Origin of the sequence: Billgrantia antri (assembly GCF_019430905.1) — a bacterium.
Classification (GTDB): Bacteria; Pseudomonadota; Gammaproteobacteria; order Pseudomonadales; family Halomonadaceae; genus Halomonas; species Halomonas antri.
On record NZ_JAHYCA010000004.1, the window covers coordinates 56,027 to 169,308 of the forward strand.

At 64.2% G+C, this 113,282-nt stretch carries 107 protein-coding genes and 1 pseudogene (2 of these 108 running past the window's edge); 31 read left to right on the forward strand and 77 right to left on the reverse strand.

All coding sequences use genetic code 11. The features are described 5' to 3' along the window. From KPL81_RS11755 to KPL81_RS11770, 4 genes are all read right to left on the reverse strand, one after another. A protein-coding gene (locus tag KPL81_RS11755) for a DUF2069 domain-containing protein (RefSeq protein ID WP_219792317.1) crosses the window boundary here: on the reverse strand, positions 1–331 show its 5' portion. The gene continues 71 nt to the left of window position 1, outside the view; only the first 331 of its 402 coding nucleotides appear in the window; it begins with the start codon at positions 329–331; the stop codon falls past the left edge of the window. Continuing rightward, complete coding sequence (wrbA, locus tag KPL81_RS11760; protein ID WP_219792319.1) at positions 328–951, reverse strand: NAD(P)H:quinone oxidoreductase; 624 nt, start codon at positions 949–951, stop codon at positions 328–330. The genes KPL81_RS11755 and wrbA overlap by 4 nt, the downstream gene beginning before the upstream one ends. Positions 952–994: 43 nt before the next feature. Continuing rightward, a complete protein-coding gene (arsC, locus tag KPL81_RS11765; RefSeq protein WP_219792321.1) occupies positions 995–1,351 on the reverse strand; it encodes an arsenate reductase (glutaredoxin) in 357 nt (118 codons plus the stop codon). 92 nt (positions 1,352–1,443) lie between these two features. Further along, positions 1,444–1,893, reverse strand: a complete 450-nt coding sequence (locus KPL81_RS11770; RefSeq protein ID WP_219792323.1) for a gamma-glutamylcyclotransferase family protein — start codon at positions 1,891–1,893, stop codon at positions 1,444–1,446. A 123-nt stretch (positions 1,894–2,016) separates the two neighbouring features. Between KPL81_RS11770 and smrA the strand changes: the two genes are divergently transcribed. Continuing rightward, on the forward strand, positions 2,017–2,610 hold the full coding sequence (gene smrA, locus KPL81_RS11775; RefSeq protein ID WP_219792325.1) for a DNA endonuclease SmrA: 594 nt from the start codon (positions 2,017–2,019) through the stop codon (positions 2,608–2,610). A gap of 66 nt (positions 2,611–2,676) precedes the next feature. Here smrA and KPL81_RS11780 read toward each other — a convergent pair whose 3' ends face one another. The 4 genes from KPL81_RS11780 to metH form a co-directional block, all read right to left on the reverse strand. Continuing rightward, positions 2,677–3,210, reverse strand: a complete 534-nt coding sequence (locus KPL81_RS11780; RefSeq protein WP_219792327.1) for a DUF934 domain-containing protein — start codon at positions 3,208–3,210, stop codon at positions 2,677–2,679. Then, positions 3,203–4,855: a nitrite/sulfite reductase gene (locus tag KPL81_RS11785; protein ID WP_219792329.1), complete on the reverse strand. Its 1,653-nt coding sequence runs from the start codon at positions 4,853–4,855 to the stop codon at positions 3,203–3,205. The genes KPL81_RS11780 and KPL81_RS11785 overlap by 8 nt, the downstream gene beginning before the upstream one ends. Before the next feature lie 139 nt (positions 4,856–4,994). Continuing rightward, the gene (locus KPL81_RS11790) at positions 4,995–6,323 is read right to left on the reverse strand and encodes an MATE family efflux transporter (RefSeq protein WP_219792331.1); all 1,329 of its coding nucleotides are present in this window, start codon (positions 6,321–6,323) and stop codon (positions 4,995–4,997) included. A gap of 63 nt (positions 6,324–6,386) precedes the next feature. Then, positions 6,387–10,088 (reverse strand): methionine synthase, encoded by a 3,702-nt coding sequence (metH, locus tag KPL81_RS11795; RefSeq protein ID WP_219792333.1) that lies wholly within the window; start codon positions 10,086–10,088, stop codon positions 6,387–6,389. A gap of 242 nt (positions 10,089–10,330) precedes the next feature. On the opposite strand from metH, the gene nfuA reads away from it, so the two are divergent. Continuing rightward, a complete protein-coding gene (nfuA, locus tag KPL81_RS11800) occupies positions 10,331–10,921 on the forward strand; it encodes a Fe-S biogenesis protein NfuA (protein WP_219792335.1) in 591 nt (196 codons plus the stop codon). Positions 10,922–11,006: 85 nt separating this feature from the next. Here the strand turns inward: nfuA and KPL81_RS11805 are convergent, their stop codons facing one another. After that, positions 11,007–12,056, reverse strand: coding sequence for a DNA-binding protein (locus tag KPL81_RS11805; protein WP_219792337.1), 1,050 nt, complete (start codon positions 12,054–12,056; stop codon positions 11,007–11,009). Between the two features lie 269 nt (positions 12,057–12,325). On the opposite strand from KPL81_RS11805, the gene KPL81_RS11810 reads away from it, so the two are divergent. Both KPL81_RS11810 and KPL81_RS11815 read left to right on the forward strand, forming a co-directional pair. Further along, complete coding sequence (locus KPL81_RS11810; RefSeq protein WP_219792339.1) at positions 12,326–13,561, forward strand: tyrosine-type recombinase/integrase; 1,236 nt, start codon at positions 12,326–12,328, stop codon at positions 13,559–13,561. A gap of 28 nt (positions 13,562–13,589) precedes the next feature. Next, positions 13,590–14,021, forward strand: a complete 432-nt coding sequence (locus tag KPL81_RS11815; RefSeq protein ID WP_209478332.1) for a SufE family protein — start codon at positions 13,590–13,592, stop codon at positions 14,019–14,021. On the opposite strand, the gene KPL81_RS11820 is transcribed toward KPL81_RS11815, so the two are convergent. The 12 genes from KPL81_RS11820 to gorA all read right to left on the reverse strand — a co-directional run bounded on the left by KPL81_RS11820 (position 13,985) and on the right by gorA (position 24,136). After that, positions 13,985–14,362, reverse strand: a complete 378-nt coding sequence (locus KPL81_RS11820) for a ribbon-helix-helix domain-containing protein (RefSeq protein WP_219792341.1) — start codon at positions 14,360–14,362, stop codon at positions 13,985–13,987. The genes KPL81_RS11815 and KPL81_RS11820 overlap by 37 nt on opposite strands. A gap of 70 nt (positions 14,363–14,432) precedes the next feature. After that, positions 14,433–15,014, reverse strand: a complete 582-nt coding sequence (locus KPL81_RS11825) for a DJ-1/PfpI family protein (RefSeq protein WP_219792343.1) — start codon at positions 15,012–15,014, stop codon at positions 14,433–14,435. An 86-nt stretch (positions 15,015–15,100) separates the two neighbouring features. After that, a complete protein-coding gene (yidD, locus tag KPL81_RS11830) occupies positions 15,101–15,403 on the reverse strand; it encodes a membrane protein insertion efficiency factor YidD (RefSeq protein ID WP_240549249.1) in 303 nt (100 codons plus the stop codon). A 69-nt stretch (positions 15,404–15,472) separates the two neighbouring features. Next, the gene (hisI, locus tag KPL81_RS11835) at positions 15,473–15,925 is read right to left on the reverse strand and encodes a phosphoribosyl-AMP cyclohydrolase (RefSeq protein ID WP_219792347.1); all 453 of its coding nucleotides are present in this window, start codon (positions 15,923–15,925) and stop codon (positions 15,473–15,475) included. A gap of 20 nt (positions 15,926–15,945) precedes the next feature. Beyond that, positions 15,946–16,398 carry a transcriptional repressor gene (locus KPL81_RS11840; protein ID WP_209478327.1) on the reverse strand — a complete coding sequence of 151 codons (453 nt, stop codon included), beginning with the start codon at positions 16,396–16,398 and terminating at the stop codon, positions 15,946–15,948. 33 nt (positions 16,399–16,431) lie between these two features. Next, on the reverse strand, positions 16,432–17,427 hold the full coding sequence (locus KPL81_RS11845) for an alpha-L-glutamate ligase-like protein (protein ID WP_219792349.1): 996 nt from the start codon (positions 17,425–17,427) through the stop codon (positions 16,432–16,434). A 5-nt stretch (positions 17,428–17,432) separates the two neighbouring features. Beyond that, positions 17,433–18,938 (reverse strand): inactive transglutaminase family protein, encoded by a 1,506-nt coding sequence (locus KPL81_RS11850; protein WP_209478325.1) that lies wholly within the window; start codon positions 18,936–18,938, stop codon positions 17,433–17,435. Positions 18,939–18,971: 33 nt separating this feature from the next. Then, complete coding sequence (locus KPL81_RS11855) at positions 18,972–19,766, reverse strand: ATP-dependent zinc protease family protein (protein WP_240549219.1); 795 nt, start codon at positions 19,764–19,766, stop codon at positions 18,972–18,974. Positions 19,767–20,155: 389 nt separating this feature from the next. Continuing rightward, positions 20,156–20,551: an ectoine synthase gene (locus KPL81_RS11860; RefSeq protein ID WP_209478323.1), complete on the reverse strand. Its 396-nt coding sequence runs from the start codon at positions 20,549–20,551 to the stop codon at positions 20,156–20,158. Between the two features lie 78 nt (positions 20,552–20,629). Further along, positions 20,630–21,895: a diaminobutyrate--2-oxoglutarate transaminase gene (ectB, locus tag KPL81_RS11865; protein WP_209478322.1), complete on the reverse strand. Its 1,266-nt coding sequence runs from the start codon at positions 21,893–21,895 to the stop codon at positions 20,630–20,632. Between the two features lie 79 nt (positions 21,896–21,974). Beyond that, the gene (ectA, locus tag KPL81_RS11870; RefSeq protein WP_209478321.1) at positions 21,975–22,553 is read right to left on the reverse strand and encodes a diaminobutyrate acetyltransferase; all 579 of its coding nucleotides are present in this window, start codon (positions 22,551–22,553) and stop codon (positions 21,975–21,977) included. 221 nt (positions 22,554–22,774) lie between these two features. After that, positions 22,775–24,136, reverse strand: a complete 1,362-nt coding sequence (gorA, locus tag KPL81_RS11875) for a glutathione-disulfide reductase (RefSeq protein WP_219792353.1) — start codon at positions 24,134–24,136, stop codon at positions 22,775–22,777. A gap of 173 nt (positions 24,137–24,309) precedes the next feature. Between gorA and can the strand changes: the two genes are divergently transcribed. The 9 genes from can (at position 24,310) to KPL81_RS11920 (ending at position 34,247) form a co-directional block, all read left to right on the forward strand. Next, the gene (gene can / locus KPL81_RS11880) at positions 24,310–24,963 is read left to right on the forward strand and encodes a carbonate dehydratase (RefSeq protein WP_209478319.1); all 654 of its coding nucleotides are present in this window, start codon (positions 24,310–24,312) and stop codon (positions 24,961–24,963) included. Positions 24,964–25,120: 157 nt separating this feature from the next. After that, the gene (locus tag KPL81_RS11885) at positions 25,121–26,698 is read left to right on the forward strand and encodes an ABC transporter substrate-binding protein (RefSeq protein ID WP_209478318.1); all 1,578 of its coding nucleotides are present in this window, start codon (positions 25,121–25,123) and stop codon (positions 26,696–26,698) included. Between the two features lie 97 nt (positions 26,699–26,795). Next, complete coding sequence (locus tag KPL81_RS11890; protein WP_209478317.1) at positions 26,796–27,842, forward strand: ABC transporter permease; 1,047 nt, start codon at positions 26,796–26,798, stop codon at positions 27,840–27,842. After that, positions 27,839–28,795 carry an ABC transporter permease gene (locus tag KPL81_RS11895; protein ID WP_219792355.1) on the forward strand — a complete coding sequence of 319 codons (957 nt, stop codon included), beginning with the start codon at positions 27,839–27,841 and terminating at the stop codon, positions 28,793–28,795. The genes KPL81_RS11890 and KPL81_RS11895 overlap by 4 nt, the downstream gene beginning before the upstream one ends. A gap of 21 nt (positions 28,796–28,816) precedes the next feature. Then, on the forward strand, positions 28,817–29,839 hold the full coding sequence (locus KPL81_RS11900; RefSeq protein ID WP_219792357.1) for an ABC transporter ATP-binding protein: 1,023 nt from the start codon (positions 28,817–28,819) through the stop codon (positions 29,837–29,839). Beyond that, a complete protein-coding gene (locus tag KPL81_RS11905; RefSeq protein WP_219792359.1) occupies positions 29,836–30,897 on the forward strand; it encodes an ABC transporter ATP-binding protein in 1,062 nt (353 codons plus the stop codon). Before KPL81_RS11900 ends, KPL81_RS11905 begins: the two co-directional genes overlap by 4 nt. Positions 30,898–30,961: 64 nt before the next feature. Beyond that, complete coding sequence (locus KPL81_RS11910; RefSeq protein WP_219792361.1) at positions 30,962–31,870, forward strand: LysR family transcriptional regulator; 909 nt, start codon at positions 30,962–30,964, stop codon at positions 31,868–31,870. A gap of 21 nt (positions 31,871–31,891) precedes the next feature. Next, positions 31,892–33,202 carry a Xaa-Pro dipeptidase gene (pepQ, locus tag KPL81_RS11915; RefSeq protein WP_219792363.1) on the forward strand — a complete coding sequence of 437 codons (1,311 nt, stop codon included), beginning with the start codon at positions 31,892–31,894 and terminating at the stop codon, positions 33,200–33,202. A gap of 4 nt (positions 33,203–33,206) precedes the next feature. Further along, positions 33,207–34,247 (forward strand): hydrolase, encoded by a 1,041-nt coding sequence (locus tag KPL81_RS11920; protein ID WP_219792365.1) that lies wholly within the window; start codon positions 33,207–33,209, stop codon positions 34,245–34,247. On the opposite strand, the gene msrA is transcribed toward KPL81_RS11920, so the two are convergent. The 6 genes from msrA to galU all read right to left on the reverse strand — a co-directional run bounded on the left by msrA (position 34,228) and on the right by galU (position 44,291). Then, positions 34,228–34,842: a peptide-methionine (S)-S-oxide reductase MsrA gene (gene msrA / locus KPL81_RS11925; protein ID WP_219792367.1), complete on the reverse strand. Its 615-nt coding sequence runs from the start codon at positions 34,840–34,842 to the stop codon at positions 34,228–34,230. The two genes, KPL81_RS11920 and msrA, sit on opposite strands and share 20 nt — an antisense overlap. 58 nt (positions 34,843–34,900) lie before the next feature. Beyond that, positions 34,901–39,148: an autotransporter assembly complex protein TamB gene (gene tamB, locus KPL81_RS11930; protein ID WP_219792369.1), complete on the reverse strand. Its 4,248-nt coding sequence runs from the start codon at positions 39,146–39,148 to the stop codon at positions 34,901–34,903. A gap of 1 nt (position 39,149) precedes the next feature. Further along, a complete protein-coding gene (gene tamA / locus KPL81_RS11935) occupies positions 39,150–41,033 on the reverse strand; it encodes an autotransporter assembly complex protein TamA (RefSeq protein WP_422674130.1) in 1,884 nt (627 codons plus the stop codon). 52 nt (positions 41,034–41,085) lie between these two features. Beyond that, positions 41,086–42,003, reverse strand: coding sequence for a coiled-coil domain-containing protein (locus tag KPL81_RS11940; protein ID WP_219792371.1), 918 nt, complete (start codon positions 42,001–42,003; stop codon positions 41,086–41,088). 78 nt (positions 42,004–42,081) lie between these two features. After that, a complete protein-coding gene (locus tag KPL81_RS11945) occupies positions 42,082–43,395 on the reverse strand; it encodes a UDP binding domain-containing protein (protein WP_219792373.1) in 1,314 nt (437 codons plus the stop codon). Positions 43,396–43,400: 5 nt separating this feature from the next. Further along, positions 43,401–44,291: a UTP--glucose-1-phosphate uridylyltransferase GalU gene (gene galU / locus KPL81_RS11950; RefSeq protein WP_209478295.1), complete on the reverse strand. Its 891-nt coding sequence runs from the start codon at positions 44,289–44,291 to the stop codon at positions 43,401–43,403. A gap of 167 nt (positions 44,292–44,458) precedes the next feature. On the opposite strand from galU, the gene ubiG reads away from it, so the two are divergent. Further along, positions 44,459–45,178 carry a bifunctional 2-polyprenyl-6-hydroxyphenol methylase/3-demethylubiquinol 3-O-methyltransferase UbiG gene (gene ubiG / locus KPL81_RS11955; protein WP_219792375.1) on the forward strand — a complete coding sequence of 240 codons (720 nt, stop codon included), beginning with the start codon at positions 44,459–44,461 and terminating at the stop codon, positions 45,176–45,178. Beyond that, entirely contained in the window at positions 45,175–45,837 is a 663-nt protein-coding gene (locus tag KPL81_RS11960) for an HAD-IA family hydrolase (RefSeq protein WP_219792377.1), read from the forward strand. Before ubiG ends, KPL81_RS11960 begins: the two co-directional genes overlap by 4 nt. Positions 45,838–45,866: 29 nt before the next feature. On the opposite strand, the gene KPL81_RS11965 is transcribed toward KPL81_RS11960, so the two are convergent. The 13 genes from KPL81_RS11965 to KPL81_RS12025 all read right to left on the reverse strand — a co-directional run bounded on the left by KPL81_RS11965 (position 45,867) and on the right by KPL81_RS12025 (position 56,858). Beyond that, positions 45,867–46,622, reverse strand: coding sequence for a YciK family oxidoreductase (locus KPL81_RS11965; RefSeq protein ID WP_209478289.1), 756 nt, complete (start codon positions 46,620–46,622; stop codon positions 45,867–45,869). Positions 46,623–46,649: 27 nt separating this feature from the next. Then, the gene (gene ybgF / locus KPL81_RS11970) at positions 46,650–47,420 is read right to left on the reverse strand and encodes a tol-pal system protein YbgF (RefSeq protein ID WP_209478287.1); all 771 of its coding nucleotides are present in this window, start codon (positions 47,418–47,420) and stop codon (positions 46,650–46,652) included. 35 nt (positions 47,421–47,455) lie between these two features. Then, positions 47,456–47,998 carry a peptidoglycan-associated lipoprotein Pal gene (gene pal, locus KPL81_RS11975; RefSeq protein ID WP_219792379.1) on the reverse strand — a complete coding sequence of 181 codons (543 nt, stop codon included), beginning with the start codon at positions 47,996–47,998 and terminating at the stop codon, positions 47,456–47,458. 36 nt (positions 47,999–48,034) lie between these two features. Next, positions 48,035–49,330 carry a Tol-Pal system beta propeller repeat protein TolB gene (gene tolB, locus KPL81_RS11980; RefSeq protein ID WP_219792381.1) on the reverse strand — a complete coding sequence of 432 codons (1,296 nt, stop codon included), beginning with the start codon at positions 49,328–49,330 and terminating at the stop codon, positions 48,035–48,037. Next, a complete protein-coding gene (gene tolA / locus KPL81_RS11985) occupies positions 49,330–50,613 on the reverse strand; it encodes a cell envelope integrity protein TolA (protein ID WP_219792383.1) in 1,284 nt (427 codons plus the stop codon). The genes tolB and tolA overlap by 1 nt, the downstream gene beginning before the upstream one ends. Before the next feature lie 31 nt (positions 50,614–50,644). Further along, positions 50,645–51,082 (reverse strand): protein TolR, encoded by a 438-nt coding sequence (tolR, locus tag KPL81_RS11990; RefSeq protein ID WP_219792385.1) that lies wholly within the window; start codon positions 51,080–51,082, stop codon positions 50,645–50,647. 12 nt (positions 51,083–51,094) lie between these two features. Further along, positions 51,095–51,784, reverse strand: a complete 690-nt coding sequence (gene tolQ, locus KPL81_RS11995; RefSeq protein ID WP_242597604.1) for a protein TolQ — start codon at positions 51,782–51,784, stop codon at positions 51,095–51,097. Positions 51,785–51,807: 23 nt separating this feature from the next. After that, positions 51,808–52,203 carry a tol-pal system-associated acyl-CoA thioesterase gene (ybgC, locus tag KPL81_RS12000; protein WP_209478278.1) on the reverse strand — a complete coding sequence of 132 codons (396 nt, stop codon included), beginning with the start codon at positions 52,201–52,203 and terminating at the stop codon, positions 51,808–51,810. Then, positions 52,200–53,237, reverse strand: coding sequence for a Holliday junction branch migration DNA helicase RuvB (gene ruvB / locus KPL81_RS12005; RefSeq protein ID WP_219792387.1), 1,038 nt, complete (start codon positions 53,235–53,237; stop codon positions 52,200–52,202). Before ruvB ends, ybgC begins: the two co-directional genes overlap by 4 nt. A gap of 102 nt (positions 53,238–53,339) precedes the next feature. Further along, positions 53,340–53,954 (reverse strand): Holliday junction branch migration protein RuvA, encoded by a 615-nt coding sequence (gene ruvA / locus KPL81_RS12010; protein WP_219792389.1) that lies wholly within the window; start codon positions 53,952–53,954, stop codon positions 53,340–53,342. A gap of 137 nt (positions 53,955–54,091) precedes the next feature. Beyond that, entirely contained in the window at positions 54,092–54,631 is a 540-nt protein-coding gene (gene ruvC / locus KPL81_RS12015) for a crossover junction endodeoxyribonuclease RuvC (protein WP_219792391.1), read from the reverse strand. Between the two features lie 124 nt (positions 54,632–54,755). After that, on the reverse strand, positions 54,756–56,534 hold the full coding sequence (gene aspS, locus KPL81_RS12020) for an aspartate--tRNA ligase (RefSeq protein WP_219792393.1): 1,779 nt from the start codon (positions 56,532–56,534) through the stop codon (positions 54,756–54,758). A 54-nt stretch (positions 56,535–56,588) separates the two neighbouring features. Further along, the gene (locus tag KPL81_RS12025) at positions 56,589–56,858 is read right to left on the reverse strand and encodes an FmdB family zinc ribbon protein (protein ID WP_209478268.1); all 270 of its coding nucleotides are present in this window, start codon (positions 56,856–56,858) and stop codon (positions 56,589–56,591) included. Between the two features lie 155 nt (positions 56,859–57,013). Here KPL81_RS12025 and KPL81_RS12030 point away from each other — a divergent pair, with 155 nt between their 5' ends. From KPL81_RS12030 to KPL81_RS12040, 3 genes are read left to right on the forward strand one after another with little or no spacing between them, the layout of a single operon-like run. Beyond that, positions 57,014–57,961: a D-2-hydroxyacid dehydrogenase gene (locus KPL81_RS12030; RefSeq protein WP_209478266.1), complete on the forward strand. Its 948-nt coding sequence runs from the start codon at positions 57,014–57,016 to the stop codon at positions 57,959–57,961. Between the two features lie 3 nt (positions 57,962–57,964). Then, positions 57,965–58,870, forward strand: a complete 906-nt coding sequence (locus KPL81_RS12035; RefSeq protein WP_209478264.1) for a ribokinase — start codon at positions 57,965–57,967, stop codon at positions 58,868–58,870. Between the two features lie 18 nt (positions 58,871–58,888). Then, positions 58,889–59,830, forward strand: coding sequence for a nucleoside hydrolase (locus KPL81_RS12040; RefSeq protein ID WP_209478262.1), 942 nt, complete (start codon positions 58,889–58,891; stop codon positions 59,828–59,830). A gap of 6 nt (positions 59,831–59,836) precedes the next feature. On the opposite strand, the gene yccX is transcribed toward KPL81_RS12040, so the two are convergent. Next, on the reverse strand, positions 59,837–60,109 hold the full coding sequence (gene yccX, locus KPL81_RS12045; protein ID WP_209478260.1) for an acylphosphatase: 273 nt from the start codon (positions 60,107–60,109) through the stop codon (positions 59,837–59,839). Positions 60,110–60,357: 248 nt separating this feature from the next. On the opposite strand from yccX, the gene KPL81_RS12050 reads away from it, so the two are divergent. Next, complete coding sequence (locus KPL81_RS12050) at positions 60,358–61,392, forward strand: Glu/Leu/Phe/Val family dehydrogenase (protein WP_219792395.1); 1,035 nt, start codon at positions 60,358–60,360, stop codon at positions 61,390–61,392. 32 nt (positions 61,393–61,424) lie between these two features. Here the strand turns inward: KPL81_RS12050 and KPL81_RS12055 are convergent, their stop codons facing one another. Further along, positions 61,425–62,330: a YihY/virulence factor BrkB family protein gene (locus KPL81_RS12055; RefSeq protein WP_209478256.1), complete on the reverse strand. Its 906-nt coding sequence runs from the start codon at positions 62,328–62,330 to the stop codon at positions 61,425–61,427. 155 nt (positions 62,331–62,485) lie between these two features. Between KPL81_RS12055 and KPL81_RS12060 the strand changes: the two genes are divergently transcribed. After that, a complete protein-coding gene (locus tag KPL81_RS12060; protein ID WP_219792397.1) occupies positions 62,486–63,562 on the forward strand; it encodes a bifunctional nicotinamide-nucleotide adenylyltransferase/Nudix hydroxylase in 1,077 nt (358 codons plus the stop codon). Here the strand turns inward: KPL81_RS12060 and KPL81_RS12065 are convergent. The 7 genes from KPL81_RS12065 to KPL81_RS12095 all read right to left on the reverse strand — a co-directional run bounded on the left by KPL81_RS12065 (position 63,559) and on the right by KPL81_RS12095 (position 71,630). After that, on the reverse strand, positions 63,559–64,476 hold the full coding sequence (locus KPL81_RS12065) for a LysR substrate-binding domain-containing protein (protein ID WP_219792399.1): 918 nt from the start codon (positions 64,474–64,476) through the stop codon (positions 63,559–63,561). The two genes, KPL81_RS12060 and KPL81_RS12065, sit on opposite strands and share 4 nt — an antisense overlap. Before the next feature lie 118 nt (positions 64,477–64,594). Further along, entirely contained in the window at positions 64,595–66,013 is a 1,419-nt protein-coding gene (gene cls, locus KPL81_RS12070) for a cardiolipin synthase (RefSeq protein WP_209478250.1), read from the reverse strand. A 135-nt stretch (positions 66,014–66,148) separates the two neighbouring features. Continuing rightward, positions 66,149–67,654 (reverse strand): fumarate hydratase, encoded by a 1,506-nt coding sequence (locus KPL81_RS12075; RefSeq protein ID WP_219792402.1) that lies wholly within the window; start codon positions 67,652–67,654, stop codon positions 66,149–66,151. A gap of 174 nt (positions 67,655–67,828) precedes the next feature. Next, positions 67,829–68,650 carry an endonuclease VIII gene (nei, locus tag KPL81_RS12080; RefSeq protein ID WP_219792404.1) on the reverse strand — a complete coding sequence of 274 codons (822 nt, stop codon included), beginning with the start codon at positions 68,648–68,650 and terminating at the stop codon, positions 67,829–67,831. A 236-nt stretch (positions 68,651–68,886) separates the two neighbouring features. Further along, positions 68,887–70,908, reverse strand: coding sequence for an excinuclease ABC subunit UvrB (gene uvrB / locus KPL81_RS12085; RefSeq protein WP_219792405.1), 2,022 nt, complete (start codon positions 70,906–70,908; stop codon positions 68,887–68,889). 86 nt (positions 70,909–70,994) lie between these two features. After that, positions 70,995–71,417, reverse strand: a complete 423-nt coding sequence (locus tag KPL81_RS12090) for an OsmC family protein (RefSeq protein ID WP_209478244.1) — start codon at positions 71,415–71,417, stop codon at positions 70,995–70,997. 15 nt (positions 71,418–71,432) lie between these two features. Continuing rightward, positions 71,433–71,630, reverse strand: coding sequence for a hypothetical protein (locus tag KPL81_RS12095; protein WP_219792406.1), 198 nt, complete (start codon positions 71,628–71,630; stop codon positions 71,433–71,435). A 137-nt stretch (positions 71,631–71,767) separates the two neighbouring features. On the opposite strand from KPL81_RS12095, the gene ygfZ reads away from it, so the two are divergent. Then, entirely contained in the window at positions 71,768–72,808 is a 1,041-nt protein-coding gene (gene ygfZ / locus KPL81_RS12100) for a CAF17-like 4Fe-4S cluster assembly/insertion protein YgfZ (protein ID WP_219792407.1), read from the forward strand. On the opposite strand, the gene KPL81_RS12105 is transcribed toward ygfZ, so the two are convergent. Genes KPL81_RS12105 through KPL81_RS12115 form a run of 3 tightly spaced genes read right to left on the reverse strand, consistent with a single transcriptional unit; the run spans position 72,805 to position 75,734 of the window. Then, positions 72,805–73,572 (reverse strand): TatD family hydrolase, encoded by a 768-nt coding sequence (locus KPL81_RS12105; RefSeq protein WP_219792408.1) that lies wholly within the window; start codon positions 73,570–73,572, stop codon positions 72,805–72,807. The two genes, ygfZ and KPL81_RS12105, sit on opposite strands and share 4 nt — an antisense overlap. A gap of 40 nt (positions 73,573–73,612) precedes the next feature. After that, on the reverse strand, positions 73,613–74,101 hold the full coding sequence (mscL, locus tag KPL81_RS12110) for a large conductance mechanosensitive channel protein MscL (protein ID WP_219792409.1): 489 nt from the start codon (positions 74,099–74,101) through the stop codon (positions 73,613–73,615). Positions 74,102–74,144: 43 nt separating this feature from the next. Then, the gene (locus KPL81_RS12115; protein WP_219792410.1) at positions 74,145–75,734 is read right to left on the reverse strand and encodes a peptide chain release factor 3; all 1,590 of its coding nucleotides are present in this window, start codon (positions 75,732–75,734) and stop codon (positions 74,145–74,147) included. A gap of 148 nt (positions 75,735–75,882) precedes the next feature. On the opposite strand from KPL81_RS12115, the gene KPL81_RS12120 reads away from it, so the two are divergent. Both KPL81_RS12120 and KPL81_RS12125 read left to right on the forward strand, forming a co-directional pair. Continuing rightward, positions 75,883–77,148: an ATP-binding protein gene (locus KPL81_RS12120; protein WP_219792411.1), complete on the forward strand. Its 1,266-nt coding sequence runs from the start codon at positions 75,883–75,885 to the stop codon at positions 77,146–77,148. A 14-nt stretch (positions 77,149–77,162) separates the two neighbouring features. After that, positions 77,163–77,702 (forward strand): response regulator transcription factor, encoded by a 540-nt coding sequence (locus KPL81_RS12125; RefSeq protein ID WP_219792412.1) that lies wholly within the window; start codon positions 77,163–77,165, stop codon positions 77,700–77,702. A gap of 184 nt (positions 77,703–77,886) precedes the next feature. Here the strand turns inward: KPL81_RS12125 and KPL81_RS12130 are convergent, their stop codons facing one another. Together KPL81_RS12130 and hybE are read right to left on the reverse strand one after the other, a co-directional pair. Next, on the reverse strand, positions 77,887–78,660 hold the full coding sequence (locus tag KPL81_RS12130) for a 3-hydroxybutyrate dehydrogenase (protein ID WP_219792413.1): 774 nt from the start codon (positions 78,658–78,660) through the stop codon (positions 77,887–77,889). Positions 78,661–78,744: 84 nt separating this feature from the next. Further along, a complete protein-coding gene (gene hybE / locus KPL81_RS12135) occupies positions 78,745–79,191 on the reverse strand; it encodes a [NiFe]-hydrogenase assembly chaperone HybE (protein WP_219792414.1) in 447 nt (148 codons plus the stop codon). A gap of 105 nt (positions 79,192–79,296) precedes the next feature. On the opposite strand from hybE, the gene KPL81_RS12140 reads away from it, so the two are divergent. The 3 genes from KPL81_RS12140 to KPL81_RS12150 all read left to right on the forward strand — a co-directional run bounded on the left by KPL81_RS12140 (position 79,297) and on the right by KPL81_RS12150 (position 81,413). Beyond that, entirely contained in the window at positions 79,297–80,118 is an 822-nt protein-coding gene (locus tag KPL81_RS12140; RefSeq protein WP_219792415.1) for an inositol monophosphatase family protein, read from the forward strand. A gap of 123 nt (positions 80,119–80,241) precedes the next feature. Beyond that, positions 80,242–80,502, forward strand: coding sequence for a GrxA family glutaredoxin (locus tag KPL81_RS12145; protein ID WP_209478232.1), 261 nt, complete (start codon positions 80,242–80,244; stop codon positions 80,500–80,502). Between the two features lie 143 nt (positions 80,503–80,645). Then, entirely contained in the window at positions 80,646–81,413 is a 768-nt protein-coding gene (locus tag KPL81_RS12150) for a VOC family protein (protein ID WP_219792416.1), read from the forward strand. A 176-nt stretch (positions 81,414–81,589) separates the two neighbouring features. Here the strand turns inward: KPL81_RS12150 and KPL81_RS12155 are convergent, their stop codons facing one another. Next, positions 81,590–82,249, reverse strand: coding sequence for a CoA transferase subunit B (locus KPL81_RS12155; protein ID WP_219792417.1), 660 nt, complete (start codon positions 82,247–82,249; stop codon positions 81,590–81,592). A gap of 78 nt (positions 82,250–82,327) precedes the next feature. Next, a complete protein-coding gene (locus tag KPL81_RS12160) occupies positions 82,328–83,029 on the reverse strand; it encodes a CoA transferase subunit A (protein WP_209478227.1) in 702 nt (233 codons plus the stop codon). A 130-nt stretch (positions 83,030–83,159) separates the two neighbouring features. Between KPL81_RS12160 and KPL81_RS12165 the strand changes: the two genes are divergently transcribed. From KPL81_RS12165 to KPL81_RS12180, 4 genes are all read left to right on the forward strand, one after another. Next, positions 83,160–84,050, forward strand: coding sequence for a LysR family transcriptional regulator (locus tag KPL81_RS12165; RefSeq protein ID WP_219792418.1), 891 nt, complete (start codon positions 83,160–83,162; stop codon positions 84,048–84,050). A 90-nt stretch (positions 84,051–84,140) separates the two neighbouring features. After that, complete coding sequence (locus KPL81_RS12170) at positions 84,141–85,010, forward strand: acyltransferase (RefSeq protein WP_219792419.1); 870 nt, start codon at positions 84,141–84,143, stop codon at positions 85,008–85,010. After that, positions 84,959–85,903, forward strand: a complete 945-nt coding sequence (locus KPL81_RS12175; RefSeq protein WP_219792420.1) for a LysM peptidoglycan-binding domain-containing protein — start codon at positions 84,959–84,961, stop codon at positions 85,901–85,903. The genes KPL81_RS12170 and KPL81_RS12175 overlap by 52 nt, the downstream gene beginning before the upstream one ends. Before the next feature lie 31 nt (positions 85,904–85,934). Then, positions 85,935–86,531, forward strand: a complete 597-nt coding sequence (locus KPL81_RS12180) for an alpha-ketoglutarate-dependent dioxygenase AlkB family protein (RefSeq protein WP_240549220.1) — start codon at positions 85,935–85,937, stop codon at positions 86,529–86,531. Between the two features lie 4 nt (positions 86,532–86,535). Here the strand turns inward: KPL81_RS12180 and KPL81_RS12185 are convergent, their stop codons facing one another. The 21 genes and pseudogenes from KPL81_RS12185 to KPL81_RS12285 all read right to left on the reverse strand — a co-directional run bounded on the left by KPL81_RS12185 (position 86,536) and on the right by KPL81_RS12285 (position 112,225). Further along, a complete protein-coding gene (locus tag KPL81_RS12185) occupies positions 86,536–87,774 on the reverse strand; it encodes an O-antigen ligase family protein (protein WP_219792422.1) in 1,239 nt (412 codons plus the stop codon). Between the two features lie 170 nt (positions 87,775–87,944). Next, positions 87,945–89,795 carry a glutamine--fructose-6-phosphate transaminase (isomerizing) gene (gene glmS, locus KPL81_RS12190; protein WP_219792423.1) on the reverse strand — a complete coding sequence of 617 codons (1,851 nt, stop codon included), beginning with the start codon at positions 89,793–89,795 and terminating at the stop codon, positions 87,945–87,947. Between the two features lie 138 nt (positions 89,796–89,933). Continuing rightward, positions 89,934–91,901: a polysaccharide biosynthesis protein gene (locus KPL81_RS12195; protein WP_219792424.1), complete on the reverse strand. Its 1,968-nt coding sequence runs from the start codon at positions 91,899–91,901 to the stop codon at positions 89,934–89,936. 50 nt (positions 91,902–91,951) lie between these two features. Continuing rightward, positions 91,952–93,133 carry a DegT/DnrJ/EryC1/StrS family aminotransferase gene (locus tag KPL81_RS12200; protein ID WP_219792425.1) on the reverse strand — a complete coding sequence of 394 codons (1,182 nt, stop codon included), beginning with the start codon at positions 93,131–93,133 and terminating at the stop codon, positions 91,952–91,954. Then, positions 93,133–93,843, reverse strand: coding sequence for an acetyltransferase (locus KPL81_RS12205; RefSeq protein ID WP_219792426.1), 711 nt, complete (start codon positions 93,841–93,843; stop codon positions 93,133–93,135). The genes KPL81_RS12200 and KPL81_RS12205 overlap by 1 nt, the downstream gene beginning before the upstream one ends. Further along, complete coding sequence (locus KPL81_RS12210; protein WP_219792427.1) at positions 93,836–94,432, reverse strand: sugar transferase; 597 nt, start codon at positions 94,430–94,432, stop codon at positions 93,836–93,838. Before KPL81_RS12210 ends, KPL81_RS12205 begins: the two co-directional genes overlap by 8 nt. After that, positions 94,429–95,679 carry a glycosyltransferase family 4 protein gene (locus KPL81_RS12215; protein ID WP_219792428.1) on the reverse strand — a complete coding sequence of 417 codons (1,251 nt, stop codon included), beginning with the start codon at positions 95,677–95,679 and terminating at the stop codon, positions 94,429–94,431. The genes KPL81_RS12210 and KPL81_RS12215 overlap by 4 nt, the downstream gene beginning before the upstream one ends. An 11-nt stretch (positions 95,680–95,690) precedes the next feature. Next, a complete protein-coding gene (locus KPL81_RS12220) occupies positions 95,691–96,809 on the reverse strand; it encodes a glycosyltransferase family 4 protein (protein ID WP_219792429.1) in 1,119 nt (372 codons plus the stop codon). Continuing rightward, positions 96,769–98,118: a hypothetical protein gene (locus KPL81_RS12225; RefSeq protein ID WP_219792430.1), complete on the reverse strand. Its 1,350-nt coding sequence runs from the start codon at positions 98,116–98,118 to the stop codon at positions 96,769–96,771. The genes KPL81_RS12220 and KPL81_RS12225 overlap by 41 nt, the downstream gene beginning before the upstream one ends. An 18-nt stretch (positions 98,119–98,136) precedes the next feature. Beyond that, on the reverse strand, positions 98,137–99,585 hold the full coding sequence (locus KPL81_RS12230; protein ID WP_240549221.1) for a polysaccharide deacetylase family protein: 1,449 nt from the start codon (positions 99,583–99,585) through the stop codon (positions 98,137–98,139). A 5-nt stretch (positions 99,586–99,590) separates the two neighbouring features. Next, positions 99,591–100,517: a GNAT family N-acetyltransferase gene (locus KPL81_RS12235; RefSeq protein ID WP_219792432.1), complete on the reverse strand. Its 927-nt coding sequence runs from the start codon at positions 100,515–100,517 to the stop codon at positions 99,591–99,593. After that, a complete protein-coding gene (locus KPL81_RS12240; protein WP_219792433.1) occupies positions 100,514–101,176 on the reverse strand; it encodes a GNAT family N-acetyltransferase in 663 nt (220 codons plus the stop codon). Before KPL81_RS12240 ends, KPL81_RS12235 begins: the two co-directional genes overlap by 4 nt. Next, positions 101,176–102,801: an asparagine synthase-related protein gene (locus tag KPL81_RS12245; protein ID WP_219792434.1), complete on the reverse strand. Its 1,626-nt coding sequence runs from the start codon at positions 102,799–102,801 to the stop codon at positions 101,176–101,178. The genes KPL81_RS12240 and KPL81_RS12245 overlap by 1 nt, the downstream gene beginning before the upstream one ends. Next, positions 102,798–104,243, reverse strand: a complete 1,446-nt coding sequence (locus KPL81_RS12250) for a lipopolysaccharide biosynthesis protein (RefSeq protein ID WP_219792435.1) — start codon at positions 104,241–104,243, stop codon at positions 102,798–102,800. The genes KPL81_RS12245 and KPL81_RS12250 overlap by 4 nt, the downstream gene beginning before the upstream one ends. A gap of 22 nt (positions 104,244–104,265) precedes the next feature. Next, on the reverse strand, positions 104,266–105,351 hold the full coding sequence (locus tag KPL81_RS12255) for a DegT/DnrJ/EryC1/StrS family aminotransferase (protein ID WP_219792641.1): 1,086 nt from the start codon (positions 105,349–105,351) through the stop codon (positions 104,266–104,268). A 51-nt stretch (positions 105,352–105,402) separates the two neighbouring features. Beyond that, positions 105,403–105,996: pseudogene (locus KPL81_RS12260) on the reverse strand (acyltransferase); the annotation flags it as partial. Positions 105,997–106,004: 8 nt separating this feature from the next. Beyond that, positions 106,005–106,955 carry a Gfo/Idh/MocA family oxidoreductase gene (locus KPL81_RS12265; protein ID WP_219792436.1) on the reverse strand — a complete coding sequence of 317 codons (951 nt, stop codon included), beginning with the start codon at positions 106,953–106,955 and terminating at the stop codon, positions 106,005–106,007. A 28-nt stretch (positions 106,956–106,983) separates the two neighbouring features. Continuing rightward, positions 106,984–108,300, reverse strand: a complete 1,317-nt coding sequence (locus KPL81_RS12270; RefSeq protein WP_209478197.1) for a nucleotide sugar dehydrogenase — start codon at positions 108,298–108,300, stop codon at positions 106,984–106,986. Between the two features lie 112 nt (positions 108,301–108,412). Next, positions 108,413–110,611, reverse strand: a complete 2,199-nt coding sequence (locus KPL81_RS12275) for a polysaccharide biosynthesis tyrosine autokinase (protein WP_209478195.1) — start codon at positions 110,609–110,611, stop codon at positions 108,413–108,415. A gap of 35 nt (positions 110,612–110,646) precedes the next feature. After that, positions 110,647–111,105, reverse strand: coding sequence for a low molecular weight protein-tyrosine-phosphatase (locus tag KPL81_RS12280; RefSeq protein ID WP_219792437.1), 459 nt, complete (start codon positions 111,103–111,105; stop codon positions 110,647–110,649). A 10-nt stretch (positions 111,106–111,115) separates the two neighbouring features. Then, a complete protein-coding gene (locus tag KPL81_RS12285) occupies positions 111,116–112,225 on the reverse strand; it encodes a polysaccharide export protein (RefSeq protein ID WP_219792642.1) in 1,110 nt (369 codons plus the stop codon). A gap of 811 nt (positions 112,226–113,036) precedes the next feature. On the opposite strand from KPL81_RS12285, the gene KPL81_RS12290 reads away from it, so the two are divergent. Further along, positions 113,037–113,282: the 5' portion of a hypothetical protein gene (locus tag KPL81_RS12290; protein ID WP_219792438.1), read on the forward strand. 84 nt of this gene lie beyond the right edge of the window; only the first 246 of its 330 coding nucleotides appear in the window; it begins with the start codon at positions 113,037–113,039; the stop codon falls past the right edge of the window.

Consider the following 113,282-nt stretch of genomic DNA (forward strand, 5'->3'; position numbering starts at 1 on the left):
CCAGGGCGGCCAGGGACTCGCCAATGCCGAGCAGCCCCTGCCCGGGCAGGGTCGCCAGCATGACCCCCTGGACGAAATAGAGCAGGCTGACGAAGGCCAGCCAGGCATGGCCGCGTGGGCGCCTCCCCAGGATCGAGGGCAGGAAGAGAATGAGCGGCAGGGTGCGGATCAGTATTGGCGTCAGCGGGTGGGTGCCGGCCTGCATCGCCAGACCGCTCCAGAGCAACAGGGCCAGCAGGATCACATAGCTGGCGAGAACCAGCCGGCGACTGCGCTCGGTGAGCATGTCCAGCCCGTGACGAGCCTCGAGCCCTTCGACCCAGCGCCTCATCGGGCTTCCTCTCTCATGCGGACGAGCGCCAGGGCCAGGTGCGCCAGGCGTTTCCCCTGTGCGTGCACCAGCCTGCTCTCGCTATCGGCCAGCGGCCGGTCGCTACGCTGTCCGGCCACATGGCTGGCCCCGTACGGGGTACCGCCAGCGGCGGTGGTCATGAGGTCGGTCTCGCTGTAGGGCAGCCCGGCATAGACCATGCCGTGGTGCAACAGCGGTAGCAACATGGAGACCAGCGTGGTTTCCTGCCCACCGTGCAGGCTTGAAGTAGAAGTAAAGGCGGTGGCCGGCTTGTCCACCAGCGCGCCATTGAGCCATAAGGCGCTGGTAGCGTCGATGAAGTATTTGAGCGGAGCGGCCATGTTACCGAAGCGGGTCGGGCTGCCCAGCGCCAAGCCGGCACAATGCCGCAGGTCGTCGAGCTCGGCATAGACCGCGCCCTCGGCAGGAATGTCGGGATCGACGGCTTCGCAGGTAGGCGACACCGGCGGCACGGTGCGCAGCCGCGCCTCGATGCCGGTGCAGGACTCGACGCCAGCGGCGAGCTGCTCGGCCATGCTGCGTGTGGCGCCGTGTCGGGAGTAATAGAGAATCAGCACATAGGGCAGGGTGTCGCGCATCGTGGCTCCAGGAGGTAAGGCAAGAGGGCAATCGCGGGTACGGTCAATCCTTGGCGTGTACCAGAGCCAGCACGTCCTCGGGGGGACGCCCGATGACTGCCCGCTTACCGTCGTCGGCGATTGGGCGCTCCATCAGCTTGGGATGTCGCACGATCGCCGCGATCACCTGCTCCTGGTCCTGCAAGTCGGTATCGTCGACCTCGCGCCACTCCGCTTCCTGGGTGCGCACCAGGCGCTCGCCGTCGGCATCCAGACGCGACATCAGGTCGCGAAGCTCTTCCTCGCTCAGCGGCTCGTCGAGATAGCGCCGGACCTTCACGTCGGCGCCGTTCTCTTCCAGCAGCGCCAGCGCCTGACGCGACTTGGAACAGCGGGGGTTGTGATAGAGCGTGATGGCCATGGGCGACTCCTCGATCCTTGAAAGGTTGGCTCATATTGTAGAAGGGGGGTCACCTCGGCCACAACCGCAGCTATTCGAAATTCCCGCTTCGATCAGTTGGTTGCACCTGCATCGGCAGGCCGTTGCGACGCCTTAAGGCGACGATAGACCCAGACCATTCGACCATCGGCAAGCCGCGTGGGGACACGCTCGTAGCGTATGCCCAGGCGCTCGTAGCGGTCCAGGCGCTCCAGCTCGCCGGCATCGACCTCGATCACCTCGCCAGCAACCCGCTCGCCCGGGGCTTCGGTCAGGTCGAGCCCCTCGCGCCGGTAGCCTTCGAGCACGGCCGGGTCGGCCTCTCCCGCACGACCCATCACCAGCCAGCGGATCGGAGCGAAACGCAAAGTGCCATAGACGAAGACACTGTACTCTCCCTCCTCGATGTCGGCGAGGTGCTCGGGGCGGTCATAGGTGTAGGGGCTCAGCATGTTCAGCCAGAGCCAGCCTAGCAGGAGCAGCAGCCCCGTCAGGATGACGAGGACAGCGTGACGGGCGCGCATGCGTTCTCCTTGTAGCCGGTTCGATCGATATCCTGCCATGGCAGGCACGGAGCTGTCCGGTTCTATGCCGGCTCGAAGCTCTGTTAGGATGCAGGCACGGCTCGACCACAGCGGAGGATGCCCATGAACCAGTCGGCATATGAGGATCAGGACTTCAGGGCGATGGTGGGAGATGTGAAGCCGCTGCGCAGGAGCGCCAATCGAGCCAGTCCAGGTCAGCCCCGCAGCCAGCCAACCGAGGCCCAGCTGGCACGCCGCGAGAGTGCCCAGGCCGAACTCAGTGGCGACAGTTTCCTTTCCGATGATTTCGTCGAATTGCTGCCGCCTTTCGATCCTGTCGAGTTCCGCCGCGACGGTATCCAGCAGGGCGTGGCCGACCGGCTGCGCCACGGCGGCTATCCGGCCCAGTCGCGCCTTCATCTGCTGCGCCGCCCATTGGCCGAGTGTCGCCGAGCACTGCCGCCCTTCATTCACGAAGCCTACGCACACGATCTGCGTTCGCTGCTGATCGTGCACGGCCGAGGACGGGAGATCGACAGCCCGGCCAACGTGCTGCGCTCTTACCTGGCCAAGTGGCTGGCCCAGTTCGACGAGGTCCAGGCCTTCGTCTCGGCCCAGCAGGCCGATGGCGGCCTGGGTGCGACTTGGGTGATGCTGCGCAAGAGCGATCGGGCGAGGGCAGATAACCGTGAGCGTCAGCAGAAACGTCGCGGCTGACGCGGCCTGAAACGGCAGAAGCCGGCACACGGCCGGCTTCTATCTTACCCAGAGGGAGGCTCGAGACTAGGCCAGAGCCGGCTCCACCCGCTCCACGGCTTCCCGCATGCGGCGGCGGAACAGCGGTTCTTCCACGTCCACGGCCGGCTGATAGGCGCGGCTGAAGGCGTTGAGCGCATGCAGGGCATCTTCCAGCCACTGGTCCTCGCGCAGCGAGAGAGCGTCGAAGCCGCAGCGAGTGAGGAAGAACGCCTGATCGACCAGCACGTCGCCAATGGCCCGGATCTCGCCGGCGTAGCCGTAGCGCTCGCGCAGCAAGCGCGCCAGGCTGTAGCCGCGGCCATCGGTGAACTTGGGAAAGTCGATGGCGATCAGCGGTGCTGCAGCCAGCTCCTCGGCCAGTTCCGGCGTCAGTTCGGTATCGCTGGAGAGCCACGGCGCCAGTTCCTGGCTTCCCTCCAGTTCCTGCCAGCGTGCCAACGGCACGATGGCGGGGGTGGCAGGCACTGCCGCCTCCTCTTCGCGCATCAGCACCCAGCGGTCTTCGGCTGGCTTGCCGTTGCGAATGAAGGGGCGTACGGAGGCGTTCTGATCAGGCATATACCCGCTCCTTGAAAGGCTTGAGGCCGATACGGCGATAGGTTTCGATGAAGGTCTCGCCCTCGACACGCTCACCCACATAAACTTGCAGAACCTTGTCGATCACCTCGGGCACACTCTCGCGGTCGAACGAAGGGCCAAGGATCTTGCCCAGCGAAGATTCGTTGCCCTGGGCGCCGCCAAGCGAGATCTGGTACCACTCCTCGCCTTTCTTGTCGACACCGAGAATACCGATATGGCCGACATGATGATGCCCGCAGGCATTCATGCAGCCGGAAATGTTGAGGTCCAGCGGGCCGAGATCGTAGAGATAGTCGACGTCCTCGAAACGCTCCTGAATGGCCTGGGCCACCGGAATGGACTTGGCGTTGGCCAGTGCGCAGTAGTCGCCACCGGGGCAGCAGATCAGGTCGGCGAGGGTGCCCACGGTGGGGTTGGCCAACCCGAGTTCCTCCAACCGTTGCCAGAGCTCTTCCAGGCGATCCACCGCTACGTCGGCCAGCACCAGATTCTGTTCGTGGGTGACGCGAATCTCGCCGTAGCTGAACTCATCGGCCAAATCCGCCACCTGATGCATCTGCTCCCAGGTCAAGTCGCCGGGCGAGTGGTTCTTGCGCTTCAGCGACAGCGTCACCGCCTTGTAGCCCGGTACCTTGTGGCCCTGCACGTTGTTGGTGACGAAGCGGGCAAAGGCCCGGTTCTCGGCACGCAGGCGCTCGAAAGCATCGATGGCCTCTTGGCCGACGGTGCGACGTTCGGGGTCGACGAAATGCGACTGCATCGCCTCTATGGCCTCGCGGGTCAGGGTCTGCGGCCCGTCCTTGAGGTGCGCCCACTCGGCATCGACCCGACGGCGGAACTCCTCGACGCCCAGCGCCTTGACCAGGATCTTGATGCGCGCCTTGAACTTGTTGTCGCGACGACCGAACTGGTTGTAGACGCGCACCAGGGCCTCGAGGTAGGTCAGCAGGTGCTGCCAAGGCAGGTCGTCACGCACCACCTCACCGATCATCGGCGTACGGCCGAGTCCGCCACCCGCCAGCACCTTGACGCGCACTTCGCCATGTTCGTCGCGCCATAGACGCAGGCCCACGTCGTGAACCTGGATGGCGGCACGATCCTCGGCGGCACCGGTCACGGCGATCTTGAACTTGCGCGGCAGGTAGGTGAACTCTGGGTGGAAGGTCGACCACTGACGTATCAACTCGCACCAGGGACGCGGATCGACCTCCTCATCCTCGGCGATGCCGGCAAACTGGTCGGCGGAGGTGTTGCGAATGTCGTTGCCGCTGGTCTGAATCGAGTGCATCTGCACACTGGCAAGTTCGGCCAGCATGTCAGGCACCGTCTCCAACTTCGGCCAGTTCAGCTGCAGGTTGGTACGGGTAGTGAAGTGCCCGTAGCCGCGGTCGTAATCGCGCGCCAGATCCCCCAGCTTGCGCAGCTGATAGGAGGCCAGCATGCCGTAGGGGATGGCAATGCGCAGCATCGGCGCGTAGCGCTGGACATAGAGTCCGTTCTGCACGCGCAGCGGCAGGAATTCCTCGTCGCTGATCCGCCCGGCCAGATAACGGTTCATCTGGTCGCGGAACTGGGCGACGCGTTCATTGACCAAGGTCTGATCATGGGTGTCGTAGCGATACATTCAGCCGGTCCTGCTGCTTAGGGGGAATGGCAGAGCGTCAGGGGGCACCATAACGCCCCGAGCATATTCTATGAAAGAATAAATATTTATATTTTTTATACGGAAAAGCATATAAAGCGTCAAGCCTCCCATGGGGTGATCAGAGTGACAAACGCAGCCACTGGCGGCGCTGCCAGATCATGGCAAAGCACAGGGAATTCAGCCCGCGATAACCAAGCTGCACCCACCACACGCCTAGCAGCCCCTGCTCCAGGACCACACCGACCCACCAGGCCAGCGGTAGAAATACCAGCCACTGCAAGGTGAGCGTCGCGGTCATCACGGTGCGGTTGGCGCCAGCGCCGAGCAGAGCCTGCCCCAGCACCAGGGCAGTCGCGTCGAGCACTATCATCACCCCGGTAAGCTGCAGCGGAAGGCGGGCCAAGGCTATCAGGTCACGGTCATGGAGAAAAATGCCCAGTACCTGATCAGGAAGCGCCGCCATGGGCAGCGCCAGTACGGCCAGGCACAGCCAGGCCAGGCGCACCACGTCCCAGCCCCAGCGATGGGCATCGCCATGGGCCTGCCGCCCAAGCGACTGGCCCACCAGGCTCATCGCGGCCATACCCAGGCCGACACCGGGCAGGATGAGCATCAGTGAGAGATTCACCAGTACATGACCCGCCGCAACGCTGGCGATATCGATCTGACCCAGGATCCAGAACAGCACCGCGTAGCCGGCGGCGAACCACAGTTGCTGGAACGAATGCGGCACCGCCAGGCGCAGCGTGGCCCATAGCGCAGAGCGGCATGGCATACCCGCGAGAAATCCGCTTGGCACGGCTCGCCGGTAGCTGACTAGCGTCCACAGCCCGAGCCCTGTAAACAGTGACAGGGTCGTGCCAGCGCCGGCACCTGCTGCGCCCATTGCCGGCAGGCCCAGATAACCGAAGATCAAGCCGACGCTGGCCCCCACGTTGACGACGTGCATGACCAGCATGATGCGCAGGTAGTAGTCGCTCTGCTGGATGCCGTTCCAGTAGCCGCGAAAGCAGAAGATCATCGCCACCGCCACGAGCGACAGCACCCGCCAGCGGAAGTATTCCACTGCTACGGCAGTGACCTCGGCGCTGGGGTTGAGCCATCCCAGCAGCCACGGCGCCTGCCACAGGCAGAGCAGAGTGACGGGCAGCGAGGCGAGCAGGGCGATCACCAGCCCCGCATTGAGCGGCAGGGCGCGCAACTGCCAGGCCTCTTCGCCATGTCGGCGTGCGGTCTGCGCCTGAACCCCCGATGAGAGTCCGAACATCAGGGCAGTGACCAGGAACATGGCGTAGCCGCCTATGCCCACGCCTGCCAACGGCACCTCGCCCAGCGAGCCGACCAGGGCTGCATCGATCAGATTGATCAGGCTCTGGGTCAGCATCGCGGCGGTGATCGGGGTGGCAAGGCGCAGGATACGTCGGCGACGACTCGAGTCGGGTAGCATGGCCTATCGCTGGTAATGTGGACGGCCCACGCCGAAGGCGTGGGCGATTCTGGCCATCATCGATCAAGACGGATCGTAGGAGAGCACCGGCGACAGCCAGCGCTCCATCTCGGCCAGCGTCATGCCCTTGCGCTCGGCCAGCGCCTCGACCTGGTCGCGGGTGATCTTGCCGGTCGAGAAGTACTTCGACTGCGGGTGGGAGAAGTACCACCCCGATACTGCCGCGGCCGGCCACATGGCGAAGTTCTCGGTCAGCTCGATGCCGGCGTTCGCGGTGGCATCGAGCAGGCGGAATAGCGTGCGCTTCTCGGTGTGGTCGGGGCAGGCGGGATAGCCCGGCGCCGGGCGGATGCCCTGATATTTCTCGGCGATCAGCGAATCGTTGTCGAGAGTCTCGTCGGGGACATAAGCCCAGAACTCTTTGCGCACCCGCTCGTGCATGCGCTCGGCGAATGCCTCGGCCAAACGGTCGGTCAGCGCCTGGACCAGGATCGCATTGTAGTCGTCGCCGGCGGCCTTGTAGCGTTCGGCCAGGGCTTCGACGCCGTGCCCGGTGGTCACGGCGAAGCCACCGATCCAGTCGGGCTTGCCGCTCTCCTTGGGCGCGACGAAATCCGCCAGGCTGTAGCAGACACCGTCGCGGTTCTTGGTGGTCTGCTGACGAATATGATGCAGCCGCTCGATCACCTGGCTGCGCGACTCGTCAGCATACACCTCGATGACATCATCGTCGACGCTGTTGGCCGGCCACAGGCCGATCACACCGCGCGCCTCGACGCGCTTCTCGTCGATCAGCTTGCGCAGCATCTGCTGGGCGTCAGCAAACAGGTTGCGCGCCGCTTCGCCGACCACCGCGTCGTCGAGAATCTTGGGATACTTGCCCGCCAGTTCCCAACTCATGAAGAAGGGCGTCCAGTCGATACGCTCGAGCAGTTCCTCGATGTCGTAGCCATCGAACACCCGGAGGCCGGTGACGGCGGGCCGGGGCGGCGTGTAGCCATCCCAGTCGATGGGCAGCTTGCGTTGGCGCGCCTCGGCATAGCTTAGGTCGGCCGCCTTGGGCCGACGCTTGGCGTTGCGGTCGCGCACCTGCTCGTACTCGGCCTTGATCTCGGCCACGTAGGTGGGCTTGAGCGCAGGTGAGAGCAGCTTGCCGGCCACGCCGACCGCCCGCGAGGCGTCAGCCACGTAGATCACCGGCTCGTCGTACTGCGGCTCGACCTTGACCGCCGTATGCGCCTTGGAGGTGGTGGCGCCACCGATCAGCAGCGGCAGCTTGAACCCCTGGCGCTGCATCTCCTTGGCCACGTGGACCATCTCGTCCAGCGACGGTGTGATCAAGCCCGAGAGGCCGATGATGTCGGCATTCTCCTCGCGGGCCGTCTGCAGGATCTTCTCCGCCGGCACCATGACGCCGAGGTCGACCACGTCGTAGTTGTTGCACTGCAGGACCACACCGACGATGTTCTTGCCGATGTCGTGCACGTCGCCCTTGACCGTGGCCATGACGATCTTGCCCTTGGCCTGGGTGTCTTCGCTCTTCTCGGCCTCGATGTAGGGGATGAGATAGGCCACCGCCTGCTTCATGACCCGCGCCGACTTGACCACCTGGGGCAGGAACATCTTGCCGGCGCCGAACAGGTCGCCGACCACGTTCATGCCGTCCATCAGCGGACCTTCGATCACCTCGATGGGGCGACTGGCCTGCTGGCGGGCTTCCTCGGTGTCGTCCTCGATGTAGGCCGTTACCCCCTTCACCAGGGCATGCTCGATGCGCTTGTTGACCGGCCAGGATCGCCATTCGAGATCCTCCTTCCTGGCCGTACCGCTACCGTCGCCCTTGTACTTCTCGGCCAGTTCGACCAGCCGTTCGGTGGAATCGCTGCGGCGGTTGAGCACCACGTCCTCGACCGCCTCGCGCAGCTCGTCGGGCAGGTCGTCGTAGACCGCCAACTGGCCGGCGTTGACGATACCCATGGTCAAGCCGGCACGAATCGCATAATAGAGAAAGACGGAGTGGATCGCCTCACGCACCGGGTTGTTGCCTCGGAAGGAGAACGACACGTTGGAGACGCCGCCTGAGACCATGGCATGAGGCAGGTGTTCGCGAATCCAGCGGGTGGCTTCGATGAAATCGACGGCGTAGTTGTCGTGCTCCTCGATGCCGGTGGCGATGGCGAAGATGTTGGGATCGAAGATGATGTCTTCCGGGGGAAAGCCGACCCGCTCGACCAGCAGCTCGTAGGCACGCTGGCAGATCTCGGTCTTGCGCGCGAAGGTATCGGCCTGGCCGGCCTCGTCGAAGGCCATCACCACCACGGCGGCACCGTAGCGGCGGCACAGGCTGGCCTGCTCGAGGAAGGCTGCCTCGCCCTCCTTGAGCGAGATCGAGTTGACCACCGCCTTGCCCTGCACGCACTTGAGCCCCGCCTCGATGATCTCCCACTTGGACGAGTCGATCATTATCGGCACCCGGGCGATGTCGGGCTCGCCGGCGATCAAGTTGAGGAAGCGCACCATCGCCTCCTGGGACTCGAGCATGCCCTCGTCCATGTTGATGTCGATGACTTGTGCACCGTTCTCCACCTGCTCCAGCGCCACCTCCAGCGCCGTGGTGTAGTCCTCATCGACGATCAGGCGCTTGAAGCGCGCCGAGCCGGTCACGTTGGTGCGCTCGCCGACGTTGACGAACAGCGAGTCCTTCTCGATGTTGAACGGTTCGAGACCGGAGAGGCGACAGGCGCGCGCGCGCTCGGGCACCTGGCGCGGCGCCACACCCCGGATGGCGGCGTGGATCGCGGCGATGTGCTCAGGCGTCGAGCCGCAGCAGCCGCCGATGATGTTGACCAGGCCGCTTTGGGCAAACTCGGCGACGATCTCGGCCATCTCCTCCGGCGTCTGGTCATACTCGCCGAACTCGTTGGGCAGCCCGGCGTTGGGATGCGCCGAGACGAAGGTATCCGCCTTGTTCGAGAGTTCCTCGAGATAGGGGCGCAACTCCTCGGCCCCCAATGCACAGTTGAGGCCGATGGAGAGCGGTCGGGCATGGCGCACCGAATTCCAGAACGCCTCGGTGGTCTGGCCGGAGAGGGTGCGCCCCGAGGCATCGGTGATGGTTCCCGAGATCATCACCGGCAGGCGTTCGCCACGCGCCTCGAACAGCGTCTCCAGAGCGAAGATGGCCGCCTTGGCGTTGAGGGTGTCGAAGATCGTCTCGATCAGGATCAGGTCGGCGCCGCCCTCGATCAGCGCCTCGGCCGCCTCGTAGTAGTTGTCGCGCAGCTCATCGAAGGTGACGTTGCGCTTGGCCGGGTCGTTGACGTCCGGCGACAGCGAGGCGGTACGCGAGGTCGGTCCCAGCACGCCCGCCACGTAGCGCGGCACGCCGGTTTCGGCTGCTACGGCGTCGCACACCTCACGCGCCAGGCGCGCTGACTCGCGGTTGAGCTCTGGCACCAGTGCTTCCATGCCGTAATCGGCCTGGGAGAGGCGGGTGCTGTTGAAGGTGTTGGTCTCGATGATGTCGGCACCGGCCTCGAGATACTGGCGGTGGATGCGAGTGACCAGGTCGGGACAGGTCAGCGCCAGCAGGTCGTTGTTGCCCTTGAGGTCGGAGGGCCAGTCGCCGAAGCGCTCGCCGCGGAAGTCGGCTTCGTCAAGCCGGGCATTCTGCAACATGGTACCCATGCCGCCATCCAGCATGAGGATGCGCTCTCCAAGCCGTTCGGTGAGGGTAGCGGTCAGTGCAGAGGGTAGGGCGGCCATGGGTCGGGTCGGTCTCCAGCGAAAGTCACGTCCAGGATCGTGGTCGCCCCTTAATGGTTGTCGGTTGCTGACGGGGGCGGTCGTGTCGGCCCGACATGGTAGCAAAACCAGCGCCTTGAGGGCAGGGCCGATCAAAAACCGACCAAAACAGTCGGGATTGTCTCGCCGCAGGCTTTTGCTTACCATAAAGGCATTCATCTATGGCCAGCCGTTGCGGCCTTGGCCCGATCAGCGAGAACACCATGAGCGAGATCATCCAGATTACCGACAGCGCCCAGGACTACCTCGCCGAACTGCTCGAGAAGCAGAACGTCGAAGGCATCGCCGTGCGCATCTTCATTACCCAGCCCGGGACCCCCTACGCCGAGACCTGCCTGGCCTACTGTCGTCCCGGCGAGGAGGAACCCAGCGACGAGAAGCTCGAACTCGAGAAGATCACGGTATTTCTCGACAAAAACAGCCTTGCCTTTCTCGAGGAGGCGGTGGTCGACTTCAACGCCGACCGCATGGGCGGCCAGCTGACCATCAAGGCGCCCAACGCCAAGATGCCCAAGGTCAACGCCGACAGCCCGCTCGAGGACCGCGTCAACTACATCCTCTACAGCGAGATCAATCCTGGCTTGGCTGCCCATGGCGGTGAGATCAAGCTGGTAGAGCTCACCGGGGATCAGGTGGCGGTGCTGGCCTTTGGCGGCGGCTGCCAGGGCTGTGCGGCGGTCGACCTGACCCTCAAGGAGGGGGTAGAGAAAACCCTGATGGAGCGCATTCCGGAGCTGGCCGGGATCCGCGACGTGACCGACCATACGGACACCACCAACGCCTACTATCGCTGACGTTCATACGGCGAGCCGCCTGTTACTCCATCCCGCGCCTCCTGCGGGCTGGACCAAAACGCGCCCCGCAGGGCGCGTAGAACAGTCAGCGAATGCTCTCGGAGGGCTCCCTCTTGGAGCCCTCCTGCGTCTCGGATCCCCGCTCACCACGACGTGACGGCTTTCCTTCCTCGTCTGGCTGCCACGTGCGCCGCATCAACTCGGCTTCGAGTGTGCGCAGCCGAGCCGCCTGCTCGTCGATGTGGCGCTTCTGATCGTCGATACGGGCCTGCAATAGCGACTGTTCGTGACGCAGGGTATCGATGCGCTCCTCGGCGCGACTCCTGGCCCACTGGGTCTCGCGATGCTGCTTTTCTTCCTTGGCCAGCCCCGCCTGAGTCTCCTGAAGCTGTCGCTGCAGGTTTTCCTGACGCTTCTCCAGCTGCTGCAGCGTCGCATCATGGCGCTTTTCCGCCGCCACCCGCTCCTGGCGCGCCTCGTCGAGCAGGCCCATCAGGCGCGCTTCGGCTGCCTCATGGCGCTGCTCTTCCTGATTCAGTCTCGCCAACTGCTGGGCATCGCGGTCGGCCAGTGCCTGTTGGTGGGCATGGGCTTGACGCTCGCTCTCCTGCTGCAGCTTGTCGAGTTGCTGCAGGGCGCGCCCCAGGCGCTCCTCCAACTGGCGGGCCCGCTCTTGCCACTGATCGCGCTCGGCCTCGATCCTGGCCAGTGCGGCACTGCGCTGCTCCAGCCGCTGCTCCGTTCCCGCCAGATGGGACGATAGGGCGGCCTCACGCTGCTCGGCATCCTCGACCTGGCGCTGCGCTTCCTGCATGGCCGCCTGAGATTCCGCCACGCGGCGGTCGGCCTGCTCGCGATAGCCTGCCAAGGCATCGCCGGCAGCCTCCTGGGCCTTGCACCACAGGCTTTCAGCCAGCTTCTGCACCGGCTCTGGCATGGCCAGGGTGCCATAGGCCGGCTGCTCACGACTGGCCTCGCGCTGGAAACGCCATTCACGCAAGTGATCGCTGATGGTAGTAAAGCTGCCGGTTCCCAGCACGTCGCGAATCTTCTGGACACTGGGAGCGTCCCCTTTGGCTAACAGGCTCTCGATGGCCTGCTGAACGTCTTCATACTGCACACCGCTGCGCGCCATGACGATCTCCTTGTGGGGTGGGCGGCTGATCCTTGCTCACGCGGCAGGCGTCGCTTGTTGTCGCTGTTTCCATGCGCCCGCTCGGATTCCTAAGCATAGCGACTTTCGTCCAAGGCGGAAAGAAGATTACATCAAACGTAATTACGTAAATTACACAATGAAAAAGGAATAAAATTCAAGATTACCCGTCTTATCTTGAATTTATCGCCGCTACACGCAACACTTCTGCACAGAGACGACAAGCACGACGCAGGTAGACGACACGAGCGATGCACGAACGAGAATTTCACGAGCAAAAGCTTCGTGAAGAGAGCAGCAACGACGCCATTGCTCATCAGAGCGAGGAACGAAACCCGGCTCGCTATGCAGCAACAGGCGATCCCGTTTCGTCGGCTGCGGTAGTAGCCGGCGCAAATGGCGCTGCCCGAATCGCCGCCAGCAGCGACGCCGAGGCCGTGGCCCAGTGGCTTGCCGAGTTTCGTGCCAGTCCGCAGACGCTACGAGCCTATCGTCGCGAAGCCGAGCGGCTGCTGCTTTGGCTCGAGCATCACGGCCGGTGTCTCGATCAATTGCGCCGCCAGGATCTGGACGCCTTCGAGTCATTCCTCGCATCGCCCACGCCGCGACACCTCTGGGTGGGGCCGCCGCGGCCGCGCCATGCGCCGGACTGGCGGCCGTTTCGCGGTCCGCTATCGCCGGCCAGCCGAAGGCAGAGCCTGGTGATTCTGCAGGGCATGTTCGCCTGGCTGGTGGAGGCCGGGTGGGTAGGCCATAATCCCTTCCGCCTGATGCGCGACAAGCGCCGTCGGCTCGACAATCGCCAGGCTGGCATCGACCGCTACCTGGAGCGCCCGCTGTGGGAGTGGCTCTGGCAGTGGCTCAACCGGCCCCTGGAAGAGAACGCCAACGCTCGCGAGGGTTATCTCCGGCAGCGCCGGCGGGTGATCTTCGGTTTCGCCTACCTGTTGGCACCGCGTATCGGCGAGATGGCCAGCGCCGAGATGGGCGACTTCTTCCAGCGCGAAGGCCGATGGTGGTGGCGGGTAGTGGGGAAGGGCGGCAAGGCAGCGCGAATACCGGTACCCGACGATATGCTGGCCCTGTTGCGCGAATGGCGGCAAGAACTCGACCTGAGTGCCGAACCAGCCTTCGGGGAAACGGGTCCCGTGCTGCGCGGACTGGACGGCAAGCGCGGCCTGGGCGACAACCAGCTCTACCGCCTGATACGCGAGACCTTTCGCCAGGCCGCCTCGGCTCTGGAAGCCGAAGCCGGCGAGGCGATGGCGATACAGGTAGCTCGCCTGCGCAGCGCCACGCCGCACTGGCTACGCCATACCGCGCTCACGCATCAGGCCCAGGCCGGCGTCGAGCTGCGCTATCTTGCCAGTACTGCCCGCCATGCCCGGCTGGACACCACTGCACGCTACCTCCATAGCGAAGACGAGGAGTGGCATCGCCAACAGACGCTTCATGGTTTGCCCAGCAGGGCGGCCGAGTCGGTATAATGGTGGACAAGCCAATACGGGAGACGACATGACTACCGAAGCCACGGCCGAACAGGCCCAGCAGGCGCTGCTGGAAGAGTTCGAGATGTTCGACAACTGGATGGACCGCTACCAGTACATCATCGACATGGGCAAGCAGCTGCCGGCGTTTCCCGAAGAGTGGAAGACGCCCGAGCGCAAGATTCAGGGCTGCCAGTCGAACGTCTGGATGCATCACCGCCGCGAAGGCGAGGTGCTGCACTTCGATGCAATATCGGATGCGGCCATCGTCTCCGGCCTGATCGCCGTGCTTATGCGCATCTACAACGACCGGCCGGCTGACGAGATTCGCGACACCAGCCCCCATTTCCTCGAAGACCTGGGCCTCGACAAGCATCTCTCACCGACGCGCAGCAACGGGCTGCATGCCATGCTCGGCAAGATCTACGAGGTCGCCGAGAAAGAGGCAGCCTCGGCCTGACGCCGGCGCTCACGCTCGAGAATGCGTTCGCTATCCAGGCTGCCAATCGAGACATTCTGCGTCACAGGGATCTCACCCGTCAGCTGCAGCGCCTGGTAACGACCGCAGCAGACACGCAGGAAGGAAGCGAAGTTGGCCGGATCGTGGCCCGCCTCGGCACACTCCTGCGACAACCTCGCCACCAGCTGGCTCAGAGTGAGTCCGTCGCGCCTGCCGATCTCTTCCAGTACCGTCCAGAAGAATCGCTCGAGGCGCACGCTGGTGCAGACCCCGTCGAGACGCATGGAGCGTGTTTGCGGCTCCCAGAGCTGCGGTTCGGCGCCGATGAATAGCCTGCACATACGTTTTCCTCCCTTGCTGGCCCGTCCGATCCCTTCATCATGGTGTCGGGCACGGGCCAGAGCAAGGCGTCTAGTGCTCGATCCGAGTGCCCAGCACACTCAGGAACTGGGCCAGCCATGCGGGGTGGGCGGGCCAGGCCGGGGCAGTGACCAATTTGCCATCGGTGACCGCATCGTCCACCGCGATGTCGGCATAGCGACCGCCGGCCAGCTCAACCTCGGGGCGGCAGGCCGGGTAGGCCGAGCAGGTACGCCCTTCCAGCACCCGGGCGGCCGCCAGCAGCTGGGCACCATGACAGATCGCCGCCACCGGCTTGTCGGCCGAGAAGAAGTGGCGCACCAGGGCGATGACTTTATCGTTCAGACGCAGGTATTCCGGCGCCCGCCCACCGGCAATGACCAGGCCGTCATAGTCGGCCGGCTCCACCGTGGCGAAATCCGCGTTGAGGGTAAAGCGATGGCCCGGCTTCTCGCTATAGGTCTGGTCGCCCTCGAAGTCGTGAATGGCGGTGGCGATGCTGTCGCCAGCCCGCTTGTCGGGGCACACGGCATCGACGCGGTGACCCACGGCTTTAAGGGCCTGGAACGGCACCATGGTTTCGTAGTCTTCGGCAAAGTCGCCGCACATCAAGAGCAGTCGCTTGGCAGGCATTGGCGTGTCTCCTCATCGACTCGTCGTGGTGGGATACCACGATTCAGTCTGTCATCGATGAGCCGGAGGAGGGTGGTAGCCGAATACTACAGGCGCTCGGTCCCGGCACGCTGTTGCGCGCCGTGGGAAGGGCAGCAGCGGAAATGCTCGTCGAGCTCGGGATCCTCGCGGCAGAGCCGTTCGCTGGGTCCGCCGGGCACGGGATCAAGGCCGCCTTCGCTACCGGGGTGGCAGCGTACGATACGCTTGGCGGCGAGCCATCCGCCGCGTAGCGGGCCATGGACCTGAATGGCTTCCACCGTATAGTACGAGCAGCTTGGCCAGAAACGGCAGCGCGGGCCCAGCAGGGGGCTTATCACCAGTTGGTAGAGCCTGACCAGAGCGATCATCGCGAGCCCAGGGGCGCCGCGCAGCCACCTGCCAAGGCGCGCAAGCCAGGCCGCCAGGCAGGGCATGTTTCAGCGCTCCTGCGCCGGCTTGCGGTAGAGGGTTTCGGGGTCGATCAACGGCTCGCTGGTGATGCGCACCTCACTTTCCTCGAGGGCTACGTAGAAACAGCTGCGCCGCCCGGTATGGCACGCGGGGCCGGTCTGTTCGACCTGCAGCAGTAGTGTGTCGCCGTCACAATCGAGGCTGGCTCCGCGCAGATGCTGCTGCTGGCCCGAAGACTCGCCCTTGCGCCACAGCTTGCCGCGGGAGCGCGACCAGTAGCAGACGCGACCGGTAGCAAGCGTCTCTTCCAGCGCCTCGCGGTTCATCCAGGCCATCATCAGCACTTCGCCGCTGTCATGCTGCTGGGCGATGGCGGGAATCAGGCCAACGTCGTTGAAACGCACGGCCTCGAGCACCTCGGCCAGCGGCATACGAGAGTCGAGTTTGGCATGCTCGAGTTGCTTGAAGGTATCGGTCATGGCACATCCGTTGCGTAGTATCAGGCACGAACCGCTGCGTTCAGGCAGGCGTCGCAGCTGCCCAGCAGTTCGATGGTCTGGCGTTCGACGCGAAAGCCCAGAGCGCGCGCCTTGGCACTGAGCTGGGCGTTGACGTCGTCCAGATGCAGCTCCTCGACGCGCCCGCAATGGCGGCAGATCAAGAGCTGGAAGCCGTGCGCATGCTCCGGGCAGGGACAGGCAACATAGGCATTGAGCGACTCGATGCGATGTACCAGCCCCTGCTCGATAAGGAAGTCTAGCGCTCGGTAGATCGTCGGCGGACGGGCTGCTGCATGCTCGACGGCAAGCCGATCGAGCAGTTCATAGGCCTTCAGGCCTCCGCTGGCCCCGGCAATCATTTCGAGCACTCGGCGCCGAATCGGGGTGAAACGCGCGCCACGAAGTTGGCATTGTCTCTCGGCCTGCGCAAGCAGGGCAGTAGCATCGGTCATGGGCGACCCGGTATCTCAGGAACAGCGTCCATTCTACGTGTTGGCACAGGTCGGGGCCAGCTCACGGTCGGGCAGGTCCTTGAGTTCGCCGCGCCGGGCGAAGTGGTGCTGGGCAAAGGCGACCCTCTCCTTGACACCCAAGCGATCGGACTGCTTCTCCACCAGGTCGAGACGCGAACGCAGCCCTTCGCCGTTGGCCATCTGGATGGCAAGCCCCGGACGGGCATTGAGTTCAAGCAGCATGGGGCCCCGATTGCGGTCTATCACCATGTCGGTGCCCAGGTAGCCTAGCCCGGTCATTTCATAGCAGCTCGCCGTCAGCTCGAGCAGGCTGGTCCAGTCGGGAATGCGCAGGCTGGCAAGCTCGTGGCCGGTATCCGGGTGGTCGCGGCGCGAGCGGTCGAACTGCACGCCACGTACCGCGGTCCCCGTGGCGATATCGAGCCCAACGCCCACCGCCCCCTGGTGCAGGTTCGCCTTGCCGTCTGAGGCCGCCGTCGACAGGCGCATCATGGCCATGACCGGGAAGCCTTGGAAGACGATTACCCGGATATCGGGCACGCCTTCGTAGGTGTACTCGGAGAGCTTCTCGTCAAAGTTGATCAGCGCCTCGATCATCGCCACATCGGGAGCGCCGCCGAGAGAGTAGAGACCCGACAGGATATTGGAGATGTGACGATGCAGATCCTCGAGGCTCAGCTTGGCGCCGCTGGGCTTGACGAAACCGTCGTGGTCGACCCGCTCGATCACCAGGATGCCCTTGCCGCCGCTACCCTTGGCCGGTTTGATGGCGAAACCGCCGTGGCCCGCGATCATGTCGCCCACCCGCTTGACCTCGAACTGTGTGGTCACGGTGCCGATCAAGGCCGGGGTAGTGATGCCGTACTGCTCGGCGAGCAGCTTGGTCTTGAGCTTGTCATCCACCAGTGGGTAGAGGCGCCGGCTGTTGTAGCGCCCGATGTAACGGATGTTGCGCCGGTTCATGCCGATGATACCGCGACGCAATAGCTGACTCGGCCTTGCCCACATGATGTTCAGTCCTCGGTGACCGGTTTGAAGCGCCGCAGCTCGAGCAGGCGGTACCCCGTGTAGTTACCCAACAGCAGGATCAGGGCCATGATGATGAGCTGTACGCCCAGGAAGTTGAAGGTAATGTGGCGTATCCAGGGGTTGTTCATGGCGAGATAGGCCAGCACTGCAGTAATGAGGCTGCCGCCGCCCTGAATCAAGACCTGCTTGGGTCCTTCCTCCTCCCATAGGATCGACATCCGCTCGATGGTCCAGGCCAGGATGATCATCGGGAAGAAGGTGATCGTCAGGCCCGCATTGAGACCAACACGATAGGACAATACGGAGAAGATCGAAATGATGGCGATGACCGTGATGATCACCGCCGAGACTCGCGCTACCAGAAGCAGGTTCAGGTAAGAGAGGTAGTTGCGTATCACCAGGCCCACCGAAACGACCAGCAGAAAACCGATCAGACCGGTGGGCAGGGTGGTCTGGATGAAGGCCAATGCAATCAGCACGGGCATGAAGGTGCCCGACGTCTTGATCCCGACCAGGATACGCAGGAATACGACCACCAAGGCGCCGATCGGAATCAGCAGAATGGTCTGGAACAGCGCCTGCTCCTCGAGCGGCAAGCTGTGAATGGAGAAGTTGAGCAGGGTGTCGTCGGCCAGTTGGCTGCGTACGGCGGCCGCGGCCGGCTGACTGCGCGACAGCATCGAGAAAGTGACACGCGAGTTGGTGCCGCCCTGCACCTCGAGCACAGCACGACCGCCGGCTTCCCAGAGCAGGAGATTGTCCGGCTGGCCCTGCTCGGCAGTGCGGGGATCGAACAGCGCCCAGTTCTCTTCATCCTCGAATACCATGATCCAGGAAGTCAGGGTCTGTCGACGGCGACCATCCTCGAGCAACAGGCCGCTGACCTCGCGGGCATGTACCCCCGCCTGATTGAGCAGGCGTACCAGCAGGGGGGTTCGCTCGAACTGGGTCAGCAGCAAGCGGGCATTCTCGCCTTGGAGATCGTCGCTGAAGTCGCGTATCAGCTCACGGGTGAAGGTATAAGGGTCGGCACTACGCATCCAGGCGCGTTCGATCACCTGTGCCGCAGCCGTGTCGTAGGGACGCTCCCAACTGATATCGCGCAAAGGAGGACGCACGATTTGCCGTTTACGCTGATCATCCGTGACCAGCAAGCGCACGGAATAATAGAGCTGCTGACTGCCCGTGGCACTGCGGATCGACCACTGGGCGCGCCGCCCCGTTTCATCCTGCAGGAACGACAGACCGTAACCAGGCGAAGCAGTATTCTCGGTCAGGATTCGGTAACCGCGCTGATGCGAGGGTAGCGCCAGCTCGACGCGTGCGGGGTCGCCCAGGGCGGTAAAGTCGACGATGGCTTCGACCTCCCAGACCTGGCGCTGCTCACCCGGGGTCCATGGCACCTCCATCTGGTAGTGACGATGCAGGCTCGTACCGATACCGAGCACCATCAACAAACCCACGATGAGATAGAAGGGCAGTCGCGACATGTATCATCCTTGCTGTTAGGGAACGAGGCCGTATCAGCCTTCCTCTTCGTCCCGGTCGTTGATCTCGTCTTCAGCCGCTTCGGAAGCCGGGCGACCACCGGGGAATTCGGGCCTGGGGTGGAGATAGTCCTCCGCCACGTCGATCAAGGCGATATCCATCAGGAAGCGGCGGCCAAGCAGCACCGGATAGTTGAGATGGGTACGATCATTGAGGGTGAACTCGACCGTCTCGCGAATCGATCCCAGCGTCATCAGCAAGCTGACAACCGGACGCGATTCACTGCCAGCGGCCTGCATGATACGCACCCGGCGCTCGACCGGCCGTTCGATCCAATCGTCACGTACGTCTTCCACGACGACATCGTCCTCGTTGAGGCCCAGCTTGAAGCGAACCCAGTCCTCGCCGTCGCGTTCGAAGCGGGTAATCTCGGTAGCGGAAAGAGAGGAGGTATTGGCCCCCGAGTCGATCCGTGCACGCAGGTAGGTGCCCACGTCAGGCAAGCCGATCCACTCGGAGCGGCCGACCATCTCCTTGGCCGAGAGTGTCTCGCTGAGCTCATCGTTGCATTGCGCCTGGACCACCGTGGGTTCCTCGCCGCGCTGCTTGAGTCGTTCGACATCGCCACGCAGTTGACGTAGCGTAACCCCGGCATCGCGCAGCTCGGCGAGAAGCTCTGCTTGTCGGCGGTCATGAGCAGCGAGGGCATCGGAGCGGTCGCAGCGCTGAACGATCCTCTCCTCGAGCTGGCCGATGCGAGTCTCGAAGGCATCGGGGCTGAGCGTAGGTTCAGGTGCTGATTCAGGGGTGAGGGCGCATCCGCTGATCAACAAAGCACTCAATAACCAGGGTATGGGCGCGGATAGCGTTCTCGGTCGCATGGGAATCGACAGCCTCCGGTCGGGCTACAGGTCAGGCGTAGCGGCAGTGGGCTTGGCATGAAGGGCGCGCATGTATCGTCGCGGCGAAACATGACGCAGGATGATAAGGATTTCAGGGTGGCGTTGTCCAACGCTGTAATAGATACACGATTTAACATAATATACATTATGCGAACCAGGTGCTGGAGAGTTCGCGCAGGCCAGCTTCTAGCGGATCGGCCGGCCCGACAACGACCTCGGTCTATCTCGATCTATTCAGCGCGTCACGCAATCCACACGACGAACCCCGACTCGCCGGCCGGGGTTCCAGGGCTTGCAAATTTCAACGACCGCCGTGATCACTCCTCGCCGGCCGGCGCATAGGAACCGTCTTCACGGTGCACTTCCTTGCCGGTGATCGGCGGCGTGAATACGCAGGCCAGGTGCATGGTCTTGTGGGCGCGCAGGAGATGCTCGTCATGCTGGTCGAGGATGTAGATGTCGCCCGGCTTGATCGGCCAGATCTTGCCGTCTGCCAGGGTTTCCACTTCGCCTTCACCTTCGATGCAGTAGACCGACTCGTAGTGATGCTTGTAGTGGATGTGCGTCTCGGTACCTTCGTAAATCCGCGTGATATGGAACGAAAAGCCACCGCCATCGTTGGCCAGCACCAGGCGTGTGCTGTCCCAGGTTCCGCTTTCCGCCTTGACCAGGCGCTCCGTCTTGCGCGCTTCTTCGAGATTGCGAACGATCATCGTCCCAGGTCTCCGTTCAATCCATAGACTGGCCGGCAGTCGCGGCTGCCGACCGACAACAGTGCCATGGCCGCTCGCTCAGGCCATGACCTCCTTGACACTAGCCTCGAGAATATCCAGCCCTTCGAGCAGGTCCTCGTCGGGAATGGTAAGCGGGCACAGGCACTTGACCACCTCACCGGCCTGACCGCTGGTCTCGATCACCAGGCCCTTCTCGAAGGCCTTGGCGGTGATCTTGTCGGCCAGCTCGCCATTGCCCACATCGATGCCGCGCATCAGGCCGCGGCCACGCTCGGTCGCGGCCACACCCTGCTCGCTGATCCAGGCGGCGATCTTCTGGAAGCGATCCTCGACCACCCTGCCCTTGCGCTGCACATCACGCTCGAAAGTATCGTCACGCCAGTACTGTCGCATGGCGGCGGCAGCCGTGGCAAAAGCCAGATTGAAGCCGCGGAATGTGCCGTTGTATTGGCCCGGCTTCCACTTGTCGAGATCGGGACGCATCAGCACGTGAGCGAACGGCAGGCCGAAGCCGGACAGCGACTTGGAGTTGGTGACGATATCGGGTTTGATGCCGGCATGCTCGAAACTGAAGAACTTGCCGGTACGGCCGCAGCCGGCCTGGATGTCGTCGACGATCAGCAGGATGTCGTGGTCGCGGCAGATCCGCTCGAGGCGCTTGAGCCAGTCGAGGCCGGCCACGTTGATTCCGCCCTCGCCCTGCACGGTCTCGACGATGACCGCCGCCGGCAAGTCGAGTCCGCTGGAGTTGTCACCCAACAGCTTCTCGAAGTAGTCGAGACTGTCGGCATGCTCCCCCATGTATCCGTCATAGGGCATGAAGGCACTGCCTTGCAGCGGAATGCCTCCGGTGGCCTCGCGGAACTTGCGATTTCCGGTAGTGGCCAGCGCCCCCATGGTCACGCCGTGAAAGCCATTGGTGAACGTCACGATGTTGTGGCGACCTTGCGCCACCCGGGCCAGGCGAATGGCAGCCTCGACGGCATTGGTGCCGGTCGGCCCCGGGAGATGCACCTTGTACTCGAGCCCACGCGGCTTGAGGATCACCTCTTCGAGGGTTTCCAGGTAGTCGCGCTTGGCGGCAGTCCAGAAATCGAGGCCGTGCACGATACCGTCGCTATCCAGGTAGTCGAGCAGCGCCTGCTTGAGGTGCGGGTTGTTGTGGCCATAGTTGAGCGTGCCCGCACCGGCCAGGAAGTCGATGTATTCGCGGCCGGTTTCATCGGTCAGTCGCGCATTTCTGGCCTTGGTGAAGACCACCGGAAAGGAACGGGAGTAAGTGCGTACATTGGATTCTAGACGTTCGAGAGTCTGGGTCTGCATGTCGACCTCCTGTCGGAATAATCAAGCGTAGGAAAGCATGGACGGTCGAGGGCCTCGACCATCCAGAATATGGGCAGGATCAGATACGCCGGGTGTCGAAGGGACCGATTCGCACGAGATTCTCGGGATCGTGCTCACCGCCAAGCTGGTCCGTGGAAAAATATTCGCGGCTGTTGAGAGGCGCCTGCCAGCGATCGGCGAGGCGGCGGAAAAGCCCCCAGGATGCCTGGTTGTCAGGCGTAATGGTGGTCTCCAGGTGATGCACCTCATCCAGCTCGGGACGGCTCATGACGGCTTCGACGAGGCGTCGGGCCAGGCCGGTACCGCGGGCCTTTTCTCCCACCGCCACCTGCCAAAGGAAATAGGTGTCCGGGGCATTGCTCTTTACGTAACCGGATACGAAGCCGACGATCTCGCCCTCTTCGTTGGTGGCAACGGCACAGGTATTGCGAAATTGAGTCGCCAACAGGAGATAGGCATAAGCGGAATTGACGTCGAGCGGTGGACAAGATTTGACCAGCTCGTAGATTCCCCAGCCATCGTCGGGATTGGGCTTGCGGATGAACAGTGGCGAGGCATCGCTGCCAACCACGGCATCGGCCACGCTGGGTCGGGCCAGATCGGCGGAAGGTGTGAAGGGCTGCGTTGTCACGTTCATGGTTAGCTTCGCTGTTGCGATGTTGCTCGTCATGATAACAGGGCTCAGCACCAAATCAAAATCAGCATTATGAGAGAAGCACAGTTCAATAACAAAATTTTATCGACGGTTGCCGAAGCCCCCTGAGGAAGCACCCGAAAAGTATAGACCACGTAGCGCACATGGCACCGAACGAGATCGGGCCGCATTGAGCGGCCCGATGATCGTGCATGAGGTTCGTGTCAGTGGCGTGAAAGTGTGCGCATGGTGACGAACTCCTCGGCCCCCGTCGGATGAATGCCGACCGTGGCGTCGAAATCGGCCTTGGTCAGGCCTGCTCTCACCGCAATGGCAATGCCTTGGATCAACTCGCCGGCTTCTTCGCCCACCATATGCGCGCCCACCACCACATCGCTGTCGTCGGCGACGATCAGCTTCATCAGGCAGCGCTCCTCACTGCCGGACAGCGTATGTTTCATGGGGCGGAAGTCGGTGCGGTAGACCCGTATCGCGCCATACTGCTTGCGCGCCTGTTCCTCCGAAAGCCCCACCGTCCCGATGTTGGGATGACAAAAAACCGCCGTGGCGATATTTCGGTAGTCCATGGGGGCGGGATCCGCATCTCCAAAGTGCTGTTGCACCAGATGCATGGCTTCCGCCAGTGCCACGGGCGTCAGCTCCGGTCCGCCGGTGACGTCTCCCAGCGCGAGGATGGAAGAAATGGAGGTCTCGAAACGCTCGTTGACCTTGACGGTACCGTCATCGTTGAGTTCCACGCCCAGGGCATCGAGTCCCACGCCTTCCAGGTGGGGGCGGCGCCCAGTGGCCGCCAGAACGGCGTCGACTTCCAGCGTCTCGCCGTTGGTGAGCGTCACAAGGAGCCCGCCTTCCACCTTGTCGATACGCTCGACGTTGGTTTCGAAATGCAGCTTGACGCCTTTGGCTGCCATCTGCTCACGGGTGAACTCACGCACCTCGCGGTCGAAGCCGCGCAGAAACAGTTCACCGCGGTAGACCAGGTGGGACTCGCTACCGAGACCATTGAAGATACTGGCGAATTCCACTGCGATGTAGCCACCGCCAAGCGCCAGGAATCGCCGCGGCATCCGGTCCAGGTCGAACACCTCGTTGGAGGTCACGGTCAGCTCACGCCCGGGAAAGTCGGGCACCCAGGGCCAGCCACCGACGGCTACCAGAATCTTGGCGGCGGTGAAGCTCTCACCGGCAACCTCGACGCGGTGAGCATCCATGACACGTGCACGACCATTGATCAGGCGTACACCGGCATTATCCAGCAAGCGACCATAGATCTCGTTGAGCCGAGCGATCTCGCGAACTTTGTTGTCGCGCAGCGTGGGCCAGTCGAATACCGGGGCTTCGGGCAGGGTCCAGCCGAAGCCGCGTGCGTCCTGGAAAGCATCGTGGAAATGCGCGGCATAAGAATAAAGTTTCTTGGGCACGCAGCCCACATTGACGCAGGTACCGCCCAGATAGCGGTCCTCGGCAACGGCCACCCGGGCACCGGTTGCCGCAGCAGTGCGAGCAGCACGCACCCCACCGGAACCGGCACCGATAACGAACAGGTCGTAGTCGAAGTCAGACATTCGCCTCTCCTTTTCTTGCCGGGGCGCTGGACGACGCCCGGTCGATCGGGCGATTCTACCAGCGCCACCCAAGTGTGTAGAGCCGGCTCAGCGATGGCATCGGTTGACCGCTACGACGTGTGGCGGTAAAAGAAGCTCCATCCCGCTCTCCCCCTCGGCCTACGGACCTGACCATGGACAAGGAAATAGCGACCCTGCTCGACAACAATCGTGCATGGGCAAAGCGCATGTGTGAGGAGGACAGCGAGTATTTCACGCGCCTGTCGCTGCAACAGAAACCCGATTACCTCTGGATCGGCTGTTCGGACAGCCGCGTACCGGCCAACCAGATCGTGTCTCTGCCGCCAGGAGAGGTCTTCGTTCATCGCAACGTTGCCAACCTGCTGCACCACAACGACATGAATGCACTCTCGGTGGTGCAGTACGCCGTCGACGTGCTCAAGGTCAGGCACATCATGGTGGTGGGACATTACGGCTGTGGCGGGGTGCGTGCCGCCGTCACGGGCGGTGAATGCGGCATGGTGGATTACTGGCTGCACTCGGTACGTGAACTCTACAGCCAGCACCGCCCTGCCCTCGCCGCCCTTACCCTGGAGCAACAGGTCGATCGACTCTGTGAGTTGAATGTCCAGGCGCAGGTCAACAACCTTTGCCGCACCAAGATCGTCCAACTGGCCTGGCAACGCGGTCAACCCTTATCCGTTCATGGCTGGATCTACGGCCTAGACAATGGTCGTATACGTGATCTCGATTGCAGCGTCCTGGGCCTCGATCAGGTGGCCACGCTGTATCGCATCGACCGCCTGGTGGCGCCGTCCGGCGGCTGATTCTCCTGCAGGGCGGCATTGGCACTATTCGCCTTGCGCATGGCGCCTGTCGGAATTTCGATTGTCCTCTTCTCGAGCTGATCACTACATTGGCTGCGTACCATGCAGGCGCGGCCGGAGGGCCGCGCACAACAACAACCCGAGAAGGGAACGACACATGACGTTCAACAAGACCTTGCTGGCCGGTATGATCGGTGCCGTCATGACCGGTACGGCGCTGCTACCGGCCGTTGCCAACGCCGAGAATACCCTGCGCATGGCTTACGACGCAGACCCGGTCTCGCTCGATATTCATGAGCAGCTCTCCGGCGGCATCCTGCAGCTCTCCCACATGACCTTCGACCCGTTGGTGCGCTGGACGCAGGACCTCGACTTCGAGCCGCGCCTGGCCACCGAGTGGGAACAGGTCGACGACACCACCATGCGCATGACCCTGCGTGAGGGCGTCACGTTTCACAGCGGCAACGACTTCACCGCCGAGGACGTGGTGTGGACCGTGGAGCGCCTCAAGCGCAGCCCGGACTTCAAGGCGATCTTCGACCCCATCGCCAGCGTGACCGCCGTCGACGATTACACTGTCGAGTTCAAGACCGAAGAGCCCTATCCGCTGCTGCTCAACCTGGCCACCTACATCTTCCCGATGGACAGCCAGTTCTACAGCGGCACCGACAGCGACGGCGACCCCAAGGACGAAATCGTCAAGAACGGTAACTCCTATGCGTCTTCCCACCTCTCCGGTACCGGTCCGTTTACGGTGGTGGAGCATCGCAAGGGTACCCGCATGGAGTTCGAGCGCTTTGCCGACTACTGGGATGAGGAATCTCCCGGCAACGTCGACAGTATCGTGCTCACCCCGATCAGCGAGAACGCCACCCGGGTGGCCGCCCTGCTCTCCGGTGACGTCGATTTCATCGCGCCGGTGCCGCCCAATGACCTCGAGCGTGTTCGCGAGAGCGATAACGCCGAGCTGGTCACCATGTCGGGTACGCGCATCATATTCCTGCACATGAACCAGGAGCGCGTCGAGGCCTTCCAGGACGAGCGGGTACGCCAGGCCTTTGCCTACGCCATCAACCAGGACGCCATCGCCGAACGCTTGATGAAGGGCTTCGCGACCCCCGCGGCGCAATTCTCGCCCGAGGGCTACGCGGGTCATATCGAGTCGCTCGAACGGCGCCATGACCTGGAGCGAGCCCAGCAGTTGATGGAGGAGGCCGGCTACGCCGACGGTTTCCAGATCACCATGATGGCGCCCAACAACCGCTACGTGAACGATGCCAGGATCGCCCAGGCGGTGGCCACCATGCTGGCACGCATCAACGTCGAGGTGGATCTCAAGACCCTGCCCAAGGCGCAGTACTGGGGCGAATACGACGATCGTGCCGCCGACGTGATGATGATCGGCTGGCATGCCGACACCGAGGACAGCGCCAACTTCCACGAGTACCTCACCGCCTGTCCGGACGCCGAGACCGGTGCCGGCCAGTACAACGCCGGCAACTACTGTAACCCGGAGCTCGACAGGCTGGTCGCCGAGGCCAACCTCGAGGTCGACCTGGAGAAGCGCGCCGAAATGCTCCAGCAGGTCGAGCAGACGCTCTACGACGAGGCCGCTTTCGTGCCGCTGCACTGGCAGGACCTTGCCTGGGCTGCCGCACCGAACGTCGACATCGAGCCGATCCTCAACGTGATGAACTTCCCCTATCTCGGGGATCTGGTCATCCAGGCCGAGTGACCCACCCCGCCGGCCCACGGGCCGGCATTCCGTGAACCAAATCCGGTGGCACGCCCAGCTGGGGCGTGTCACCCCGCGTTGCCCACAGGACGCCTCCATGATCGCCTTTTTGGTAAAGCGCCTCTTTCATGCGCTGCTGGTGATGTTCGTCATCAGCGTGATCGCCTTCGCCATCCAGGAGAATCTCGGCGACCCCATCCAGCAGATGGTCGGTCAGTCGGTGCCCGAAAGCGAGCGCGAGGAGCTGCGCGAGCGGCTTGGGCTCAACGACCCTTTCCTGGTCCAGTACCTGCGCTTCGCCGGCAATGCCGCCCAGCTCGATTTCGGCTACTCCTATATCTTCAACCAGCCGACCACCGAGGTGATTCTTCGCCACCTGCCGGCCACACTGGAACTGGTGGCGGCGTCCACCTTCCTGATCATCGTGCTGTCGGTGCCCATCGGCGTGTATAGCGCCATCATGCCGCGGGCCTGGCTGTCACGCTTCTTCATGGGCGTCTCCATCGTCGGCATCTCGATTCCGGTATTTCTCACGGCAATCGTGCTGATTCAGCTGTTCGCCATCGGCGTGACCTGGACCCCCTTCCCCGCCGATACCGCCTGGGGCAGTTGGCTCAACGATCTGGTCAGCACGGAGGGCGGCATGCCGGCCTATGGCCGTGGCGATCCGGTGCACGTCTTCGGCACCTGGTACACGAACTTCGCCACGCTGAAGGGACTGACCTATCTGGTTCTGCCGGCCATCTCGCTGGCCTCGATCATGCTGCCGCTGTTCATCCGTCTGATCCGCGCCGAGATGCTTGAGGTACTGCAGTCGGAATACGTGAAGTTCGCCCGCGCCAAGGGCATCCGCCTGCGGCGCATCTATTTTCTGCACGCGCTCAAGAACACCATGCTGCCGGTCATTACCGTGGGCGGGGTGCAGATCGGCACCCTGGTGGCCTATACCATCCTTACCGAGACGGTCTTTCAATGGCCGGGAATGGGCCTGATGTTCCTCAACGCCATCAACCGCTCCGATATACCGCTGATCATCACCTATCTGATGATCGTGGGGCTGATCTTCGTGATCACCAACACCCTGGTCGATCTGATCTATGGCCTGGTCAACCCCACCGTCAAGCTGACAGGGAAACCCGCATGAGCACCACGACCTCTTCCATCGGGAGCCCTCCCGCAGCGAGCCGCTGGGAGCGCTTTCGCGATTCATACCTCCTTTACAGCTTCAAGCGCGACCTGATCGCCCAGGTCAGCCTGCTGGTCTTCGTGATGATGGTCGCGGCCGCCGTGCTGGCGCCATGGCTGGCGCCGATGAACCCTCATGATCTCGCGCAGATCGACATTCTCGCCTCGGAACTGCCGCCCTTCTGGATCTCCGGCAGCGAGGACGCCTACGTTCTCGGCACCGATGCCCAAGGCCGCGACATGCTCTCCACCATCCTCTACGGTGCGCGGGTGTCGCTGATCATCGGCTTTGGCGCAGTGGCCCTGCAGGCGATCCTGGGGGTCTGCTTCGGACTGCTGGCCGGCTACCTGGGCGGACGTATCGACGCCTTCCTGATGCGCCTGGCCGACATCCAGCTTTCCTTTTCCACTCTGATGGTGGCCATCGTGGTGGGCGCCCTGGTGAAGGCAATCTTCGGCGGCGCCACCTTCAGCGCCTACGCCGTGCCGCTGCTGGTGCTTATCATCGGTCTTGCCGAGTGGCCGCAGTACGCCCGCACCGTTCGCGCTTCGGTGCTCGCCGAGAAGGGCAAGGAGTACGTCGACGCTGCCCGCACCATGGGCCTCTCCAGCCGGCGCATCATGTTTCGCCATATCCTGCCCAATACGCTGTCGCCGATCTTCGTCATCTCCACGGTGCAGGTGGCCAACGCCATCATCTCCGAGGCGGCGCTCTCTTTCCTGGGGCTGGGTATGCCCGAGACCCATCCATCTCTGGGCTCACTGATCAAGTCGGGCTTCGACTACCTGCAATCGGGCTCCTGGTGGATCACGCTGATGCCCGGGGCAGTGCTGGTGCTGCTCGTACTGGTGATCAACCTGCTCGGCGACTGGCTGCGCGATGTGCTCAACCCGCGCCTGTACAAGGGCTGACGACGGATTCTGGAGACTCCCATGTCACTTCTCGAAGTCAACAACCTCGACGTGCGCTTCGCCCTGCGCCGCGGCGACGTCCAGGCGCTGCGCGACGTCTGCTTCAGCCTCGATCGCGGCGAGCGGCTCGGCATCGTGGGCGAATCCGGCGCCGGCAAGTCGGTGGCGGCGTTCAGTCTGCTCAACCTGATTTCCAAGCCCGGCTACATCGCCGGCGGCAGCATTCGCTTCGACGGTCAGGAACTCACCGGACTCAGCGATCGTGCGCTGCGCCGGATCCGTGGACATCGCATCTCGATGATCTTTCAGGATCCGATGATGACGCTCAATCCGGTGCTCACCATCGGCGAGCAGATGATCGAGTGCCTCAAGGCGCATCGCCGCATCGCCCGGCGCGAAGCCAGAGCCATCGCCCTGCGCAAGCTCGAACAGGTACAGATCCCCTCGCCCGAGGCACGCCTGGAACAGTACCCCCACGAACTCTCCGGCGGCATGCGGCAACGGGTCATCATCGCCATCGCCTTGCTCCTCGATCCTGACATCATCATCGCCGACGAGCCCACCACGGCACTAGACGTCACCATCCAGGCCGAGATCATGGCGCTTCTGCTGGAGCTGTGCGAGAAGCACAATGTCGGCTTGATTCTGATCACGCACGACCTGGGCGTCGTCAGCCAGGTGACCCAGCGCATGCTGGTGATGTATGCCGGCCGGGTGATCGAGCAGGGTCCTACCCGCGAGATCATCAACGACCCCCAACATCCCTACACTCAAGGGCTGATGAACGCACTGCCGCAAATGGCCACGCCGGGCGAGCGACTCAACCAGATTCCCGGCAGCATGCCCTCGCTCGACAACCTGCCGAGCGGCTGCGCCTTCCATCCACGCTGCGCCTTCACCCAGCGTCCCGACGGCAGCGAGCGTCCCGCCTGCCGTTCCCGAGTCCCCGAGTTCGTCACCTCCGGCAACTGCCAAGCGGCCTGCCACATGGTTGCCGAGATGATCGAACGCGAACGCATACCGGCCGAGGAGACTACCCGATGACGGCGACAGCAATCGCACCCTCCCACGAGACGCCGGCCACCGACGCCGATCGATCGCTGCTGCAGATCCGCGGCCTCGAGAAACGCTTCTCGCTTTCCGGCGACTTCCTCGAGCAGCTCAAGTTCAAGGGCGGCAAGCTGGTGCGCGAGCAGAAATACGTGCACGCCATCAACGGCATCGACCTGGATATCCAGCGCGGCGAAGCGCTGTGCGTGGTCGGCGAATCCGGGTGTGGCAAGTCCACCGTGGCGCGCATCGTAATGGGGCTGATTCACCCTTCCGGTGGCGAGATCCGCTACGACGGTAAGCGCATCGACGACCTGTCGACCAAGGCGTTGATGCCTTACCGCCGACGCATGCAGATGATTTTTCAGAACCCCTATGCGTCGCTCAACCCGCGCATGACCATCCAGCAGACCCTGGAGGAACCGATCCGTCTGCACCATCCCGACTGGAATCGCCAGCAGGTGGCGGATAAGGTCGCCGAGGTGATGCATTCGGTAGGCATCGCGCCTGACTGGGGTGCTCGCTACGGTCATGAGTTTTCCGGCGGCCAGCGACAACGCATCGCCATCGCCCGCGCGCTGGCCGTGGACCCGGAATTCATCGTCGCCGACGAGCCGATCTCGGCGCTCGATGTCTCAATCCAGGCTCAGGTACTCAACCTGTTGATGGACGCCCAGCAGCAACGCAATCTGACCTATCTGTTCATCACCCATGATCTTGCCGTGGTGGAGCACTTCGGTACCCGTGTGGCGGTGATGTACCTGGGGCGAGTATGCGAGGTGGCGCCCACGGCCACGCTGTTCGCCACACCACGTCATCCCTATACCCGCGCGCTACTTTCGGCGATTCCGCGGCTCGAGGATGACCGCCCCCAGCACATCCGTCTCGAAGGGGAAGTGCCCACGCCGGTCAACCTGCCTTCCGGGTGCGTCTTCCACGGCCGCTGCCCGCATGCCAACGCGCGCTGCCGCGAGGAGGTGCCGGCGCTGATCGCTCGCGATGGCGGCGGGCGCGTCGCCTGCCACGCCATCGAAGAGGGACGTCTCGTCTGAGACGCTGCGATGATGCCTCTGGCTACACTGTGAGTGTGCTACTCGTCCTGTCTCGGGAGACAACATGGAACTACGCTGGCTGGAAGACTTCATCGCCCTGGCCCGCACGCGCCACTTTTCGCGTGCCGCCGAGCAGCAGAACGTCACCCAGCCGACCTTCTCGCGACGCATCAAACTGCTCGAGGAGGAGATGGGCACGACCCTGATCAACCGCCAGACGCTGCCGCTGTCGCTGACACCTGCCGGCGAAGAGTTTCTGGGGCTTTGCCACGATATCACCCAGCGGGTCGCAGAGAGCCGTCGGCGCTTGATTCAGCTCGCTGAACAGCAGGCCGGGCGTATTCGTCTGGCCGCGCCGCAGAGCCTGCTCGCCCACTTCATGCCGGAGTGGCTCGACCAGTGGCCGGTACCGCCGCCGTTGACGCCCTACCTGCGCGCCACCAGCTGGTTGGTCGATGACTACTTTCGTGCATTGTTGCGTGAAGAATGCGACCTGGTGCTGTGCTACTGGCCGCAGACGCCCTGTGGCATCGAGCCCGACACGGAAGGGTTCGTCTTCCATCGGCTCGGCGAGGAGCGCCTGGTTCCCGTCTCGCTGCCCCAAACGGATGGACGGCCGCGCTTCGCACTGGACGATGGCGCCCGGCTGCCGCTGATCGCCTATCACCCGCGCGGCTTGTTCGATGCCATGATTCGCAGCCACCTCGCCCAGCTCGGCGAGACGCCGGATTTCAGCATTCTCAACGAGAGCATTCAGAGCAACAATATTCGCGAACTGGTCAGCCTGGGCTATGGCCTGGGCTGGCTACCCGGGCGCAGTGTGCGCGAGGCGCTCGCCGCTGGCTCGCTGGTCGCGGCCGGTGGTGAACGCTGGCAGATCCCGCTGGAGATCCGCCTCTACCGCCGTGCCGAGAGCAGGCACTCGGCGGTGGCCGCCTTCTGGGAGAACCTTTCGCCAGGCGTAACCGCCTGACTTTCCGAACCGGAGTGAATCATGACCCCTGACCTTGATGCCCTGCAGGTGCATCACTTCGATGCGCTCGAGAATCGCTACGCCGAAGTGCTCACTGCCCAGGGCTACGACCGGCTATTGATCTACAGCGGTCGACCGACTCGCCACTTCGGCGATGATCAGGACGCCAGCTTCTGCAGCTATGGCCACTTCCAGCACTGGACGGGGCAGTCCCAACTGACGCATAGCTGGCTGCTGGTGCAGCCCGGCCGGCGCCCCGTCTGTTATCTGCATGCCCCCGACGATTTCTGGCATCTGCCGGCGCAGCTCCCCGATGAAGCCTGGACCGCAAGGCTCGAGGTGGTTGTCGGCCGCTACGACGAGGCGCCCCCCATTGCCACCGGCGGCCGCCTTGCCGTGATCGGCGATGTATCCGCCGCGACTTCTGCCGCACTCGGTGCGGAACTCAATCCAGCCACCCTGCTCACCGCGCTGGACGAAGGCCGTGTACGCAAGTCCGACTACGAGATCGCCTGCCTGAGCGAGGCCAATCGCAGGTCCGTTCTTGGTCATAGTGCCGCGCGGAACGCCTTCCTGGCTGGCGGCAGCGAACTCGATATACACCTCTCCTACCTCCAGGCCTCGCGTCAGCGCGAAGGCGAACTTCCCTATGACAACATCGTCGGTATCGGCTGCCATGCCGCAGTGCTGCACTATCAGCATTACGACACTCAAGCGCCCCGCAAGCGCTACAGCCTGCTGGTGGATGCGGGCCACCGCTATCGCGGCTATTGCGCCGATATCACCCGTACCTGGCCGGGGGCCGAAGCCGACCCGCTCTTCGCCGACCTGATCGCAGGCATGCACGAGATCAAGCAACGCCTGGTTTCAGAGGTGGCTCCCGGCGTCGCTTTCGTCGAGCTGCACGAGCGAATGCACCGCCTGCTCGGCGAGCTACTAGCGAAGAGCGAACTGGTCCGGGGCTCCTCGGATACTGCCATCGAAAGCGGTATCACGCGTGCCTTCTGCCCTCATGGGCTCGGCCATCTGCTCGGTATTCAGGTTCACGACGTGGCCGGACGCACGGCGCACGATGGCTCCCCCCTGCCACCACCGGCCGACCACCCTGCCCTGCGACTGACACGGGAACTGGAAGCGGGAATGGCGGTCACCATAGAACCGGGGCTATATGTCATTCCCATGCTGCTCGAACCGCTCAAGTCAGGTCCCACGGCGAGGCACCTGAACTGGCCCATGATCGAGCGGTTGGCCCCCCATGGCGGCATTCGCATCGAAGACAACGTGATCGTCACGGCCGATGCTGGCAGGAACCTGACCGTCGACATCGAGTGATCCCATGCGTACACGGTGGCAGCAGACCGGTTTCGTCCCCCCGCGCGGATTGGCCAATCCGCACGTGCAAACCCTCCTGCCTCGCCTATTGCCTCGGCCACGGCTGACACGTACCCAAGAGGATCTCGAGCTGCCCGACGGCGACTTCGTGGAACTCAACTGGATCCTGCCCGCCCCAGCAAGTCCGCAGGCGCCACTCTTCGTGTTGTTCCATGGTCTTGAAGGCTCGTTCCAGTCGCCCTACGCCCGCTGGCTGCTGGCAACGGCCAGCGGCATGGGCTGGCGTTCACTGTTGATGCATTTTCGCGGCTGCGGCAACCAGCCCAATCGACTGCCGCGCGCCTACCATAGCGGCGATACTGCCGATGCCTACTGGCTGATAAGCGAACTGTCGCGGCGCTACCCCAAGGCCTTGAAAGTGGCTGCCGGCGTCTCGCTGGGTGGCAATATGCTGCTCAAGCTCGTGGCCGAGCAGGGCGGCGACGGCCTCGACCTGGCCGGTGCCATCATCGTCAGTGCCCCGCTCGACCTCGCCGCCAGCGCTGAAAGACTGCATCAAGGGTTTTCGCGGGTCTACGAGCGTCATCTGCTCAACGCGCTGAAGCGGAAAGTCGCACCGCGTCTGGCACGTGGCGAGCTACCTCTGTCGCTGGAGAGTCGCGAGCTGGCGCGGATCGATAGCCTGCGCGGCTATGACGATGCCGTCACCGCGCCCCTGCATGGCTTCCGTGATGCCGCCGATTACTACCATCGCGCTTCCGCCGGACGCCTGCTCGGCAACGTCGCACTCCCCACCCTGATCCTGCATGCCGACGACGATCCTTTCATGCCCGCCGGCCTTTTTGAACGGCTCCCCAAGCCAACCGACGCGGTGCGCCTGGAGATCGCCCGCCATGGCGGGCATGTCGGGTTCGTCGAGCGATGTGGCCAGCGCCTTCGCCCCTGGCTGGCACAGCGGCTGGCCCATGAACTCGCCTGTTGGACCGGTACCGGTGCTGCCTGGCAGTCGGCGATGGATCGCCACCTCAGCCGATCAGACAACTGACCCCGGTGCCACGCAAGCCACAGTAGCCGTTCGGATTCTTGTGCAGGTACTGCTGGTGGTACTCCTCTGCCAGGTAGAAGGCATCGAGCGGCGCCAACTCCGTGGTGATACGACCACGCCCGGCATGGTCCAGCGAGTGCTGGTAAATGTCGCGGCTGCGCTGCGCGGCGGCGAGCTGTGCCTCGCTAGTGGCATAGATCGCCGAACGGTACTGAGTGCCGATATCGTTGCCCTGGCGCATGCCCTGGGTCGGATCATGAGCCTCCCAGAACACCCTGAGCAAGGTCTCGACATCCACCTGGCGAGGATCGAAGACCACCCTGACCACTTCAGCGTGGCCGGTACGCCCGCTGCAGGTCTCCTCGTAGGTGGGGTTGGGTGTCACGCCGCCGGCATAGCCCACCGCCGTGACATGCACGCCGGGCAACTGCCAGAACAGGCGCTCGGCGCCCCAGAAGCAGCCGAGACCGAAGACGATCGTCTCGTAGCCCTCGGGAAACGGTGGCAGCATCGAGCGGCCGTTGACGGCGTGCACGCCCGAGACACGCGTCGGCGTGTCTCGCCCCGGCAGGGCGTGGGAAGGCTCGGCGGTCATGACGAATCTCCTTGAACGGGTCCGGATCGCCACCCGACGAGAGTGCCCGGGCGGCCGATCATGGCGACTCGTCGATCTTGGGCGACTTGCCCGGCCGGGTGAAGATATACATCAGGTCCACGGCCTGAGCGGCGCCCGAGACGGCCTGGACATACAGGTTACGCCACAAGGTGTAGCGCAGCGTCAGTTCGGCGATCGGCGAGAAGATACCGACACCATAGCTGACGCGCAGGTCCTCTGTCAGGTAGCCGCTGACCACCACCTGGCTCTCGTCGCCGACCCCGGTGGTTTCCAGTGCCAGGTCGTCGATACCGAACGCTTGCCCGATCGCCCCCACGGCGCCCCCGGTACGGCCCAGGGTGAGTCCGACCAGTGCCGAGGTCAGCGCACCATCGGCATCGCCGTCTCGCGGTGCACGCCCGCGCAGCAGGTAGGAGAGCGCCCGCGCTTCGTCCATCGCCGGTTCGGAGAAGATCGTCAGGGTCGGCTCGGCGGCAAAGCCGGTCACGCGCAGGCCGGCGATGACGCCATCCTCGGTGACATCGGGATTGCGAATCGCCTCGAAGTCGAGCAACGGCTGCTCGGGGGCGCCACTGAACAACAGCTGGCCTTGGCGGATCAGCAGGTCCTGGCCAAAAGCACGGAAACGACCGTCGACCAGATTGACCTCGCCGAACAACTGCACCGGACCGTCCTGCTGGCGCACCTGCAGAGTCCCGGCCAACTCCGTCTCGAGTCCCGATGCGGCGAGCTGCATGTCCGGCCCCAGGTGCAGCTCGAGGCGCACGTCAAGCTGCATGCCCGCTTCACGCAAGGCAACGGCAGCCGCCTCGTCGTCACCCGCCGCCGGTGTCAGTTCGCCACTTCGCTGGGCACGAGCCTCGTCGCGGCGGGTGATGATGATCTCGTCAGGGCTGGGGCTGACGGCCGCCGGCGGGGCTTCGCCGATCTCCAGCCGCGCCCAGGGCACCTGGACGTCGCCGCGCACTCGGAGCGATTGAGGATCGATGCGTACGGTGATGTCCGGGGCGATCCGCAAGCGGCCGAACTGAGGCAGGTTTACCAGCAATGGGCGCCGGGTGCCGTTCAGGTCTACGGCGATCCGCCACTCGTCGAGAGATGGCCAACTGGCGCTACCATCGATTACCAGGCGCCCCTCATCGGCATCGACATATCCCATGAGACGTGCGCTGTCGCCGTCGAACTCGATGCGGATGCGCCCATCCTCGACGATCAGCGGCACGTCGAGGCCAGAGGCCTGCAACCCGGTGAGTTCGAGCGCCCCGTCCAGGCTCGGATTGTCGCGACTCCCCGATATTTCGACTCTCCCGCTGACGTCACCCTCCAGCGTATCGAGCCCCTGCGCCAGGGTGCGATAACGCGACAGGTCGAGCCCGTCGAGCACCAAGGTGCCATCCAGCTCGCCGCTGCCCAGCGGGTCGTCGAGGCCGATATCCAGGTCGAGTCGACCGGCATCGCCGAGCGTCAGGTCGAGATTGAGCGCCGTTCGTGCCTGGCTGGCATCCAGCGTCACGTCGAGTCGCGTATCGGGCATCGACCAGGGCTGTCCGTAGATATCCACCCCTTCCAGATCCAGCTCGCCGACAAGATCTGCTTCGAGGTTCCACTGCTGCCCGCCCTGGCGCCACTGCGCGCGGAGATCCAGCTCGCTCGAACCACCGGCACGCCAATCCTCGGGTAGCCATTCGTCGAGCATTTCCATGGGCAGATCACGCACCGTCAGGGCCAGTTGTCCCTGGTCGGCACTTGCCTGCAAGCTCTCCTCCAGGCAGATTCGACCGCCCTGCTCGCGACGCAGGCAGAATGGCTGCACCTGGGCCCGTCCGTCGGCCAGGTCGGCAGTGAATCGGATCGCTTCGTCGAGCCGCATGTCGCCATACTGCGTATCGACCTCCAGCGGAGCGATGCGGCCTTCGTAGCGCTGGCGTTCGGTGGACAAGCCGCCCTCGAGAGTCAGCTCCGCCCGCGAAAGCGGCATGTCGCGACCGGCCAGCGCCGTCAGGTTTGCCCGGTGCGATGACAGTCGACCGCTCAGGTCGAGACCCACCTCGGTCAAGCGCTGTCCCCCCGCATCGAGACGCTGGATATCCAACCTCAGGTCGAGCTCGGGATCGTCGAGCCCCTGTATGCTACCCGATAGCGCCAGCGTCTCGGCCCGATTGTCGGCGAAAGCGAGTTCGCGGCCTTCCAGGTCGAGTTCCAGGCGCGGCCTCTCGGGAGAGCCACCGGTGCGGAAACGCCCTGTCAGGCTGCCACCCAACTCATCGTGCAGACTGCCCAGCTCGGTCAGCGAGATGTCGCCACTCAGGTCCATGCGCTGCTCGGAAATGGCGCCACTTGCGGTGATGCGGTTTTCCCCCTGGCGAAAATCGAACTCCTCTACCTGCCACTGCATGTCGCTGTTCCCGGCCAGGCGCGCGCGCAGCGAAAGCGGCAGGTCTTGCAGTTCTCCATCGACGGACAGGCGTGGCACACGTAGCTGCCAGCCACCGGGCGTCTGGCGGAAGGCGACGTCGATATTGCCGCTCAGTCGCCCTTCCGTGGCATCGGTGAACTGACCGGGATCGACATTGTCGAGGCGTGCCGTCGCCTCGACGTCGAGCCCATCAAGCCACTCGACCCTTCCCCGGCTGACCACCGAGGCATCCCCGAGACTCACTGACAACGGCGTCCAGGCGAAGTGCTCGAAGTCGCCGCTGCCCGACAAGGCCACCTGAGTCAGGGGGATATCAGGCCCTTCCAGGCGCATCGACAGGGCCGCGCTGTAATTCACCAGGCTGCCGGACAGACGCAGGTCGAGATCCTCGACGACATAAGGCTCTGCCACCGTTTCCTCTTGATCGGCATGTGCCGTCGCCATGGGTAACGGCCATTGCAGGAGCTCACTCTGCAAGGAAGCTTCGAAGGGTAGGCTGGGGGCCAGCACGTCGGCTCGGGCAGTAAGGTTGGCGTCGACCGGCCCGCGTGCGGTGAGTTCGGCATTCAGCTCGGCCAAGCTTCCGTTGAGCCTCAGGTCGAGTCGCTGACCGGACAGCTCAGGCATCAATTCCGGCAGCCACAGCGCCGCCTCGAGCTGGGCTTCGAGCGGGTAATCGCCGCGCAGTATCACGCGAGCGGAGAGGCTCGCCTCGATGTCGCGGCTGTCCACGTCCAGCGTCACGATCTCGACCTCATGGCCACGTGCCTCAAAGGCGAGATCAAGAGTGCGTATTTCGTAGTCGAGCGGCCCGCTCACTTCGATTCCATCGAGGTGGATACGCGGCGCGGAAATCGCCAGGGGCAGCTCGACCTCAGGCAATGCCAGACGCTCGCGCTCGTCGAACGGTACGCCGGGTTCCCCCGAGTCGCCGGTCGGTGCCTGCACCGCCTCGGCTGCCGCCAGGGCCTGTTCGCTCAACACATCGCCGCCCTGCATCGGGTCCAGAGCCAACCTGGCGGCACCGGACGATGGAATGTCGACCCGCAACTGCTGGAGGCGTGTCGGCAGCAGCTGCAGCCGATCACCCTCGGCCTCGATGCCGGTATGCAAGACATCCCAGGTGATACGTGTACCGTCCGCCAGTTTCAGCTCGACGTCCTGCACTTCGAGTTCGGGCGCCGAAATATCGAGGGGGAAGCGAAACGCGGACGGCGCGATCTCCTGCGGAACCTCGTCCAGCGCCTCGAGCGCGGGGCGTGAGAGCGTCTCTTCCGGCCCCTCTGCCGCGATAGTGTCGTCTTCTCCACCGGCCGGCAACGTAACGCGAAGGCCCTCGGCGTGGGACGTTTCCAGCCGCAGCCGGGACTCCTCGGCCCGGGCTGCCGTGCTCATCTCATCCAGGACGATCCGCGTACCGTCGGCCAGCCGCAGTTGCGTGTCATCCAGGACTAGCTCTCGAACCTCCAGGGGAAAAGGCAGGCGAATCGGGGCACTTGACGCCGGCTCCGATGGCGGTTCGTCACGCGCCTCCTGCTCATGCAGCAGCACGCGACCGCCCTGCATCGTCAGTCGCTCCACGCACAGCCTACCGCTCAGCAGACAGTCGTCCGCCCAGGCCAGCTCCAACCTCTCGGTGGCGATCTCGGCGGGGCCGGCCTCGATCCGGAATCCGTGCAGCACCAGGCGATCCAACGGCGCCCCCTCGACGCTCTCCAGCTGGTAGAAGCCGCGCTTGGCCCCCTCCTCGAGCAGGAGGCCAGCGCCCCAGGGGGACAGTGCAAGACCGAGTACGAGGATCACGATGCCGATCGCCAGCACAGGCAGCACGATCAGCAGCTTCAGAAAGGCAAGGATCAATGACCGCATCTTAGAATTCCGGGCCGATGGCGAAGTGGAGTCGCCACGAGTTTTCCTCGTCATCGAAGGGGTGGGCGATGTCGAAACGCACCGGCCCGACGGGAGATATCCATCTCACGCCCAGGCCGGCGCCGGTGTTGAGCTGCTCGGGCCACCAGTCATCGAAGGCATCGCCACTGTCGACGAAGGCCGCCCCCCACCAGTTGCCGGTCACGCGGCGCTGGACCTCGAGGCTTCCGGCGAGCATTTGCTGGCCGCCGCGCAGCAATCCCTCCTCATTGCGCGGCGCCAGGGTCTCGTAGCCGTACCCGCGTACCGAGCGGTCACCACCGGTGAAGAAACGTAGCGAAGGCGGTATCTGGGAAAAATCATCGGTCTCGATGGCTCCCAGGGCCAACCGGGTAACGAAGCGCAGGTCATCTCCCAGCATGCGTATCCATTCGGTATTGCCGGTCATGCGCAGGAAGTCAGCGTCCGAGCCCCAGGCCGTGTCGGAATACTCCAGCGTGATGCGCTGACGGTCGCCCCAGGTAGGAAAGCGCGGATCACGAGTACGGGTCCGCGTCCAGCTCACCCCCGGGTAGTAAAGAAAGACACTCTCGTCCTCTCCACCCTGGGTGAAGTCCTCGTAAGTGGCACGCATGAACAGGGTCTGCACCCAGCGGTTGTCGAACTCCCAGCGCCGTGCCAACTCGACGGTCGCCTCATTGGATTGCGTATCCTCGTTGTCGCGATGCCGCAGCCCGTACTGGAAGCGATACTGGTCGCGCAGTGGATCGTCCAGTGGCAGGAGGTAGGTACCGCTGAATTGCTGCTCCGGCTGGGAGAGGAAAAGATCATGCTCCAGGCTGTGCCCGTAGCGATTGATCCATGGCTGGTTCCAGCCGAACTGCAGTCGCGGCCCGACATCGGTGGCGTAGCCGATGCCGGTCTCGAAGTGGTGACGGTCGGCGGGGGCCAGCACCACGTCGATCGGCATGCTGGGTCGCGCCGGTACATGCAGACGCGAGACGGCAGCCAGCGCCAGGGCGGAAAGGCGGGGGCTATCCGTCATTGCCGTACGTGACGACGGTACCCGCGGCAGCGCGGCGTCGCCCTCGGTCTCCACCACGTTCCACCAGCCCAGGGTCGGAGGCGCCAGGGCCAGTTCACGTCGGGCATCGAGCCGGGGGCGCACACTGACCGAGCTGAACCAGTTGGTCTGGCCCAGTCGCTGGGCGTAGAGCGCTACCTGACCAGCCCGGTAGGGCTGGCCAGGCTCGAAGGGCGCCAGGTTGCGTAGCCGGTCCTTGACGATATGGCTACCGCGAATCGTGACGTCCCCAAAGGCATAGCGCTGGCCGCTGTCGAGGGTGAGGTAGAGCCTGGCACTCTCGGCAAAGGGGCGCACCTCCATGCGCCGATCGGTGAAGGACCAGTCGAAGTAACCGCGCTCGAGGGCAAGACCGGCCAGCCGACTGCGCATGCGATCCCACGGCGCATGCAACAACGGGTCGCCCTCTGCCAAAGGGAAGGCATCCACGGTATCGCGAAAGGGGGCGTCGTCGGCCGCCTCGCCCTCGAGGCGAATATCGAGCACTTCGATGACCACCTGGGGGCCAGGCTCGATGGAGAGGCTGACGTAACGCGGCGGCTCCTCCTCATCGAGCCGCGAACGCACGCGTGGCTCGTAGTATCCATAGACGCGCATGGCCTCGCGCGTGCGCCGCACGACTTCGCCTTCCAGACGACGGCGGTCGTACTGGGCGGCCTCCAGATCACCGAGGTAGTAGCGGACGTTGTCGGCGACATCGCCTTCCAGTCCGTCGATACGTGCCTCGAGTGCCAGCGCTCCTTGCGCCATGCCGAGACACAGGGCCGCCGCCCCCATGCGTGAGATCACGCCTCTTCCCATATTCACGGCTTCCCGACTTGACTCCTGCCTGCCCACAGTGGGGCCTGGCAGATTATTGCAGGGCTTCCAGCCCTGCGCTGAGTGACAGCTGCTCCTGGCGCAGCTCGCGCAACTCGGTCTCCATCGACGTCAAGCGGCTGCGCAGGCTTGCAACGGCCTGAGCGGCGTCGTCACGCTGCGCGACTGCTTCCAGCTCGGCCGTCAGATCGTCGATACGCCGCTCCAGTGCGACCTCGCGAGCCTGCCAACGCTCATCGAGCGCCGCGATCTCCTCCTCGAGCAATTGCTGGAAGTGCTCATCCACGGTCGCGAGCCGCTCATCGAGTGATGCTCGCACGCTCTGCTGGCGCTCCGCCAGTGCCTCCTGCTGTTCCTGCCACTCGGCGATGCGCCGGGTCTGGCGCTCGTTGACTGCAGCCACTGTCTCGATCCTTGCCTCCAGAGCCTCGCGACCCTCCGCGCCGGCGCGTTCCAACGAGTCGAGGGACGTGCGCACCGCCATAAGCAGCGCTTCCCGGGTCTCGGCCTCCTCGGCGAACCGCTCGAGCCTGGCCGACACCTCATCCACGCGCTCATCGAGCGCCTCGAACCGGGAAGTCTCCCCTTCGCTGACCTGCTGAACCTCAACCTCGAGGCCCGCCATGCGAGCCACCATCGATTCGGCGTGCTCCTCCGTGGAGGAGAGCCGCGACTCGATGGTCTCGAGCCGGTCGCCACGCCCCTCCTCAGCGTCGAAGCGAGCATGAACGTTGGACATCTCGGCGGATACCTGTTGCAGCTGGGCATTCAGGCGTTCACGCTCCTGCCAGCCCAGCCACGATACCGCAAGCAGCATGGCCAGCAGCAGCAGCACGGCAAACTTCAGCGGCCATAAACGGGGGGGCGGCGTTGAGGGTCGGCGCGGCCTTGTCAGGCTGGAATCCGGATCGGGCACGATGGGACGTCGCTCGGAGGGACGCGCTTCGGGCATGTCATACTCCTTGTGGGCAGATGCGGCAGGCGCCTGCCTATTGTAAGCAGGTCAAGCACCTGCGCGCACACCACTGCCTCAACGCCTCGTCGACCGCCCTTGGGGATCCGCGCGACGACCGATGCCGCGATAGGTCAGCCCCCAGCTCGCCACATGACTGGGGTCATAGATATTGCGCCCGTCCAGCAGCAGACGTTCGCGCAACAACTTGGCGAGGCGCGGCCAGTCCGGGTTCCAATAGTGCTTCCACTCGGTGACCAGCATCAGGGCATCGGCCCCGTCACACGCGGCATAGGGATCGCCATCGAACAGCGACAATAGCGGGTGATCGCCAACAGAGGCGCGTAAAGCCGGGGTTGCTGCCGGATCGTGAAGCCGCACCCGCACCCCCTGGGCCCAGAGCGCCTCGAGCAGCGTGAGCACCGGAGCATGGTCGATGCGTGCCGAGCCCGGCTTGAAGGCGGCCCCCCAGATTGCCAGGGTGCGCCCTTCGAGCTGGCCGTGGAAGTGAGTCCAGAGCTTGCGGAACAGCGTCTCCTTCTTCTGCTCGTTGATGTCCAGCACCTGCTCCAGCAGTGCCGAATGGCGCCCGCTGGCTTCCTGCACGTCGGCGAGGCGCATCAGGTCACGAGAGAAGTGAGGTCCACCGAAGCCGCAGCCGGGGTAGAGATATTCATAGCCGATACGAGAATCCGCCCCCATCCCCTGGCGCACGTACTCAACGTCGACCCCCAGGCTGTCGGCCAGCCCCGCGATCTCGTTCATGTAGCTGATTCGCGTGGCGAGCATACCGATGGTGGCCAGCTTGGTCAGCTCGGCGGCCCGGCGCGGCATTAGCTGGATCACGTCGCGGCGACGGTTGAAGGCTCGTAGCACTTCACGCACCTGGGCCTCGGCCTGCTCGTCATCACAGCCCAACAGCCAGCGGCCGGGCCGGGTGAAGCTGGCCCAGGCGCGCCCCTCCTCGATCATGTCCACGAGCGCCACCGCCCGCCGTCCGTTGCCGCCGAGCCGTGCTTCCAGCCGCTCGGTCTCGCCCACCGGGAAAGTGGAGTTGTTGACCAGTATCAATGGACCTTGCTGGCGTCCGGCAGTCTCGGCTACCAGCTCATCGGCCTCCTCACGCTGCTCCGGTGACAGGGCAAGCCAGAGAATGTCGATGCCCTGTGACGCGGCCTCGTCTGCGCCGTTGGCCAGAGTCAGGGTGCCCTGCTCGAATCCCTCCTCGAGGCGATCGAGCAGGTCGGGTTCCCGCCGCAGCCAGTCGGCCGCCTGAAGTGCCGGCCAGCGCATGGTGGCATGAGGCACCCAATGAACCTGATGGCCCACCCAGGAGAGTGCGGCAGCGGCCGTCGCCGCCGCCAGCTCACTGCCATGTATCTGTATCCGCATGAGACTTACTCCGCCTGGCTATAGCGGGCGAGCAGCTCGCGGAAACCCTCGCCGAAACGGGGATGACGGCGACCGTAGACCAGGGTGGCCTCGAGGTAACCCAGCTGATGACCGCAGTCGTAGGTCTTGCCGCGCATGCGCCAGGCATCGACACCGTCACGCTGGCGCAAGGTCTCGATGGCATCGGTCAATTGGATCTCGTCGCCTGCGCCCGGCGGCGTCTCGGCCAACAGCGGGAAAATGCTTCCCGGCAGTGCGTAGCGGCCGATCACGGCAAGGTTGGAAGGCGCCTCCTCGCGGGCGGGCTTCTCCACCACGCCTGCCAGTGGGCAGGCCTTGCCGGCAGTTGGCGCCTCTCCCTCGGGGCTCACGATGCCGTACTTGTGAACGTTCTCCCAGGGCACTTCCTCGACCATTAGCTGAGAGCGTCCTGTCGCTTCGTAGGCATCGAGCATGCCGGCGAGATCGTTTTGCGACAGCCCCTCGTCGTCGACCAGCACGTCGGGCAGCAGTACCGCAAAGGGCTCGTCATCGCCAATGACGGGACGAGCGCAGAGCACGGCGTGCCCCAACCCCAGCGGCTCGTGCTGACGTACGCTGATGATGTTGACGTCGGCGGGCACAATAGCGCGCAGCTCGTCGAGGAGCTCCTGCTTGTTCTTGGCCTCGAGCGTGGCTTCGAGCTCGTAGTGGGTGTCGAAGTGGTTCTCGATGGCGCTCTTGCTGGCATGGGTCACCAGCACGATGTCACGGATACCGGCCTTTACCGCCTCATTGACCACGTACTGGATCACGGGACGGTCGACGATGGTGATCATCTCCTTGGGAATCGCCTTAGAAGCCGGTAAGCAACGGGTGCCGAATCCGGCCACGGGTAATACAGCCTTGCGGATCATGGGTGCCTTCCTTGTCAGTTGGTGAATGAATGCTCGGTGAATGAACTTCCCGGGCCGGTCCTTGATTCCGTCATGGGAAAGCCCGGGCAGCAACGGGTACAATATGCATGATACCGAAGGTAAAGAATGTTGCCAGGGTGCCGGACCAATTGACACGGAGAGACCACATGAGCGCTACCCTCCACCACAACGTCGACCGGGGCGAGATCGCCAAGTTCGAGGCCCTGGCCAGCCGCTGGTGGGACCCGCACAGCGAGTTCAAGCCGCTGCACGATATCAATCCGCTGCGCCTGGATTTCATCGATGCACGCTGCGGCCTGGCCGACCGCAAGGTTCTCGACGTGGGCTGCGGCGGTGGCATCCTGGCCGAGTCCATGGCGCACCGCGGCGCTCGAGTCACCGGCATTGACATGGGTGAAGCGCCGCTTGGCGTGGCGCGTCTGCATGCACGGGAGAGCGGGGTCGAGGTCGAGTACCGCCAAGCCAGTGCCGAAGCGATGGCCGCCGAGCACCCGGGCGAATTCGATGTGGTCACCTGCTTGGAGATGCTCGAGCACGTGCCCGATCCCGGTTCGGTCATCCAGGCCTGTGCGACACTGGTCAAGCCTGGCGGCCACCTGTTCTTCTCGACCATCAACCGCAACCCCAAGGCTTACGCCCTGGCCATCGTCGGCGCCGAGTACCTGCTGCGGATGCTGCCCCGCGGCACCCACGAGTACCGCAAGTTCATCCGCCCTTCCGAACTGGCCGGGTGGTGTCGCGAACACGGATTAGCGGTGCGCGAGCAGAGCGGCTTGGTCTACAACCCGATGACGCGCCGTTATCGTCTTTCGACGAGCGATGTCTCGGTCAACTACATGATGCATTGCCGCCGGGAGCCGGCATGACGCCTTTGCCGCGCGCACTGCTGTTCGACCTCGACGGTACCCTGGTGGATACCGCACCCGATCTGGCTCGAGCCACCAATGCCCTGCGCGCCCACCATGGTCTCGAGCCACTGCCCTACCCGCTGATCCGTGCCCAGGTTTCCAACGGCGGCAGCGCTCTGGTCGCCCTCGCGCTGGGGTTGGACAAGACGCACCGGGACCATGACGCGGCGCGCCAGTTCCTGCTCGACGCCTACGGTCGATCTGTGGCGGAAGAGAGCTGCCTGTTCCCCCACCTCGACCAGTTGCTGGCAAGCTGGGAAATGGAGAGCCGCCCCTGGGGCATCGTCACCAACAAGCCCCGCGCCTATGCAGCCCCGCTTGTCGAGGCCCTGGGCCTGGCGCCTGGCGCGCTGTTCTGCGCCGACGACCTGCCCCAGCGCAAGCCGGCTCCGGAGCCGCTATGGGCGGCCGCCGAGCGACTGGACGTGCCAGCATCGCAGTGCTGGTATATCGGCGACCATGTGCGCGACATGCAGGCGGCACGCGCCGCCGGCATGGTCGCCGTCGCCGTCGGCTACGGCTACATCGAGGAAGGAGACGACTACCGAGAGTGGCCGGCCGACCTGTGGTTCGAGACCTGCGAAGCCCTGGTGGAAGCGCTGCTTCAGCCTGCCTGAGACGCCTCAGGCAGGCTGTAAAGGGGGAGTCACTTCGGCTGGGCGTCGAAACGCTGGCCGTTATGTCCCCTGCTCTCCGGCCCCATCAGCCACAGGTAGGTCGGCATGATCGCCTCCGGCGTACGCAGCGTATTCGGATCCTCGCCCGGGTAGGCGGTGACACGCATCGCGGTACGAGTGGCGCCGGGATTGAGCGAGTTGACGCGTAGCGTACCCAGATGCTCGACCTCGTCGGCCAGGACCTCCATGAAGCCTTCGGTGGCGAACTTCGACACCGCATAGGCCCCCCAGAAGGCGCGCCCCTTGCGCCCGACGCTGGACGACGTGAACACCACCGAGGCATCGGGGGAGGCCTGCAGTAACGGCAGCAACGCCTGTGTCATCCAGATAGGTCCGTTGATATTGACCTGCATCACCTGGTCCCACAGTTCCGGATTGTACTGCTCGAACGGCGTTATGCGACCCAACAGCCCCGCATTGTGCAGGATACCGTCGAGACGGCCGAACTCCCGGTCCAGGGTCTCGGCCATGTCGTGGTAGTCCTTGTGCGTGGCACCCTCGAAATTGAGCGGAAAGATGGCCGGCTGCGGCCCGCCGGCAGCCTCGATTTCATCGTAGACCTTCTCCAGCTTGGCGATGGTGCGGCCCAGCAGGATCACGGTGGCACCGTGTCGGGCAAAGGTCAGGGCAGCCGCCCGACCGATGCCATCGCCGGCCCCTGTCACGAGGATGATGCGTTCGGCAAGCAGGTCGGCGGGTGCCACATAGTCGATCTTGCAGGTCATCTTGACTCCTTGGGCGAGGCCAGTCCGTTACAGGGACTGACGCAGAAAATCGTTGGCAAGCCCCGCCGCACTGGAATCGGGGTAGTCGTCACGCACGCGTTCGAGCAGGCCGCGGCTCTCCTCGAGTTCACCCTGGCGCGCCTTGATCAGGCCAAGCTTGTAGAGCGCATCGGGCACCTTGCTGCTCTGCGGAAAGTTATCGATGACCTGGCGGAAAGCGGCTTCTGCCTGTTCCAGATCGGCTTCCGCCGAGTGCAGTTCACCCAGCCAGTAATAGCCGTTGGCGGTCAGGCTGGTATCGGGGTAATCGGCAACGAAGGCCTCGAAGGCCCGAATGGCTTCGGCGAACTCCCGCGACTGGACACGAGCGAAGGCGGCCTGGTAGGCGGCCTGAGCATCGGCGCTGTTGCCGCTCGGTGAAGGCGTCTGGGCGACCTGTCTGGCCGACTCCTCGTCGACAGGCGGATTGGCTTCGATGCCGGCGCTGCCAGCCATCAATCGCTCGTCGAGATCGATATATTGCTGGCGGGTCTGGTTGCGCAGCTGCTCGAGCTGGTGACGCAGCTCCTCGATCTGGCCACGTAGCTGCTGGATTTCCCGCTGGTGTTCCTGCAGCTGGTTGTACATCACCAGACTGCCGCCGGCCTCTTCGCGCACCTCGGCCTGCTCGAGGAATCCCCGAGGCTGTGCAGTACGGTCTTCGACGATCGGGCGTTGCTGGGCTTCGACAAGGCTCATGACGGACAGCGGGAGCACCAGGGCTCCCGCGCCGCACAGCCTTTTCAGACTGTGTCTCATGCTTCACTCCATTGGGCGCTTACGCACCAGTTCGCTCAGTAGGCAAACACGACGCGGCGGTTCTGTGCGTGGGCATCTTCGCTGGCGCCACGTGCGGCCAGACGCTCCTCACCATAGCTGACCACCTCGAACTGGGACGGCGAGACGCCTTGCACCTCCAGGAAGCGCTTCACCGCGTTGGCACGACGCTCACCCAGCGCCAGGTTGTACTCACGGGTGCCGCGCTCGTCGGTGTGACCCTGGAGAACGACGCGAGCATTGCCGTTCGAGCGCAGGTAACGCGCATGCGATACCAGTACCGACTCGAACTCGGGACGGATGCTGTCACGGTCGTAATCGAAATAGATGGTACGGACTTCCGGAATGCGGCCGTCGGCCTGCTGGCCAGAACGGTCGCCGCTGATGCCGGAGCCGCTGACCTGCCCTGAACCCGCCGTACCGGTACCGACACCTCCGTTGGCACCCGTGCCCGTGCCATCCATGGAACCGTCACGGCTACCACCGGTGCTCGAACAGCCGGCCACCAGAGCCAGAGACAGGGCGATCGCCAGGATTCTGGCATGCGACTTGAATTGCATCGTCTAACTCCTCAAAGGATCGAATGACACGTACCATCAGTTCAAGAACGGCGACCATGCGGGCTCCCGCACGTCACCTTGTGCCGAAGGCAACCGGTAGGACGCTCGTCCATCGGCCGATACGGCTCCCAACTCCCCGCTTGTACCCTGCTGGGTGGCGAAGATTACCATGGTCCCGTTGGGTGCAACACTGGGCGATTCCGCCAAACGGGTGTCCGTGAGTCCGACCAGGCGCCCCGAATCCAGATCCTGCCTTGCCACCTGGAATCCGCTGTTGCCGCGATGGATCATGAACAGGGTCTTTCCGTCCGGGGAGAAGCGACCGCGGGCATTGTAGTTGCCGGTAAAGGTCAGCCGCTCCGCCTCCCCGCTGCCGAAGCTGTAGCGGTAGATCTGCGGTCCGCCACTGCGATCCGAAGTGAACAGCAGGCTGCGTCCGTCAGGTGCCCAGTCCGGCTCGGTATCGATGCTCGAATTGTTTGTAATGCGCTCGAGGTTGCGTGACCCCACGTCCATCACGTAAATGTCAGGCTGGCCATCCTTGGACAGGGTCATGGCCAGGCGCCGTCCATCGGGCGACCAGGCAGGCGCACCGTTGATGCCCTCGAACGACGTCAACCTGGCTCGTTGCCCCGTGTTCACGTCTTGCACGTAGATCGCCGGCCGCTCGGTCTCGAAGGAGACGTAGGCCAGACGGCGGCCGTCCGGCGACCAGGCCGGCGAGAGGATCGGCTCGCGCGAATTCAGCACCTGTTGGCTGTTGTGCCCATCGGCATCGGCCACGTAGAGGGTGAACTGTGCGTCGTCACCGGTACCCTGGGCAGTGACATAGGCAATGCGGGTAGAGAAGGCCCCGCGGATGCCGGTAATGGCCTCGAATATCTGGTCGCTGACGAAGTGAGCGACGGCACGCAGTTCATTGGCCCTGCCGGTGACGTTCTCGCCGAGCAAGCGGCGCTGGCCGCTGACGTCCATCAGTTCATAGCGAATACGGTAGCCCTCCGCACCACGACTGACCTGACCCACGACCATGTAGCGCACGTCGAGCGCACTCCACTGACCGTAACGCACCTGATCGCTGGAGCTGGGTCGATCAAACATCGCTTCTCGAGGCAGTGGCTCGAAGAAGCCACTGCGCTGCAGATCCTCACTGATGATCTGGGCCACGTCCTCGGGCAGCTCCTCACCGTCGGTCGCAAACGGCACGACGGCGATAGGGGTGGCCTGATCGCTGCCACGGGTGATCTCGATGGTCAGGTCGGACTGTGCGTGGGCGAGCGCGCCGAACATCAGCAGCGCGGCAGCCAGCCATGTGGTCATCAGAGCTTTCATCAGCGTACATCTCCCGGTGTGAAACGCAGATTGAACTGTCGAAAATCACGCTGCGCCGTTGGCGGCAGTTGGCGCAGTTCATTGAACGGTGAGGCGGCTTCAACTGCCTGGATGGCGGAGCGGTCGAAGCTGCTGTCTCCACTACTCTGACTAATGGTAGCGCCAAACAACTCCCCCGAGGGCCCGAGCTGGACCTGAACCGTTGCCGAAAGCCCGCCACTGGCGCCGGGCGGGATCACCCAGGCCTGCTCTACCGCGCGGCGCACCAGGTTGATGAAGCTGTTCGCCGCCTCCTGGCCCTGGCGCGCATTGGCGACTGCATCCGATTCACCCTCAATGGCTCGGTCGAGCCCCTGGGACGCGGCCTCGGCAGCACGTCGCGCCTCCTCCTCACGCTGGCGGCGGGCTTCCTCTTCGGCACGACGCTGTTCCTCGGCTTCGCGCTGTCGCTGGGCTTCCTCCTCGCGGCGACGCTGCTCCTCGGCCTCGCGCTGGCGCTGGGCTTCCTCCTCGCGGCGACGCTGCTCCTCGGCCTCGCGCTGACGCCGGGCTTCCTCTTCGGCACGACGCTGTTCCTCGGCTTCGCGCTGGCGCCGGGCTTCCTCCTCGCGGCGCCGCTGTTCCTCGGCCTCACGCTGTCGCTGGGCCTCTTCCTCACGGCGACGCTGCTCCTCCGCTTCTCGCTGGCGTTGCGCCTCGGCCTCCTGCTGTCGACGCGCCTCCTCTTCGGCACGCTGCTGTGCCTCGAGCTGGCGCTGCCGCTCGGCTTCCGCCGCCGCCTCCTGCTGGCGCTGCCGCTCGGCCTCCTGCTCTTCGCGCTGACGCGCCAGACGTTCGGCTTCTTCGGCACGTCGCTGCGCTTCCGCCTCGGCAGCCTCACGGGCCTCCTGCAGACGGCGAGCCTCATCCTCTCGCTCCGCCTGCTCTTGCTCTGCCTGGCGGGCTTGCTCCTCGGCCGCCTGGCGCTCGGCTTCCTCGCGTGCCTGCTCCTCGGCCTCGGCCTGACGTGCCGCTTCCTCCTGACGAGCCTGCTCCTCGGCCTGGCGGGCCTCGGCGCGCGCACGTGCCTCCTCGGCACGCTGGGCCTGGTCGGTGGTGGTCTCGGTGCTGACCAGCGTCGCCTGGACGATCGAGCTCGTCTCGGGCTCCGGCTGGCGTTGGGGCAGGCTCACCGTGCTGATCACCACGACTAGCACGTGCAGGCCAAAGGCCAGCAGCGCGGGCACGCCATAGCCGACGCGCCCGTTGTTCCGGGGGGCGGAGCCCCTCTGACGTCGGGCCATCACGTCTCCTACCTTCCTGATCAAGGGGCTCCTAATCACGCGGCGGCGGCTCGGAAATCAACCCGACATTGGCCACACCGGCCACCTGCAGGGTGCTCATCAGGTTCACGATTTCGCCATAGGGCACGAAACGATCGCCACGCACCATGACCGGCGTTCCTGGCTGGCGATCTAGCAGGATGATCACGCGATCGGCCAGCTCATCGAGCTCCACATTGGTCTCCTCGCCGCCGATCGAGAGGAAATACCCTCCTTCGCGATCCACCGACACGATGATCGGCTCACGCTCTTCCTGGGTCTCGATCGGCTCGGACGTGACCTGAGGCAGCTCGACCTGTACCCCTTGGGTCAGCATCGGGGCAGTGATCATGAAGATCACCAGCAGCACGAGCATGACGTCGATGAAGGGAACGACGTTGATCTCGCCCATCGGCTTGCGGCGCCCACTACGGTTGAACGGTCCATGCATGTCGCGACTCCTTCAGGCAGCACCGGCTTCGCTGCGACCCTGCAGGTTGCGATGCAGGATGGAGTGGAATTCCTCGGCAAAGTCCTCGTACTTGCCCAGCATGCGATCGGACTCGGATGAGAGGCGGTTGTAGAAGATGACCGCAGGAATGGCGGCGAAAAGCCCCATCGCAGTGGCAATGAGCGCCTCGGCGATCCACGGCGCTACGGTAGCCAGCGTGGCCTGCTGAGCCATGGAGAGCGACTGGAATGAGCCCATGATGCCCCACACGGTGCCAAACAGGCCGATATAGGGACTTGCCGAGGCCACCGTGGCCAGGAACACCAGATGCAGGGTCAGTCGCTCCTCCTCTCGCGACCAGGCCACGCGCATGCTGCGCTGAACCCCGTCGAGAATGGCTTCGGCACTCTTGGTCTTGGCCATCAGACGATTGAACTCGCGAAAGCCGGCACGAAAGACATGCTCGGCGCCTTGTGTCTCCTGCTCCGACGGTGTCTCGCGGTAAAGCTCGTTGAGGTCGACTCCCGACCAGAAACGCTCTTCGAAGGACTGGTGGGCCCGGCGTGCCCGACGCATCACGAAAGTGCGCTGGAAGATCACCACCCAGGAGAGAATCGAACCTATCACCAGGATCAGCATGACCAGCTGCACCACGGTGCTGGCGCTCATGATCAGGTGCGGTATGGACATTGAGTCGTTCACGGGCTTCCTCGCTGATCTTGCAGTTAACCGTTGAGAACCGCGGCCAGTGCCGGCGGCCAAGGTATGGGTTTGAGACGCACGGCATCCACACAGGCGATGTCGACCCGCGCCTCGCATAAGGGTTCCCCGCCGCGCATCACCGATTGAGCGAAGCTCAGCCGGCAGCGGCCGTTCGATTCGACGGCCGCCGTGACCGACAGTTCGTCGTCGAGACGGGCGGGTTTGGCATAGCGGCACTCCAGGCGGTGCACCACCAGTTGGATGCCGGCTTCGAGCAGTTCGCGCTGGGTGAGGCCGTGGTGGCGCAGCCACTCGCTACGCGCCCGCTCCATGAACTTGAGGTAGTTGACGTAATAGACGATGCCACCGGCATCGGTATCCTCGATGTAGACCCTAAGCGGCAGGCGGAAGTCGCTCACTGACGCACCTCGCCGGACGCTTCCTGGGCCTGCTCGTGCGGCACCAGACCGAAATGCTGCCAGGCCTGGCGGGTTACCACCCGGCCACGAGCGGTACGCATCATCAGCCCCTGCTGAATCAGATAAGGCTCGATCACGTCCTCGATGGTGTCGCGCTCCTCGCCGATCGCCGCCGCCAGCGAATCGATGCCGACCGGGCCGCCATCGAACTTCTCGATCATAGCCAGCAGCAGACGACGATCCATGTGATCGAGCCCATGGTGGTCGACGTGCAGCATGTTCAACGCCTGATCGGCCACATCCGCGTCCACCTGGCCGTTGCCACGCACCTGGGCAAAATCGCGCACCCGGCGTAGCAGCCGGTTGGCAATGCGCGGCGTGCCACGAGAGCGGCGTGCCACCTCACGAGCGCCGTCGCGGTCCGCCTCGACGCCGAGCAGCCTCGCCGAGCGGGCCACGATCTCGGTCAATTCGTCGATGGCGTAGAACTCCAGACGCTGGACGATGCCGAAGCGGTCGCGCAGGGGCGAGGTGAGCAGCCCCGCACGTGTGGTGGCCCCCACCAGCGTGAACGGAGGCAGGTCGAGCTTGATGGAGCGCGCCGCCGGCCCTTCGCCGATGACGATGTCGAGCTGGAAATCCTCCATGGCGGGATAGAGGATCTCCTCCACTACTGGAGAAAGCCGATGAATTTCGTCGATGAACAGCACGTCGCCCGGCTGCAGGTTGGTGAGCATGGCGGCGAGATCGCCGGCGCGTTCTAGCACCGGGCCGGAAGTGGACTTGAGGCCGACGCCCATCTCGGCGGCAATGATGTTGGCGAGCGTGGTCTTGCCCAGGCCGGGAGGACCGAACACCAGGGTGTGATCAAGACTCTCGTCACGCCCACGTGCCGCGCTGATGAAAATTTCCAACTGTTCGCGGACCCGAGGCTGACCGATGTATTCGGCCAGCCGCTTGGGCCGGATCGCGTGGTCGACGCGGCTCTCCCCCTCGCGCTCGTCAGCGGCGATCAAACGGTCATTGTGCATCATGTCGAACACTCGCGGCGCTCATGAACTTGCATGATATCGTTCCCTCTGTCACCGACAGGCACGCGTGGCAGCAGCGGGCTAGCAGGCGTACCTGCTGCTTTACTAGCTGGCCAGGCGCTTGGTCAGCGCTGCCTTGATCATGGCCTCGGTCGAAAGTCCCTCGTCGAGCCCCGAGAGCATCTTTGCCGCCTCGGTGGGCTTGTAACCCAGACTGACCAACGCGGCTTCGGCATCGGCCAGCGGATCCTGACGCGCCTGCCCCGCACTGGATGCCGTCGAGGGGCCTGCCAGGTCTGTCGCGCCCGGATGCTCCCAGTGGGGAAAACGATCGCGCATCTCGATAATCAGCCGCTCGGCCGTCTTCTTGCCGACCCCCGGCAGGCGCGTCAATGACTTGACATCATCCTCCATCACGCAGCGGATGAAGGCTGTTTCATCCATGCCCGAGAGGATGGCCAAAGCCAGCTTGGGGCCAATACCGTTGACCCGGATTAGAGCGCGGAACAGCGCCCGCTCCTGCTCGCGGGCAAATCCGAACAACAGATGGGCATCCTCGCGCACGGTGAGGTGCGTATACAGGGACACTGACTCCCCCACCCCGGGCAGCGCCACCAAGGTCGTCATGGAAGCTTCGAGTTCGTAGCCGACGCCGGCCACGTCCACCACCAACCAGGGCGGTTGCTTGTCGAGCAGAGTGCCACGCAGGCGTCCGATCATGGGGGCTCAAAATCCCGGTCCGAATACATCCAAGGCCGCAGGCCTTCCTGGCGCCACTATACTGGTCGCTCAAGCGGCTGACCAGTCTAGAGTAAACGGTGTTCGACAATAATCCCTTTCAAGCCACGGGGCTACTTTCAGGGGCGAAAATCGCGCCACGAGCCGCCACGCCGCCGTGAGCGGTGCCCGCCGAAACTGCCGCGCGTCAGCAGGCCGAGCCTGGCGTGGGCATGGGTCAGCGCAATGGCCAGGGCATCGGCGGCATCGGCCTGGGGTGAGCCGTCGAGCCCCAGGATCGCCACTACCATATGCTGCACTTGTGCCTTGGTCGCCCCGCCGCTACCGGTCACCGCCTGCTTGATCTGACGAGGCCCGTACTCACTCACCGGCAGACCATGGTTGGCCGCGCAAACGATCGCCGCACCGCGTGCCTGGCCCAGCTTGAGTGCAGAGTCCGGATTTTTCGACATGAAGACCTGCTCGATGGCCACCTCGCCGGGGCGATGCTCGCCGATCAGCTCGGCGAGGCCGGCGTAGATGCGTGCCAGGCGCTGCGGCAAGTCGACGTCCTGCAGGCGAATGCAGCCGCTGGCCACGTAGCGTGGCGTGGGCGTGGCGACATCGAGCACGCCGTAGCCGGTAGTGCGCGAGCCGGGGTCGATGCCGAGAATCAGCACGTCACGCTCCGCATAGGGGAGGTCGAATGCGGAGTCATCCTCTTTCGCTTCGGTGGCAGCATCGTAAAACCGGCGCCGTGTAGGCGCCGGTCCGGTACATGCTTGCCGTGGGAAAGCAGGCGCCTCACTCCTGCCCTTCCACCTTGGCCTTCTGGCGCAGGCGAATGCTGAGCTCGCGCAACTGTTCGACGCTGACCTCTCCAGGGGCATCGGTCATCAGACAGGCCGCACTCTGGGTCTTGGGGAAGGCGATCACTTCTCGGATGGTGCGTGAGCCCGCCATCAGCATGACCAGGCGGTCGAGACCGAAGGCCAGACCGCCATGGGGCGGTGCGCCATAGTGCAGAGCGTCGAGCAGGAAGCCGAACTTCTCGCGGGCCTCCTCCTCGCCGATACCGAGGATCTCGAACACGGTGCTTTGCATCTGCTGGTCATGGATACGGATCGAACCGCCACCCAGCTCGGTACCGTTGAGCACCATGTCGTAGGCCCGCGAGAGCGCCTTGGCTGGGTTGGCCTTGAGCTCCTCGGGGCTGCACGAGGGCGAGGTGAACGGATGGTGCAGCGGACTGAGGCGGCCACTGTCGTCGGTCTCGAACATGGGGAAATCGACCACCCACAGCGGTGCCCAGTCGCGAGTATAAAGATTGAGGTCCTCACCCAGCTTGACCCGCAGCGCCCCCAGCGCCTCGTTGACCACATTGGCCTTGTCGGCGCCGAAGAAGACGATGTCGCCATCCTCGGCACCGATGCGATCGAGCAATTCCTCGATCACGTTCTCCATGAACTTGACGATCGGCGATTGCAAACCCTCGAGACCCTTGGCGCGCTCGTTGACCTTGATCCAGGCCAGGCCCTTGGCGCCATAGATGCCGACGAATTTGGTGTAATCGTCGATCACCTTGCGCGACATGCCGGCGCCACCCGGCACCTTGAGCGCCGCGACGCGACCATCGGCGGCATTGGCCGGGCCGGAAAAAACCTGGAAGTCGACCTGCTTCATCAGGTCGTCGACGTCGACCAGCATCAGCGGGATACGCAGGTCGGGCTTGTCGGAGCCGTAGCGGTCCATGGCGTCGGCCCAGGTCATGCGCGGGAATTCGGGCAGTTCGACGTCGAGCACGTCCTGGAACAGCTCGCGAATCATGGCTTCGGTGACGCCCATGATGTCCGCTTCCTCGACGAAGGAGGCCTCGATGTCGATCTGGGTAAACTCCGGCTGACGGTCGGCGCGCAGGTCCTCGTCACGGAAGCACTTGGCGATCTGGTAGTAGCGATCGAAGCCCGCCACCATCAGCAGCTGCTTGAACAGCTGCGGCGACTGCGGCAGGGCGAAGAAGCTGCCCGGATGGGTGCGGCTCGGCACCAGGTAGTCGCGGGCACCTTCCGGGGTGGCACGTGTCAGGATCGGCGTCTCGATGTCGAGAAATCCCTGGCCCTCGAGGAAGGCGCGCACGTGGTGCGAGATACGCGAGCGCAGGCGCAGTTTCTCGATCATCTCGGGCCGGCGCAGGTCGATGTAGCGGTGCTTGAGACGCACCTCCTCGCCGACCTTGCCGTGCTCGTCGAGCTGGAACGGCGGCGTGGCCGCCGTGTTCAGCACTTCGACGTCCTTGGCCAGCACCTCGACCATCCCGGTTGGCATCTTGGGATTCTGGGTGCCTTCTGGGCGCAGCCGCACGCGACCGGAGATGCGCAGCACGAACTCGCTGCGCGCGCGGTCGGCAGTGGCGAAAGCCTCGGCGGTATCGGGGTCGACCACGACCTGGGCGATACCGTCGCGATCGCGCATGTCGAGGAAGATCACGCCCCCGTGGTCACGGCGGCGATGCACCCAGCCGCACAGGGTGACCGTCTGGTCCACCAGGGTCTCGTTGAGCTGGCCGCAATAATGGCTGCGCATGTCGTATCCTGTATTCGTTAAGCGTTGTCTATGGAATGGTAGATATCGGTACGGTCAGGCCGCGGCGCCGTCCTTCGCCGGCGCCTTGCTCCCCTTGCCTTCTCCGCCGCCGCCCGAGTCGCCGGCCAGGTTCTTCTTGCTGCCGGACTTGAAGTCGGTCTCGTACCAGCCGCCGCCGGCCAGACGGAAGCCCGCCGCGGAAACCAGGCGGCCGAGGGCCGGTGCTTCGCAGGCAGGACAGTCGGTCAGGGGCGCGGCGCTCAGCTTCTGGAGCTTCTCCAGACGATGGCCGCAGGCCTTGCACTGATATTCATAGATGGGCATGGTTCAATTCACTCCTGATTCGACAGCGCGCAACCAACGGCGATATAGGGTCGAGCAGCGCACTTTCCAAGCCTGCCGTGAAAGCCCGATAGTATAACGTGCCTGGCAAGGCCTGTCCCAGCCCTGCCGCGGCGAACCAACACAAGGAATCCAGCATGAAAGCCGTGATACTCGATGCCGCCAGCCTGGGCCCTGACGTCGACCTTGCGCCCATCCGGGAGCAGGTCGGCACGCTCGAGGTTCACCAGACCAGCACCACTGAGCAGAGCCGCGAACGTCTGGCCGGCGCGCAGGTGGCCATCGTCAACAAGGTCGTGCTCGATACTGGCACCCTCGAGGCGCTGCCTGAGCTCAAGCTGATCTGCGTGCTGGCCACCGGCACCAACAACATCGACATGCCAACCGCCGAGCGCCTGGGAATCGAGGTGCGCAACGTCACGGCCTACGGTACCGCCAGCGTGGCCCAGCACACGCTGATGCTGATTCTCGCCCTGGCCAATCGTCTGCCGCTCTACCAGCGTGACGTGGCGGCCGGACGCTGGAACGAGAGCCCGTTCTTCTGCCTGATGAACCACGGAACGCTGCAGCTCGAAGGCAAACACCTGGTCATCGTCGGCCAGGGCGAACTGGGCAGCCGCGTCGCGGCTCTGGCCGAAGCCTTCGGCATGCGCGTGACTTTTGCCGCCCGCCCCGGCAACGAAGCCGCCGACAGCCGTCCCGGTATCGCCGAACTCGCCCCCGAAGCCGACGTAATCAGCCTGCATTGTCCGCTCACCGAGGCCACCCGCCACCTGATCGGCGTCGGCCTGCTCGCCCATCTCAAGCCCGAGGCTCTGCTGGTGAACTGCGCCCGCGGCGGCATCATCGACGAGGAATCGGCACTTGCCGCACTGCGTGAAGGCCGGCTAGGAGGCCTCGGCGTCGACGTGCTGCCAACGGAACCGCCACGGGAGGGACACCCACTGCTCGACGCCCTGAGCGAACCATTGAACCTGATCGTGACACCGCACAGCGCCTGGATCACCCCGGAAGCACGCCAGCGCATCGTCGCACTCACCGGCGACAACCTGCACCGCTGGAAAGCCCAGCGGGATGGAGCCTGACTTATGTTGCATAACCTGGGCTCGATCAACCTCGACCACTTCTATCGGGTACCGCACCTGGTCCATCCCGGCGAAACGCTGGCCAGCCGCAGTTATCAGGTCGGTCTCGGCGGCAAGGGGGCCAATCAGTCACTGGCCATGGCGCAGGCCGGCGGCCGGGTGTGCCACTGGGGCCGCCTGGGTCGCCAGGACGGCTGGGCCCGCGACCGCCTGGCTCGCGCGGGCGTCGACGTCACTCACGTCGAGCTGGTGGACGAACCCAGCGGTCATGCCATCATCCAGGTCGACGACCACGGCGAGAACGCCATCATTCTCTGTCCCGGCGCCAACCACGGCTTCACCTCCCGGCATCGAAATGCCCTGTGCCAGGCGGCGCAACCCGGCGACTGGTTGCTGGTGCAAAACGAGTGCAACGCCCTACCCGAACTGCTCGACGGCGCACGCAGGCAAGGCTTGTCCATCGCCTTCAACCCTGCTCCCATGAGCGATACGGTGCTCGAGTTACCGCTCGATGCCTGTGAACTGCTGTTCGTCAACCGCGGCGAGGCTGCCTGGCTCGTCGGGCTGCCCGAGGCGAGCGATGCCCGCGTACTGCTGGAAGGCTTGCACGAACGACTGCCGAATACCGCAACGGTGCTGACCCTCGGCAGCGAAGGCGCCTGGTACCAGTCGGGCAGCGAGCGCCACTTCCAGCCCGCACTGGCGGTGGAGCCGGTGGATACCACCGGCGCCGGCGATACCTTCATCGGCTATTTCATGGCCGCGCTCCAGGAGCAGCGCAGCATTCCCGACTGCCTGGCATTCGCCGCTCATGCCGCGGCTCTCGGCGTACAGCGCCCCGGCGCCGCCGACAGCATTCCATCGCGCGACGACGTCGAGCGATATCTCACCGACTCAAAGAGCGCCTGACACCCACAAGGAGGCAACGTGTCGCATCCGATCATCTTCGATACCGACCCCGGCGTCGACGACGCCCAGGCCATCGCCATCGCCCTGCGCCATCCCGAGATCGATCTGCTCGGCCTGACCACCACCTACGGCAACGTCGACATCGAGACTGCCACGCACAACGCCCTGCTGCTGAGCGAACTGGCCGGGCGCGACATTCCCGTCGCCCAAGGAGCCGCCGGCCCCATGGTCAAGCCGCGTCATCCGGCACCGGCCCACATTCATGGCGCCAATGGGCTGGGCAACATCGAACTGCCCGACGTTAAGGGTGTCAAGGACCCACGCAGCGCCGCGCAGTTCATCGTCGACACTGTCAACGAGCGCCCCGGCGAAGTCATCCTGGTGGCCGTCGGCCCGGTAGGCAACCTGGCCGCTGCGCTGCAGCTCGACCCGACACTCACCGAAAAGGTCAAACGCGTGGTGATCATGGGAGGCTCGATCCGTGAGGGTGGCAACGTCACCCCGGTGGCCGAGGCCAACATGTTCAACGATCCCCATGCAGCCCAGCGCGTGCTCACCGCCGGCTGGCCGCTGACTTTGGTCGGGCTCGACGTGACCCATCGCTGTGTCCTCACCCAGGCGCACATGCAGCGGATCGAGGCGGGGCAAGGAGAGCTGGGCAAAGTACTGGCCGGAAGCTACGCCTTCTACCGTGACTTCTACCGCGAATTCCTCGGCATCGACGGCTGCTGCCCGCATGACAGTTGCGCGCTGGCCTGGCTGCTGCGCCCGGAGCTGTTCACCACCGCCCCGGGTCACCTTTCGGTCGTCACGGACGGCATTGCCGAAGGTCAGACGATCTTCGCCCCCGAGGGGCGCGGCTTCATCCAGGAGCGCTGGTCGCAGACGCCCTTGGTGGAGGTGTGCCTCGAGGTGGACGGCGAGGCCGTGGTGGAGTGGATCGCCGACACCTTGAGCTGAGACGAACTACAGACAGACGAAACAATCCGGGTCACGGCACTCGATCGATTCCAGTTCGACGTGCGTGACTCGGGCATTGGGCGGGCCCTGCCACAGCCACGACGCCACCTGGTTGACCGCTTCTCCATCACCGCATAGCAACACCTCGACCTGACCGTCGGGGAGGTTCTTGGCATAGCCGGTCAAGCCATGCTGAAGTGCCTGCTCCTGGACCGATCGGCGATACCACACGCCCTGGACCTTGCCAGCCACCTTACCTTTCACGCAGCGTTTGCTCATGCTTCCCTCCTCGCTCCGACAGTCCATACTCGCCCTTTCCAGTCTGACTGCATGCGTCAAGCCTGGATAGCGTACCGGAATCAACGCACAAGACCCGTACGCGGGATTCCAGTCGCCAGCGCAAATGCTCTAATCTTGATAATAGGGATGCGGCCTCGCCACAAGCAATGTCCGCCCCGGTGGAAGCGGTGCCACCCACTGCATTCCAGACCACAACAAGCAAGAATCCTCACGAGGGAGATAACGCCATGCGGGTCTTCGACCACCCCGAGTTCGACCATCACCAGCAGATCGTCTTCGGCTGCGATGAAGCCAGCGGCCTGCGGGCCATCATCGCCGTTCACGACACGCGCCGTGGCCCTGCCCTGGGCGGTCTGCGCATCTACCCCTATGCCGATGAAGCCGATGCCCTGACCGACGTACTGCGACTGTCCCGCGGCATGACCTACAAGTCCGCCCTGGCCGACTTGCCTCTCGGCGGCGGCAAGGCGGTAATCATCGCCGACCCCCGGCGTGACAAGACACCCGCCCTGCTGCGTGCGATGGGGCGGCTCGTCGAGTCGCTGGGCGGACGTTACATCACCGCCGAGGACTCCGGCAGCGGCGAAGAGGACATGCGTCTCATCCGCCAGGAGACCCGACACGTCAGCGGTCTGGGCCGAGGCGGCGATTCCGGCGACCCCTCGCCCTTCACCGCCCATGGTGTGTTCTGCGCACTGAAGAGCGCCGTACGCCATCGCTTCGGTCGCGATGAGCTGAAAGACCTGAGGGTGGCCATTCAAGGAGTCGGCCATGTCGGGGCGCACCTGGCCCGCGAGCTGCATGCGGCGGGGGCCAAGCTGGTGCTTGCCGATGTCGACCGTGACAGCCTGGGGATGCTGAGCGAAGAACTGGAAGCGCAGAACGTGGCGCCCGAAGCGATCTTCGACGCCGAGGTCGACGTCTTCGCCCCCTGCGCCATGGGCGCCGTACTCACCCGCGAAGTGGCCGACCGGCTCAGGGCCACGGTGGTCTGCGGCGCGGCCAACAATCAATTGGCCACGCCCGATGTTGCGGGACGCCTGCATGACCGCGGCATCCTCTATGCACCCGACTATGTGGCCAATGCCGGGGGAGTCATCGAGGTGGAAGCCCAACGTCACGACCGCTACGACCGCGAGGCCGTGATGCGCCATGTAGAGCGGATTTCCACCACCATCGACGAAATCTTCACGCGCGCTCGGGCAGAGGAAAGAACGCCGTCCGAGGTAGCCGACCGACTCGCGCGCGAGCGGCTGGGCTGAACTGTCGCTGGGCGGCCCCGCCGCCCAGCGACTCATTCCGTCACTAGCTCGCGCCTGACGACCACGGCGCTGTTGCGTGGTACGACCTCGCGGCCCTTCGCAACCAGATAGCTGCGCGTAAAGGCAGCACCGAACAGTAGAATCAGCGAGCTGTAGTAGACCCACAGCAGGACCATGACCAAGGAGCCGGCAGCCCCGTAGGTCGAGGCCGTGGCGGTATAGGCAAGGTAGGAGGCGATGGCGCTGCGTCCGATGGCGAACAGCAGCGCCGTGACCACGGCGCCCAGCAGCACGTCCCGCCAGCTCAGAACCACGTCGGGCAGCACCTTGAAGATGGTGGCAAACAGGGCGGCGATCACGGCCAGTGAGATCAGGAATTCAGCTCCTGCCGTTACCGGACCGACCAGCGGCATGGCGTCGCCGATGGCCTGGAGCATGGCGCGCACCATCACACCGACCAGCAGCGACACGAGCATGATGAAGCCGATGGCGAGCACCACCGTGAGCGACAGCAGGCGCTGCTTCAGAAACACCAGAACGCTGTTGCGGCTGGGTTTAGCCGTGACCCCCCAGATCATGTTCAGTGAATACTGCATCTGGGCGAACACTGTGGTGGCCCCCACTAGCAAGCCGCCAAACCCGAGCAAGGTCGGCATGAGGCCTGACTCCTCGATACGCGAGCGCGCCACCGCCTGTTCGATCGATCGTGCTGCCTCTTCACCGAGTGCACCTTCGAAGCGCGCGACGATCTCTCCCTGGGCGGCATCGGCACCAAAGACAATCCCGATCACCGCTACCGCGATGATGACCGTCGGAGCCAGCGAAAAGAGGGTATAGAATGCCAGCGAACCGGCATAGCTGAAGGCATTGCGCTCCAGCCAAAGGCTGACGGCCTGACGGATCGTATTCCACCAGAACCGGAACGAGAGACTACGCACGGCACCTCCTTGTCCAATCACTCCGCCTGTAGCATACCCAATCGAAATACTCCTGTCGGCAATGACTTGCGTTTGTCGGCATAGGCCCGCATTGCAGCCCCGAACCGACCACGCCCATAATAAGGCCCCCCGAGCCAGCCGCGAAGGATACGCCGATGTACGATACCGACCACGATTTCGACTGTCTCGTCTTCATCGGCCGTTTCCAGCCTCCCCACCTCGGGCACCTGGCAGTGATCAATGAGGCCCTGCGTCATGCGCGTCAGGTGATCGTACTGGTGGGCTCTGCCTGGCAGGCGCGCTCGCTGCGCAACCCGTGGCGCTTCGACGAGCGGCAGGCGCAGCTACGCAGCTGCTTCGACGAGGAGGAGAACGCACGGCTGGAAATCGTGCCGCTACTGGACGCTCTCTACAACAATGACGTTTGGGTACGTGACGTGCAGCGCAAGGTGCGCGATATCGCCGGCCATCACCATGCACGGCTGCCGCGGATCGGCCTGATCGGCGCCAGCCGCGGTCAGTCGAGCTATTACCTCTCGCTGTTCCCCCAGTGGGAGTCGGTCAGTGTGCCGCTGGTCGACGGCATTTCCGCCAGCCAGATCCGTGAGCGCCTGTTCCGTTCGTCTTCCTCCATGGAGGATTACCTCAGCACCGGGGCGACCCACGACCTGCCGCCCGGTGTCTGCGATGCGCTACGCAACTTTGCCGGCAGCGACGCCCACCTGCAGTTGGTGGAGGAGCAAAGGCTGCTCGATCAGTATCGACAGGCCTGGGCCAACGCTCCCTACCCGCCCATCTTCGTTACCGTCAATGCGGTGGTGGTGCAATCTGGCCACGTGCTGTTGGTTCGCCGCACCGCGGCTCCCGGCAAGGGATTGCTGGCCTTGCCCGGCGGTTTCGTCAACCCGCACGAGCGTCTGCTCGACGCCTGCCTGCGCGAACTGCGTGAGCGTGTCCGTCTCAAGGTGCCGGAACCGGTGCTGAAAGGCTCGCTTCGCGGTCAGCGCCTATTCGACGAACCTCACCGCAGCTGGCGTGGCCGCACCCTGGCCGAAGCCTTCTACTTCGCCCTGCGCCCGGATCAGCAACTGCCCCAGCTCAAGCCGGTCAAGGGTGGCGACCACGCCCGCTGGGTGCCGCTGGCCGAACTCGAACCCGACAGCCTGTTCGAGGACCACTTCTTCATCATCCAGAACTTTCTCGGCCTGCCGGCCGATTTCAGCGGGATTTAAGCTTGTAGGAAGTCACGCGGTAGCTTCATCATCTGCCGCCAGAGTTTTTCCACCCCGGGCTTGTGCACCAACGAACAGCGATAGAGCCGAATCTCCAGCGGCACATCCCATTTCTCGCCGCCGGCACGTACCAGCCGGCCGTTCTTGAGCTCCTCGCGCACGCAGAAGTCGGGAATCCAGGCTAGCCCCACTCCTTGCAGCACCATGCCCTTCAGACCCTCTGCCATGGCCGTCTCGTAGACGGTGCGCAGGCGCAGGCGCAGCGGGTCGTTCTTGAGCAGCATGCGCACGCTGCGGCCGAGAAAGGCACCCTGGGTGTAGGCCAGGTAGGGAATCGTATCCTTGCTCTCGAGGCTGAAGCGCGGCTTGCCCTGGTCATCGGCAAGGCTCACCGGAAGCATCTTGACCTGCCCGATCGAAAACGAAGGAAACACCTCGGCATCCAACTGCATGGTTGCGTAGGGATCGTGATAGGCCAGCATCAGGTCGCAGTTGCCCTCGCGCAACACGTGTATGGCCTCGCCCACGTTCATGGCCACCAGGCGAGTCGGCAGCTCGCCCAATCCCTCCTGGAGCCGCGAGATCCACTCGGGATAGAAACTCAACGCCAGGGAGTGCGCGGCCACGATGTCCAGCGCCTCGCGTGCCATCGAGACGCCGCGCAGGTGGCCCAGGCATTCATTGAGCTGTTCCACCAGGTTGCGCGCCGTGACCAGGAACAGCTGCCCTTCCGGAGTCAGGTTGATGGGCGTGGTCGAACGGTCGACGAGGGTTACGCCGACCGCCTGCTCGAGCGCACGAATGCGTCGACTGAAGGCCGGCTGGGTGACATGACGCTGCCGAGCGGAGGCAGAGAAGCTGCGGGTGTTGGCCAGGGCCACGAAATCTTCCAGCCACTTTGTCTCGAGGTTCACCGCGACTCCCGCTGACAGCCATCACAGTTTGAGGTAAGGCGCACCGCAGTGCGCGGCCATTTGCCAGGCAGCGCCTAATGTACCCCAGCCGCTATCCGAACCCAAGCGCAGTCATGCCTTACTGGACCGGCGCCATCAGGTAGGCAGCGCGCGAAACCAGCTTGCTCCATAGCGGCCGATTGTGCAGCTCCTCGTAATCGATACGGCGACACGCCGCGAAATCACGCTCGAGCATGCGATGTACCTCGTCGGCAAAGCCCTGGTCGGGAATGTAGGCGGTGATCTCGAAGTTGAGGCGAAAAGAACGATTGTCGAGATTAACCGTGCCTACGGCCGCCGCCACATCATCGATCAGAATCACCTTCTGGTGCATGAAGCCGGGCTGGTAGCGATAGACCTTGATCCCCGCTCGCACCATGTCGGGCAGAAAAGAGAAGGCTGACAGATAGATCAATAGGTGATCGGGATGTTCGGGCATCATGATGCGGACGTCCACCCCACGCATGGCGGCCAGGCGCAGGGCGTCCTGGACGCCCTGATCCGGGACGAAGTAGGGGCTGGTAACCCATAGACGCTCGTTGGCGCTATGAATGGCATGCTGCACCAGCAGGCTGGCGGTTTCCTGCCGGTCAGCCGGCCCAGATGGCACGATGACGATGTTCTGGCATTCGTCGCAGACGACCTGTGGTTCCCAGGCAAGATTGATTACCTCGCCCGTGGCCCAGTGCCAATCTTCCCAGAACGCCTCCTGAAGGCCCAATACGCTGGGGCCGCTCAACTTCAGGTGCGTGTCGCGCCAAGGCCCGTGTCGCGGATGCTGGCCCAGATATTCGACGCCGACATTGAATCCGCCGAGCCAGCCTTCGCCACCGTCCACGACGAGAATTTTACGATGGTTGCGGAAATTGAGCTGGAAGCGATGCTTGAAGCCACGTGACGAGCGGAACGGGCTGACCTCAACACCAGCCTCACCAAGCTCGCTCAGATAACCTTCGGCCAGCTTGCGACTACCGATCTCGTCATACAGAAAATAGACCCGCACGCCCCGTCGCACGGCACGCAGCAGGTGCTCCTTGAGCTGCTGCCCGAGGGCATCGTGACGCACGATGAAGAACTGCACCAGCACGTATTCGCAGGCGGCGTCGATACCGGCAAATATACTGTCAAAGGTGGCCTTGCCGTCAATCAACAGCTCTGCATGGTTACCGCTGGTCAGCGGCATCATGGCCAGTCGCTCCACCGCCCTCACGTCATGGTTGCGAGTATCGGCCTGGTAGGGTTCGAGGCGAACGCGGTAGTCGGCAAGTATCCGTCGCAGCACGGTATCCCGCTCGCCACGGGCCGAGACATAGCCGTAGAAGCGCGGCCGCCCGAAGACCCAGTACGCCGGGACCGCAAGATAAGGAATGGTGATAAGGGAGATGATCCAGGCCACGGCTCCCTGAGAGGTACGACTGGAGAGCAGTGCCAGTATCGCAGATAGAAAGCCGAGCAGATGCACCACGAAGATTGCCAGGCCGAACAGCCAGGATGCCATGATCTCTCCCTGAAAAAACAGCATGCTGCAGCATACCCCAGACGATGACGGCCCCGCCAGTTGGCGGGGCCGCTTTCATCGAACGCATTGCCGGTCGCGAGGGAGCGCGCCGGGCTGTTACGCTGAGCCAGCGCATCAAGCGCGCTCGGCGATGATCTCCTTCCACTTCGCGGGGCCGGTCTGGTGCACCGAGGTGCCCTGGCTGTCCACCGCCACGGTGACCGGCATGTCCTCGACCTCGAACTCGTAGATCGCCTCCATGCCCAGGTCGGCGAAGCCCACCACGCGGGATTTCTTGATCGCCTGGGCCACCAGATAGGCGGAGCCTCCCACGGCCATCAGGTAGACCGCCTTGTTGTCGCGAATCGCCTCGATCGCGGCTGGGCCACGCTCGGCCTTGCCCACCATGCCCAGCAGGCCGGTTTCCTCGAGCATCGTGCGCGTGAACTTGTCCATGCGCGTGGCCGTGGTCGGGCCTGCCGGGCCCACCACCTCGTCGCGCACCGGGTCTACCGGGCCGACGTAGTAGATGAAGCGCCCTTTCAGATCGACCGGCAGCTCCTCACCCTTGGCGATCATGTCGACCATGCGCTTGTGGGCGGCATCGCGACCGGTGAGCAGCTTGCCGTTGAGCAGCAGCGTATCGCCCGGCTGCCAGGTCTGCACCTCCTCCGGCGTCACCGTGTCGAGGTTGACGCGCTTGACGTTGTCCCCGGCCTCGCGAGTGATCTCGGGCCAATCCTCGAGCTTCGGCGCCGGCAGAGCCGCCGGCCCGCTGCCGTCCAGCGTGAAATGGGCGTGGCGCGTGGCGGCACAGTTGGGAATGATCGCCACCGGCTTGTTGGCGGCGTGGGTCGGGTAGTCCTTGACCTTGATGTCGAGCACCGTGGTCAAGCCGCCCAGGCCCTGGGCGCCGATACCGCTCTTGTTGACCTTGTCGAACAGCTCCAGGCGCAGCTCCTCGGCGCGGTTGGACGGGCCGCGGGCCTGCAGCTTCTGGATGTCGATGGGGTCGAGCAGCGCTTCCTTGGCAATCTCCATGGCCTTCTCGGCGGTACCGCCGATGCCGATGCCAAGCATGCCGGGCGGACACCAGCCGGCGCCCATCTTGGGCAGCTGCTCGAGCACCCAATCGACCACGTTGTCGGAGGGGTTGAGCATGGCGAACTTGCTCTTTGCCTCGCTACCGCCGCCTTTGGCCGCGACGTGTACTTCGACGGTGTCGCCCGGCACCAGCTTGTGATGGATCACCGCCGGCGTATTGTCGCCAGTATTCTTGCGCGCTCCGTCCGGGTCCGCCAGCACCGACGCGCGCAGCACGTTGTCTGGGTAGTTGTAGGCACGGCGCACACCTTCGTTGATCATGTCGTCGAGGCTCATGTCGGCCTCGAAGCGTACGTTCATGCCAACGTGGACGAACACGGTGACGATACCGGTGTCCTGGCAGATCGGGCGGTGCCCCATGGCGCACATGCGCGAGTTGATCAGGATCTGGGCAATGGCATCCTTGGCCGCCGGGTTCTCCTCCCGCTCGTACGCCGCCGCCATGGCATCGATGAAATCCTTGGGATGGTAGTAGGAGATGTACTGCAGGGCGTCGGCGACGCTCTGGATCAGATCGTCCTGGCGAATCACGGTCATGTGCAAGGAACTCCTCGGCAGTGTCGGCATGCCCGCTCTCTGGGTTCGCGGCGCGAAGCGGCGGGTTCGATCGGGGGCGAATTATACCGTATCGCGACCTGCTCGACAGGTTCATGCCGCCAAGGTCGAACGCACGTCGTAAGTGATAAAGAAAGATAACGGTATAAATACAGACTACCCGGCTTGGCAGCTTGGGCAGCGATACAGCCGGCGCGAGCCGACCATCAACCGTTGGATCGGCGTGCCGCAGGCATGGCAAGGACGTCCGTCACGCTCGAACACGGCGAATCGACACAGCCGCCGGCTCTCGCCCTGCCGCTTGGCGGCGACCGCCCACTCGGCGCGGTTGGTCACGCCGGCCTGCTCATAAGCCTGTCGGGTCACATCGAGAATGGCCTGCGCCAGCCGTGCCTGCCGCTCGGCGCTCAAGTCCACCATGCGGGCCGCAGGTGGCAGCCCGGCGAAGAACAGGATCTCAGAGCGCAAGTAGTTGCCGATGCCGGCGAAAGGCGCCTGGTCGAGCAGCAGGCCACCCAGCCGACGACGCGCGAAGCGCGGCTCGGCCAGGCGCGCCAGGGCCTGCTCCGGCGTGACACCGTGGGTCAGCAGATCGGGGCCGAGCCGGGAGAGAAACGGATGCTCGTTGAGCTTCCCGGCCGGCCACAGCGAGACATCCGAAGCACTGTAGAGGCTGGCCGAACGCCCTTCCGCCGTCAGCCGCACGCGCAGCGAGCGTTCGGTATCGGGCTCGCGCTCGGCGTCGTGCAGCTTCCACACGCCGTAGAGCTGGTTGTGGGAATAGAGCACGCGACCGTCGTCGAAGCGCGTGAGCAGTGCCTTGCCCCAGCTGTCTACCGCCGTGACCTCACGACCCACCAGCGAATCCGCCTCGGCGGCAAGCTCAGGAAAGGCGAACCACACCGACTCCAGCCGCCTGCCGGCAAGCTGCTCGTGCAGGCGGTCGGCGGCACGGCGAATCTCAGGGCCTTCGGGCATCGTGACTCCAAGTTAAGAATGCGGGTACGCAGCGTGAGGCGCCGGGAACAGGACATAGAGGGGGACTTTTGCCAGGGGTGAGGAGCATCGCTCCGAACGGGCTGGCCATGGATGGCCAGCCCCGGTCCCGCAAGCGGAGCAGGATGCGAGAGCGAAGCAGGGCAAAAGTAGCGCCCAGGGATGGGTTTACAGCGCCCCCTCGCAGCCCTGTCGACGAAAAGCCTCGAGCAAACAGACTATCCAAGCGCCAACTGCCGCTCCTTGAGCTCATGCAGCCGGTCGCGCAGCCTGGCCGCCTCCTCAAACTCCAGGTTCTGGGCCGCCTCGAACATGGCATCCTCGACTCGCGAGACCTCCTTGACCAGGTCGGTCGGCGAGAGCTCGGAGATATCGTAGATCGCTGCGCCCTCGGCTACCTTGCGCTCGCTGCGCCGCCCTTTGCCCTTGCGCCCCGGGGCCTGGGCCGCTTCCATGATGTCAGCCACCGAGCGGGTCACGGTGGTCGGCGTGATGCCGTGTTTCTCATTGTGGGCGATCTGCTTGGCGCGGCGCCGCTCGGTCTCGTCGATGGCGCGGCGCATGGAGTCGGTCACGCGGTCGGCGTAGAGGATCGCCTTGCCGTGGGCATTGCGTGCCGCCCGGCCGATGGTCTGGATCAGCGAGCGCTCGTTGCGCAGGAAGCCCTCCTTGTCGGCATCGAGGATCGCCACCAGCGAGACCTCGGGAATGTCGAGCCCTTCTCGCAGCAGGTTGATGCCCACCAGCACGTCGAACTTGCCCAGGCGCAGGTCGCGGATGATCTCCACCCGCTCCACGGTGTCGATGTCCGAGTGCAGGTAGCGGACCCGCACGTCATGTTCGTCGAGGTATTCGGTGAGATCCTCCGCCATGCGCTTGGTCAGGGTGGTGACCAGCACCCGCTCGCCCACCTCGGTACGCAGTCGAATCTCGGAGAGCAGGTCGTCGACCTGGGTCGAGGCCGGACGCACCTCGATTTCGGGGTCGACCAGCCCGGTGGGACGCACCACCTGCTCCACCACCTGGCCGGCGTGCTCAGCCTCGTAGGGCCCCGGAGTGGCCGAGACGAAGATCGTCTGCGGGCAGATGCTTTCCCACTCCTCGAAGGTCATCGGACGGTTGTCCAGCGCCGACGGCAGGCGAAAGCCGTACTCGACGAGTGTCTCCTTGCGCGAGCGGTCGCCCTTGTACATGCCGCCGACCTGGGGAACGCTGACGTGGGATTCGTCGATGAACAACAGCGCATCATCCGGCAGGTAGTCGAAGAAGGTGGGCGGCGGCTCGCCCGGCGCACGCCCCGAGAGATAGCGTGAGTAGTTTTCGATACCGTTGCAGTAGCCCAGCTCGTTCATCATCTCGAGGTCGTAAAGCGTGCGTTGTTCCAGCCGCTGGGCCTCCACCAGGCGGTCATTCTTGCGCAGCCACTCCAGGCGTTCGACCAGTTCGGCCTTGATCCGATCGGCGGCCGAAATGATCGTCTCACGCGGCGTCACGTAGTGGCTCTTTGGGTAGATGGTCATGCGCGGCACCTGGCCACGCACCTCGCCAGTGAGCGGGTCGAACAGCCGGATCGAGTCGATCTCGTCATCGAACAGCTCGACCCGCACCGCCTCCTCGTCGGAATCGGCCGGGTAGATGTCGATCACGTCGCCGCGCACCCGGTAGGTGCCGCGCTTGAAGTCCATGTCGTTACGGGTGTACTGCAGCTCCGCCAGGCGGCGCAGGAACGAGCGCTGGTCGATCAGTTCGCCGCGGGTGAAGTGCAAGCGCATCTTGAGGTACTGGTCGGGGTCGCCGAGACCGTAGATGGCCGAGACCGAGACCACGATCAGAGCATCGCGACGTTCTAACAATGCCTTGGTCGCCGAGAGTCGCATCTGCTCGATGTGGTCGTTGATAGAAGCGTCCTTCTCGATGAAGGTATCCGACGAGGGAACGTAGGCTTCCGGCTGGTAGTAATCGTAGTAGGAGACGAAGTACTCGATGGCGTTGTCGGGAAAGAACGACTTGAACTCGCCGTAGAGCTGGGCGGCCAGGGTCTTGTTGGGCGCCATGACGATGGTGGGCCGCTGCAGCCGCTCCACCACGTTGGCCATGGTGAAGGTCTTGCCCGAACCGGTCACGCCGAGCAGCGTCTGATGGGCCAGCCCGGACTCGAGCCCCCGGATCAGGCCTTCTATGGCGGCAGGCTGGTCCCCGGCGGGCTTGAAGTTGGCATTGAGGCGAAACGGCTTGCTCATGGCGGCTCCCAACAGGCCCCAGGCGCCGAAGGGCGCCTGGTAACAACATCCAATGTAGCCGGTATCTCAACGGTGGCGCAGTATGGCTACGCCCCGAGAATAGCGGCACTGCGCGTGGTGACCTCCACGGTGGCGCTGGTCATGAGGCGATGAATGGGGCACTTGTGGCTGATCTCCTCCAGCCGCTCCCGCTGCTCGGCATCGTCGATGCCATGGAAGGTCATCACCACTTCGAGTCGGTAAACGCCCTTGCGTTCCTCGCTGTCGTCGCGGTTGACCCTGACGCTGATGCCCTCGAGCGGCCACTGCTTGCGCCGGGCGTACATCTGCGCGGTGATCGCCTTGCAGGCGCCGAGCGAAAGGTCGAAGTAGTCGTGCGGGTCTGGTGCGCTCCCCTCGCCGCCGAAGGCCTGGGGCACATCGGCGTAGAGATCCTCGAACCCCTCGATACGGACCCGCTGACGAAAGATGCTGTTGCGCTCGCTGACGATCTCGATGGAATTTTTCATTGTGCGTTCCGCTCGCTACTTTACCTGGATGGGAAGCTTGAGGACCTGGACGGCACGAATCAGCGCCTCGCGACTGACGCGTCCTTCCACTTCCGCTCCATGGCGCCCCACCTCGGCGCTCTCCACGCCATCCACCATCATCAGGGCCGTGGTGATACGGTTGACCTGATCGGCGTTCTCCACGCCACTGAAACTGAGCGACTGTTGCGGCATGCCTGTCTCCCCGGGCATGGAATGGGAAAGCACGAGTCTAGCATGGCAACCCCGGAGTGGCAGCCGCTTGCATTCTCGCCACCTTGCCCGCATACCATGAGCCATATTCCCCGACGACGACCCGGAGCCAGACTGGCATGAACGATTGGATCACCGCCCTGGGAGGGCGATACCTGAGTGACGAGCGGGTGACGTTCGACACCCCCGAGCCCGCCCGCCAGGCCATGGAGCACACCGTCATCACCCCGCTCGTCCACCTTGGCGTGCTGGATGTTAGCGGCCCTGGTGCCGACAAGTTGCTGCAAGGTCAGGCCAGCGCCCAGATCGATCTCGCCAACGGCAGCTTCGCCCCGCTGGCCTGCTTCTGCAGCGCCAAGGGTCGCATGCTGGCCAACGCCCAACTGCTGCGCATCGATGCCGAGCGCTATCGCCTGATCCTGCATCGCGACCTGCTCGCGCCGCTGCGCGACCACCTGAAGAAGTTCGCGCCGTTCTACAAGAGCGGACTCGCCATACGCGACGACCTGGCCCTGCTGGGGCTGATCGGCAAGGAGGCCCAGGCGCTGGCGGAGGTACGCTTCGACGTCGCCCCTCCCGCCGTCTGGCACCAGTCGGGTGACGAGAAGGTGCAATTGCTGGCCCACCCGGGGCCACAGCACCGGCTGCTGGCCTGCCTGACACTGGAGCAGGCCGAAGCGGTCGCCACCCGGCTCAACGAGCAGGCGGCTGCGGTCGGTAACGCCGTCTGGTGCCTGCAGGATATCCAGGCCGGGCTCGCCTGGCTGACGCCGGCCCACCGGGACGCCCTGCTGCCGCAGATGATCAACTGGGAGGCGCTGGGTGGCGTCAGCTTCAAGAAGGGCTGCTATACCGGCCAGGAAGTGGTGGCCCGCGCCCACTTCCGCGGTCAGGTGAAGAAGCGCCTGGCCCGCGCCCAGTTGGAAGGAAGCCGGCTGCCCGAGCTGGGCGCCAGCGTGGTCGATGCCAATGGCAAGGCGTCAGGAGAGGTGGTAGCGGCGGAACTCGACGCCTACGGTCAGGCCGAGATCCTTGCCGTGCTCACCACGCGGGAGGATATCGGGCCGCTCAGTGTCGACGGTCAAGCCGCCAAATTGCTGAAGCTCCCCTACCCGATCGAACGCCTCGACCCGGAGCAGCTGGCCCAGGCAAGCGCCTAGGACAAGTCCAAGCCGAATATCCGCTGGGCGGTCGCCGTGCTCTGGGCGGCGATCGCCTCGGGCGTTTCGCCACGCAGTTTCGCCACCATTTCACAGACCTGAACGATGCGTACCGGCTCGTTGCGCTGGCCCTGGTAGCCGCACAGCGGCATGTCGGGGCTGTCGGTCTCGAGCACGAAGCCATCCTCGGGCAGGCTTTTTACCGCGCGCCACAGGCGCTGGGCGCGCTGGTAGGTGACCGCACCGCCCAGCCCCACCACGAAGCCGAGATCGAGAAACTTCCAGGCCTGATCCGGCGAGCCGGAAAAAGCATGAATCAGCCCCCCCGCAGGGAGATCGAGCTCACGCAAGCGTTTCGAGACCTTGTCGTTGGCGTGCACGCAGTGGATCACCACCGGCAACTGGCGCGACTTGGCCAGGCGCAGTTGGGCGCTGAACAGCGCCCACTGGGCGTCCAGGGTCTCTTCGAAGCGCGCGTCGATGCCGCATTCGCCCAGGGCCCGCACCTCGGGGCATTGGTCCAGCATGCGCGCCAACGCCTCGACGTCGTCCTCACCGTGCTCGTGCATGAAATAAGGGTGCAGCCCCAGACTGACGTGCACGTCCTCGCGCTTGCCCAGCGCCAGCACGGAAGGCCAGCGCTGGCGGGTGGTGCCAGGCACCATGAAATGGCCGACCCCGGCCCCCCTGGCACGTGCGAACATCGCCTCGCGGTCCTCGTCGAAGGCCTCGAAGTCCAGGTGGCAGTGAGCATCTATCAACATCCGTGTCGTGCTCCTTTGCGTGAATCATCGCGCTGCCGAGTCACTCCGATTCGGCTTGCGTGGTCGGCAAATGCGAGGTGCAAGCCGGGCAGCGTGTGGCCGGAATGGGGATCTTGCTCAGGCAGAAGGGGCAATCCTTGACGGTGGGTGCAGCCGCCGTTTCGGGGCGATAGGCGAGGTTCTTGAGCCGGTTGATGTTGCGAATCAGCAGGAAGGTGGCGAAGGCCACGATCACGAACGACAACACCGCATTGAGGAACAGGCCATAGTTGAGGGTCACCGCCCCGGCCGCCTGGGCCTGCTCCAGGGTGTGGTAGAGCGCGTCGCCGGGAGCGTCGCGCAGCACCAGGAACTGGTTGGTGAAGTTCATCCCTCCCGTCGCCAGCCCGATCAACGGAGTGAAGACGTCCTTGACCAGGCTGTTGACGATGGAGGTAAAGGCGGCACCGATGATGATGCCCACCGCCATGTCGACGACGTTGCCCTTGACCGCGAATTCGCGAAACTCCTTCAGCATCTTCGATGCCATGACCGTCTCCCTTCAACCCCTAGGGTGCCCAGCGTGCCGGACGTCAGTGCTCCCGGGTAGCAGCGAAGCGAATCTCCGGCCAACGCTCCTGGGTCATCTGCAGGTTGACCCTGGTGGGAGCAATGTAGGTCAGGTAGCCGCCGCCATCCAGCGCCAGGTTGGCGCTCGCCTTGCGCTTGAACTCCTCGAGCTTCTTGGCATCGTCGCAATAGACCCAGCGCGCGGTTTGCACATTGATCGGCTGGTAGATGCAGTCGACCTTGTACTCCTCCTTGAGGCGATGGGCGACTACATCGAACTGCAGGGTGCCCACGGCGCCGAGAATGAGGTCGTTGTTGTCCAGCGGCTGGAACAGCTGGGTGGCGCCCTCCTCGGAGAGCTGCTGGAGCCCCTTCTGCAGCGCCTTGAGCTTGAGCGGGTCCTTCAATTGCACACGCTTGAACAGCTCCGGGGCGAAGTGCGGGATGCCGGTGAAGCGCATGTCCTCGCCCATGGTGAAGGTGTCACCGATCTGGATGGTGCCGTGGTTGTGCAGGCCGATGATGTCGCCGGGCCAGGCCTCTTCCACGTGGGCGCGGTCGGAGGCCATGAAGGTCAGGGCATCGGCGATCTTGACGTCTTTGCCGATGCGCACATGGCGCATCTTCATGTTCTTCTCGTACTTGCCCGAGCAGACCCGCAGGAAAGCGATGCGATCACGGTGCTTGGGATCCATGTTGGCCTGGATCTTGAACACGAAGCCGGTGAAGCGTGAATCGTCGGCCGCGACGCTGCGGGTGTCGGTCTCACGGGGCTGCGGCGGCGGTGCATACTCGACGAAGCCGTCGAGCATCTCACGTACCCCGAAGTTGCCCATGGCGGTGCCGAAGTAGACCGGCGTCAGCTCACCGCGGCGGTAGGCATCGAGATCGAACTCATGAGAGGCGCCACGTACCAGCTCCACCTCCATGCGCAGTTCCTCGGCCGCTTCTGCGCCAAGCACCGCCTCGACCTCGGGGCTGTCCAGGCCCTCGATGCGCTTGTCGTCGGGAATGCGACTGCCCTGCCCCTGGGTGTAGAGGTGAATCACGTCGTTGTAGAGGTGATAGACCCCCTTGAAGTGACGCCCCATGCCGATCGGCCAGGTCATCGGCGCACACTGGATGTTGAGTACCGTCTCCACCTCGTCCATCACCTCAATGGGATCGCGAATGTCGCGGTCCATCTTGTTGACGAAGGTGAGGATCGGCGTGGTGCGCAGGCGGCATACCTCCATCAGCTTGATGGTACGCGCCTCGACGCCCTTGGCTCCGTCGATCACCATCAGCGCCGAGTCGACGGCGGTCAGGGTGCGATAGGTGTCCTCGGAGAAGTCCTCGTGCCCAGGAGTATCGAGCAGATTGACGATGCGCCCGCCGTAGGGGAACTGCATCACCGAGGTGGTCACCGAGATGCCCCGCTCCTGCTCCATCTTCATCCAGTCGGAGGTGGCGTGGCGGTCGTTGCGCTTGCTCTTCACCGAGCCGGCGAGCTGAATGGCGTTTCCGAACAGCAGCATCTTCTCGGTGATGGTGGTCTTGCCCGCATCGGGGTGCGAGATAATGGCAAAGGTTCTGCGCAGCCCGACTTCCCGGGCCAGATCGGCATCAGACATCAGTCTCGAATTCGTCGTATGGCACCCATGACGGTGCGTGAGTGTGGAATGGCACGCATTCTACGGCTTTGCCTCGCACAGTTGTAGGGCAGCGGCGAGAAAGGACACGACACGCTATCATGTCGGCGGATTAATCGCTGGAGGCTCCATGCCAACCGCCCCGCCCCTGCCACTCTCGACGCCCAGCCGCAACCTGATTCGCCTGACCATCGTGCGCGGCATCACCTGGACCGGCTTCCTGGTGGCGGTCATCGTGGGTATCGAGCTGCTTCACTTCGAGCTGGAGGTGCCCGCCGTCATCGGCGTGATCGTATGCATGGGACTGGTCAACCTGTTCACCTGGTGGCGACTCGGCCGCCAATGGGCGGTCAGCCATACCGAATACGTGCTTCATCTGCTCGCCGACATCTTCGGGCTCACGCTGCTGTTTTACCTTACCGGTGGTTCCAACAACCCCTTCATCAACTACTACCTGGTACCGGTCACCATCGCCGCCGCCACCCTGCCCTGGCGCTACGCCTGGATCGTCGCCTCGACGGCCATGGCGTCGTACACGCTGTTGATGTGGGATTACCACCCAGTGCCGCAGTTTGCCCACTACCACGAAGGCTTCGGCATCAACCTGCACGTGCTGGGCATGTGGCTGAACTTCGGCCTTTCGGCAGGGCTAGTGACGTTCTTCATCTTCAAGATGGCCCACGCCCTGCGCAGCCGCGAGCAGGCCTTGTCCCAGACCCGCGAATCCGCCCTGCGCAACGAACAGATCGTTGCGGTCGCCACCCAGGCGGCAGGCACCGCCCACGAACTGGGCACGCCGCTGTCGACGATGGCGGTACTGCTCACCGAGATGCGCGAGGATGCCCGCGACGACCCGGAGCTGATCGAGGACATCGAGCTGCTGCGTCGCCAGGTCGACGTATGCAAGTCGCGACTGCGAAACTTGGTGGAGAGCGCCGATCGGCGGCGCATGGCCGAGCCCGAGGTGCTCGACGCGCGCGACTGGCTGCAGGGCGTCGTGCAGCGCTGGCTGGTGCTGCGGCCAGACGTCAGCTACCGTCTCGAAATCAGCGAACAACGCGGCACACCCTGGCTCAAGGTCGATACCACGCTGGACCAGGCCATTACCAACCTGCTCAACAACGCCGCCGACGCTAATCCGGACGACATCCAGATCCGTCTCGACTGGAGCGCCGAAGAAACGGTGATCGACATCCGCGACCACGGACCCGGCGTCACCCTGGACATTGCCGACCAGTTGGGTGAAACCTTCGTCTCGACCAAGAGCAAGGGGCTGGGCATCGGCTTGTTTCTCACTCATGCCACCATCAACCGCTTCGGCGGTGGCGTGAGACTGTATAATCATCCTGACGGGGGGACGCTGACCGAAGTGATCCTGCCGCACAGTGAGCCCTGAGCGACGAGGACACCATGCAAGACGCCGAAACACGCCTGCTAATCGTCGACGACGATGAAATGTTCTGCCACGTGCTCTCCCGCGCCCTGGGCCGGCGCGGCTATGAGGTGCTGGTGGCCAACGATGCCGAGCAGGCACTCGCGCTGGCCCGCCGCCACCGCCCCGAGCTGGCCACCCTCGACCTCAAGCTGGAGCACAGCTCGGGCCTGAAGCTGTTGCCGGAGCTGCTCGAGGTGGTGCCGAACTGCCGAGTCGTGGTGCTGACCGGCTACTCCAGCATCGCCACCGCGGTGGAAGCAATCAAGCTGGGTGCGGTCAACTACCTGTGCAAGCCCGCCGATGCCGACGAGATCCTCGTCGCCCTGGGGCGCGAAGAGGGCGATCCAGATGCCGAAGTGGCAGACAACCCGCCCTCGATCAATCGCGTCGCCTGGGAGCATATCCAGAAGGTTTTGCAGGAGCACGACGGCAATATCTCCGCCACTGCCCGCGCCCTGGGCATGCACCGCCGCACCCTGCAGCGCAAGCTACAAAAGCGCCCGGTGCGGCGCTGACTTTCCAACGTGGCGAGGTTTCGGCTGTCAGGTTGGAGGTTGACGTCGCGGCTTTCCCGGCGACAGGTCTGCGCGAAGGCGCTGTAACCCGATCCTTGGGCGCTACTTTTTCCTTCCCTGGAAAAAGACCTCCGCTTCGACCTGTGCCCGGTGCCGCTCGCGTGAGTAGCAATTTCCGTAGCGCTTACTGAGCCGTCCAGCCCAAGTCTATATTCCAGCTCGATCCGCTCACCGCGCCTGCCGCATCCGAGGCCAGGTAGGCCACCAGACCAGAGACCTCCTCGGGGTCGATCAGACGCTTGACCGCAGCATTCTTGAGCATGATCTGCTCCACCACGTCCTGCTCGTTCATGTTGTGCAGCCTGGCCTGGTCGGCAATCTGGTTCTCTACCAGTGGCGTCTTGACGTAGGCCGGGCAGATGGCATTGGCGGTGATCCCCTGTGGGCCGCCTTCCAGCGCTGCCGTCTTGGTCAGTCCGATCAGGCCGTGCTTGGCACTGATGTAGGCGGACTTGCCCGGCGAGGCGACCTGGGCGTGTACCGAGGCGATATTGACGATCCGCCCCCAGCCATTCTGACGCATCGAGGGCCATGCCGCCTGGGTCAGCAGGAAGGGCGCCGTCAGCATCAGGTCGATGATCTGCCGCCACTTGGCTTCGGGGAAGTCCTCGATCGGCGAGACATGCTGGATGCCGGCGTTGTTGACCAGGATGTCGACCTGCCCGAAGCGCTTGATCGCCTCCGCCACGGCCCCTTTGCAGGCCTCGCCGTCGGTGAGATCGGCCTGGTAGAACGCCGCCCCGGCGGCGTCGGCCTTCTCCTTGGCCTGCTCGTTGAAATCGACGGCCAGGACCTGATGGCCGAGCTCACGGAACTGGCGCACTACCGCCTCGCCGATGCCGCTGGCGGTTCCCGTTACCAGGGCGACGCGTGGCACGGAGGTCGTTGCATGGGGCATGGGTAATTCCTTCTCCACGACGTTGAAATGACGAATCCTCAGCATAGGCCCGAGGCAGTGAACAAGGCCAGCCAAGGCCTGGCCTCAACTGGCATCATCGGGCTGCATGACACGGTCCATCAAACGCTGAGCCAGACGGCTACCCTCTTCGCGCGTCTCCAGGTCGGTCAGGTCGTCGAGCAGATCGCAGCGCCATAGCCATATGCCATCGTCCAGCGTCTCAGCGACGAATGGGTAGCGCCCCGAAGGCAGTACAAACGCCCGACGCTCGCCTTCGACCGGTGAAGCGTCGCTGGCAACGACCGGAAACAGCACGAGGGATAGCGAGACGGGACTGATCAGGGCGCCTACCAGATAGTCGCTCGCCGTCGACGTCTCGCCAGCGTCCGGAAAGACCTGGAAACACAACGCATCGACATCGAGCTGCGAATTGCGCCCCGGGGTTGCTTCAAGCGCAGCGCCATGCCGTCGCTTCCAGGCCTGAGCCATCTCGTTCAGGCGCCGATACTGCTCGGGCGTTGGGGCCAGCATGTCACACTCCTCTTGTACAATGGGCGCTGAAGGACAGGAGGTCCCGTTCGGCAGGACGCCTCACGGCTGCTATTCTGGCAGCTTCATGCGCGACGAGGAATGCCCATGCTCCCCCAGCAACGTTTAGAGCTGGCCGTCTCCATCGCCCAGGAGGCCGGCGAGCGAATAGTGGCGGCCAGACAGAGCCAGAGCTTCAACCAGCAACTCAAGAACGGCCAGGAACTGGTTACCGACGTCGACGTGGCCGTCGACACGCTGATCAGCGAGCGACTCGACGCCAGCCTGCCTGGCGAGCAACGGCTCAGCGAGGAACTCGCCCCGGACCGTGAAGTGATGCGCACGGCGGAAGCGCTCTGGGTCATCGACCCCATCGACGGCACCGTCAACTTCGCACATGGTCTGTATCATGTGGCCGTCTCCATTGCCTGGGTCAGCGAGGGCAAGACCCGTCTGGGCGTGGTACACGCCCCCTTTCTCGGCGAGACCTATACCGCCCTCTATGGCCAGGGGGCCTGGCGCAACGGCAAGCCGATCCATGCCAGCCGCACCACCAGCCTGCAGCGCTGTCTGGTCGGCACCGGTTTTCCCTACCGTCGTGACAGCCGTCCACCCTTGATGCGCCGGCTGATGGCGGTACTGGAACACTGCCAGGACGTACGCCGCAACGGCTCGGCCGCTCTCGACCTGTGCGATGTAGCCTGTGGTCGACTCGACGCCTACTACGAAAGCGTGTCGCCCTGGGACTTCGCCGCCGGCGTACTGATCGCCCGCGAGGCCGGCGCCCGTCACGGACACCTCTACCCCTGCCCCAAGGGCATCCCCGAAGACCTTTACGGCGAGAACCTGTTGGTCTGCGCGCCTGAAATCCAGGCTGAGCTGGGCGATCTGCTACGTGCAGCCGACGCCAACGAACTCAGGACATACTAGGGTTCCCGCCCAGCGGTCTCGACGATAGGGCTCCCCAATCGGGCCACTAGCAGCCTGCTATTGGCCCAAGCCTCTCTCATCCTTCACAATGGGGCTTAGGAAAACCTTCAGGAGAGTTTCATTATGTTCGTGGTCATCTTCGGTCGTCCCGGCTGCCCCTTCTGCGTTCGCGCCCAGCAGCTCGCCAAGAGCCTCGAAAGTGCCAACGCGATCGAGGGCCACCGCTACGTGGACATCTGGGCCGAAGGTATCAGCAAGGCCGACCTGGAGAAGACCATCGGCAAGCCGGTTTCGACCGTGCCGCAAATCTTCATTGACCAACAGCATGTCGGCGGCTTCACCGAATTCGACCAGTATGTTCGCGACAATGCCCTGATGGCATGATGCCCCGGGCCGGGGCGCTGCCTTCGACCCCGGCCTTGCGTTCATTTCCCGTTTAACGTTCTTCCCGCGTTGAAAGCCGTTGCTGTCCAGCCCCTATACTGAGGTCTAATGCGCACGCGCATCAGGACATAAGGAACGGCACGATGCAAAGGGAAGAATTTCTCCAGCAGCTCTGGCTCGACTACATCCATCAACATCCGGATGTGGGCATGCTGCGCCTGTGGCCGATGGATGCGCCGGTCGAGTACCTTACGCTGCTTACCCTCAATCAGCCTCCTTTCGCCGCCGAGGATCTGCAGCCCACGCTCGGCCATCTCGGCTATCGCCCCGTGCATCGTTATGCCATGGCCGATCGTGGGCTGCTGGTCACTCTGCTGGCACCTCCCGACAACGGCACCTGGCTGGTGCTGGCGGAGCTACAGCTAAGCAGCCTTTCGCGCCAGCCACGCGATGCACTTGCCGAGCTGGTGAGCCGCGCCCACCCCAAGGATACGCGGGGCAAGAATTTGCTGAGCCGCGGCCGTCCCTGGCCCATGCCCAGTTGGCCCCTGTATCGTACGCTGTACGACGCCCACCCCCTGGCTGCCTGGTTTGCCGCCATGGGGCCGAGCGTGCACCACGCCGGCTTCGACTGTGCACGCCTCGGCAGCAGTTTCGAAGCACTCGATGCCGCCCTGTCCGCAGCCGGTCTCGCGGGCAGCGAAGACCGCTACCATGGCATTTTTCCCGTATCTCCACTGCTCCAGTATCGCTTTTACCCCACCTGCTCGCAGCGCCTTGCCTTCGCCGAGGGGGACGAGCACCGTGTCTGCCTGGGCGGCCTGGCCCTGCTGCAGAAGCGCTTGAGCAGTGACCACGAGCGCACGGTGGAGTTGCTCCTACCGCACCACACACGTTGCGAGCTCACCTGAACCCGGGCGAAGCGTTATCCACAGAAACTGTGGATAACGCTGTGCAAGACGTCGTAACAAGCCCCGGCGACCTTGGAGCGACGCCTCTTTTCGGTGCTGATCATAAAAGCATCACATAGCGAAACGTAAAGGCCCGGGCATTAAGCCCGGGCCTTTTGCAGTGGCGCCGCCCCTTATCAGTCGAAGGTCATTTCCGGCACGTGGTCGGGCACGACCAGCTTGCCGGCAGTCTTCTCGACGATTTCCTCGACGCTGACCCCCGGAGCGCGCTCCTTGAGGATGAAGGCACCGTTCTCGATTTCCAGATAGGCCAGATCGGTAAGCACGCGATTGATGCAGCCGGCACCGGTCAGCGGCAGGGTGCATTTTTCGAGCAGCTTGGATTCGCCATGCTTGGAGGCATGGGTCATGGTACAGATGATGTTCTCGGCACCGGCCACCAGGTCCATGGCACCCCCCATGCCCTTGATCAGTTTGCCAGGCACCATCCACGAGGCGATGTTGCCCTCCTGGTCGACCTCGAAGGCGCCGAGCACGGTGAGGTCGACATGACCGCCACGGATCATGGCGAAGGATTCGGCCGAATGGAAGATGGCCGCACCGGGCCGGGCCGTCACGGTCTGCTTGCCGGCGTTGATCATGTCCGGGTCGACCTCATCCTCGGTGGGGAAACGCCCCATGCCGAGCAAGCCGTTCTCCGATTGGAGCATCACGTCGATCCCCTCGGGGACGTAGTTGGCCACCAGGGTCGGGATACCGATACCCAGGTTGACGTAGAAGCCGTCCTTCAATTCCTGCGCCACGCGCTGTGCCATCTGTTCGCGAGTCAGTGCCATCTTGTTTGCCTCTTGTGTTCGGTGGAGAAGCGATTCATCGATGCCGGCCGTGAGCCGGCGCAACAACGGGAGAGGAGCTCAGCCCTCGCGTACGGTGCGCTTCTCGATACGCTTCTCGAAGGTGCCCTGGATGATGCGATCGACATAGATGCCCGGCGTATGGATCTGGTCGGGGCGCAACTCGCCCGGCTCGACGATCTCCTCGACCTCCACCACGGTGACCTTGCCGCAGGTGGCGGCCAGCGGGTTGAAGTTCTGTGCCGTGTCACGGTAGACCACGTTGCCGTAGCGATCGGCCTTCCAGCCTTTGACGATGGCGAAATCGGCGTGGAACGCCTCCTCGAGGATGTAGTGACGCCCGTTGAACTCGCGAACCTCCTTGCCTTCGCCGATCGGCGTGCCGTAGCCCGTAGCCGTGTAGAAAGCCGGGATACCTGCCCCGCCGGCGCGCATCTTCTCGGCCAGCGTCCCCTGCGGTGTCAGGATCACTTCGATCTCTTCGTTGAGCATCTGCTGCTCGAACAGGGCATTCTCCCCCACGTAGGAGGCGTAGAAGCGCTTGATCTGCTTGTCTTCGAGTAGCAGTCCCAGACCAAACCCGTCGACACCGCAGTTGTTGGAGATGACGGTGAGATCCTTGACGCCACGACGCTTGATCTCGGCAATCAAGTTTTCGGGTATGCCGCACAGGCCAAAGCCCCCGGCAACGACGGTCATGCCGCTCTCGATGCCAGCCATTGCCTCTTCGTAGGAGTACACGCGCTTGTCGAATCCGGACATCGCAAAGCCTCGTCTTGTTGTGAAGTGGGTAAATTGACGGTAGCAGACAGTGTTGACCTACCCCATATATTTGTTAAGTTTGTTTTTTTTATGAATTGATATGAATGACTTATAAAATGAGCCAAGCGACATGACCGTCAAGCAGTTGCGTGCCTTCCTTGCCGTGGCCCAGACCTTGAGCTTCACCCAGGCCTGCGAGCGACTGCATCTCTCCCAGCCGGCGCTGAGTCTGGCCATCAAGGGCCTGGAGGAGACCCTGGGCGGCCCGCTGCTGATTCGCAGCACGCGCAGCGTGCGCCTCACCCCGGAGGGCGAGACGCTGCTGCTACTGGCCAAGCGCCTGCTGGCCGACTGGGACAACACCGAGGAACTGCTGCGCCAGCGCTTTACCCTGCAGCTCGGTCGCGTGGCCCTGGCGGCGATGCCATCGGTCGCCTGCAATCGACTGCCTAGTGCCCTGCGCCGCTTTCGCGAACGCTTTCCGCGGGTCAACGTGACGGTGCATGACGTAATCAACGAGGAAGTGATCGACATGGTGCGCCGCCAGCAGGTCGAACTCGGTATCGCCTTCGAACCGGAAACCCGTGAGGGCATCGATTTCCTGCCGCTGTTCGACGACACCTTCGTCGCCGTCCTGCCTCCGGATTCCCCCTCGGCGACGGTCGACTCGATCGACTGGAAGACGCTGCTCGCGCACGACTTCATTACCCTGCAACGCCCCTCCATGGTGCGCATCCTGCTGGAACAGACACTGGCTCGACGGCATGCCGAGCTGCCGGTCGCCTTCGAGAGCCACCAGCTCGCCACGGTCGGTCGCATGGTGGCAAGCGGCCTGGGCGTCAGTGCCGTGCCCACGCTGTGTCGCGAACAGATGCATGAGCTCGGCGCCCGCTGCGTACCGCTCTACGAGCCGCAGATATGCCGCACCGTAGGCGTAGTGGTGAGTGCCGGACAGGAACTCTCCATCGCAGCACGTGCGCTCTTCGAAGTGCTACAGACGACACTGTGCGAGCCTTCCTAGTAAACCAGGTGCTGGGCAGCCTGAGCCTGATCCATTAGCATGTGCGGCTATTCGTCGATAAGTGTCATGACGCAACTCGAGGAGTCAGGAATGTCGACCCTGAAAGGGCTCGTCAGCGTACTGCTACTAGTGATCACCACCCTATTCTGGTCGGTCCCCCTGATTCTTCTTACGCTGCTCAAGCTGATAACACCGACACGTCCCTTGCGGTTGATCGTACTGCGCGGTCTCAATGGCGTGGCGCTGAACTGGATTGGCGCCAACCTGTGGTGGATGCGCCACTGGCTGAAGCCTCAGCTAAGCGTGAGCCTGCCCGCAGGGCTGTCGCCCGAACAGCGCTGGCTGGTAATCTCCAACCACCGCAGCTGGACCGACATCTTCATGCTGCTCATGGTCCTGCACCGGCGCATTCCAATGCCGCGCTTCTTCCTCAAGCAGCAGCTTATCTGGATCCCCATCGTAGGACTCGCCTGGTGGGCGCTCGAGTACCCTTTCATGCGCCGCTACAGCCGCGCGCAGATCGAGCGCAACCCACGCCTTGCGCACATCGACCGCCAGGAGACAGAGCGCCTGTGCGAGCGTGCCCGCGAGATGCCGCTGGCCATCTTCAACTTCGTTGAAGGCACACGATTTACCCCGGCCAAGCGCGCTGCGCAGAATAGTCCCTTTCGCCATCTGCTACGGCCCAAGGCCGGCGGTGTCGCTCAGGTACTGAGCCTGCTCGGTGAGCAGCTCGACGGTATCCTCGATGTCACGCTGCATTATGCCAACCCCGATCCGACTTTCTGGGGTTTCTTGTGTGGACGCGAAGGACCGATAACGCTCGAAGCCCGCCGTATCGAGGTACCGGGCTGGATGCTCGACAGTCACTACCACGACGACCCGCACTACAAGGAATGCTTCCACTCATGGCTCAACGCCCTGTGGCAGGAAAAAGACCAGGCGCTCGAATCGCGCTGACATTGCTCTATGTGCTGTCGTTGCTCGCACTCGCCGGCTGCGCCGCGCCCGGCGGCGAGGTCCACCGCAGCGGCGACCCCGGCATCGCCGGTAATTGGGTCGTGATACAGCGCGGCGACACGCTCGGCAGCATTGCGGCACGCGCTGACGTGCCGCTGGCCCGTTTGCAACGCTTCAATCCCGATGCCAACCCCAACCGTCTGGCGGTCGGCCAACGGCTCCTGGTCCCGACACAGCAGGAGCGGGCTCCTTCCGGCGGCCCCTACCGTTACCAGATACGACCCGGCGATACGTTCTCGGCGATCGCGCGGCGCTTCGGCACCACGCCGGCGCGCATCCAATCGGCCAACCGCGGAGTCGAGCCGACGCGCCTGCGCGTCGGACAGATCGTCCAGGTGCCGCTGCGCGGCTCGACTGCGACCGCCGCCGCCTCGCCTACTGCCAGCCGTCGCTCCGGCACCGGCACGGCCAGCGCCCCGGCGCGCCCCAGCAATACGCCTTCCGCTGCAGTACCGAACTCGGCACGCAACTGGCCTTGGCCCCTGGAGGATTATCGTATCGTCCGTGCCTATGGCACCGACAGCCGCGGCACGCTGCAGCCCATGCTGCTGGCTACCAGCCGCGGTGCTCGAGCCAAGGCGGTCGCTGACGGTGACGTTCGTTTCGCCGGCAGCATGCGTCAGCTCGGTCGCGTGGTGATCGTGCACCATGCCGGCAATCTGCAGAGCGTCTATGCGCTGTGCGACACGCTGCTGGTGGACGACGGAGCACGTGTCAGCCGCGGCACGCCGTTGTGTGAAGTCGGTTTCAGCAATGCCACGGAACGCTTCGACCTGCTGTTCGACATGCGCCTTGGCGGCAAGCCGATCGACCCACGCCGGGTACTGCGCTAGCGCGATGGCCATGCCGACCTGGGAGCGCTTGATGGCAACCCCACCGCTGTATCGCTGTCGAGGCGTGCTGGGAGAGCCCACAGCCAGCGAAATCCTGGCCAGGCTGGATACGGAGCTGGAGTGGCAGCGTCCACGCCTGCGACTGTACGGCCGCGAACACCCGATCCCGCGGGGCCAGGTATGGATGGGCGAACCCGAAGCGCGTTATCGCTACTCGGGGCGTGACTTCACGCCGCTGCCCTGGCACCCGGATGTCGCTGCCCTGCACGAGCGGGTCGATACACTGCTGAGGGCTCGGGGCATCGACGCCGGCTTCAACAGCGTCCTGCTAAACCGCTATGCCGACGGTGGCGAACGCATGGGCTGGCACAGCGACGACGAGCCGGAACTCGGCGAGACCCCCGTCATCGCCGCCGTCACGTTGGGCAGCGAACGACCGTTGCGGTTTCGCTGGAAGCACGGCGGCAGCCAGCCCTTCAATATCTGGCTCCCCCACGACAGCCTGCTGCTGATGGGCCCAGGCTGCCAGGCGAGCCTGCAGCACGCCTTGCTGCCAAGGCGCATCCCCGGGCTGCGTATCAGCCTTACCTTTCGCCGCGTTCAGCCCAGCGTCGATCCTCGCCGTTGAGCGCTTAACGAGCCTGGCGATAGAGTCCCCACAGGATCGTGATCAGCAAGGCATAGACCAACCCGCCAACAGGATAAGCAAGAAAACTGTAGGTCAAGCCGAAGTCGATAAAGGCGACCGGTACCAAGGTGCCCGCCACCGCCAGTGCCCGCTGCTCGCCCGAACCGGCACCGACACCGCGAGCAAAAAGCCACAGCGGCGTGAAATAGAGCGCCAGCAGCGCCAGCAGGCCCGGCAAACCTCGCTTGACCCAGGCATCGAGGATGTCGTTGTGGGCATGCCAGAAACGCCCCAGCGCGGGATCCTGTTCCCCCTCCGCGCCGCGCTCGCGCATGGCAGCCTGGTAGCCGCTGGCTCCCCAGCCCAGCAATGGGCGCTCCAGTATCAGCTGTGAAGAGCCCCGCCACATTTCCAACCGGGCGCTGACCGATGTCATCTCGTCATCGCCCGCCACGTACTGGCGTAGACTATTGACGGCGTTGTCGACCCGAGTGGCCACGCCGGTCTGCGGCATGGCATACAGACTGCCCAGCAGTGCCATCAACGCCGCCACGAGCGTGACCCGCCACCCCAGCGGCAGACGACGACCGTGGCCACGGTAGAGCACCCAGATGGCGAGCGGCAAGCCGATCCACCCCCCCCGGGAACCGGACAGTGCCGAGGTCAGCAACCCCGCCAGACCGCCCACGATCAGTAGCAGCGACCAGGGCCAGCGCTCGCGCCGGGCAAATGACCAGCTCAAGCCCGCGAAACACAGCAAGCCCATCAACAACCCAAGGTTGCCGAACAGAATGGCATGCAGTGGCTCATGTCCGTTGGCACGCGCCGTGCCCTCGGCAATGCGCTGCCACAGGGCCCACCCACTCGCTGCCAGGCTGCCCAGTGCCAGGCCGGCCCAGAGCCAGGTAGCGCGAATCCTGGCCCTGGCAAATGCCAACAGGGTGACCATGGCCAGCGCAAAAGGCCAGGCATTCTCCATGCCGGAGCTGCCCTCGCCATGAAGCAGGAGCATGCCGATCCAGGTCAGCCCCTGCAGCCCCATAGCGACCACGAGGAGAAGGTCCTCGCGACGCGGAAACGCGTCGACTTGCCCTTCCTCGCCGACCAGCCAGGCTGCCGCCAGCAGCAGCACTGGCACAAGCACCAGCCCCTGCCACGGCAACACCAGCATGGTCGCTCCCAGGGTGAGCATGGCCAAGGCCGACAACCAGGCCTGGCACAGCCCTTTCCCGCTTCGCGGCATGGTCCTGGGAAGAGGTCGATAAGAATTTTCTTCAATCATGGCAATGGCTCATCCGTTGATACGCTGCCGTCCACGGTGCCCGGGCATCGGCCCTCCTGGCTCCCCTGACGCCGTGCTTGATAAGAATACCTCACATGATAGCGGAAACGACGCCCACCCCAACCGATTCCTCACTCCACGGTGACGGACTTGGCCAGGTTGCGCGGTTGATCGACATCGGTCCCACGTGCGACCGCCACGTGATAGGCGAGCAGCTGCAGCGGCAAGGTATAGACGATGGGAGCCAGAAAGCGGCAGCAGCCCGGTACCTTGACCACCGTCATGCCTTCCTCCTGCTCCAGGCCGCTTTCCGGATCGGCAAAGACCAGCAGTTGACCGCCGCGCGCCCTGACCTCCTGGAGATTGGACTTGAGCTTGTCGATCAGCTCGTCCAGCGGTGCCAGTGCCACCACCGGCATGCTGCCATCGATCAACGCCAGTGGGCCATGCTTGAGCTCCCCGGCGGGATAGGCCTCGGCATGGATGTAAGAAATCTCCTTGAGCTTGAGCGCTCCCTCAAGGGCGATCGGCATCTGTGCACCACGCCCCAGAAATAGCGTATGGCGGTAGTCGACGAAGCGTTGGGCCAAGGCCGCGATCTCGCCATCGAGTTGCAGCGTGTCGCCCAGCAGGGTCGGCAAATAGCGCAGGCGATGCACCAGCCTGGCGGTGAGGTCCCGGTCGCCGCCACGCAACTGCCGCAGCGCCAGCGCCACCAGCATCAACGAGGTCAACTGGGTGGTATAGGCCTTGGTCGAGGCCACGCCGATCTCGGGGCCGGCATGGGTCATCAGGCTGAGGTCGGATTCGCGCACCAGGGAGCTTCCTGGCACGTTGCAGATCGCCAGTGCCCCGACATAGTTTTCATCCTGGCGCTTGCGTGCATGACGCAACGCGGCCAAGGTATCGGCCGTTTCACCCGATTGCGACAGGGTCAGGAGCAGCGTACCCGCGGGAGCCACCACGTCACGGTAACGATATTCCGAGGCAATTTCCGCTTGGCACGGCACGCCGGCCAGCGTCTCGATCCAGTAGCGGGCCACCATGGCCGCGTGGTAACTGGTGCCACAAGCGACGAGATGGATCTGGCGGGTCTTGCCCAGGAGCTGGCGGGCCTGGGGGCCAAAGGCTTCGATCAACACCTGGTCACTGCCCAGCCGCCCCTCCAGGGCGTTGGCCACGGCTACCGGCTGTTCATGGATCTCCTTGAGCATGTAGTGCTCGAACTCACCCTTGCCGACCGCCTGATCGCCATGCTCATAGCGCAGCACTTCGCGAACCACCGGGGCGCGCCGCCCGTCGGCGTCGAGGCCGTACACGACACAACCGTCACGCGTGGCCTCGACCAGATCGCCATCTTCCAGGTAGAGAAAGCGATCGGTTGCCTTTAGCAAGGCCAGAGGGTCCGAGCCCAGGTAGCAGCCCTGTCCGCTGATGCCCACCACCAACGGGCTGCCGTGGCGCGCGCCCACGACGCGATCGGGCCGCTCGGCATCGATCACGCCCAGGGCATAGGCGCCTTCGAGCCGTTCAACCACCGCTTCGACGGCCTGCAGCAGATCGCCCCGGTCGCGCAGTTCACGTTCGATGAGATGCGCCACGACCTCGGTGTCGGTCTGGGAGGTAAAGGCGTAGCCGTCGGCGGCAAGTTCGGCCTTGAGCGAGTGGTGATTCTCGATGATGCCATTGTGCACGACGGCGATGCGCCCCGACACGTGAGGATGAGCATTGTCCTGGCTGGGCTCGCCGTGTGTCGCCCAGCGGGTATGGGCCACTCCCGTCATGCCCGTCAAAGGTGACGTCGACAGCAGTTGCTCCAGCGCCGCGACCTTGCCCACCTCACGGGCACGGCCTAGCTTGCCGGGTGCCTCCACCAGGGCGACACCGGCCGAATCATAACCCCGGTATTCGAGGCGCTTGAGGCCTTCCATCAGAATGGGCAGGACGTTGTCCGCCCCCACTGCAGCTACGATGCCACACATGTTCTCTTCTCCATGAACGGTGCCACGACCGTGGGCCGTGATGCACTCTCTAGGGCAATCAAATCGCTAGGCGATGCATCGGTTGCGATGAGACCGGCTGGCGGCCGTCCCGGGCCGACAAGGCGATCGCCGCGACAGCTACTTGTGCCGTTCCAGCACTGGCCGCAGCGGCATCACGGCCACGTTGGAGGCCATCGGTGGCGCTTCGCGGCGGCGCTTCTCCTGCCACACCAGGTCGACGATTTCACCCTCCGGGCGATACGCCGTCGGCGCCTCCAGCAGCAGTTGCCGAATGTCGTCGTGCTGAAAGTGGCGACAGGCCTCGAACAATCGATCGAGCAAGCCTTCGAGCCGCGGCCACTCCCACAGCACCTCCTGGGCCGTCATGATGCGCGGGTGCGAGGTCGCCGCGACGTCGTCGCCCACCAGCAGCTCCTCATAGAGCTTCTCCCCCGGTCGTAGGCCGCTATAGGCGATGGCGATGTCGCCATCGGGGTTATGTTCGTCGCGAACCTTCAGCCCCGATAGCCGAACCATCTGTCGCGCCAGATCGGCGATGCGCACGGGTTCGCCCATGTCAAGAACGAAGACGTCCCCGCCCCGCGCCATGGCGCCAGCCTGGATGACCAACTGGGCCGCCTCGGGGATGGTCATGAAAAAGCGGGTGATGTCCGGGTGGGTCACGGTGATCGGCCCACCCGCCTGGATCTGTTCACGAAACAGCGGCACTACCGAGCCGCTGGAGCCCAGCACATTGCCGAAGCGCACCATGCAAAAGCGAGTGGTGTCCTGATGCTTGGCGAAGGCCTGGCAGATGAGTTCGGCCAAGCGCTTGGTGGTGCCCATCACGTTGGTCGGCCGCACCGCCTTGTCGGTGGACACCAGCACGAAGCTCTCGACCCCGGCCTCCATTGCCGCACGGGCGGTCGAGAGCGTGCCAAAGACATTGTTCTGTACCCCCTCGACCACGTTGTGCTCGACCATCGGCACGTGCTTGTACGCCGCCGCATGGTAGACGGTCTGCACCTCGAAAGCCTTCATCATGGTGGTCAACCGCTTGCGATGCTGCACCGAACCGAGCAACGCTTCGATGCCCACCTCCAGCCCCTCGTCCTTGGCGACGCGGCGCAGCTCCTGCTCGATGCGATAGAGGGCGAACTCGGAAATCTCCAGCAGCAGCAACCGCCTGGGGCCATGGCGCAGCAGCTGACGGCACAGTTCGGAGCCGATGGAGCCTCCTGCCCCCGTGACCAGCACCACCTTGTCGCGAATGTTGGCTTCCATCAGCGTGGGATTGGCGGGCACCGGATCGCGCCCGAGCAGATCCTCCACCGCCACGTCGCGGACCTCGCTGATCCTGGCGCGACCGGTCACCACATCGACCACGCCGGGAATGGTCTGTACCGGGAAGCCCTGCGGCTCAAGCTCGGCAAGGATTTCGCGCCGCCGAGCCCGGTTGACGCTGGGCATGGCCAGCAGCACGCGCTCGGCGCCATAGGTATCGGCCAGGTAGCCGAGCTGGCGTGGCGGGTAGACCTTGAGTCCCTCGATATAGGTGTTCTGCAGGCTCACCGCATCGTCGACGAAGGCAAGCGGCAGGTACTCCTCGCCGTGGCTGAGCGATACCGCCAGCTGTCGGCCAGCCGCCCCGGCACCGTAGATCACCACGCGCGGCTTGTGACGGATCTGACTGCGCAGGTAAATGGCACGAAGTCCGAAGCGCACCCCGCCGATGGTGAGCAATGCCAGCATGGCGTAGATGAAAGGGACGCTGCGTGGAATGCCCAGCGCGAAGAGATAGCTGGCCAGCGGCAGCGAAAGTGCCGACACCACCACACCGATGACCACGGCACGTATCGCCTTCGGCCCCAGATAGCGGATCACCGCACGATAGAAGCCGAGCCGCACGTAGATCGCCAGGCTCAGCGGAATCATCACCACCAGGGCCATCCAGGTCTGTGCTTCGGCCAGCGGCGCCCAGCTCTCCAGGCGCAGCAGCATGGCCAACAGAAAGCTGGTGGCGATCAGCACACAGTCGACCACCAGCTGGATGGTGCGTTTCTGCCGTCTGGGCAGGCGGAACAGGGATTGGAGCAGGTTTCGCATATCGTCTCTCCATGACCGCGGGCGCCGACGCGCCCGCCTGATTCCTGGCGTCAGGCGCCGGCCTGCGCCATGATCTCTTCGAGTACCGCACAGGTACGCGCGATCTCATCCTCGGTCAGCGTCGGGTGACAGAGGAACATAAGGCTGGTCTCGCCCAACTCGCGGGCAACGGGAAGCGGTGCTGCGGGTCGCCAGCCGGTGCCCTCGAAAGCTTTCTCGCGGTACACCTCCGAGCAGGAGCCGGTAAAGCACGGCACCCCGGCGGCATTGATCGCGGCCATGATGCGATCGCGATCCCAGTCTGCCGCCAGCCGCTCAGGTTCGACGAAGACATAGCACTTGTAGGCGGCGTGGTCGCAGTGCGGCGGCACCTCGGGCACGCGCAGGCCGGGGCAACCGGCAGCTGCCTGCCAGATTCGCTGCGCATTGGCCTGCCGCGCAGCCTTCCAGCGCGGCATTCGCTCGAGCTGGATGCGCCCGATGGCGGCCTGCATCTCGGTAAGCCGCCAATTGGTGCCGAAACTCTCATGCAGCCAGCGGAAGCCTGGTGGATGCTCGCGCTCGTAGACCGCCTCCCAGCTCTTGCCGTGATCCTTGAACGCCCACATACGACGCCACAGCTTAGGGTCGCTGGTCGTGACCATCCCCCCTTCGCCGCCGGTAGTCATGATCTTGTCCTGGCAGAACGACCAGCAGCCGACATGACCGATGCTGCCCACGCTTTTGCCGCGGTAGCGCGCCCCATGCGCCTGGGCGCAGTCCTCGATCACGTAGAGCCCATGGTGCTCGGCCAGCGCCATGAGTGCATCCATCTCGCAGGGCCAGCCGGCGAGGTGCACGGCGACGATCGCCCGGGTGCGCGGCGTGATCTTCTCGGCAACGCTCGCGGCGGTTACGTTCTGCGAGTCACGGTCGACATCGGCGAAGACCGGCTTGGCGCCGGAGGTGACGATGCTCGAGGCCGAGGCCAGGAAAGTACGCGACGTGACGATCACCTCGTCGCCCGGGTCCTCTCCGATGCCAAGACCGCGCAGGGCGAGGTCCAGGGCGACGGTGCCATTGGCCACGGCAATGGCGAATTCGCTCTCGGCAAAGCGGGCAAATTCACGCTCGAACTGGCGGCACTCTTCACCGGTCCAGTAGTTGACCCGATTGGAAAGCAGCACGCGAGTCACCGCGTCCGCCTCTTCGCGGGTGTAGTCGGGCCAGGGAGAAAAGGGTCCGTTGAGCATCAGGTTCTTCCTTGCGGTGAAAGCGGCTCGAAGCGCAGCACGTTCGACCCACTGGGAAGCGTGTCGTCGTCACCCTGAGCCGACGCCAGCGGGCGTGCCGGCACGCCGGCGACGACAAGGTTGCCATCGATATCGGAGACCACGGCCGCCCCGGCACCGACCATCACGGCCTCGCCGATGGCCACGCCCTGGCGCACCACGGCACCGGCACCGACCCAACTGGTACGGCCGATCTCCACGTCACCGGCCACGTTGGCGCCCGGCGCCACGTGTACGCAGGCCCCCAGCCGGCAGTCATGATCGACGGTGGCGGCCGTGTTGACGATGGAGCCCATGCCGAGCTCGGCAAAGGCATTGATGATGGCGCCGGCCATGACCACGCAGCCCGGTGCGAGACGGGCCATCGGGCTGATGGTGGCACGCGGATGCACCAGCGAGACGATCCTGGCACCCTGCGACAGCAAGGCCTCGAGCTTGGCCTCGCGCACCGCGTTGTGGCCGATGGCCACCACCACGCCCTCGAAGCGAGACAGCTCGTTGAGCAGCATCGGCAGCGTGCCTTTCACCTCCCAGTGCTCATGCCGGGTCTTGTCCGGCCAGGCATCGTCGTAGAAGACCAGATCCTGCCAACCGGCCTGGATGGCAATGTCCGCGACCACCTTGCCGTGGCCGCTGGCCCCAAGAATGGCGAGACGACGGCGATTACTCATGATGACCTCCACGGAATCTCGGCATGGCGACATCACCGTCATGGGCGATTCCATCGCGAACCAGCACCTTCTTCACCGTCAGCAGCAGGATACGCAGGTCGAGCCACAGCGAGCGGTGGTCGACATACCACACGTCGAGCTCGAACTTCTGCTCCCAGGAGAGCGCATTGCGGCCGTTGACCTGGGCCCAGCCGGTCACACCCGGGCGCACCTCGTGACGCCGGGCCTGGCGAGTCGTGTAGAGCGGCAGGTATTCCATCAACAAGGGCCGTGGACCGACCAGGCTCATGTCGCCCTTGAGCACGTTCCACAGCTCCGGCAGTTCGTCGAGGCTGCTGGCGCGTAGCCGCTGGCCCAATGGGGTCAGGCGCTCCGCATCGGGTAGCGGTTTGCCGTCGCGATCGACGGCATCGCGCATGGTGCGGAACTTGATCATCTCGAAGGCCTGGCCATGGAGCCCAGGTCTGGTCTGGCGAAACAGCACCGGCGAGCCAAGCCTCAGGCGCACCAGCAGCGCCAGCGTAAGGAGCAGCGGCGCGAGCAGCAGCAGCGCCACCAGGGAAACCACGATGTCGAACAGTCGCTTCATTGCTTCTCATCCATGACGTCGTTCATGATGCCGGCCAGCCGCTCGGCCAGGATTCGGTAGTCGTAGACGGCTTCCACATGCGCCCGGCCCGCCTGTCCCATGCGGGCGCGCTCCGCGGTCGGCAGTGCCACCAGCCGCTTGATCGCTTCGGCCAGGGCCAGCGGATCCTCGGGCGGCACGGTGATACCGGCTCCCGCCTCGGCAACCGGATCGTTGATCGCCGCCGAAGCGATGATCACCGGGCGCCCCGCGGCCATGTAGTCGAACAGCTTGTTCATGCTGATGCCGAAGCGGTAGAGCCGCGGCAGGTCGCGCACCGTGATGACGAAGGCATCCGCCTCGCGGGCCACTGCCGGAATGTCGCGCTTGGGCACCGGCGGTTCGAAGCGCACCCAGCGACCGTCGAGCTCGAGTCTGCTGGCCTGACGCATCAGTTCTTGCTTGCCCGGCCCGTCGCCGATCAGGCGCAATTGCACCGGCACCTGGCCTGCGGGACTGTCCGCCTTGACGAGCGCCATGGCCTCCAGCAGATCGGCAAGCCCGTTGGCCTCGCCGTGGCTGCCGAAGTACATCAGCGACAGCGGCAGCTCGGGAGGGCGCTCTGCCGGCGGGCCTGGCTCGGGAAACTCGGCCAGATCGACGCCGTTGGAGAGCCACACCACCCGCTCTTCCGGCACGCCCAGCGGAGCGATGTAGTCCACCGCACGCGGCAGCAGGGTCAGCACGCGCTGCGCACGCCTGTAGAGGAAGGTTTCCAGCGCACGCAGCGCGCGCGTCATGGCTGCGCCCTCCCGTAACCGGCCCATGTCGATCAGGGTCTGGGGCCACAGGTCGCGCACCTCGAACACGAATGGCACGCGGTGGCGACGCGCCAGCCACCATCCGGCCAAGGCAGCGAAAGGATGCACGCTCGAGCCAACGATCAAGTCGGGTCGCTCGAGCCCGGCCAGGCGCGTCGGCCGCAGCGCCTGGCAGGCATACTCCAGCATGTTCTTCATGCGCCCACCGCCGTTGCCGCGGTAGCTCGAGGTCCGCAGCCACAGGAAGTTCACCCCGTCGATGGTCTCCAGCCGCCACGATTCGTCCTTCGTCAGGCGCTGCTCACCGCTGGGATGGTCGACGCTGGAAGCGATCAGCGTGGCTTTCCAGCCATGTGCCGGCAGGTGACGGGCAAGCTGATAGTGACGTGCCCCGCCGGCCGCATCGGGGTGCTTGGCATAGTGATTCAGGATCCAGACGTGTCTCATGAGGTCCTCGGTCAGCGGGCAAGGGCGCGGTAAGTGTCCAGCAGCTTGCGTTCCTCCTGCTGCCAGTTGTAACGCTCGACCACGGCCCGCTGGCCATTCCTGCCCATCTCACGGGCACGTTCGGGATGGCTCACGATATAGTTGATCGCCCCGGCGATTGCGTCGGGGTCGAGGGGATCGACGCACAGCCCGCAGTCGCTGCCTTCCACGATCTCTCGCCATAGCGGGAAGTCCGATGCGATCACCGGCAGTCCCGCACTCATGTACTCGAACATCTTCACCGGTAGCGCATCGAGGTAGTTGACGATCGGGTGCAGCGTGACCAAGCCGGCGACCGAGCTGGCCATGACCCGACGCACGCCGGCGCGATCGAGATAGCCGTGTGCCTCGACCTGCGCCCAGCCGGCATAGGTCATCACCTCCTGTTCCAGGGCCAGCGTCTTGAAGTCGCCGGCGAGCTGCAGCCGGCACCCCTGCTCGACCTTTTCCATCGCTCGGATGACCTCGCGGATGCCGCGTACCTCGGCGATGCCGCCGACATAACACACCGACAGCGACTCGCCCGGGCTGGCACTCAAGCGAGCGTCGGGCGCACCGTCCAGCTCGCCGAGCATCGGAAAGTTGTTGACGTCCACCACCTGGGGGTGGAACTCGTTGAAGCGATCACGAATGTGAGGTGTTGCCGCCACGATGGCATCGAACTGGCGACAGGCTTGCCGCTGGTACGTCTCGACAGCGCGGGACAGCACCTGCCGCGTGAGCTTGCCGAGATAGTGCTTGGCCAGCATCTGGCGCGGCAGATCCTCATGGGCGTCGTAGACCACACGCTTGCCCAGACGCTTGAGACGACGCCCCACCGGCATCAGCTCGGGGTCGTGCAGGTGATAGAGATCGGCATCTAGATGCCTGGCCTGCTCGAAGACGCGACGCGTGGTCTTCACGACACGGTTGAGGCGCCCGGGCAGTTGCCCGACATCGACGATGGCGACCCCATCACGCTCCTCGTCTCCCTCACCATCGGCGACGACCAGCGTCACCGAATAGCCACCGGCGGCCAGCGACCGGCACTGCTTGTGGAAGATCCGAGTGTCATAGCGCGGATGAGCGGAGGTCAGGTGTGCCACTTTCATTATCGTTGCGTCCTTGTAGGTTCCTTGCAGCGTCATGCTGCCCCGTTTCGTCGCGGTGATGACCGGCCGTCTCGACCGGCCGCGTATCAGAGGTGTCGCGCTCCCTGCCGGAGGCGACGAGGGCATTGGCATAGGCGCCCCAGCCAAGCGCCGGCAGCGGCCAGAACACCGGCTTGGCCAGCACCATCAGCAGCAGGCAGACAAAATTTAGTGAGAAGGCGAACACCCAGCCGGCGCCGCGGTCGCCGAGGAAAAGCAAGCGATAGGCGGCGGCAGCGAAGGCGGAGAGTGTCAAGCCGACATAGAGGGTGAAACCCAGCAGCCCGTAGTTGACCCAGGCCGACAACATGCTGTGGGCATAGCCTCCGGTGACCTCTGCCGAGGCGATATGCCCGCCGAAGCGGCCCAACACCGGGCTGGTAAGAATTTGCTCCACGGCTCGCTGCCCGAGGTTCTGGCGCGCCAGCCAGGAGCTGGTTCCCGACAGGTCGAAGATCTGCAATTGTCGGCTGCCCGACAGGGCCTCGAACTGACTCACCACCAGCGCCATGAGCACCCCGACGACTGCCAGCAGCGTCAGCATGTACTTGACGCTCATGCCTGCCCACAGCATCAGCAGCAGCGCCGAGAGCGCCAGGAAGGCGTAGAGTTCCGAGCGCGCCCCCAGCACGAACATGACGAACGCGCCGACCACAATCAGCGCAGCACGGACCACGGCCCGTTCACTGACGGCGATCAGAAACACCAGTAGCACCAGGGCGCTGCGGGCGTAGCCTTGATAGGTAGAGACACTGTCTCCTACCTCGGCTTCGGCCTCGATCATGCGCCGGGCGAAGAACATCCACTGACCGGTGGTGGCCACATGCAACGCCAGGTAGCCGGCGATGAGCACGAAGGCGATCCAGAAGGCGCGCGCCAGCCGCGGCGAGTCGAGCGGCACGCGATAGCCCAGCAAGAACAGCACCAGCCACAGGACCAGGGTCTCGACGGTCTGGACCAGTGCCGCCTGCATCACGCTGCCTCCGGTCAGGCCGTAGTTGACCGCCGACCACAGCAGCACATAGACAAAGAAGCTCAGCGTCACCAGCGCATAGCCGCGGGTAGCGGACGACAGGACGAACAGCTGGGACGGCAGTAGCGCGCAGTAGACGATGAACATCAGCACCGACACCACCCCGAACAGGCCGCCCAGCACCGCCGGGATCATCCCCATCGCCACCAGGGTGTGGTAGAGGATGAAGCCCGGAAAGAGCACGAAGAAGCCGATGGCAGAAGCGCGCGTCGTCAGCGCATCACCGGACAGGACCATGCGAGACTCCTGCGTCGCTCAGTCGGCCAGCACGCGCTCGTAGAGCTCGCGCTGGGCACTTGTCGTCAGTTCCGAGTTGTGCCACAGCAGAGTGAAGGTACCGCCCATGGTGCGACAGCGCGCCTTGAGCCTGCTGAAGCATGCGAAGGCCTCCTCTCCGGTGCCGAGCCCGAGGTAGAGCGGCGAGATCACTGACGCCTCCATGGCAATCAACGGCCGGATACGCAGCGCCAATGGCTCGCCCTTGACCGGGTCGAACGCGGGATAGTCGAAGCAGGTGCCACAGCGGAAGCCCGGCGCTTCGGCGTATCCCAGCGTGGTGTCGTAATCCAGCCCGGCCTGGACGTATCCCTGCAGCGTCAGCGGCATCTGCCAGCGCAGATAGTGCATCCGTCCGCCCCACTGCGCCTGCTCGATCCCCTCCTCGGCACAAACCCGGCGCAAGCGCACGGCTTCGTTGGCCAACTCCTTGGGATTGCGGAAGGTGTGGTAGCTGGGGTGCAGGCCGATCTCATGGCCGCGCTCATGCATGCGTCGCATGAGATCGCGCATGGCCGGATGTTCCGGTTCGTAGTCGGCATCCTTGCGAGGGTCAGTGCGGCCGCAGATGAAGTAGAAGGCGCTGGTCAATCCATAGCGCTCGGAGACATCCATCAGCCAGTCGAAGGTATTCAGCGGGTCCAGCGGGTGCAGCCGACGACGGGTGCTCAGGCGAACCCAGGGGCCTACTACCAGCGCCTGGGGGCGATGGTGTAGCAAGGCATCGCCCAGCATGGCCCGGGCCAGCTTGACATCGCGGGCAAAGCCGTAGCGACTGGGGCGGTCGACGTCGTGGGTCGGGCGCTGGGTGAACTCGTGCTGGCGCAGTACTACCCACGGCCACTGGCGCTGGATCGCCTGGCCCAGCACCGCCAGCCACTCGTCGACCACGGGTCGCTCCAGATAGCCGTACCGACCGGCATGGGAAGCGCTGGCGGGAAAGCGACAGTGTCGATCGAGGACTTGCGGATCGACCTCCTCCTGCCGCGACAGCATCCAGTAGGTCAGGCCGAGGATGTCGTAATGGATCGCCAACCCATCCGCGACCGGCTCCACCAGCGGCCGTGGCAGGCTAGCTGCCCCCGGGGCCGGTAGCGGCATGTCGAGCGGTGCGCGGTAGCCTTCGCTCGTTGCGTCCCACTGAGTGTGCGGCAGGTCTCCGCCGGCCAGGTAGAAGCCCGGCTGCAAGCGGTCGAACAGGACATGACCCGGCGCATCGGCGTGGCGTAAATAGAGCCGCTCCGGGCCATCGCGCTCCAGCCGCAGCGGCACGCCGAAGCGCTCCAGCAGGATCCGCTCCAACCAGGCGAGCACCGGTTCACCCGAGGTGATGCCCGACGAGACCACTGACAGGTGATCCGACACACCGGCCGGTATCAGCGAGGCGTTCGGCCGCGCCGGGGAATTCCTATTGTAAAGTGCGCTCATGTCATTCACTTGGATTCCCTCTTCATCAATGTACGGGCCGTGACATATGCCTCACGGGCCAGCTGACGAATGCCTCGCTGACTGATCGCGTAATGGCACACCAAGCGCCCGCCCCATGCCTCTTTCATCTCCGCCACCGGCGCGATGTTGGCGCCGATGAAATCGAAGACCGTGCATCCTTGGCGCTCGAAAAAGTCGAGCGCCTCTTCGGCGACAAGATTGTTGACGCCATCCTTCATGGCCTCCGTCTTCATGCCGGCCGACCACGCCAGGGCATGGCCGCCGGGCGTGAACAGGCAAACCCGCGTTCCCATCGCCTTGCCTTCGGAGCTGCGCGCAAGGAAGCAGACGAAATGCTCCGGCCCCATCAGTTCGGCCAGGCGCGAGAGTTCGCCGGCGTCGAGGCGGTAATCGAAGCCCTTGCGCGCCTCCGGACCCGCCAGGCATTCGGCCACTGCGGGGTAGTCTTCAGTGATCTCGCAGACGTAGCCGAGCCGGCGGCATTTGCGCGCCTTCTTGCGCGCGTTGGGGTCGATGGCTTCTTCGCGCGTGGCGATGTCCAGGTGATAGGTGAAGCGCGGTCGCGCCGCCATGTTGGCCCATTCGAACGGCCGCACGTCGTCCGCCTCCGAGGAGAGGCTGAGGCTGCCACCGAATTCGCATTGCTGCAGGTACTCGGCCAGCCGGGTCAGGGCCAGGCGCTTGCGCCGATTGCGCGAGGCGGGACGCTCGCTGGCGCACTGAAAGTCGATGGGTAGATGAGGGTTGCGCGGCGGCGTTACCAGGCGGCCCTGGTGGTTGCGATAGAGCACGGTCTCGAGGCGCCAGCCGTCACCCTTCTCGGGCGTGAACGACAGCGGTTCGGCCGTCAGCCCCCAGCGTTGCTCGTTGAAGCGAATCCATCCGGGATGGAACAGGGGATCGTTCGTCATGGTACGGCTTTCCTTTCCGTCTCCGTGGTCGGAGGCTGCGGTTCGGGTTCCGGTGTCGGTTCCTGCGTCGCGTCATCCTGGTAGTCATCGTCGAAGTCACACACCAGGTAATAGCGCAGCTCGCCGCTGACCGGGTCCTGGTAGCGGTCGACGATGCGAAAACCGAGACGCAGGCTGGGCTTGAGCGAGGCGACGTTGTCCGCCGAGATGCGCGAGGAGTAGCCACGCACACCGTTGGCACGAAAGTGCAGGATGGCCGTGCGGCGCAGCTCGGTGGCCAGCCCGCGACCGCGATGGGCAGGGTGAACGCCGCTGAAGCTCGAATGCACCCGCCCCTCGTGCAGGTCGCGGCGGCTGAAGCCATAGAAGGCGGCACCCACCACGCGCCCCTTGACGTCCAGGGCAACCACACCGAGGCGATTCCCCGCCAGGCGATAGAGCCAGCGCCGGGGTAGGTCCAGCGTGCGGCCCTCGTGCAGTTCGGCATACAGCGACAGGGCACCGGCCAAATGAGGAGGCCGCATGGCACATAAGCGGTAGCCATCGTGGTGCCGCAACGGCACGGTGGTGAACCCCCGAGCTCGACGCAGATTACGGGCAATCAGCGCGGCCGCCTCGAAGACGACCCGGACATATCGGTGCGGTGTGTGAAACGACATCAGCAGAACCTCTCGAGGAACAGTTGTGCCGCAACGCCGTTGTGCGAATAGCCTTGTGAGCGAAGGCGCTCGAGGGCCTCGGGAGGGAAACGCCCGGTGGATGCCAGGGTGTTGCCCTGCGCCAGGCCCGGCAGCAAGCGCGCTACCATGCGCTTCAGGTGTGCCCCTGGGCCACGGCGCAGGGCTGCCAGGCGGCTCAGACGAGCGCGCAGGCTCCGACGGGACTGCTGCGCGGCGTTGCCCAGCGGCGCCCGATGGCCGCTGACCTCGGCGAACAGGGTCTCGACGAAGTCGACGTAGCCGGCACGCCCCTCCAACCAGTGGAGCGGCAACGATTGCCAGACGTACATGAAGTCACGGTCATAGAGCGGCATCCACCAGTCGTGGCCGAAGAACTCGAAACAGCGAACCGAATTGACGATGAACTTGGCCTGGCGCTCCTGCCAGCCAAACTGCACGAACCAGCGAATGAACTCATCCGGCTCGAGGGGCACGTCCAAGGGGTAATCCATGGCCAGTCGCGGCAGCACGCGCTCCGCAAACAGCGCCTCGCCCTCCTCGCTGGTATTGAGCATGAAGTGACGCTGACGCAGCGCCTCACCCAGCTCGCCCGCCGGCATCAGGCGGCCTGCCCGTCGGGCCTCGAATACGTCGGGTGGCACGAAACCGGTCACGCAGCAGTGACCGGGGGCGAACAGCGAACCCGGCTCGACCAGCCCCTGCTCCGTCAGCTGCTTGACCGCAAGCCAGTCCTGCATGTTGGCGATACCGTTCCAGCCCGAAGCCCATTGCTGGTAGCGCCAGTACGGCTCGCTGTCGGCAACACGCCCCCACGCCTGCTGACTGTACTCGACGAAGGTCCATGGCAGCCCAAGAGCACGTGCCACCTCTCGGCTCACCTTGGCCTCCTGGTTGTCGCGATAACCATAGGCATAGGTCAGTACGCGCGGGTAGCGGCAGCGCGCCAGCAGCGTAGCGATCAAGCGCGAGTCGTAACCACCGCTGAGCGGCACCACGATCTGACGCCCGTTGGCCGCCTCGACCAAGCGTTGGCACGCCGCCTCGACTCCCTCCTCGAGACGGGCCTGGCCAAGGCCGTCGTCCTGAGTCGGCATGACGTGATCCTGAAAGCGGTAATAGCGTGCCAGCGACAGGCTCACGGCCGACTCGGCATCGCTGACCACAAGCGCCTCGCCGGCACGCAGCTGCTTGACACGGCGAAACAGCGTGTCGCGACCGGTGACATAGCCGGCCAGCTCGAAATCGGCCTTGGCCTCGTCGTCGACCGACACCTCACCGACCCGCTGCCGGACCCAATCGGCATCGTCGCTGAGATAACACGCGTTTCCCTGAATGCCATAGAACAACGGAATCGAGCGCACGCGATCCACCGCAGCCACCACACCGCTCGTCGTCTGCCGCACCAGGGCGTAGAACCCGTTGAGATGCGCCAGACGCTGCTGCCAAATATCGTGGTCTTCGACCGGCTCAAGCCGTGCCAGCGCGTCCTCGGACGCGAGACGCTGGCCATCGAGCCAGACACTGCCGCAGACATGGCCACGCCCGTCGGGCAGCTCATGCATCTGCCAGCGTGAGGAGCTAAAGTGACAATGGATGGAACTCATTGGTAGGCCCTTCGAAGCAGAAAGACATAGCGCACCCCCAGCAGCACGGCGCTGAGCAGCAGCGCAGCACTCCATGGCAGCCACACGGGTGCCAGCCAGCTGGCGGCCAGCAGCGGCGCCAGCAGCGCCACCCCCCAGCCCAGCGCCGTAAGGGTGGCCGTCGCCAGGACCCGCGGCGGGTTGTCGGTCAGGCGGGCAATCCAGACCAGAAAGCCGGTCCAGCAAGCGGCGCTGCCCAGCGAGAACAGCGCCACTGTCAGCAGCAGGTCGTCCCGCAGGGCACCAATGGCAATGGCCGCCACGCGAACGCCGAGCAACAGCGACTGAAAGATCAGCCCCTGGCCTTGACGCTCCAACACCGAAAACAGATGGCTCAACGGCGAGGTGATGAATACCAGGTAGAGCCAGGGCGCCATCCAGCGGGCGAACTCACCGGCCTCGCGCCAGCGTTCGCCGAAAACCAGGGCGAACAGGTCCGGGCCGACCGCTATGAGAATGAGCACCGGCGGTATTGCCAGCTGCGCCAGTATGGCGTGCACCCTGGCCACCAGTTGGCCCAACTCCCCTTGTCGGTGCGCCTCGGCGGCGCTGGCGAAGAACACCTTGCCCACGGCTTCACCGATGAGTGTCATGGGCATCGCCAGCACACGATGCGCCAGGGCATAGAGCCCGGCGGCCACGGGGCTGAACAGCGCGGCGAAGAGCAGCGGCGGGAGCTGCTTGCCCAGGGTATTGAAGAGCCCCGACCAGGACGAGAGCAGCGGGAACTTGCGATAGCGGCACGCCGCCGCCCACATTCCCGCCGCCGTGACCCGATGCTCACCGATGGCGCTCACTGCCGGACGCGCCAGCGTCAACGTCCCGGCGCCCTGGCCCGCGGCATGACCGAGCAGCAGGCCACCGCCGCCCAGCGGGCTCGCCACGAGTTGGATCGCCAGTAGCGCCAGCGACTGCTTGATCCGTGTCGAGGCCAGCGCGGAGAAGGCACGCGTGCGCACCGCCCAATGGCTGACCGCCTGATAGCCACCGGCAAAGGCCACGCCCAGCGGCAGCAACCACAGCCAGCGGTTCAGCGAGGGCACGCCCAGCGCCTCGGCCAGCGCCTTTCCTCCCAGCAGCACCAACAACAATGCCAGCAGCGTGGTCATGGCCACGACCGCCAGGCTCAGCGCCAGCACCTCGGCCGCCTCACGCTGCGTCTCGGGGAGCGGGATCGCCAGTTGATAGCGACCGCTGGCCACCACGGTGAACAGCGCCAGCAGGCCGCCATATACCGCCAGCAGGCCGAAGTCCTCCGGCGCATACAGCCGGGTCAACAGCGGCGCCGCGGCGATGGCCAGCAGCTGAGCTCCCGCCGTACCGCCCACCAGCACGCTGACACCGCGGGCGAAGGTGTGGGTCGGTAGCAGGCGTCTTGCCGGTATGACGAGCCGATTCAGCACATGTCCCTCCTTGGCGTCCGGCTCAGGCCACTGCGTCGCCGAGTGCCGTGACGATGCGCTCCTGATCCTCTGGGGAGAGGTACGGGTGCATCGGCAGGCTGACCACGCGACGCGAGGCCGCATTACCGATCGGCAGGTCGACCCCCGGATCGGCCACCGCCGGCTGCCTGTTAAGCGGTATTGGATAGTGCACGGCGGTAGGAATGCCGGCCTCGGCCAGTCGCGCAATCACCACCTCACGGTCATCCACTTCCACGGTGTACTGGGCGTAGGCGCTGGTGTTGTGAGGCTCGACATGAGGCGTCGCAAAACCGTGCGCACGCAGCAAGCGGCCGTAGCGTTCGGCGACCTGCTCGCGCAGCCTCAGTTCCTCGTCGAGGATGTCGAGCTTGGGCAGCAATATCGCCGCCTGCAGGGTATCGAGGCGGCTGTTGACGCCGATCCGGACATGGTAGTAGCGCCGCCCCTGGCCGTGACGGGCGATCTGGCGCAGCACCTTGGCCAGTTCGTCATCGTCGGTGAACAACGCACCACCGTCGCCATAGCATCCCAGCGGCTTGCTGGGGAAGAACGATGTCGTGGCGATCTGCGACAGGCTGCACGAACGCCGGCCGCGATAGGTGGCGCCGAAGCTCTGGGCGGCATCCTCGATCACCGGGATACCGTGACGTGCGGCTATCGCGTTGATGGCGTCCATGTCGGCGCACTGGCCATACAGCGATACCGGAATGATCGCGCGAGTGCGCGGCGTGATCGCGGCTTCCAGCTTTTCCGGATCGATCAGATAGGTGCGCGGATCGACATCGACGTATACCGGTCGCGCACCCAGCAGCGCCACCGTCTCGGCGGTGGCGATATAGGTGAACCCCGGCGTGATCACCTCGTCGCCGGGCGCGATGCCTAGCGCCATCTGGGCGATCTGCAGTGCATCGGTGCCATTGGCACAGGTTATGCAGTGGCGTACGCCGACGTACTCGGCCAGGCGCGCCTCGAGCTCCTCCACTTCGGGGCCGAGGATGTACTTGCCATGCTCCAGCACGCTGCGGATGCCGGCATTGATACGTTCGCGAATGCGCACCTGCTGGGCCTTGAGGTCGATGAACTCCATACGATGACTGTCCTTGTCGGCGGTCGGCGCTTCCTGCGCCGGGATGCAGCGGAGGCTTTTACCCTCGAGCCGATAGCGATCGCCGGTGTGCGGGCAGATCACTTCGCCTTCGCCCTCCAACGGCAGCTCGAGACGTTCTCCATGGCGGCTCATCCAGCCCTGCTGGCGGGCGGGCACACCTAGCATGAGAGCGAAATCGGGCACATCGCGGTTGACCACCGCACCGGCACCGATGAACGCATGGCGCCCCACGGTCACGCCGCAGACGATGGTGCAATTGGCGCCGAGCGTCGCTCCCTCGCGCACCAGGGTGTCGCGGTACTCGTCCTTGCGCTCGACCAGCGAACGCGGATTGTAGACGTTGGTGAAGACCATGCTGGGGCCGCAGAAGACCCCCGTCTCGAGCGTCACGTTGTCGTACACCGAGACGTTGTTCTGCACCTTGCAGTGATCGCCGATGACGGCCCGGTTGCCGACGAAGACGTTCTGCCCCAGCGAAACGCCACGGCCTATGCGAGCACCGCCGCAGACATGGACGAAGTGCCATACACGGGACGCTTCGCCGATCTCGGCACCGGCGTCGACGATGGCGCTGGGGTGAATCTGTACACCGGGATACCGGTGGTCGTGCGGTTGGCTATCCATGGCGAACCTCACATCAGGTGCCGCTTGAGGCAGGGGTGTGCCTCGTTGCGGGCGGGGATTTCCAACGACGCGTTGCGAATCGTATCGACGGTCTCGATACAGTGACGCGCACTGTCGAGCCCAAAGCCGCGCCCGGCCAGAATCTCCTGGTAGGAGACCGTATGCAGATCGGTGAAGCCTCCGGAGAACTCGATCTCACGGCCTTCGCACAGAATTGAGCGGTAAGTGGTCTGCTGGCCCTGCACGCTGCTCGGCAGGTCGTTGCTGTCGATCGACAGGAACCAGCGCACTCGCGCCTTCTGGTACTCGAGATAGCCCGCAGCGCGATGGTCGTCGAGGTAGTGAACGACGTTGCGCTCCAGATCGCCGAACACGAAGTGCAGCATGTCGAAGAAGTGCACGCCGATGTTGGTCGCCACGCCGTAGGATTTGCGCGGGTCTCCCTTCCAGCTCTCGTGATACCACTTGCCGCGCGAGGTGATGTAGGTGAGTTCGACGTCGTACTTGTCGTCCCGCGGTGTGCCGGCCACGCGCTCCTTGAGCTCGACGATGGCCGGGTGATGACGCAGCTGCAGTATGTTGAACACGCGGCGTCCGGTCTCCTGCTCGACCTTGCCGAGCTCATCGAGCAGCGCCGGCGTCGGCACCAGCGGCTTCTCGCAGATCACGTTGCAGCCCAGCCGTAGGCCGGCGGCGATATGGGCATGGTGAAGGTGATTGGGCGAGCACACCGAGACGTAGTCGAGCGCCGTATAAGGATCGCGCTTGCGCTGCCACGCGCTCTCCAGAAAGCGCTCGAACTCGGTGAAGAACTCGCTTTCCGGCGAGATCGAATCGATGATACCCACCGAGTCGTTGACGTCGTAGGCCATCGCCAGGTGGTTGCCGGTCTCCTTGATGGCCTTCATGTGGCGAGGCGCGATATAACCGGCAGCGCCGATCAGGGCGAAGTATTTCATGACGGGTACCTGTGCATGGGACATGAGGTCAGGCCTTGATCACGCGATCTTCGTTGACGCCACGGTAGATGCCGCGGGTATCGATGATCAGACGGGCATGGGCGCGAATCATGTCGTAATCGAAGCGATCATGATCGGTAGCGAGCACGACGGCGTCGTATTCGGCCAGGGTGGATGGCGAGAGGGGCACGCTCTCCAGTTCGAAGTGATGCTCGCGCATGGGCGGAAAGACCGGCACGTGAGGGTCGCTGTAGGCCACCTCGGCCTCGCGATCACGAATGCGCTCCATGATGTGGACCGAGGGCGACTCGCGCATGTCGTCGACGTTCTTCTTGTAGGCGATGCCCAGCACCAGCACGCGGCTGCCCTTGAGCGCCCGGCCATGCTGATTGAGTCCTTCGATCAGCTTGCCCACCACGTAATCCGGCATGGCCTGGTTGATCTCGCCGGAAAGCTCGATGAAACGGGTGTGCAGGCCGTACTCACGGGCTTTCCAGGTCAGGTAGAATGGATCGATGGGGATGCAGTGGCCACCCAGTCCCGGTCCCGGGTAATAGGGAGTAAAGCCGAACGGCTTGGTGGCCGCGGCGTCGACCACCTCGAAGATGTCGATGCCCATGCGGTCGGCGACGATCTTCATTTCGTTGACCAGCCCGATGTTCACCGCCCGGTGAATGTTCTCGAGCAGCTTGGTCATCTCGGCGGCCCGGGTGGAACTGAGCGGCACCACCTGGTCGATGGCCGGGCGGTAGAGTGCCACGCCGGCCTCCCGGCATGCCGTCGTATGGCCGCCGACGACCTTGGGAATGGTGCGTGTCTCGAAGTCGGGGTTGCCCGGATCCTCGCGCTCCGGCGAGTAGACCAGGAACAGCGACTCGCCGACCGCGAGACCGCTCTCCTCGATGCGTGGCAGCAACTCCTCCTCGGTGGTACCCGGATAGGTGGTGCTCTCCAGCGAGATCACCTGGCCCTCGCGAAGGTGTCCCTTGAGCGCATCGACGGTACCGATGACGAAGCTAATGTCGGGTTCACGGTACTTGTTGAGCGGCGTCGGCACGCACAGGATCAGCGCATCGGCTTCCGCCACGCGGGCGAAATCGGTGGTCGCCTCGAACCCGGCATCCCTGGCCTGAGCGACTCGCTCCGAGGAGATGTGCTCGATGTAGCTCCGTCCGGCGTTGAGCTTTTCCACCTTGCCCGCATCGATGTCGATGCCCAGCACGCGGTAGCCGATATCGCTGTAGCGCAGCATCAGGGGCAACCCCACATAGCCAAGCCCGACGATCCCGATCACGGCTTCCTTGCGCTCGAGCCGGCCAATCAGACGATCTTTGATAGTGGTCATGACGCTTCCATGGTTTTCGAGTGGTAGTGATCGGCGCGCGGCCAGCCGGCCTCACGCCAGGGAACGGCCTGCGGTGGCAGGCCCGGACAGCGTTGGTTGGCGCCTGCAACGCTCAGGTCTGGGTGGTCTTGTAGGCATAGTGGTAGTAGCCGTAGCCATAGCTGGTGGCGGCCTTGCGTTCGATGGCATTGAGGATGCCGCCCTTGACCGAGACGCCGCTGGTCTCGAGCCGGCGAATGGCGACGTCTACCTCGCGTGGCGGGTTGAGTCCGAAGCGCGCCACCATCAGCGTGGTACCGCAGTGATGGCCGATAACCGCAGCGTCTGTCACGGCCAGGATCGGCGGGGTATCCACGATCACCAGGTCGAAGCGTTCGCTCACCGCATCGAGCAGCCGCGTGAAGCGCTCGCTCATCAGCAGCTCGGCAGGATTGGGCGGCGCCTTGCCGCGGGCCACGTAGCAGAGCCCGTTGATCGGTGACTGACGGATCACTTCATCGAGCCCGGCCTTGTCGGAGAGCACCTCCGACAGCCCACCCTTGCTGTCGGCATTGAAGGCGGTATGAACGTGCCCCTTGCGCATGTCGGCATCCACGATCAGCACGCGCTGACCGCTCTGGGCAATGACCGCGCCCAAGTTGATGGAAATGAAGCTCTTGCCGATGTTCGGGCTCGGCCCGGTGATCATCAGGCGGTTGTCGTTGGCTTCGAGCATGGCGAAGTGCAGCGAAGTACGCAGGCCTCGCAGCGCCTCGATAGCGGTATCGTCCGGCGCGTTCTGAGCCAGCACGCCATTGGTCACGGCTCGACCGCGTCGACGATTGTGACGTTTGACACGCCGCACCAGCTTCTGCTGGTCATCGGAGAGCGGCACGGTGGCATACACCGGCAACCCCAGGTCCTCGATCTGCTCCGCACTTTCCACACCACGATGCAGAATGCTGCGCAGGATGACGAAAGCCACCGCCAGAAAGGCCCCGACTAGCGTGAGCATGGCCACCGTGACCGGCTTGCGTGGTTCCACCGGACCAGGCTGGGCAACGGCATCGTCGAGAATGCGCACGTTACCCACGGTACTGGCCTTGGTGATGTTCATCTCCTGGATCTTGTTGAGCAATTGCACGTATACCTGCTGGGTCACCTCGACATCACGCGTCATGCGCAGGATTTGCTGCTGGGTCTCGGGCAGTCCATGGATGCGCTCGTTGAGTCGCTCGCGGTCGCGCTCCAGGTTGTTGCGCTTCTCCATCAGAGCGGCGTAGAGCGGGTGCGAGGCGTTATAGCGCTGACTCAGCTCGGCCTGCTCCATCTCCAGCTCTCCGAGCTGGGTGTCGAGCTCGACGACACGATCCAGCACCGAGCGCGTCTCGAGGTTGAGGTCGAGGCTGTCGTGTTCCATGCGAAAGGCGTTGAGAGCATCTTCGGCGGCTGCCAGGTCGTTGCGCACCTGGGGCACCTGTTCCTCGAGGAACTCCAGGCTCTGCTGCGCCTCGGCACTCTGGCGCTCGACATTCTGGGTCAGGTAGATCTGAGAAATTGCGCTCAAGGTGCGCTCGGCGCGGCGGGGATTTTCATCGAGCAGCGTCATGTTGAACACGCCACTGTCACGACCACGCTGGCCAACGCTGAAGCGCGAGCGAAGGCTGTTGATCGCGGCCAGACGGGTACGGCGCACCACGGTGAACTCCGCGCCCTCACCGGCCTGCAGTTCGGCTACGCGCAGCTCGATCCGCCCCTCGTCGAAGCTTTCGGTGGTTCCCACCTGGCCTTCGCCGAGCAGGGTCTCACCATGGTAGAGCCGATAGCTGCCGGCCTCGCCGGTCACCAAGCGCAGCGCGCGCCCCAGCCATTCTTGATCGACACGCAGCTCGCCCACGTTGAGGTGCTCTCCTGCCCAGACGCTGCGCTGGGCAAACCCGGGGCGCTCCATCCCGCGCCTGACCAGATAATCCCCTACGACCGCCATGCGAGTCGGAATCACCTCGATATCGAGGCGTTCCTGGTCGACGGCCTGACCGAGCACCATGCGTGAGCGCAGAATCTCAAGTTCGGCTTCGGCCTTGGTTTCCTCCTCGAGGATCGAGCGCACTTCGGTCAGCGGATTGCTCAACCCCGTTTTGCCTTCGACCTGCACGAGAGCATCGGCCCGGTAGATCGGCGTCGCCAGTTGAACATGGATCACGGCTGCCACGGCAAAGACGGCCGTCACCAGCATGATCAGCCACTTGTTGTCGAGCAGGACGCCGAACAGCCTGCCCAGGTCGATATCGTCATAAGCGGGGCGTGAGCCCGTCTTGATCTCTTTCACCATTGCTAGAGTCCTGGCGTGAAAGGTGGTCGTTCGCTTCAGCTTCGCGAGCTGCCGAGACGCGCCTGCCATAGCCGCGCCGCCTCGGAAAGCTGGCGATGCACGCGCACAAAGACCTCTTCGTTCCTGCGATAGGGATCGGGGATGTCCACCCCATCACCCGCCTCTCCCGGCAACCAGCGACCGAAGCGCATGGTCTTGCCGGTAGCGAAGGGAAACTGCTCGGCGATCGCCAACCGCTGGCCTTCGCTCATGACCAGCACCAGGTCGGCCTCGCGAACCATACCGGCATCGATCTGGCGCGCCCGGTGGCGGGAGAGATCGAGGCCATCGGCCTCGGCCAGGCGAGCCGCCGCAGGATCGGCAGCATGGCCGACCAGTGCCCCCAGGCCCGCCGATGCGATGCGATGACCGGGCAAGGCCCTCTTCAATAACGCCTCGGCGACCGGGCTACGACAGATGTTGCCGATACACACCACGAGCACTTCCTGAAACATTCTCTTCCCTCTATTCACGGACTCGATCCATCTCACGCCCGGTGCGTGTGGTCTGGTAGAGGCTACTGACGGTGGGCAGCAACTGACGAACAACACGGTTCCACCGCCCCAGCGGGGTAGTCGTCACGTACACCACATCGGTAGGTTGCAGAGTGAACTCGGCGCCCAGCATCAATGCGGCGGCATTACTGGCGTCGAGCTGGTAGACCGTGGCGAGTTTGTCGCTGTCCGAAGCTGCCCGGCGAATGACGAAGATCCCCGAGGCATCGGCGTTGCCCTCGTTGATTCCCCCGGCCTCGGAAAGCGCATCGGTCAAGGTGAGCCGGCTCGCCCCCATAGGCAGGCTCGTGGGTTCGCGCACCTCACCCATGACGTAGACCTTCTGATTACTGTTGTCGGGCACGTGCAGCACATCGCCATCCTGCAACAACATGTCCCGATCGAGACGACCGTTGTTGAGCATTTCATGGAGCGAGAAGCGCATTTCCTCGCCATCCCGCGTCAGCAGCACCTCGTGCCAGTTGGCGTGCTCCGCCAGCCCTCCGGACAAGTTGATGGCATCGAGCACGCTCATCGGCACGTTGCGGATCGGCAGCGGGCCGGGCTCCTGCACGGCACCGGTGACGTTCACCTTCTGCGAGTTGTACTGGGCGACCTGCACCTCGACTTGCGGCATGGCCACATAGGGCTCGAGCCCTCGAGCGATGATTTCACGAACCTCTCGCACCGTGCGCCCTTCCACTGGAATACGACCGATGAAGGGATAGAAGATGGTTCCATCGCTATGCACGGTGTTGCCCGACTCCGCGGCACTACGCTCACCGCCCGCAGGTATGGTCAGCTCCGGATGGCCATAGACGATGATAGTGAGTACATCGCCCTTGCCGATGAAATACTCGTAGCCAGTGACGCCTTCACGCAGGGCGTCGCCGACCCTCTCCATGTCATCGGCCTCGAACCCTTCCTGACCCTGGCTGCGCACGAGCCCGAAAGTAATGGGCTCGATGTCGACCAGGTCGTCGATCGGCGCAGCGTCTGCCTCATAATCGATATGCCCGCCCGGGGCCAAGGCGCACCCTCCTACAGCGATCAGACCAAACAAGAGAAACAATCGCCCCATCCGGAGCCGCAAGAAGTAACGATTCATCGAAATATCACTCGCGTGTCATTATTAACTCGGACCCTGTCGTCTTAAGCAGTCGCTCGTGTCTCTATTATTATTCATTAATGTCGCCAGCGAGTGACACGGAGAGAAACGAACTTACAACATCCACTTCACTTAGATTTCCCACCCTGACACTGCAACTAGGTACTTTCGTTGTCATTTGGCGACACTGACAAAATCAAACTGTCCCCTCATGTCGACACCCATACCCCAAACTCATCCCTAAGAATAATTAATTGTCGATGCTGTTTAATAAGGACACCCCACCTGCCACCAGCCTATCGCCAGGCACGCTACCGCCACGAGGTTAAACGACGATCCCCGAGGCCACGCGCATCACCTTGATCTCAAGGCGAAAAAATCCAGCGGCATGAACCGCGATACGACGTGAACTCAAGGAATTCGATAAGACAGGGCCTTTACATCCATGCAAGGCACCAAGTGAACACGGCCAGAATAATCCTTTTTTTTGCTCGTCACTACCCCCTACCGCATTCTATACATTTTTTTACCCTTATATACAGAAGCACACTTTGAAACAAGATAAGTTTCTTTCCTGACATAAAGAAATAGGTTATCAATTGCCCCACTCAAGCCAACCCCCATGATAATTTAAACATCACGGGGGTAAACTTGCGCAGCCCATCTTTGATTGCCTGCCGACGGCAGGTGGGCCAGGTAGCCATCCGTAGAAAGACAGGTGGATGCACTATCCGGCCACTCGTCCCGCCGGTAGTAACCGGCGCAATAAAGGAGCCATATCGATATGCTTGAAACCATGAAGTTGCGAAGACGCGTCGCCACCCTGGCGGGCGTGACGCTGCTGGGCCTCGCGCCGCTCGCGCTGGCACAGCAGGCCACGCCTCCCCAGGGCACGCCAGGCGCCCCGGGCAATACGGCCGCTACGCCCGCACCAGGCGCAGTGGCCAGCGGCGGGCTTGCCGCGGGTGTAGGCGCCGGTGCCGAGGCCCCGGGGAGTTCCGGGCAAGCACTGGCCGGCGCAGTGAGCCGG

Excerpts from the sequence above, each read along its gene's own strand:
- yccX (WP_209478260.1), bottom strand. The coding sequence starts at position 60,109 with ATGAGCAAACGCTGCGTGAAAGGTAAGGTGGCTGGCAAGGTCCAGGGC.
- KPL81_RS11890 (WP_209478317.1), top strand. The coding sequence starts at position 26,796 with ATGATCGCCTTTTTGGTAAAGCGCCTCTTTCATGCGCTGCTGGTGATG.
- nei (WP_219792404.1), bottom strand. The coding sequence starts at position 68,650 with ATGCCCGAAGGCCCTGAGATTCGCCGTGCCGCCGACCGCCTGCACGAG.
- KPL81_RS12285 (WP_219792642.1), bottom strand. The coding sequence starts at position 112,225 with ATGGGGCGATTGTTTCTCTTGTTTGGTCTGATCGCTGTAGGAGGGTGC.
- KPL81_RS12105 (WP_219792408.1), bottom strand. The coding sequence starts at position 73,572 with ATGTTGATAGATGCTCACTGCCACCTGGACTTCGAGGCCTTCGACGAG.
- aspS (WP_219792393.1), bottom strand. The coding sequence starts at position 56,534 with ATGCGCAGCCATTATTGCGGCCAGCTCAACGAGACCCTGGTGGACCAG.
- glmS (WP_219792423.1), bottom strand. The coding sequence starts at position 89,795 with ATGTGTGGCATCGTAGCTGCAGTGGGGGCGGACAACGTCCTGCCCATT.
- KPL81_RS12125 (WP_219792412.1), top strand. The coding sequence starts at position 77,163 with ATGCAAGACGCCGAAACACGCCTGCTAATCGTCGACGACGATGAAATG.
- ybgF (WP_209478287.1), bottom strand. The coding sequence starts at position 47,420 with ATGAGACACAGTCTGAAAAGGCTGTGCGGCGCGGGAGCCCTGGTGCTC.
- tolA (WP_219792383.1), bottom strand. The coding sequence starts at position 50,613 with ATGGCCCGACGTCAGAGGGGCTCCGCCCCCCGGAACAACGGGCGCGTC.
- wrbA (WP_219792319.1), bottom strand. The coding sequence starts at position 951 with ATGCGCGACACCCTGCCCTATGTGCTGATTCTCTATTACTCCCGACAC.
- gorA (WP_219792353.1), bottom strand. The coding sequence starts at position 24,136 with ATGTCTGACTTCGACTACGACCTGTTCGTTATCGGTGCCGGTTCCGGT.
- KPL81_RS11815 (WP_209478332.1), top strand. The coding sequence starts at position 13,590 with ATGACTACCGAAGCCACGGCCGAACAGGCCCAGCAGGCGCTGCTGGAA.
- KPL81_RS12095 (WP_219792406.1), bottom strand. The coding sequence starts at position 71,630 with ATGCCGCAACAGTCGCTCAGTTTCAGTGGCGTGGAGAACGCCGATCAG.
- KPL81_RS12195 (WP_219792424.1), bottom strand. The coding sequence starts at position 91,901 with ATGCGAAACCTGCTCCAATCCCTGTTCCGCCTGCCCAGACGGCAGAAA.
- pal (WP_219792379.1), bottom strand. The coding sequence starts at position 47,998 with ATGCAATTCAAGTCGCATGCCAGAATCCTGGCGATCGCCCTGTCTCTG.
- ygfZ (WP_219792407.1), top strand. The coding sequence starts at position 71,768 with ATGAACGATTGGATCACCGCCCTGGGAGGGCGATACCTGAGTGACGAG.
- tamB (WP_219792369.1), bottom strand. The coding sequence starts at position 39,148 with ATGCGGTCATTGATCCTTGCCTTTCTGAAGCTGCTGATCGTGCTGCCT.
- KPL81_RS11850 (WP_209478325.1), bottom strand. The coding sequence starts at position 18,938 with ATGTCGCGACTGCCCTTCTATCTCATCGTGGGTTTGTTGATGGTGCTC.
- mscL (WP_219792409.1), bottom strand. The coding sequence starts at position 74,101 with ATGGCATCGAAGATGCTGAAGGAGTTTCGCGAATTCGCGGTCAAGGGC.
- tolB (WP_219792381.1), bottom strand. The coding sequence starts at position 49,330 with ATGAAAGCTCTGATGACCACATGGCTGGCTGCCGCGCTGCTGATGTTC.
- KPL81_RS12115 (WP_219792410.1), bottom strand. The coding sequence starts at position 75,734 with ATGTCTGATGCCGATCTGGCCCGGGAAGTCGGGCTGCGCAGAACCTTT.
- KPL81_RS11920 (WP_219792365.1), top strand. The coding sequence starts at position 33,207 with ATGCGTACACGGTGGCAGCAGACCGGTTTCGTCCCCCCGCGCGGATTG.
- KPL81_RS12240 (WP_219792433.1), bottom strand. The coding sequence starts at position 101,176 with ATGTCGTTTCACACACCGCACCGATATGTCCGGGTCGTCTTCGAGGCG.
- KPL81_RS11885 (WP_209478318.1), top strand. The coding sequence starts at position 25,121 with ATGACGTTCAACAAGACCTTGCTGGCCGGTATGATCGGTGCCGTCATG.
- KPL81_RS11860 (WP_209478323.1), bottom strand. The coding sequence starts at position 20,551 with ATGATCGTTCGCAATCTCGAAGAAGCGCGCAAGACGGAGCGCCTGGTC.
- KPL81_RS11840 (WP_209478327.1), bottom strand. The coding sequence starts at position 16,398 with ATGACCGATGCTACTGCCCTGCTTGCGCAGGCCGAGAGACAATGCCAA.
- pepQ (WP_219792363.1), top strand. The coding sequence starts at position 31,892 with ATGACCCCTGACCTTGATGCCCTGCAGGTGCATCACTTCGATGCGCTC.
- KPL81_RS11805 (WP_219792337.1), bottom strand. The coding sequence starts at position 12,056 with ATGGCGCGCAGCGGTGTGCAGTATGAAGACGTTCAGCAGGCCATCGAG.
- KPL81_RS12030 (WP_209478266.1), top strand. The coding sequence starts at position 57,014 with ATGAAAGCCGTGATACTCGATGCCGCCAGCCTGGGCCCTGACGTCGAC.
- KPL81_RS11790 (WP_219792331.1), bottom strand. The coding sequence starts at position 6,323 with ATGCTACCCGACTCGAGTCGTCGCCGACGTATCCTGCGCCTTGCCACC.
- ectB (WP_209478322.1), bottom strand. The coding sequence starts at position 21,895 with ATGCAGACCCAGACTCTCGAACGTCTAGAATCCAATGTACGCACTTAC.
- galU (WP_209478295.1), bottom strand. The coding sequence starts at position 44,291 with ATGATCCGCAAGGCTGTATTACCCGTGGCCGGATTCGGCACCCGTTGC.
- msrA (WP_219792367.1), bottom strand. The coding sequence starts at position 34,842 with ATGACCGCCGAGCCTTCCCACGCCCTGCCGGGGCGAGACACGCCGACG.
- hisI (WP_219792347.1), bottom strand. The coding sequence starts at position 15,925 with ATGACCGATACCTTCAAGCAACTCGAGCATGCCAAACTCGACTCTCGT.
- KPL81_RS11810 (WP_219792339.1), top strand. The coding sequence starts at position 12,326 with ATGCACGAACGAGAATTTCACGAGCAAAAGCTTCGTGAAGAGAGCAGC.
- KPL81_RS12120 (WP_219792411.1), top strand. The coding sequence starts at position 75,883 with ATGCCAACCGCCCCGCCCCTGCCACTCTCGACGCCCAGCCGCAACCTG.
- KPL81_RS12035 (WP_209478264.1), top strand. The coding sequence starts at position 57,965 with ATGTTGCATAACCTGGGCTCGATCAACCTCGACCACTTCTATCGGGTA.
- arsC (WP_219792321.1), bottom strand. The coding sequence starts at position 1,351 with ATGGCCATCACGCTCTATCACAACCCCCGCTGTTCCAAGTCGCGTCAG.
- KPL81_RS12210 (WP_219792427.1), bottom strand. The coding sequence starts at position 94,432 with ATGAAGCGACTGTTCGACATCGTGGTTTCCCTGGTGGCGCTGCTGCTG.
- uvrB (WP_219792405.1), bottom strand. The coding sequence starts at position 70,908 with ATGAGCAAGCCGTTTCGCCTCAATGCCAACTTCAAGCCCGCCGGGGAC.
- KPL81_RS12245 (WP_219792434.1), bottom strand. The coding sequence starts at position 102,801 with ATGAGTTCCATCCATTGTCACTTTAGCTCCTCACGCTGGCAGATGCAT.
- KPL81_RS11780 (WP_219792327.1), bottom strand. The coding sequence starts at position 3,210 with ATGCCTGATCAGAACGCCTCCGTACGCCCCTTCATTCGCAACGGCAAG.
- KPL81_RS12075 (WP_219792402.1), bottom strand. The coding sequence starts at position 67,654 with ATGACCGTGATTCGCCAGGACGATCTGATCCAGAGCGTCGCCGACGCC.
- KPL81_RS12170 (WP_219792419.1), top strand. The coding sequence starts at position 84,141 with ATGTCGACCCTGAAAGGGCTCGTCAGCGTACTGCTACTAGTGATCACC.
- KPL81_RS12230 (WP_240549221.1), bottom strand. The coding sequence starts at position 99,585 with ATGAGCGCACTTTACAATAGGAATTCCCCGGCGCGGCCGAACGCCTCG.
- KPL81_RS11900 (WP_219792357.1), top strand. The coding sequence starts at position 28,817 with ATGTCACTTCTCGAAGTCAACAACCTCGACGTGCGCTTCGCCCTGCGC.
- tamA (WP_422674130.1), bottom strand. The coding sequence starts at position 41,033 with ATGGGAAGAGGCGTGATCTCACGCATGGGGGCGGCGGCCCTGTGTCTC.
- KPL81_RS12225 (WP_219792430.1), bottom strand. The coding sequence starts at position 98,118 with ATGGTCCTGTCCGGTGATGCGCTGACGACGCGCGCTTCTGCCATCGGC.
- KPL81_RS12205 (WP_219792426.1), bottom strand. The coding sequence starts at position 93,843 with ATGAGTAATCGCCGTCGTCTCGCCATTCTTGGGGCCAGCGGCCACGGC.
- KPL81_RS12265 (WP_219792436.1), bottom strand. The coding sequence starts at position 106,955 with ATGAAATACTTCGCCCTGATCGGCGCTGCCGGTTATATCGCGCCTCGC.
- KPL81_RS12255 (WP_219792641.1), bottom strand. The coding sequence starts at position 105,351 with ATGGAGTTCATCGACCTCAAGGCCCAGCAGGTGCGCATTCGCGAACGT.
- KPL81_RS12060 (WP_219792397.1), top strand. The coding sequence starts at position 62,486 with ATGTACGATACCGACCACGATTTCGACTGTCTCGTCTTCATCGGCCGT.
- KPL81_RS12235 (WP_219792432.1), bottom strand. The coding sequence starts at position 100,517 with ATGACGAACGATCCCCTGTTCCATCCCGGATGGATTCGCTTCAACGAG.
- KPL81_RS12215 (WP_219792428.1), bottom strand. The coding sequence starts at position 95,679 with ATGAGACACGTCTGGATCCTGAATCACTATGCCAAGCACCCCGATGCG.
- ectA (WP_209478321.1), bottom strand. The coding sequence starts at position 22,553 with ATGAACGTGACAACGCAGCCCTTCACACCTTCCGCCGATCTGGCCCGA.
- KPL81_RS11845 (WP_219792349.1), bottom strand. The coding sequence starts at position 17,427 with ATGTGGGCAAGGCCGAGTCAGCTATTGCGTCGCGGTATCATCGGCATG.
- KPL81_RS12280 (WP_219792437.1), bottom strand. The coding sequence starts at position 111,105 with ATGTTTCAGGAAGTGCTCGTGGTGTGTATCGGCAACATCTGTCGTAGC.
- KPL81_RS12275 (WP_209478195.1), bottom strand. The coding sequence starts at position 110,611 with ATGGTGAAAGAGATCAAGACGGGCTCACGCCCCGCTTATGACGATATC.
- metH (WP_219792333.1), bottom strand. The coding sequence starts at position 10,088 with ATGGCCGCCCTACCCTCTGCACTGACCGCTACCCTCACCGAACGGCTT.
- KPL81_RS12270 (WP_209478197.1), bottom strand. The coding sequence starts at position 108,300 with ATGACCACTATCAAAGATCGTCTGATTGGCCGGCTCGAGCGCAAGGAA.
- KPL81_RS11905 (WP_219792359.1), top strand. The coding sequence starts at position 29,836 with ATGACGGCGACAGCAATCGCACCCTCCCACGAGACGCCGGCCACCGAC.
- KPL81_RS12155 (WP_219792417.1), bottom strand. The coding sequence starts at position 82,249 with ATGGCACTGACTCGCGAACAGATGGCACAGCGCGTGGCGCAGGAATTG.
- KPL81_RS12220 (WP_219792429.1), bottom strand. The coding sequence starts at position 96,809 with ATGAAAGTGGCACACCTGACCTCCGCTCATCCGCGCTATGACACTCGG.
- KPL81_RS11940 (WP_219792371.1), bottom strand. The coding sequence starts at position 42,003 with ATGCCCGAAGCGCGTCCCTCCGAGCGACGTCCCATCGTGCCCGATCCG.
- smrA (WP_219792325.1), top strand. The coding sequence starts at position 2,017 with ATGAACCAGTCGGCATATGAGGATCAGGACTTCAGGGCGATGGTGGGA.
- nfuA (WP_219792335.1), top strand. The coding sequence starts at position 10,331 with ATGAGCGAGATCATCCAGATTACCGACAGCGCCCAGGACTACCTCGCC.
- KPL81_RS12150 (WP_219792416.1), top strand. The coding sequence starts at position 80,646 with ATGCAAAGGGAAGAATTTCTCCAGCAGCTCTGGCTCGACTACATCCAT.
- ubiG (WP_219792375.1), top strand. The coding sequence starts at position 44,459 with ATGAGCGCTACCCTCCACCACAACGTCGACCGGGGCGAGATCGCCAAG.
- KPL81_RS12175 (WP_219792420.1), top strand. The coding sequence starts at position 84,959 with ATGGCTCAACGCCCTGTGGCAGGAAAAAGACCAGGCGCTCGAATCGCG.
- KPL81_RS11965 (WP_209478289.1), bottom strand. The coding sequence starts at position 46,622 with ATGACCTGCAAGATCGACTATGTGGCACCCGCCGACCTGCTTGCCGAA.
- hybE (WP_219792414.1), bottom strand. The coding sequence starts at position 79,191 with ATGCTGGCCCCAACGCCCGAGCAGTATCGGCGCCTGAACGAGATGGCT.
- KPL81_RS12180 (WP_240549220.1), top strand. The coding sequence starts at position 85,935 with ATGGCAACCCCACCGCTGTATCGCTGTCGAGGCGTGCTGGGAGAGCCC.
- KPL81_RS11960 (WP_219792377.1), top strand. The coding sequence starts at position 45,175 with ATGACGCCTTTGCCGCGCGCACTGCTGTTCGACCTCGACGGTACCCTG.
- KPL81_RS12050 (WP_219792395.1), top strand. The coding sequence starts at position 60,358 with ATGCGGGTCTTCGACCACCCCGAGTTCGACCATCACCAGCAGATCGTC.
- KPL81_RS12200 (WP_219792425.1), bottom strand. The coding sequence starts at position 93,133 with ATGCTCAACGGACCCTTTTCTCCCTGGCCCGACTACACCCGCGAAGAG.
- KPL81_RS12185 (WP_219792422.1), bottom strand. The coding sequence starts at position 87,774 with ATGCCGCGAAGCGGGAAAGGGCTGTGCCAGGCCTGGTTGTCGGCCTTG.
- can (WP_209478319.1), top strand. The coding sequence starts at position 24,310 with ATGGACAAGGAAATAGCGACCCTGCTCGACAACAATCGTGCATGGGCA.
- KPL81_RS11895 (WP_219792355.1), top strand. The coding sequence starts at position 27,839 with ATGAGCACCACGACCTCTTCCATCGGGAGCCCTCCCGCAGCGAGCCGC.
- KPL81_RS11910 (WP_219792361.1), top strand. The coding sequence starts at position 30,962 with ATGGAACTACGCTGGCTGGAAGACTTCATCGCCCTGGCCCGCACGCGC.
- KPL81_RS12130 (WP_219792413.1), bottom strand. The coding sequence starts at position 78,660 with ATGCCCCATGCAACGACCTCCGTGCCACGCGTCGCCCTGGTAACGGGA.
- KPL81_RS12140 (WP_219792415.1), top strand. The coding sequence starts at position 79,297 with ATGCTCCCCCAGCAACGTTTAGAGCTGGCCGTCTCCATCGCCCAGGAG.
- KPL81_RS12090 (WP_209478244.1), bottom strand. The coding sequence starts at position 71,417 with ATGAAAAATTCCATCGAGATCGTCAGCGAGCGCAACAGCATCTTTCGT.
- ruvA (WP_219792389.1), bottom strand. The coding sequence starts at position 53,954 with ATGATCGGACGCCTGCGTGGCACTCTGCTCGACAAGCAACCGCCCTGG.
- ruvB (WP_219792387.1), bottom strand. The coding sequence starts at position 53,237 with ATGATGCACAATGACCGTTTGATCGCCGCTGACGAGCGCGAGGGGGAG.
- cls (WP_209478250.1), bottom strand. The coding sequence starts at position 66,013 with ATGGCATCCTGGCTGTTCGGCCTGGCAATCTTCGTGGTGCATCTGCTC.
- KPL81_RS12145 (WP_209478232.1), top strand. The coding sequence starts at position 80,242 with ATGTTCGTGGTCATCTTCGGTCGTCCCGGCTGCCCCTTCTGCGTTCGC.
- tolR (WP_219792385.1), bottom strand. The coding sequence starts at position 51,082 with ATGCATGGACCGTTCAACCGTAGTGGGCGCCGCAAGCCGATGGGCGAG.
- KPL81_RS12165 (WP_219792418.1), top strand. The coding sequence starts at position 83,160 with ATGACCGTCAAGCAGTTGCGTGCCTTCCTTGCCGTGGCCCAGACCTTG.
- KPL81_RS11820 (WP_219792341.1), bottom strand. The coding sequence starts at position 14,362 with ATGTGCAGGCTATTCATCGGCGCCGAACCGCAGCTCTGGGAGCCGCAA.
- KPL81_RS12025 (WP_209478268.1), bottom strand. The coding sequence starts at position 56,858 with ATGCCCATCTATGAATATCAGTGCAAGGCCTGCGGCCATCGTCTGGAG.
- KPL81_RS11770 (WP_219792323.1), bottom strand. The coding sequence starts at position 1,893 with ATGCGCGCCCGTCACGCTGTCCTCGTCATCCTGACGGGGCTGCTGCTC.
- yidD (WP_240549249.1), bottom strand. The coding sequence starts at position 15,403 with ATGATCGCTCTGGTCAGGCTCTACCAACTGGTGATAAGCCCCCTGCTG.
- KPL81_RS11785 (WP_219792329.1), bottom strand. The coding sequence starts at position 4,855 with ATGTATCGCTACGACACCCATGATCAGACCTTGGTCAATGAACGCGTC.
- KPL81_RS12160 (WP_209478227.1), bottom strand. The coding sequence starts at position 83,029 with ATGTCCGGATTCGACAAGCGCGTGTACTCCTACGAAGAGGCAATGGCT.
- KPL81_RS11825 (WP_219792343.1), bottom strand. The coding sequence starts at position 15,014 with ATGCCTGCCAAGCGACTGCTCTTGATGTGCGGCGACTTTGCCGAAGAC.
- KPL81_RS11945 (WP_219792373.1), bottom strand. The coding sequence starts at position 43,395 with ATGCGGATACAGATACATGGCAGTGAGCTGGCGGCGGCGACGGCCGCT.